Below are 114,430 nucleotides of genomic sequence, written 5' to 3'. Positions count from 1 at the left end.
GCCAACGATGGCGGGCAGACCGTAGCCGCAGGGGCCAAAGAGACCGGGTGCGAGGTATTTGCGGCCCTGATCAAAGTCCGGGTAGGCGTTGCCGATGGCGCAGTTGTTGCCGATGTCGGAGCTGATGATCGCTTCGCGAGGCAGCGCGGATTGGATCGCGCGCCATGCCATGCGCGGACTCATCCAGTCCGGTTTGTCTGCGCGGGCGCGTTCGTTCCATGTGGTGCCCGGATCGTCATCTTCGTGATCCATGGAGGAAAGCTGTTGGGCCCATGCAGATTTGGTCTTGGAGATGTGGCTCTTGCGTGCGTCGCGACCGTCGTCACCTGCTGTGTCTGCCAATTGCTCCAGAATGCCGGTGGCGACTTTGGCAGCGTCCCCAACGATGCCCACGGAGACCTTCTTGGTGAGGCCGATGCGATTGGGGTTGATGTCCACTTGAATGATTTTGGCGTCGGCTGGCCAGTATTCCATGCCGTAGCCGGGCAGGGTGGAGAAGGGGTTCAGACGTGTGCCAAGCGCCAGAACAACGTCGGCGTCTTTGATCAACTCCATGGCCGCTTTGGAGCCGTTGTAGCCCAGCGGGCCTGCAAAAAGCGGGTGGGAGCCGGGGAAAGCGTCGTTGTGCTGGTAGCCAACGCAAACTGGGGCGTCGAGTTTTTCAGCGAGCTTCATGGAGGCCGGGATGCCGCCGTCAGACAGCACCACACCCGCGCCGTTCAGGATCACAGGGTTCTTTGCCGATGAAAGCAATGCAGCGGCGTCTGCCACAGAGGACGTTCCGCCAGAAGAAGCTTCGAATTCGATCGGACCAGGGATGTCGATGTCGATCACCTGAGTCCAGAAGTCGCGTGGGATGTTGAGCTGCGCGGGGCCACAGAGGCGCTTGGCTTGGCTGATCACACGGGTAAGCACCTCGGCTACACGGGAGGGATCACGCACTTCTTCCTGATAGGCAACCATGTCTTTGAAGAGAGCCATCTGCTCCACTTCCTGGAAGCCACCCTGACCGATGGTTTTGTTTGCGGCTTGCGGGGTCACCAACAGTAGTGGGGTGTGGTTCCAGTAGGCGGTTTTCACGGCGGTCACAAAGTTGGTGATGCCTGGGCCGTTCTGCGCAATCATCATGGACATTTTGCCGGTAGCGCGGGTGTAGCCATCGCTCATCATACCCGCGGAGCCTTCATGCGCGCAGTCCCAGAACATGATCCCTGCCTTAGGGAACAGATCAGAGATCGGCATCATCGCGGAGCCGATGATCCCGAAGGCGTGTTCGATGCCGTGTTTTTGAAGCACTTTTACAAAGGCTTCTTCGGTTGTCATTTTCATGAAGCAAACTCCTATTGCGCCCGGAACGGAGGTTTTGGGCGATCGTTTTGGAAAGAAACTACGGTTTGGTGCGTGTCGGCGTTAGGGCCAGACATGTGCCCGGGATAGCGCCAGATTAGAGGGCGTTCAGAGCCTTGGCAATGCGGGCCACGCCTTCAGGGATGCGCTCGGACGGAATGGAAGAGTATCCTAGGCGATAAAAATTCCGCGGGATGTCCGCGCCTGAGAAAAAGGAGGCGCCGGGTTCGATCAAAACGCCGTCATTTTGCATCTTTTGGGCGAAAATTTCTGTATCGATGTGGCCTTTCGTCTGCATCCAAAAACTTGAGCCTCCGAATGCGCCTTGACCCGCAACATCCAAGCCAGATTGCGTGATCGCCTTCTGCATCACTGCGCGACGGGCCTTTAAAGCCTCGCGAATGCGGCGGATCAAAGCATCGTAATGGCCGAGAGAAAGAAAGTAAGCTGCCGTGCGCTGAATGTGGCCCGGAGGATGCCGCAGAACAGAGGCGCGTAGGGCGCGTGCCTCTCGAATGAAGGCTTCGCTGCCCACAAGATAGCCAAGACGCAAACCGGGGAAGAGTGATTTTGAGAAGCTGCCAACGTAGATCACCCGTCCTTCTGTATCGAGCGATTTCAGGGCAGGAGAAGGGGCATCCAAGAACGACATTTCGAACTCATAGTCGTCTTCCACCACCAGCGCGTCGATTTCGCGAGCGCGCTCCAAGAGCGCGTGGCGGCGGGGCATAGGCATCGTGGCGGTGGTCGGGCATTGGTGGCTCGGCGTGGTGAAAATCACGTCCGCCTCGACCGGAATCAGGCTTGGATCCAGCCCGTCTTTGTCGACATTGATCGGGGCCACATGGCAGCGGGACTGATTTAGAATGTCGCGCAGAGCGTGGTAGCAGGGGTTTTCAATTGCGGCCATACGGCGCTGGGTCAGCAGGATTTGCGCGGCGATCCACAGGGCGTTTTGAGCGCCAAGAGTGATGAGAATCTCTTCAGGGCGCGCGATAATACCACGACGGGGGAGTGTATTGCGGGCGATGAATTCGACCAGTTCCGGATCGTCTTGATCGTAGTAGTCAGACGTGAGCGCGGTGAAGTCCTTTTGGCCCAAAGCCTGGAGTGCGCATAGGCGCCAGTTGGCGTGGTCAAAGAGACTTGGATCGGTTTGACCATAAACAAACGGGTAGCGGTAATTGGCCCAGTCTTTCGGTTTGTCCGGGGTGTCACCGCCAGTGTAGCGGCGCCCCAGAGCGCGGGTCCAGTCAATGCGGTCCTCGCTTCGTTTTGGGGGCGAGAAACTTGGCGGAACAGGCGCATTTTCAGAGACATAGTATCCCGAACGCCCACGTGAGGACAGGTAGTCGTTGGCAAGAAGTTCGGTGTAAGCAAGCGTTACCGTGATCCGGCTCACACCCAGATGGCTCGCGAGTTTGCGGGAAGAGGGAAGCTTTTCTCCACGACGGAAGCGGCCCGATAGGATGCCTTCGGCGATCAGCTGCTGGATCTGTGCCTGAAGCGTGCCCTGAAAGCCGGGGGAGAGAAAAAAGGTTTCAACCGATATTGCCATGCAGGAACGCTATACTGGACTTATATGGGTTGCAAACTGGACTTTCTCCATTCCTGGTAGATGCTGATCAAATCAGCGGTTTTGGCTTAGCTTATGTTCCAGATTTGCGCGGACTGCAGGCCATTCGTGTTGGCAAATCGAATAGACCGCCGTGTCGCGCAGGGTACCGTTCGCCATGAGTGAATGATTCCGCAGTACACCGTCGAGTTTTGCGCCTAGCCGCTCGATCGCGTTACGCGATTGGTGGTTCATGAAGTGGGTACGGAACTCCACAGCGATACAAAATAGATCTTCAAACGCATGGCGCAACATCAAGAGTTTGCACTCGGTGTTGATTGGCGAGCGCTGGGCTGATTTGCGGTACCATGTGGATCCGATTTCGACGCGGCGGTTGGCGGGATCGGTGTTCATATAGGTGGTCATGCCGATGGCGCGTTCTGCGGTATCAAGAATCGCGAAGGGCGTCATATTGGGTTGTGCCAAGCGACGGGTGATTTCGGCCGGAACGCCCTCGGGGGCAGGAACGGTCGTGTACCAAAGGTTGTGTAGATCGCCATCGGCAGATGCATCGGCCAAATCGGCCGCATGATCAGGCGAGAGAGGCACAAGGTTGGCGTGGATGCCTTTGAGTGTGACGGGAGCGGGCCACATGGGACGTTCCTTTTTGGTGTTGTGGTGGGTTGCGGTCATCGACATCATGCGCTGAAGCCACAAACGCCGCCCTCCCCTTTTGGGGTTGGGCGGCGCAGTAAGGCGAGGGGAGTGCCTCGCCTTTGGGACAAGTGTTGGCGTTTAGCCGAAGATCTTTTTCAGTGCATTGTCGACCGCATTGGTGATCGCGTCGATATCGGCAGCTGTAGCGATGAGCGCTGGGGAGAAGGCGATCACATTGTTGCGGCCCGGTACGGAACGGTTAGCTGCGCCGATGATCACCCCTTGGGCGCCACAGTCAGCAACCACTGCTGCGATGTCGGCTTCGTCCACCGGTTCCTTGCTTTCGCGGTCCTTCACCAGCTCGCAGCCGAGGAACAAGCCTTTGCCGCGCACATCTCCGATGATCTCGTGCTTCTCCATCAACGCTTTGAGGTTGCCCATCATGCGTTCACCCATGGCTGTGCAGTTTTCCAGCAGGCCTTCTTCTTCAATAATGGCCATATTCTCCAATGCCGCCGCTGGGCCAGCGGTACAGCCTCCGAAGGTCGAGATATCGCGGAAGTGGTCGAGTTTGTCCGATGGGTCGGATTTGAAGTGCTCGAAAACTTCTTCGGTGGTTACAAGGCAGGAGATGGCGGCGTAGCCAGAGGCGACACCCTTGGCCATGGTCACGAAGTCAGGTTTCACGCCGTAATGCTGATAGCCGAACCAATGGGTGCCCGTGCGACCGATTCCGCAGACCACTTCGTCGATGTGCAGAAGAATGTCATACTTTTTGCAGATCTCCTGCACGCGTTCCCAGTAGCCTTCCGGTGGGGTAATCACGCCACCACCTGCAGTCACAGGTTCCAGACAGAGTGCACCAACAGTGTCTGGGCCTTCGCGCAGGATCACCTCTTCGATTTGGTTTGCCGCAGCGATGCCGAATTCGCGACCGGAAAGATGGCCAAGGCCCAGCTCATCTTTGCGATATTCCATGCAGTGTGGCACACGGACGAATCCCGGGGCGAAGGGACCATACTGTGCGTTGCGCTCGTCTTGTCCACCGGCCGACATCGCGGCGAGCGTGGAGCCGTGGTAATCGCGATCGCGGTAGAGAATCTTATGCTTTTTGCCGCCATATTTCTTGTGCGCGATCTGGCGGATCATTTTGAAGGCTTTCTCATTCGCCTCAGAGCCAGAGTTGCAGTAGTAGACGCGGCTCATGCCAGGCATCTTCTCAATCAGCTTTTCCGCATAAAGCGCACCTGGCACGTTGCCCGCGGCATTGGCGAAGTAACACATTTTCATAAGGTTTTCATGGACAGCGTTGGCGATGCGCTCACGGCCATAGCCAACATTGACCGTCCAGACAGCGCCGGACACAGCGTCAATGTACTCTTTGCCGTTTTGGTCCCAGACGCGCATGCCTTTGCCTTCGATAATGATGCGCGGGTCATTGGTTTCAAACGGTTTGTGCTGAACCAGATGATGCCAGACATGGGCCTTGTCGGCTTTGACGACGTGGCTGATATCGTTTTCTTTCAGAGTGCCGTCCATGGCTTAAGCCTCCTTGAAGTGGTGCAATCAGGGGTGTTGTGTGCGCCCTATTTGGGCGGTTCATGTAAGTTTGCACGACATCCTCGCGACTTTTTCAAGCATGTTTATAGGGCCAAAAGATTTGTCTGTATAAGGCCAGATTATCGAATTTTGCCGTTCTGAAATCCCATGTTTGGGCGTCAAATACCTATTTTATATGGTTTTCTACCAATTGGTCAAATAATTTTGAGGGGTGAAAGCCGTGTACCAGAGGCAGGCAATTCCCCAAAAAAACATTGATCGGTGGCCTAAATTCCGGTCGGATCAAGGAGGACGCAGATTGCCGATGATCAAAAAAGAGGCCAAACGCCCGAAGATCTCGAGTACAAACGCGCCATAACGACAACGGGAGAAAATACGATGAGCTTGAAAAAGACGCTGATGGGTGCCACCGCTGCTACCGCTATGATGATGGGCGCGCAGGCTGCGACTGCAGAGATCACAGTGGCCTACTTCCTCGAATGGCCGATGCCTTTCCAATACGCCAAGCAAATGGGCACCTATGAAGAAGCGCTGGGCACCGAGATCAACTGGGTCAGCTTCGATACAGGCACCGCAATGAGCGCTGCGATGGCGTCCGGCGACGTGCAAATCTCCGTCAGCCAAGGTGTGCCACCATTTGTTGTGGCGGCGTCTGCCGGCCAGGACATCCAGATTGTGGACGTGGCTGTGTCTTATTCTGACAACGACAACTGCGTTGTGGCGTCTGGTCTTGAGATCGATAAAGACAGTGCCGCTGAGCTGGCTGGCAAGAAAGTGGCTGTGCCGCTGGGCACTGCAGCGCACTACGGCTTCCTGAGCCAGATGAACCACTTCGGCGTAGACGTGGGCGGCATGGAAGTTGTCGACATGGCACCGGCAGAAGGCGCGGCTGCACTGGCGCAGGGTTCGCTGGATATGGCCTGTGGTTGGGGCGGCGCGTTGCGCCGCATGAAAGAGCACGGCAACGTTTTGCTGACTGGTGCAGAGAAAGAAGAGCTGGGTATTCTGGTGTTTGACGCCACCACCGCACCAGCTTCCTTCATCGCGGAAGAAAGTGAGATGCTGGCGAAGTTCCTGAAAGTGACCGCCGACGCAAACGCAATGTGGGCCGATGAAGCCAACCAAGCCAAAATGTTGCCGGTGATTGCCAAGGACGCGGGCATGGATGAAGAAGCCACTGCCGCGACACTCGCGACGTTTAAATTCCCAACGGTTGAAGAGCAGCTGGGTGATGCTTGGTTCGGCGGAACAGCACAAAACTTCATGAAAGGCGTTGCAGGCGTCTTTGTTGGCGCAGGCTCTATCCCGAGCGCGCTTGACAGCTATGAGGGCACCGTGAATACCGGTCCTCTGGAAGCGGCCAAAGGCCTGTAATTTCAAATCTTGAAGGCCCGCCTCGTTCTTGGCGGGCCTTTGTTTCACAGCCAGAAGATAGGGCGGGACAACCGCCAGTGCCCAGAAAAATGGGCGAACAAGCAGTTGGGAACCATGACCGGATTATCGATCGAAAACCTGTCCATGCGCTTTGATTTGCCCGATGGCGGGCATGTGCAAGCGCTCAAGGACGTGAGCCTTGATCTCAAGCAGGGCGAATTGCTGAGCGTGCTGGGGCCTTCGGGCTGCGGTAAAACCACGTTGCTGAATATTGTGGCCGGGTTCTTGGCACCTACCGAGGGACAGATCGTGATGAATGGGCATCAGGTCACAGGCCCGGATGCAGAACGCGGGATGGTGTTCCAACAAGGTGCGCTTTTTGAATGGATGAGCGTGCGGGACAATGTGAGCTTTGGCCCTGATATGAAAGGCATGCCAAAGTCGGAAAGCGCAGAGATCGTGGACCACCTTTTGGATGTGGTTGGTCTGCAGGATTTCAAAGAGAAGATGGTGTATGAGCTGTCAGGCGGCATGCAACAGCGTGTGGCGTTGGCCCGCTGTCTTGCGAATGACCCGGATGTGATCCTGATGGACGAGCCCTTGGGGGCCTTGGACGCCCTCACACGGGAGAAGATGCAGAGTCTTGTGCTCAAATTGTGGAAAGAGACGGGGAAGACGATCATTTTGATCACCCACTCAGTGGAAGAAGCACTCTTGCTGGGCGAGCGATTGTTGGTAATGGCGCCACGCCCCGGGCGCATTCACAAAGAATACCGGCTGCCCTTTGCAGATCTCGGCGTGGGAGCGGATTTGCGTGAGGTGAAGAAGCACCCTGATTACGCGCCGACGCGCGAAGAGATCCTCAACATGATCTGGAACATGGAAGAAGAGATCATGGGCCGTGCAGAGGGAGGCGCATAAGATGGGGCAGATATTTGCTGATCTTGGGGGCGAATTGGCGACCCTGTTTTTGTCGGTCCTTGGCGCGCTGCCGTATCTGGCACTCTATATTGGGTTGATCCTGTTTGCTCTGTTTGTCTACACGCAGATCAAGCAGCGCCTGTCTTCGCTTCAGGATTATACCTCACTGAAAACTGTGACTTTTGGCGACGAAAGTGCGGTGATTTCCAACAAAGCAGCCTCCGTGATTTCGGTGGTCTTAATCTTTGTGATTTGGGGATCGTTTACCGGCTCAAACTGGCTGCCGGGTTTCCTGCATGCGCCAGGTCCCTTTGTTGGCGAGGCAAGCTTCACCTACACACTTGAGGCCGAGGATGGCAAGACGGATGATGCGACTGTCAGCGTCATTGTGCATGAGGCCGGTCAGGTGCCTGCAGCACCAGAAGTCGCGCCAGGTGATGGCTTGGCCAAAGATGATGCGCTGGTGGTGCAGGCGTATCGCAGCAAACTGTTGCGATGGGATGCCAATGATGAGGTGACCCGCAAAGATGGCGCCAAGATTGTTGCCGTAGATGGTGCGCCGATCAGCCGTGACGCGGATGTCGATGTTGGCTTTGGCCGTGTGGCACTGACCGACAAGGGCACGCTGAACTTTGAACCGGCCAAAGGCATGCAGATGGAATCGATCTGGTTGCCTGCTCCAGAAAGCGTCTGGCAGCGCCTGATTTCTGTGAGCCGCGACGGTTATCAGAATGTCACGTTGGCAGAGCACCTGAGCTATTCACTGTTCCGAGTGATCGTTGGCTTCGCGCTGGGCGCGGCGGTTGGCATTCCGCTGGGTTACGCCATGGGCCTTTCGAACTGGTTCCGTGGTTGGTTTGACCCGATTGTGGAATTTATGCGCCCTGTGCCGCCGTTGGCTTTGATCCCGCTGGTGATCATCTGGGCTGGGATTGGCGAGCAGGGTAAGATCATCCTGCTCTTCCTCGCGGCACTTTGGATTATGGCGATCGGGGCGCGTTCCGGTGTGTCTGGCGTGAAGATTTCAAAGGTGCATGCGGCCTACTCTCTGGGTGCAAACAAACGCCAAATCCTGCGCCACGTGATCATTCCTAACTCTTTGCCCGAGATATTCACTGCCGCGCGTGTGGCGATGGGGGTTTGCTGGGGCACCGTTGTGGCCGCTGAACTGGTGGCCGCTGAGAAGGGCGTCGGTAAGATGATCGTGGCGGCGTCGAAGTTCCAGGACACGGATATCGTGCTGATGGGTATCATCCTGATTGGCATCATCGGATTTGGGATCGATATGCTGATGCGCTGGGGTGAGAAATATCTGGTGCCCTGGAAAGGCAAAGGGTGAATTCGTGGCTTTTCCCCTGCCACATCACAGATGTGGCAACCCCATGATTTTTGCAGAATGAGTAACATGAGGGCCGGTGCGGCGTGCGCCGGCCCTTTGTGATTTATGTGCCAAGGTTGACAAATGACGCCGAACCTATATGTGAAGCGCGTCGTTGCGCAGCCGCGTGAGCAGGCCGCGCCGCGCCCCACAGAGGGCCGACAGGCGCATCAGCGACAGTTTCGTTCCCATCACGCAGGGTTCTGACGGATAGGCCGGGTTGGCACGGAATGGGTCTGTGCAATGGCGGTGCTGTCAAACCTCTGGGCGGTCTCTGTGAAAGAGGCCGCTATTTGCCGTGCGCCAAAACGGGGTGCGGTGGAAAGGATATATCGTGGCGCAATTTGAAGAACTGGGCCTGTCTTCCACTCTTTTGAAAGGGTTGAAGAAGCACGGCTTTGATGCCCCAACCCCGATTCAGGCCAAGGCGATTCCGCTAGCGCTTGAAGGACATGACATTCTCGGCCTTGCGCAGACAGGCACCGGGAAATCGCTGGCCTTTGGCCTGCCGATGATGGATCGCCTGTTGGAACAGCCGGGCAAGCCCTTGCCCCGGTCGGTGAAAGCGCTGGTGCTGGCACCCACACGGGAGCTGGTCAATCAGATTGCGGACAACCTGCGCCCGCTGGTGCAGGGCACACCGATGAAGGTGATGACCGTGGTGGGCGGACAGTCGATCAACCGCCAGATTGCGATGCTGTCGCGTGGCACCGACATTCTGGTGGCGACGCCGGGGCGGCTGATTGATCTGCTGGACCGCAAGGAGATCAACCTGTCCACTGTTACCAACTTGGTGCTGGATGAAGCGGATCAGATGCTGGACATGGGCTTTATCCATGCCCTGCGCAAAATCGCACCGCATCTGGGCACGCCGCGCCAGACCATGCTGTTTTCGGCCACCATGCCCAAGCAGATGGAAGAGCTGAGCCAGAGCTATCTGACCAAGCCCAAGCGGGTGGAGATCGCGCCTCCGGGCAAGACCGCGGATAAGATCACGCAGAGCGTGGAGTATCTGGAGAAGGGCGAAAAACGTGTGCGCCTGCGGGAGATCCTGTCGGAGAACATGGGCGAGAGCACGCTGATTTTCTCGCGCACCAAACATGGTGCGGAGCGGATGATGAAGCAGCTTGTCGCTGACGGGTTCAACGCGGCTTCGATCCACGGCAACAAGAGCCAGGGGCAGCGGGACCGCGCGATCAAGGCGTTTCGCGATGGTGAGATCACCGTGCTGGTGGCGACAGATGTGGCGGCGCGCGGGATTGATATTCCGGTGATCTCGCTTGTGATCAACTTTGATCTGCCCAATGTGGCCGAAAGCTATGTGCACCGGATTGGCCGCACCGCGCGGGCGGGCCGTGATGGGCGCGCGATTTCCTTCTGTGCGCTGGATGAGCGCGACTATCTGAAGGACATCGAAAAGCTGATCGGGCGCAAGTTTGACCGCCCGACCGATGAGCTTCGGGAGATGAAGAAAGAATATGGCACCGGGCCACGTTCCGGTGGCGGCGGGCGCAAGCGCGGTGGCGGCAAACCCGGCGGTGGAAGGCCCGGCGGTGGCGCCAAACCTGCTGGCGGTCAGCCCAAAAGCGCGGCCAATGGCAATGACAAGCCCGGTGGCGGCCGCCCGCGTCGACGGCGCAACCGCTCGCGCAAGCCAGCCGCATAAATACAGCCTCAATAAAAAAGGCCGCAGCGGTGTGCTGCGGCCTTTTGTTTTGTTTAAGCCTTCCGGTCAGCCCATTGGCACGCCGGAGATCGCTTTGGTTTCGCAGAATTCCTCCAGACCCCAGCCGCCGCCTTCGCGGCCATTGCCGGATTGGCCGTAGCCGCCGAAGGGAGAGCCGTTGACGCGGCCCACGCCGTTGGTTTCCACCATACCGGAGCGCACCTGACGGGCCACGCGCAGGCGCTTTTCGTCATCCTGTGTCTGGATGTAGTTGGTGAGGCCATAGACCGTGTCATTGGCCATCTGAACCGCCTGCGCTTCGCTGTCAAAAGACGAGATCGCCAGCACCGGGCCGAAGATTTCTTCGCGGTAGATGGTCATCTCGGGGGTGACATCGGCAAAGACGGTGGGGCGCACATAGTAGCCCTTATTCACACCTTCCGGGCGGCCCAGACCACCGGCGACAAGGGTGGCACCCTCTTTGATGCCGGTTTCGATCAGGCTCTGGATTTTGTTGAACTGCAGCTCTGAGACCACCGGGCCGATGTGGCGGCCTGCCTCGGTGGTGGGCCCCACCTGCACAGCCTCAGCGGCGGCTTTGGCCTGATCCACGGCGGCGGCGTAGAAGCTGCTTTCCACCATCATGCGGGTGGGGGCGTTGCAGGATTGGCCGGAGTTTTGCATGCAGTGGATGACGCCGCGTTTCACGGCCTTTTCATCCGCATCCGCAAAGACGATGTTGGCGCCTTTACCGCCCAGTTCGAGGCTGACACGTTTGAGGGTGTCGGCGGCGGCTTTGGAAATGGCGATGCCGGCGCGGGTGGAGCCGGTGAAGCTGATCATATCCACATCGGGGTGGGATGATAGCTGGCTGCCGACGCCGATGCCATCGCCGTTGACCATGTTGAACACACCCGCAGGGAAGCCCGCTTCGTCCATCATCTCGGCAAAGACAATCGAGGAGAGTGGCGCGATTTCGGAGGGTTTGAGCACCATGGTGCAGCCCACCAGAAGCGCGGGGATGGCCTTCAGGAAGACCTGATTCATCGGCCAGTTCCATGGGGTGATCATGCCGCAGACGCCGATGGGCTCTTTTCGCATGCGGTCTGCGCCCATGGCGTACTCAAATTCAAACGTTTCTAGCGCCTCCAGGAAGCCGTCTAGATGCCAGGTGCCGCTACCCCATTGGCTGGTGGTTGCAAGATCAATTGGCGCACCCATTTCCGCACGCATCGCTTCCGCCATATCTGCACGGCGGGCGACGTAGATTTCGCGCAGTTTTTTGACCAGCGTGACACGGTCCTCAAGCGGAGTGTCTGCCCAAGCTGGAAAGGCCGCGCGTGCCGCAGCTACGGCGGCGTCAGTGTCCGCTTGATCGCCAAGCGAAATAACGGCGCAAGGTTCTTCGGTGGCCGGGTCAATGACATGGAGATCGTTGGCTTCTACGGGATCAACCCATTGGCCATTGATATAGAATTTGCGTTTGTCGATCATGGTGCACTCCCTCGCAATCTTGGACGCACTCTGCCTGCGGTACATATCCGGTGCAAGTCCGCGGGTATCGAATGCGACGCCGGGTCATCTATATTTGCTCTGCGAAATAAACACCCGTCTACAGGGGTGACGTTCCAAGGAGGTGGATGTACTCTGCGCGCGATCTGAATATTTGATTTAGATGAATTTCGATGCCGCCACACCCAGCGGGGCTTATTTGGGCAGGATGGCGAGATGCGATTAGAGCCCCATGACCAGGGAGAGACTAATGGGCCTGAGAATTAATGATGTTGTGCCAAACTTTACCGCCGAAACGGATCAGGGCACGATCACTTTCCATGATTGGATTGGGGACAGCTGGGCGATCCTGTTCTCCCACCCTAAAGACTTTACACCTGTCTGCACCACCGAGTTTGGTGCGGTTGCCCAGCTTGCCGATGAATGGGCAAAGCGTGGCACGAAGGTGATGGGCGTTTCTGTTGACGGTGTGGAAGATCACAAAGGCTGGAAGAAGGACATCGAGTCCTACGCTGGTGCAGATGCGGGTTTCCCGATCATCGCAGATGATGGACTGGCGGTGTCCAAAGCTTTTGATATGCTGCCAGCAGAGGCCTATTTGCCGGACGGGCGCACCCCTGCGGACAGCGCCACTGTGCGGTCCGTGTTTATCATCGGCCCGGACAAGCAGCTGAAGCTGTCGATGACCTATCCGATGAATGTGGGGCGCAATTTTGCAGAGATTCTGCGGGCACTTGAGGCTCTGCAGACCGCTGCGAAGGAGAATGTTGCGACGCCGGCGAACTGGACACCGGGTGGTGATGTCGTGATTCCGGTTGCCGTGAGTGATGAGGACGCAACGGCAAAATATGGTGCGTTCACAACGCACTTCCCGTATCTGCGCACAACCAAGCTGCCGGGTTAACTACGGCTGCCTTAAGATGTAAGCCTTTGTGAATAGGACTTTATTCTGACAAGAACAGCGCCAATCTATTAAGAAGCACCGTCAAATCTTGGCGGTGCTTTTTGCTTGGGTAATGCAAATACCCCTTGTCGCTTTATCCTAAAGGTTGTGCGATACGCTAAATTCTTAAGCGTTTGCGCGCTGCCCGCTGTGTGGCAGTTAATGTGCTGGAAAGACCTTTCCGCACAGATGTACGCATGACTAAGCCTCTCCAATTCCTCCCAGCGATTCTCGCTTCGGTATTCTGTCTGACAGTGACTCCTGTCCTGGCAGTGGTCGGTGCGCCTTTGACGGAGGGTGGACCGGTGGTGGTTGTGGCAGGTCCGGGAGCGGATCTGGAGGGCATTGTAAAAGCCTCCGGTGGCTGGCTGGTGGGCGTTTCCCGCGCCCCCATGGCTGTTATGGGAATGTCAGATAGCGCGAACTTTGAAGACAGACTGAAAGAAAATGGAGCATGGGCCATTTTGGACGGCAAGGCGCTGTCCTGGCTGTGTGGAGAACAAGCATGATCGAAAATCCAAAACTAATTCACTCGCAGCAAACCGGCGTGAAAGTCATGGCGATCCTGACTGCGTTTCTGGGTGCCCTCGTTGTGGGGGTCGCCGTTCTGCGTGGTGGCAATGTCATCGCGATGGGCGGATCGTCTGCGGTTTTGGTGGGGCTGGCGCTTTATGCGATGCGGCTGAACGGCAATATGGCTGCACGCCTGAGCGTTGCGGTTGCGGGTTCTGGCCAGATCATGGTGCTGCTTGCGGCCATGGCCGGGCATGCTTGGCAGCTTGATATCCACATGATGTTCTTTGCGATGCTGGCGATCACCACGGTGCTGGTGTGCCCGGTGTCGATACTGGTGGCCGCCGGGGTGATTGCGGTGCACCACCTTGCGCTGACGTTTCTCTTTCCGGCGCTGGTTTATCCCTCGGTGGAGCTGATCGGGAACATTGAGCGCACCGTGATTCATGCGGTGATCGTTGTGGCGGAAACCGCCATTCTGGTGGTTTCTGTGAACAATTACCGCAGGCAGCTTCAGGAGCTGGCCAAAGAGCAGCAGGCACAGCAGGATCTGATGGATACGCTGAATTCGGAAAAGGCGAGCATTGAGGCCAAGGACAAGGTGCAGTCTGATGTGGTGAACACCCTGCACGGCAAGCTGACTATGATCTCGGATGGCAATCTCGATGCCTATGTGCGTGAGCCATTTGAAAACAGCTATGAAGATCTGCGCAAGAGCTTCAATGCGTCTGTGGAATCCCTGAGCGGGATTGTGCGTTCTGTGACCACGATTTCCAACCAGATTGAGGTCGACAGCCGGGAGCTGCGTGAGGTGTCCTCGAATGTGGCGCATAGCACGGAGAAACAGGCAGGTGAGTTGCAGCATGTGACCGGTGCCGTGGAGCAGATTGCCGACGCTATGAAAGGCGCTGTTGAGAAGGCAATGGACACGCAGGCGCGGTTTGACAACACCACCAAGCTGACCCGTGAGGGCACCGAGGTTGTGCGCAAGGCGGTCACCACGATGGATGAGATCGAGGCGAGCTCGGCGCAGATTGACACGGTTGTCGCGCTGATCGAAGACATCGCCTTCCAGACCAATCTGCTGGCGCTGAACGCGGGCGTGGAAGCGGCGCGTGCCGGGGAAGCGGGCGCAGGGTTTGCGATTGTGGCCTCTGAAGTGCGCGAACTGGCGCATCGCTCGGCAGAAGCAGCGCAGAACATCAACGGGCTGATCAGCCAAAGCAACGGCCATGTGGCCAGCGGTGTGGCGCTGGTGCGTGAAGTGGGCGGCGCGCTGGAGACCATCCTGAACGATGTGAGCGAAGTGCGCACCAATATCGCCGAGATTTCGGAGATTTCCGACAAGCAGGCGCAATCTGTGTCGCAGATCCGCGACAGTATGCAGACCATCGGTTCCGAGACACAGGCCAATGCGGCGCGTTCTGAAGAGGCTTTTGCGGCGACCTCCAGCCTCGATATGTCGGTGGACCGTCTGGTGGATGGGCTGTCCGGCTTCCAGGTGGCTGAGGCAGACGCCGGTGCTGAGGCTGACGACGCTCAGGCCGTGGCTGCCGGGGATGTGGAGTTGTTTGGTGACGATGACGAGACGGTGGCAGCCGCCTGATACGCCACACATCGTTTGAAAGAAACAAGCCGCCTCGGGACTTCCGGGGCGGTTTTTCTGTGTCAGGGCGGGGCTGTGTGGCCCAACAAAAAAGCCCCGGCGTGTCCACCGGGGCTTTCTGATGTCAGAGAAGGAAGCGCTTAGTCTTCTTTCTTCTCCTTTTTCTCAAGAACGATCTCTTCGCCGGTTTCCTGATCCACAACTTTCATGGACAGGCGCACCTTGCCGCGGTCGTCAAAGCCAAGCAGTTTGACTTTCACTTCCTGACCTTCTTTCAGAACGTCAGACGGGTGGTTCAGGCGGCGGTTCTCGATCTGAGACACGTGCACCAAACCGTCGCGCTTGCCGAAGAAGTTCACGAAGGCACCGAAGTCGACGATTTTCACAACTTTACCGGTGTAAACCGCGCCTTCTTCCGGCTCTGCCACGATCGCGTGGATCATGTCATAGGCCTTCTGAATGGAATCGCCATTCGGGGAGGCGATCTTGATCACGCCTTCGTCGTTGATGTCGACTTTGGCGCCGGACACTTCGACGATCTCGCGGATCACTTTACCACCGGAGCCGATCACTTCGCGGATCTTGTCGGTTGGGATGTTCATGGTCTCGATGCGTGGCGCGTGGACGGAGAACTCGGATGCGCCGGAGAGAGATTTGTTCATCTCGCCCAGGATGTGCATACGGCCTTCTTTCGCCTGTGCCAGCGCTTTTTCCATGATCTCAGGTGTGATGCCTGCGACTTTGATGTCCATCTGCAGCGAGGTGATGCCGTTTTCGGTACCCGCCACTTTGAAGTCCATGTCGCCGAGGTGGTCTTCGTCACCCAGGATGTCGGTCAGGATCGCGTAGTCACCGCTGTCTTCCAGGATGAGGCCCATGGCCACACCGGCAACAGCAGATTTCAGAGGCACACCTGCGTCCATCATGGACAGGGAGCCACCGCAAACGGACGCCATGGAGGAAGACCCGTTGGATTCGGTGATTTCGGATACCACGCGCACAGTGTATGGGAAGTCGGTTGCCGCTGGCAGAACCGCCTGAAGCGCGCGCCATGCCAGCTTGCCGTGACCGATTTCACGACGGCCGGGGGAGCCCACGCGGCCAACTTCACCTACGGAGTAGGGAGGGAAGTTGTAGTGCAGCAGGAAGTTGGAGCGGAAGTTGCCGTGCAGCGCGTCGATGATCTGCTCGTCGTCGCCGGTGCCCAGAGTGGTCACAACGAGGCCCTGAGTTTCACCGCGGGTGAACAGAGCGGAGCCGTGGGTCCGTGGCAGCATGCCGGTTTCACAAACGATGTCGCGGACTTCGTCGGTTTTACGGCCGTCAATACGGACGCCGGTTTTCACTACGTCGCCACGCAGGATGCCTGCTTCGAGCTTCTTCAGCGCGGAACCGAGGTTTGCGTCTTCGAGTTGCTCTTCAGTCAGAGCCTCTTTGATCGCGTCACGGGCAGCGGCAACAGCGGAAGTGCGCTCTTGCTTGTCACGCAGAGCGAAAGCTGCACGCATTTGCTCTTCGCCAGCCGCTTTCACCGCGTCAAACAGCTCGGTGTACTCTGGTGGTTGGAAGTCAAACGGTTCTTTGGCGGCGTCTTCTGCCAGATCAATGATCAGGTCGATCACCGGCTGGATCTGCTCATGTGCAAAGGTTACAGCGCCAAGCATTTCTGCTTCGGTCAGCTCATAGGCCTCAGATTCAACCATCATCACGGCGTCTTTGGTGCCGGCCACAACCAGATCCAGACGCTGGTCCGGGTTGGAGCGCAGATCCTGCATGTCGTCAACGGTTGGGTTCAGAACGTATTCGCCGTCTTCAAAGCCCACACGTGCGCCCGCGATTGGGCCCATGAATGGTGCGCCGGAGATGGTCAGCGCGGCAGAAGCTGCGATCATCGCCACGATGTCCGGGTCGTTGACCAGATCGTGGGACAGCACGGTGCACATCACCAGAACTTCGTTTTTGAAGCCATCAACAAACAGCGGGCGGATCGGACGGTCGATCAGACGCGCGGTCAGGGTTTCTTTCTCAGTCGGGCGCGCTTCGCGCTTGAAGAAGCCACCCGGTACTTTACCGGCGGCGTAGTATTTCTCTTGGTAGTGTACGGTCAGCGGGAAAAAGTCCTGACCGGGCTTTGGTGCCTTTGCAAAGGTCACGTTGGCCATGACGGAGGTTTCGCCCAGAGTGGCGATCACGGTGCCGTCGGCCTGACGGGCCACTTTGCCCGTTTCCAGTGTGAGCGTCTCTTCGCCCCACTGCATGGATTTCTTTGTTACTTCGAACATCATCGTATCCTAGCTGGGAGCACTCCCGAGCGTATCCCGGGTCTCCCGTTTGAAATAGCGGCCCCATTGCCGCCGATCCCCCTTATCTTGCTTCGAGCGCCGGGATCAGAGCGCAAGCTTTCAGATGACCGGCCCATATCGGAAAATAAGGCTTTTGGAAACCAGATTTTGCGTAGGGTAAGCTTTGAAGGAGGCGCTTTTGGCGCGTTTTGCCCCTTGAGGGTTGCGACTATAGCGGGAGTCGCAACACATTGTTCACGAAGCAATCGTGGCAATTAACCATAAATTGGGCGAGATTGAGTTGGACTGATGCGGCTTGGGGGCTCGCCGTGTTCGATTCGAATTTGCGTGGATTAGGCGTGCGTATGAGAGACTATTTGATAAGAGCCCCATATACCCTTTTGTTGGCCATTGGCTTTGCCGTTGTGTTTCTTGTTGCGGGATGCGCGTCAACGCCTCCGCTTGAGGATATACCCAGTGTATCCTCCGAAGAGTCTTCGGAAACAGCTGTGCTCTCAAGCACAGCGGATGTTGTGGCCAAAAACGCTGTGGTGCCTCAAGAGAAGGAGGCACGTATCCTGGCGATGGGCGACAGCATGATGGCATGGCACAGCTTGACGCAGAAGTCTGTGTCACATGCCTTGGAAAATGCTCTCGGCGAACCCGTGGCAAGCAACGCAGTCAGCGGGGCACGTGTGCTTTATAAATTGCCGATTTCGGGAGCCATGGGCATGAAAATCGCCAGCCAGTATCGCAACGGCGCGTGGGATTGGGTGGTGCTTAATGGTGGTGGCAACGATCTTTGGCTTGGCTGTGGGTGCGGGAAGTGTACCCGTAAGTTGAACAAGCTTATCAGCGAAGATGGCAAACGTGGCGCAATACCGATGCTGGTTCAAGAACTACGTCAGAAAGGCGCGCAGGTGGCATGGGTTGGTTACTTGCGCAGTCCAGGGGTCTGGTCTCCGATTGAAAGCTGTCGCGACAATGGTGAGGCGCTTGAAGCGCGTATCGCCAAGCTTGCTGCACTGGACCGAGGGGTCCATTTTGTCTCTCTCGCGGATCTTGTCCCGCATGGAGATCGCAGTTTTCATAGCGGAGATATGATTCACCCGTCGCTGAAAGGCAGCCGCGAGATCGGCAAGCGTGTGGCGGCCGTGATCTCCACACACGACAAAGTCCAGTAGTCTACTAACGATCTGATTTGAATGGTAAGTCGCCGCGCCCCCCGGGTGCGGCGTCTTGCCTTTTGGGAGAATGATGACATGGCTTGCAATTGTTGACTAAATTTGTCAGATAGCGACTACCTAGCCAAGATACCCTTTCGATAGCTCTGGTTTCCAATTCTACGTGCGCGGTTTGTCGTCGTTTCAAATGACCAATCGCGCACGGTTCATTGTTGAGCTGAAAGGAAACACAATGGTTCATGCATTTCTGGGATTGTTGGCTGCAGATCAAACTGCGCAGGGCTTCGGGAGCGGATTGAAACCAGAATTGCGTGAGGCAATGGAAGCCAGCTTACGGTTTCCTGCAGCCGCAGCGTCTCCGATGCCAATCGCACCGATTGACCCAGCGGGTTTGCCTCAAAATGTAGTGTCGATTGTTTCTGCTAAAAACGATGGCAGGAAACGGGCATGAGTAAGATGGATCGAAACGTGCACTCCGTAAAAGCGCTGCGCACCATTGGGTGTGACGAGTTTGAGTATGGCCTGCTGCCCGTATTGCGTCACATCATGATAGGGCTGTCTGAAAGCGATCCGCGCGGTTGGGCGCGGGGGCAGGATATTGCGGTGGAGCGTTGGGGAGAGGCGATTGGTTTGCCCGTCGCGCATTTGCTCAATCGTGTGGCTCTGGCTCTTTTTGATAGCCGAGATGGTGGGCCTGAGATGATCGATCCGCTTTGCATCGAAACCCGCGAACATATGACAGATGATGAGATGCAAATCATGTCGATGCTGCATCACATGCGGCGTGACAAAGCCTCGGGCGCGCGCAGTGCGGTCGCTTTTGTTACGCGCGGGCGTATGGATCCAGATTTGATCCGCGCTGGTCTTGGTTTTGCCCACCGTTTTCCCGCAGGCGTCAAGCTTGCAAGCCGCAAGCTGGGCAAACCAAAACTCTCCGTTGTGGCGTAAGCCCGCCAAGCGCAGGCGCTAGGAGGCTTTCTTTGCGCCTGGCCGTTGGGTGATGCCAAAGGCTTTGCGTGCAGTCACAAGGCGCAGATCCTCTGGGTCCATTCCCATCGATAGTATGGTTTTGCGGTCATAGCGCGCACGGGCTTCGGCTTTGTCATGTGCCGTGCCGAAAAGTCGATCGATCCAGTCCAGACCAAAGCTGACCTGAAAAGTCGCGTGATGGTCCTGAAAGTGATGAGCGAGGTGCTTGCGGGTCACGTATTGGCCAAAGCGTCCCTTCTTTACGTTGAGGTGGGCCAGCGTGTGGCAGTATTCATAGGTAGCGAAGGCGATCACCGATCCCACAAAAAGCGCGATATAGGCGACGGTGAACGCGAGGCTTAAGCCCAGAATTGGCCAAAGCAGAAGGGTATGCAGCGCGATCGACAGGATCCCGAAACGCACTGGATACCAGTTATCTCCTCCGGTGAAGAATTCCGCATCTGAAGGGTACTCATGGTGGCCAATATGGCTGCGGTAGAGGTCGTTGAAGACGCTCTGATCTGTGGGAGGTTCGCGGTGCAACAGGAAACGGTGCATCAGGTATTCAACAAACAGCTGCGCGATGTAACCATAGACCAGCGCTAAAGGAACCCACCACGATAGGTTCTGCGTGATCAGCCAAAGACCAAACAGCCAGAATGGCAGCAAACGGTGCAGGCTGCCCATCCGGATCAAAACTGACAATGCGTCTTTCATGATGTCCTCTCCCTTTGACAGAAGAGTGTGTTGGCTGTTGCGGGGGCTGTCAAATTTGACTTTGCGTAAAGCTGACTGGTCCCCACAACGCAAAACGCCTGCTCAAGAGAGCAGGCGTTTCCGGTAATCTCGCAATGAGCGACGTCTTAGCGACGGATGCCCAGACGCTTGATCAGGTCCTGATAGCGTGCTTCGTCTTTGGCTTTGGTGTAGTCCAGAAGCTTACGACGCTGAGCAACCATTTTCAGAAGACCACGGCGGCCGTGGTTGTCTTTTTTGTGGGTTTTGAAGTGCTCAGTCAGGGTGTTGATGCGGGATGTCAGGATCGCAACCTGGACTTCCGGAGAACCGGTGTCGCCCTCTTTGGTCGCGAATTCTTTCATCAGGCGTGCTTTTTCTTCAACAGTGATCGACATCGGGGTCTCCTATATCAAAAGGTTTCGGGCACAAGCCGGGATGTCGTCCAGCAAGGTCCATAGAGAAATCCGCCGGAGAATCTCCGGTGGATGGGCGTATTTAGTCCTCAGAGGCCAAAAAGAAAAGGGTTTTGTGCGCTAGATCTCTCACAGATCCCAGGGTTCGGGCTGTTGGGCGTAGGAGATATAGAGCGGATGGCGGGGGTGGCCTGCTTTGGTGAGGCCCAGCGTGTGCATGGGTTTGTTCAGACCGGCGAGCACGTCGCGCATTTCAAAGCCGCGATTGAGATGGTCGCCATGGGCACCCCATGCGGCAAGGATGACATCGGCCCAGTCACAGCTTTCGGCCACGATGGCGTCATTGTCCGGGCCGGTCGGGGCCGGGTGGGCGCGCATTTTCTTGGGGTCGGTTTCGCGCAGGGCAAAGATATTGACCGCGCGAAAGCCGCCAAACCCCAGCGCGCGGGCGCGGCGTTCACAGCGCTCGATGGTGGGGTCGTTCTGCTGCTCGGTGGCCTTGGAAGGGTTGAGCATGATGAAAAGCACGCGCGGCTGCGCATCGTTCCAGACACGGGTCAGCGCATAGCGGTAGGTTTCGCAATCTGAATAGATCGCAGAGGAGGTGGCATCCTCTTTCTGAAAATGGCGCGTGATCATGGAGCAGCGACCAGGGTTATCCGGCTTTCACGAACACCCGGTTGGGGTGCAGCTCGCCCGCTTTGAAGATGCCCACGGCCACGGCCTCGCCCTCATAGCTGGCCCAGCATTCCTCGCCGTATTCCACATCATGAGCGATCACCATGCCGGGGTTGCCATTGCGCAGACGGGCGGCGCCGTCGGGGGTGGCTTTGACCTCGGTGAGCTCCTCAAGGCCCTGTTCAAGCGGGCGCAGGTGGGTGTCGAGCTCGGGCTGTTTGGCCATTTCGTCGATCTGCTCGATGGTGAGGCCATCGGCGGCGTCAAACGGGCCGGACCAGATGCGGCGCAGCTCGCGCACGTGGCCGTGACAGCCAAGTGCCGCGCCCAGATCACGGGCAATGGAGCGCACATAGCCGCCTTTGCCGCAGGTCATTTCAAGGGTGACGTGGTCTTCGTCCTCGCGGTCCACCATCACCAGCTCTTCGACCCAGAGCGGGCGGGCGGCAAGTTCCACATCCTCGCCGTCGCGGGCCAGTTTATAGGCGCGCTGGCCGTCGATTTTCACCGCGGAAAACTTGGGTGGCACCTGCATGATGTCGCCCACAAACTGACCCAACGCAGCTTTGATATCCTCGTCAGAGGGGCGCAGATCGGATTGGGCAATCACTTCGCCTTCGGCATCGTCGGTGTTGGTGGCCTGACCCAGACGCACGGTGAAAGTATAGGCCTTCAGCGCATCGGTGATGAAAGGCACAGTTTTGGTGGCCTCGCCAAGGGCCACGGCAAGCACACCGGTGGCATCGGGATCAAGGGTGCCTGCGTGGCCTGCTTTCTTCGCGTCAAAGGCCCAGCGGACCTTATTGACCACAGAGGTGGAGGTCATGCCTGCGGGCTTGTCGACCACGAGCCAGCCAGAAATATCACGTCCCTTGCGCTTACGCCCCATGACCTAACCTTTGTCTTTTTGGAAGTGTGGTGGAAGCGGCGGCGTAGCGGATTGGAAGCTGGGTGTCAATTTGACCCTGTGAGCTGAGTGAGAGAATCAGAGCGCACCTTAAAAAGATTGCAGCCTGTATATAAAGTTTCAGAGTCAATGCATGGTTTCAACTCGCAGACATCAACACTCTCTAGGGTTTAGTTGTTTGTTGAGGGGAAATTGACGAAGCAACTTTGAATTGAGAGTCGGGTCGTTTTCTCTGTTCAGCCGAAAAATCCATAAGTCTCTGAAACAAAACCATAGTTTTCTAGATGTGTGATTATTAGTCCAAACCAGCTCAAATTAGATTGAAAATGAACACCCTTAGGTATCCGTGCCAAAAGCCGATTAACGGAAACTTATGACGGTGATTCAGAGACTGTGAAGATCAGCGAACCGGAGATCTTTACATGTTTTTCAGAAACACGATGCTCGCGGCAGCCACAATTGCCGCTTTGCCTTTGTTTGCCCATGCAGAGCAAGGCATAACCGATACCAGCGTGACCTTTGCACAGGTCGCTGCGTTGGACGGACCAGCTGCTGCACTTGGCACAGGTATGCGCCTTGGCATCATGGCAGCTTTTGAGGAGGCGAATGCTGCGGGCGGCGTGCATGGTCGCATGCTGAAACTGGAAAGCATGGATGATGGCTATGAGCCGGATCGTTCTGCTACTTTGGTCAAATCTGTCGTGGAAGGGAACAATCATATTGGCTTGATTGGCCCCGTTGGCACGCCAACATCCTCAGCGACACAACCGATCGCCACGGAAGCCAACATGCCCTTTATTGGCCCATTCACAGGCGCCGGTTTTTTGCGCGACGCGAGCCATGGCAATATATTCAATGTGCGCGCAACCTATGCCGCCGAAACAGAAGCGTGGATCGAATACCTTGTTGACCAGCAAGGGCTGAAAAACATCGCGATCCTCTATCAAGACGATGGCTTTGGTCGTGTGGGCTTGGCCGGCGTGAATGCTGCGCTTGAAAAACGCAGTATGAGCCTTGCGGCAGAGGGCACCTATACCCGTAACACAGTTGCCGTAAAAAAGGCGCTTCTGTCGATCCGCAAGGCCAAGCCAGATGCCGTCGTGATGGTTGGAGCTTTCAAGCCGGTCGCTGAATTTATCAAGTTGGCGCGGAAGATGAAGATCGATGCGGAGTTCGTTAATATTTCATTCGTGGGCTCATCCGCATTGGCCAATGAATTGGGTGCAGATGGTGAGGGCGTGATTATCAGTCAGGTGGTGCCATTTCCGTGGGACGCCTCTATCCCTGTCGTGGCGCAGTACACCGAAGCACTGGCGGCAGTGGATGCAGAAGAGAAGCCGGGTTTTGTGACGCTGGAAGGCTACATGGTCGGACGCCTGGCGATCGAAGGGCTGAATGCAGCTGGCAAATCTCTGACACGCGAAAGTTTTCTGGCGGCTATGGCAAGACTTGAAGCTGTCGATCTAGGTGGTGTGACCATGACTTTCGGCGCGGGCGACAATCAGGGCATGGACGATGTCTTCCTGACCCGTATCGCTGCTGATGGCAGCTTTACACCTATTGTCGCTGCAGGCGGTTCTTAAAACGCAAGTTCGTGAAAATGCCAAATTGCCCCGCTTGTTTTCGCGGGGCACTTCGCCAAAAGATTATCTAGAGGTATGACCATGCTCCGCTCACGAGCGTCTCAGATTTTACGCCGACTGAATGTCCTGTCGAGCATACGCGGTAAAATCACCTTCCTATTGCTTACGCTCATGGCTGTCGCTTTTGGTGCTGGCTATGTGAATTATCAGTCCTTTGATCGTGTTGATCAAAGTGTGCGCCAGATGACGGAGAGCGATCTCCCAAAGCTGGCGCAAAGCAACGCTCTGATTATGTCGGCCAACAACACCAAAGATGCGATGATCGCTGTGTTGGTGGCCAATAATGCTGAAGAGCTGGAAGCCGCTTCGCAAAAAGTGCGCGCTTCGAGCGCGGAGCTTACGTATGCCGTGGATAGCTTGCCTGAAGAAGTGAAAGCCGAATTTGAGGCCGATCTAACACAAGTGCGTAATACGTTGCGCACTTCGATCTCAGCCCGCACAACAGCTTTTGAAAGCACAGCCCAATCCAATGCAATGATTGCGGACCTGCAAGCTGCAGGAGCGGCCTTGACCGGTGCATTGCTGGAAATTGCTGACGACGCCTATTTTGACATTGTGGTGCAGGGCGAGGATACGATGACCTCAATTGATGCCACATTGCTTGATTTGGTCGACACACGCTTTGCAACGCTACAGGCACTATTGGACACGCGCGCTGAGATCAATTTTTTGACGGGGGTGTCTTTGGCGATGTCGACGTCCAAAGATCGCTCGATGCGCTCGATACTGTCGGATCTCGGAATTTCGTCGCACAACCGCTTGAAAGAAGCGCTTACCACTCTGGAGGGTTTTGAAGCTGGTGCGCCGGTAGCGGACTCTTTGCAGGAAGTCTCTGCCGGATTGCTCAAAGCGATTTCAGCAGGCCTGATTGGCCGAGGTGTGCCACGCGATGAGGTTTTGGCCATTCGCCAGCGCGCGGACGCCATTCTTGTGAGCGCCGTAGACGACATGCTATTTGAGCTAACAATCGCGGCTGACGATGCCGCGACTGGGAACCGAGAAGCTATCCAAGGGCTTCTTGATAACGAAGTGGCATTTATGAATGCGCTTCTGGAGATCAACTCCGCGCTTGGTGTCTTCCAGAGTGATGCTTTGAAAGTTGTGACCGCCCATACAGTTGATGCTGCGATGCGCGAAGAAAAGGCTATGTCTGCGGCCGCTCAGAAATTGGTGTCATATCGGGATTTTGGAGATGGGCGCATCGCTGAGATGATCGACCAAATCACCGCAATTGCAGAGCCTGGGCTGGGGCTTGCCTCGTTCCGTATCGCGTCTATCGAAGCGGATGGTTCAGCGACCGAAGCGGCCAACGAAACGGTGGATGCTGTGCTCAAGATTGCTGGTCAGGCCTCCATGCGTGGTTTGGAAAGCCAAGGCACCATAACCACTCAGGCCAAAGCGCTCGCTGCCGATGCATCGCAGGTGAAAGAACACCTCATGCTCATGGGCTGGGCAGCGCTTGGGTTGGTCGGTGTTGCGCTTCTGCTCAGCTACGTGTTGATCAGCCGTCCGTTGAATGCGATCAGCAAAACCACCGAGCGCCTGTCTCAGGGGGATATGAGCCCTGTCGAAGGGTTCGAACGGGCGAGTGATGAGATCGCGCGAATAGCGAATGCGCTAAAGGTTTTCCGTGACGGTCTTGTCGAGAAAGAAGAAAATACGCGGGTTGCCGAAGCGGAGCGCGAAAAGAACCGAGCCGAGCAGATGGCGGCTGTGGATGCGATTGGCACCGGATTGGCGAAATTGGCCGATGGTGATCTGAGTTATCGTATCGAAGCAGAGTTGACCGCGGGCTATGCCAAGCTGAAAGATGATTTCAACACAACTGCCGAAACGCTGAATGAAACCGTTCAGGAAGTGGTCAGCGTGGCAGAGTCGATCCGTAACGGTTCCGCTGAGATCAGTCAGGCCTCCAACGATTTGGCGTATCGCACCGAAAGTCAGGCGGCAACGCTTGAGGAAACGGCATCTTCTATCGAAGCGTTGACCAACAGCGTGCAATCCGCTGCGAGTGGCTCACAGGATGCGGCCATCACGACTGAGAACGCGCGCGATGAAACTGCGCAAAGCCGTAAGGTGGTCGAAGATGCCGTCTTGGCGATGCAGGATATCGAAACCAGTTCTGCACAGATTGCGCAGATCATTGGCGTGATCGACGACATCGCATTCCAAACCAACCTGTTGGCATTGAATGCAGGGGTTGAGGCTGCACGCGCCGGAGATGCCGGACGTGGCTTTGCCGTTGTTGCATCTGAAGTGCGCAGCCTGTCGCATCGTACAACGGATTCAGCGAGCGAAATCAAAGACCTGATTTCCAAGAGCACGCAACAGGTCGAGCACGGTGTGGATTTGGTCGCCAAAACAGGCGAAGCCCTGCGCAGTATTTCTGACCGCGTGAGCCATATCTCAGGGCTCGTGGGTCATATTGCGGAATCCTCGGCGTCTCAGGCAAACGGATTGTCAGAGGCTAACAAATCAGTGTCACAGCTGGATCAAGTGACGCAGCAAAATGCTGTGATGGTCGAAGAAACAAGCGCTGCGGGCCAACTTTTGAGCCAGAACGCAGAAAGGCTCTCCGGCCTCATGTCGCACTTTGCTGTTTCCAATTCTTCGGAACTGTCCGCAGACGAAGAGGATTGGGAAGAAAATCAAGAGCCTCAGTGGGCAGCTGAGTAAAGCCTGCTGTGCTCTTGACACATAAAGGGCGCTGAGATGATCAGCGCCCTTTCGCGTTTTCTATGGGCCCGATTACTCGGTTGGACCTAGGGCTGAGAGGCCTTTGAGGATATCGAGCGCATAGGCGAGCTGATAATCCTCTTCGCGCAGCTTGGCCGCGGCTTCAGCTTTCTCGCGATCTTCTTCGATCTGGCGCCGTTCGTCCTCAGTCAGGCTGTCGTTGTTGAGGCTGCCACGCAGATCCGCTTCACTGCGGATGTTGCGGTTGGTTTCCTCTTCATCCTCTGTCTCCGGTGCACGGCGCGGCTGTTCCACAACGATGTCCGGGCTGACGCCGAGGGCTTGGATGGAGCGGCCAGACGGCGTGTAATAGCGCGCGGTCGTGAGACGCATCGCGCCATCACCTCGCAGCGGCATCACAGTCTGCACAGAACCTTTGCCAAAGCTCTTGGTGCCAACAATAATTGCGCGGCGATGGTCCTGCAGGGCGCCAGCCACAATTTCTGATGCAGATGCAGAGCCGCCGTTGATCAGCACGACAATCGGTTTGCCTTCAGCCAGATCGCCGGGTGTCGCGTTGTAGCGCTCGCCATCTTGTGGATTCCGGCCGCGGGTCGAGACGATCTCACCCTTTTCAAGGAAGCTGTCAGACACGCTGATCGCCTGGGTCAGCAAGCCGCCTGGGTTGTTACGCAGATCCAGAACGATGCCGTTGATGTTTTCCATGCCACCAAGTTCCTCAACTTGTTTGGCAAAGCCACTTTCAAGGTTCGGAGTGGTTTGGTCATTAAACGTGGTCACACGTAGAACAACGCTGTCACCCTCGGTGCGGGAGCGTACGGCAGTGAGCTTGATGGTGTCACGGATGATGGTGACGTCAAACGGTTCGGGTTCACCTTCGCGCACCACTGTGATCACGATCTCGCTGCCCACCGGGCCGCGCATACGTTCAACTGCTTCATCAAGGTTTAGGCCCAGAACGCTTTCGCCATCTACGTGGGTGATAAAATCACCTGCTTCGATGCCGGCGGAGGCGGCCGGCGTGTCGTCGATTGGAGAGACGACTTTTACAAAGCCCTCTTCCTGCGTGACTTCGATGCCCAGCCCGCCAAATTCGCCGCGTGTTTGCACGCGCATGTCGCTTGCGTCATCCGGAGAGAGGTAGCTGGAGTGAGGGTCGAGCGACGTCAGCATGCCGTTGATTGCTGCTTCGATCAGGTCACCCTCGTCCACTTCTTCAACATATTGAATGCGAATGCGTTCAAAGATGTCGCCAAACAGGTCCAGCTGTTCATAGACGTTGGTCTTGCGCTCGCTTTCTTGCGCCAGGAGTGGCCCGGCCACCTGAGTGGTGACCAAAAGCCCCGCCACGATGCCTCCTGCTGCGGCGGCGACGAATTTCTTCATTGCTTATCCATCCTCATTCGTTTGGAACCAGGTTTCCGGGTCCACGGGCGATTTGCCCTCTCTGACCTCTATATAGAGCGTTTCTGGTCGAGCATTGCCAGAGCCATCACCAGACTGTGAGAGAATTGCACCGGTTTCCAGCCCGTTTCCTCCCATCAGCCCGACTGGAGCGCCTTCCGATAGGACTTGCCCAACATCTCCAAAGACCTGTTCAAGGCCTGCGAATATAAAGAGTACGCCTGGCTGCGGCTCAAGGATCATCACGTTTCCGAAATCCAAAAGCGGCCCGCGATAGCGGATCGTCGCTGGTGTTGGTGTGACGACCAGAGCGCTTGGCCGGGTTGCCAGCACAAGCCCGGGGCGACGGATGCCAGCGGCGTCTGCTTCCCCTGCGCGGCGTAGCACGGTTGACGCCACGGGGAGTGCGAGCTGGCCTTTGCGGTCGTTCACATCCGGCAGTGTGATGTCTGCCAGGCCTTCTATCTGAAGGTCAACGAGCGCGCTGGCAAAGCCTTCTAGGGTTTCTGTAGAGGCTATCAGCAAAGCGGTTTGAACCGGATCCTCAACGAAGCGCAGAGGCGGGTCCTTGCGATCCGCAATCGCCTTGCTGAGAGCCGTCCGGGCGTCTTGGGCGCCGGTCAATCCGTTCTGAAGCGTTTCAGCTGCTCCCTCTTGCAAGCTGCGCAGAATGGTGACTTCTTCCAGATCACGACGCACTTGCGCCGCTTTGGCCTCAAGAGCAGGTGTTACCTCTGCGATGATCATGCCTGATCGGGCGGTGCCCATCGGACCACCTGGATGGACAAGCACCACTGGCGCCGGGCCTGAACTCATGGATTGCAAGACACCCAGCAAGCTGGCGATCTCTGTCTCTTGCGCTTTGAGCTGTTTGGAGAGCTGTGCCTCGCGGATAGACGCCCGCCGCAGCCCTGCACGCAGAGCTGTTAGGCCAGTCTCATATGCGTGCACGACCTTGGTCAGAGATTTTACGCGATCCCGGCTGGATTTGGCTTGCGCGAGCGCGACCGAGGCTTCTTCCAGCTGCGTCGCTGCTTCTCGTGCAGCTTCAGAGGGATTGGTTTCTGCCAGCGCTATTGTTGTGGTGAACCACAAGCCAAGTGCAGCCGCAAGGATGCTGGGGTGTCTCAAGAGATCAGGCTCTCCCCGGTCATCTCGACAGGTTGTTCCAGCGCCATGAGTTGTAACAGAGTTGGCGCTAGGTCAGCCAAGCGGCCATCGCGCAGCACGGTGCCTTCCGGGCCGTTCACGAGCACCACAGGCACCAAGTTGGTGGTGTGGGCTGTGTGCGGGCCGCCTGTTTCGGGATCGACCATGACTTCGCAGTTCCCGTGATCGGCAGTGACGATCATTGTACCGCCCGCCGCTTCCAGCGCGGTGCGCACCTTGCCAAGCCCTTGATCGACGGCTTCGCAGGCCGCGATAGCCGCCTCTAGGCTTCCAGTATGGCCAACCATGTCTGGGTTTGCGAAATTGGTGACGATCAGATCGTAGCCATGCTCGATCGCAGCAACGAACTTCTCTGTGACCTCCTCCGCACTCATTTCAGGCTGCAGGTCGTAGGTGGCGACTTTGGGCGATTTAGGCATGAAACGGTCTTCGCCCTCAGAGGGTGTTTCTTCTCCGCCATTTAGGAAGAATGTCACATGAGGGTATTTTTCAGTTTCTGCCAGACGGAATTGGGTTTTACCGTGTTTGGCGACCCATTCGCCAAGCGTGTTGACGATTTCCTGCTTTGGATAAGCGGTGGTCATGTAGGCATTGTGGGCTTCGGAATAGTCGACCATTCCCAGCACCGCGGACCAAGTGGGGCGAGCGGTCACGTCAAAATCGGAGAAGTCCGGTTGCGCCAGTGCGGCAAGAATTTCGCGGACGCGGTCGGCGCGGAAGTTCAGGCAGAAAAAGCCATCACCGTCTTTTGCCCCTGCGTAGTCGCCAATCACTGTAGCTGCGATGAATTCATCGCTTTCGTCACGCGCATATGCGTCGTCGATGGCGGCTTTGGCGTCAGCTGCATTGTGCACGGCGATGCCCGAAGTCCACGCTTTATAGGCTTGCGAGACGCGCTCCCAGCGGTTGTCCCGATCCATCGCGTAGTAGCGGCCAGTAACGGTGCCAATCTGTGCGCCTTCGGGCATTTCGGACGACAGTGTGTCGAAATATCCCAGAGCAGATTTGGGTGCCACGTCGCGCCCGTCTGTTACGGCATGCAGAACCACAGGCACACCTGCGGCGGTGATGGCCTTCATTGCGGCCAATACATGCATGATGTGGCCGTGAACCCCTCCGTCGGAGACAACGCCCATCAGATGTGCCGTGCCGCCGGTTTCCTTGAGCGTGGCGATAAACGCTTGCAGCGCACCATTCTGAAAGAAAGAGCCATCCTCGATGGCGAGGTCGATCTGGCCGAGATCCATCGCCACAACGCGGCCGGCGCCGATGTTGGTGTGGCCCACCTCGGAATTGCCCATCTGCCCGCTTGGCAGACCTACATCTGGTCCATGCGTGATCAGCTTGGCATGCGGACCATCGGCCAGCATTGCGTCAAAATTTGGGGTATTGGCCAAATAGGGTGCGTTGGCTTCAGTTTGCTCAGACAGCCCCCAGCCGTCCAAAATGCACAAAACAACGGGCTTGTGTGCCATGCTCTTCTTGCTCCACAGGGTTTGTTGGCCTCAATCATCGCGTTTTACCGTGGTGCAGAGGGTGAAGGAACCTGTTTTTGCCTTTCAATTGTTCTTACGCGATTGGTGGCGCAATTCGCATGCAATCGCGGTAAATAGATCCTTAACCGCCGTAGTGGATAAAGAAGAGGTCCCATGGTGAGAGACCCGAAAAGTGTCGAACGTAAAATCTTCTGAGCTACGCCCATTTGGGGAGCTGTCGCAGCAAGGTCTGCGCGTGACGCAGGGTATTGATACACGAGGAAAACACCTGCAGGTGCGGTTTGAAGCACCAAGCCAACTCAACAATGCCCCAATGTTCTACTATCAGAACCTCGAAATAGGGATGTATTCCTATCTGCGCACCGGGATCGTTCGTTATGTGGACCGGATAGGGCGTTATTGTAGTGTTGGACCTGGCGTGACGATTGGCGAAGGGGAGCATCCGACCAACTGGTTGTCGACATCACCGAGTCAATATACCTTTGAGCAGTTCAAATTTTATCCCCCGGAAAAAGAAGCGACCAAACGGCGTCGTGTGGCGCGTACCGAAGGGAACAACAATGGCGCCAAAGGATGTGTGAGCATTGGCCATGATGTTTGGATTGGCGCCGGGGCCACCATTCGGCGGGGTGTGAAAATCGGGCATGGCGCGATCGTTTCGGGCAATGCTTTTGTCACCAAAGACGTACCGCCATACGCGATCGTCGCGGGGCTGCCGGCGGCGCACCTGCGGTTCAGGTTCGATCGTGACGTGGTTGAGCGGCTGCTACATCTACGTTGGTGGCGATTTGACATCAACGATCTGGCGGGTGTGGAATTTGACAATATTGAAAGCGCTATGGATGAGATCGATACGCGGGAGGCCGCTGGAGTTATCACCGAAACGCCGCAGTCTTTCAAAAGCGTACAGGTCTACACCAAGGGGCAGCATTCCTTGGGCGTTGAGGTGAGCGCGCCCCGCGCCTTTCCTGAGCCTGAAGACGATCCTCTAAGCCTTCCTTTGTTGCTGCGCTATGACACGGAGCAAGAAGTACGTAAGCGCGAGGCTGGTCTGCTGTCTGTTCTGCGCCGCAAACTTCGTAAGGCTGGCCGCAAACGCGCCTAGCTACGCCCCTCTCGCAGCCAACCGGTCAGTATGAAGCCTGAGGCCAGAAGCAGGACCAGCCATGCTGGCAGGAGCGGTGCTCGGGCCACATCCAGTGTTTCATATGCCTCGCGCGGCGTCAGGCCAATCCAGTTGCGCCCGGCAGCTGGCCTACCTTCGCGCACATTGCGCACGCTCGGCACGCCATCTTCCAGACGCAGCACTCCGCCTCGGGTGGCTTCCAAAAGTGGGGCCAAAACTTCCGCGCTGGCGATTGTCTGCTCAAACTCGCGCGGAGCGGCAGGTCCGAGGCCGACAACAGTTTCGTTGTCATCTTGGCTCAGTCGGTAGAGGCCAATTTCCGCACCCTCAAAGTGCGTTTCAAATTGACCCGGGCTAACTTCGCTCATCGAAAGAGTTTCGATGTCACCAGAAGGCGTCGTAACTGTGACCTCACCGACTTCTTCAGATAGGCTTCGGCGGATGATGCGCAGGTTTTGACCCGTGGGTTCTGCCCACAGCGTCTCTTCTTCAAGCTCAGGTTCGCCCATCATCCAATGGGCCAAACGGCGCAAAAGCTCGAGCTGCGGCCCACCGCCTTCAAATCCGCGCGCCCAGAGCCACGCATGATCTGAAGCTAGGAGCGCGACGCGCCCCTCGCCCACGCGATTCAGAACCAGAAGGGGGCGGTTGTCGGATCCGGTCATCAAGACATCGCCTTCGTCGGGCGTGACCTCCACTTGCCGAAGCCATCGGCCCCAGTCGCCTTCCATTGGCAAGCCGGTTGTTACGGGGTGGCGTTGCCCCAATTCGCTGATTTCAGCTCTAAAAGCCTCTTCAACCACGCGGGCCGTTGGGCTGGCGGGCAACACTTCGGACAAAGGGGATCGGTAGATGCTGTCGGCGCTGGCATAGTCTGGGCCTGCGGCGACAAGGACAGCGCCGCCGTTGCGCACATATTGCGCGACGTTTTCAAGATAAAGCGAAGGCAGAATGCCCCGACGTTGGTAGCGATCAAAGATGATGAGATCGAAGTCTTCGACCTTCTCGAGGAACAGCTCGCGTGTGGGGAAAGCGATCAGGGAAAGCTCGCTGACAGGCACACCGTCCTGTTTTTCCGGAGGCCGCAGAATTGTAAAATGCACAAGGTCTACGGAGGCATCTGATTTCAGAAGATTCCGCCAGGTGCGCCCCCCTGGGTGCGGCTCGCCAGAAACCAGCAACACTCGCAGCCGATCCCGAACGCCGTTGATTTGCACGAGCGCAGCATTGTTGCGGTCTGTCAGCTCCCCATCCGTGACAGGGACGGTGAACTGGATAACATTGCGCCCACCATGAGGCAGCGTGACAGGCAGCTCGATGTCACGATCAATGGGCACCATGAAGCGTTCAGATTCCCCACCATCCACCGAGATGTCCAAAGGTACGCGGTCAATATTTTGAGGCGCTGATCCGCTATCTTCGATACGGAGCGTGAGGGTGAAGGGTTCCCCCAGGATCGCAAAGGCTGGCGCGTTGCGCACGATCAGTCTTCGATCCCAGTCCTCTGACTGCCCAGATAATAAAAGATGGAAGGGCGCTGGCAGTTCCGGCGCTAGGGGCATGTCATGTACTTGGCCGTCACTGAGAGCAACGATCCCGGCGATCCGTCCCTGCGGCTCTTGCGCGAGGGCTTCAGAGAGCGCGGCCATCATCTCGGTGCCACCGTCTCCGTTGGTATCTCGAATGGGAATGCGGCGCACTTCGGTGTTTGATCGTGTCTCAAGGCGGGATTGCAGCGCCTGCGCCGCGGCGTCGGTTTGTGCTGCGCGATCTGAGAGGCGCTGGCTGGCGGATTGATCAACCAACATCAGAACAATGTCACTCAAGGGAGCGAGGTTTTCTGTCTGCCAGACGGGGCCAGCCAAAGCACCGAGCACGACAAGACCGGCAAGACCGCGCCAGCCCCACCCATTCAGTCCCCGCCAAAGCGCAAACGAAACGGCAAGGCCACAAAGCAAAGCCAACGCGGCCAGAAGCCAAATTGGGACGATGGGGTCAAACACCATTGTTCCGGTCATACGGCGCCTCGCGTCATTGTCCCAACCGATCCAGCAATGCGGGCACATGGACCTGATCGCTCTTATAATTGCCGGTGAGCACGTGCATGATCAGATTGATCCCGAAGCGATATGATAGCTCTCGTTGGCGTTCTCCGGCTCGGCCTCTTCCAACGGGGAAGAGTGTGTTGCCACGGGTATCAACCGCCCAAGCAGCAGCCCAATCGTTGCCGCCGATAACGACCGGCGTCACCCCGTCGTTCAGGTTACGAAAGGGCATGCCTTCAATTTTCTCCGCATCCGGCGGTGCCGCTTCTACCCAAACATCGCGGTTCATGTAGCGGCCAGGGAAATCTTGCAACAGATAGAATGTCCGGGTCAAAACATGGTCTTCGGGCAATGGGTCGAGCGGAGGGATGTCAAGCCCAGCTGCGAGGCGTTGCAACATGCGGCCTTCCGGGCTGGAAGTGCCAAAACGCGCGACATCTGCATCACGCGTATCAAACAGGATCATACCACCAGACCGCAGATATGCATTGAGTTTTGCATAGGCTTCACGCGAGGGGATTGGCTGATCTGATGTGATGGGCCAATAGAGAAAAGGGTAAAACGCCAGCTCGTCGGTTTCCAGATCAACCATGGTTGGTTCCGCCGGTTCGATGGAGGTGCGGAAATACAGCACATTCCCAAGACCACGCAGTCCTGCCAGCGCAATATCATCCACATCTACATTTCCCGTACGGACATGGCCCAGAACAACCTCATAGCTGTCAATGGCCTGGGCGGGTGGTGGGAGCTCGTCTTGAGCATAGACCTCTTGCGAGACGCACAGCAGGGCCACGAGGCTCGCTGCAGCACGCGGGCCCCAAAGACGGCCGGAAACCAACAGCGAAGCCAGGACATCGATCGCGAGAATGATCAGTGCCACTGACAGGAAGACCCCTGCAAGGTCGCGAGTCACCGCCCCGCGTAGTCCTTCTACCGGGACGGAAACGGGCCAAATCGCAGGCGCTAAGCTTGCGTCGATGGGCAATACGGGCAGTGCAAGAATTTTATCTCCATCTCGATAGAGACCGGGGCGCAGGTCAGGCCCAATTTGTCTCTCAGACAACGCTTCCCCGCTGACGCCGGGGAGCGTCTGGGCGTCTTCCAAACGGCCAAAGCCGTCCAGCACTTTCAGGGGTTGCCATGTCGTGCCTGCAAGCCGGGTCTCCGCATCCGTGCCCACAGCACTGAGCACGGCGAGGCGATCTAACATCTGAACAAACAAACCGGAAAGCGGGAGCCCTGACCATTCTGCATTGGCAGTGACATGCATTAAGACAACTTGTCCCTCTCCGACAGCTTTGCGCGTGACCAGAGGTGTGCCGTCGCTCAAGCTTGCAATAACACGGTCTGCAAGCGTCGGATCGGGTTGCGCCATGACTTGGGCGGTAACTGTGACTTCATCTGGTACGTCAAGTCCAAAGAACGGGCTGTCCTGTTCAAAAGGCGCGAGCGATTTTGGCTCGCCCCAGCTCATCGCGCCTCCGACGCTGCGGCCGCCTGCACGCAAGCGGACAGGCAGGAGTGGGTCCTCTTCTGTTCGGCTGATTTCACTAGCCGCAAGGCGCGGTCCGGCAAAGCGCAGCAAAAGGCCTCCGTCGTTGACCCAGTTCAACACGGCCTCACTTTCCCCGTCAGACAGAAGCGCCACATCTGCCATGACAATAACGTCAGGGTTAGCTGGGAGGATATCTGACAGTGCACCTTCGATAACATCCGCTGTCGGAACCAAAGCTTGGCGCAGGTAGTGTAAAGGCGAAAGCAGTTGCAGACCTTCGCGATCTTCGCGCCCTGCAATCAGCGCGATTTCACGGCGACGCAAACTGTCATCGCTTAGAGTAACGGCCCCTGCAGAGCGGATGCCGGACAGTTCAAACCGGGTCACGCGCGCGCGCAGTTCTGACGGCAATACGATGGCGTTTTCAGCTTTTGTGGAGCCGAGCTCAAAAGTGAGGGGCAGAGCGGCCAGAACGCGTTCGGTGCCACTAGGATCTGTCCCAATAACTTGGGCGGTCACTTCGCGCGCAGGGCCTGTTTGACTGCGGATAGCATTGAGGACCAAGCGCCCGTCATCATAGGCTGCAGGCAGGAGACCGGTTACCGCAAGGCCAGTCTGAATGATGCGGACAGACCCACGTTGTTGCAGTGTATCCAATAGCTCGTTGCGGCCTTCGCGATCAATTCCATCCGAGAGCCAGACCGTGTCGAAACCTTGATCGCCGAGCGTCGTTGTCAGGTTGGCAGAAAACTCCTCCATGCGGTATTGATCAGGGGCCCATGCCATTGGCATGACACCTGCGAGGCGACTTTGCAGCGCATCTGCCTGTAGGAAACGGACCTGCTCCGGCATTGTTAGCCGCTGAACACTTGCGACGCGACCATTGCGCGCGGCTTCATCCAAAAGGGCAGCCACCATTTCGCGGCGCGCCTCCCAATCTGGGGATGAGGCCCAGCTCGCATCCATCAAAATCAGAAGAGGGCCCTTGCCTTGCTCTCGGGGCTGAGGGTTAAGCGCGGGGCCAGCGAGACCAATGATAAGAGCGGCCACGGCAAGTGTACGTAAAAGAAGCAGCCACCATGGTGTTCGGTCTGTGACGGTGTCTTCATCAGCGAGGCCCAAAAGCAGGACCACGCCCGGAAAGCGACGCTTGATTGGGGCAGGGGGAATAGCGCGCAGGATCAGCCAGAGCACTGGTAAAGCGATCAATGATGCCAAAAGCCAAGGCGTTGCAAATCCGATGGAGAGCCCGCCGATCATGCGCGTTTCTCCAAGGCACGATGTGCCCAAAGCAGGGCAGACTGCGCGGAGTGCTGCGTTGTGTGATAGCCATAGAGCCAGCCGGTGACACGGCAGAGATCCTTTAGCGCTGCCTGACGTTCGGCGAGGCGTTCCAAATAGCGATCTTTCAGATCATCCGCTTTCTTGGTGTCGTGTGTGAGCCCGCCGCCCATGCTCTCAAAAATCGCACGGCCGCGGTACGGAAAGCTCTCTTCCGCCGGATCGAGAATTTGCAAGCACACGCCGCGCACGCCACGATCCGAAGCCTTGGCCAGCGCCGCCGCCACGGCGTCAAAGTCTCCCATGAAGTCGGAAACAAATACGGCCCGAGCGTGGGGAAGCATGGCGCGGGCCTCCGGTGTTCCATAGTCGGGTAGTTCTCCGTCAAGATCGTCGCGCAGGAACATTTCGGCCAATCGCAGAATTTGTGCTTCGCCGCGGCGGGGCGGGAGATCGGTGCCGGTAAGGCCCACCCGTTCCCCGCTGCGGATCAGCAAGATCGCCAATGCAAGCGCCAAAAGACGTGCGCGATCTACTTTGTTCGGGAGAGTAGGATCGCTGGCGAATTGCATCGATGGGGCGGTGTCGATCCACATCATGATGGATTGCGCCACCTGCCATTCGCGCTGGCGCACAAATTGCGCGTCGGATTTGGCGGAGCGCCGCCAGTCGATCATGCGTAGGCTATCGCCGGGCTGTACGGGACGGTACTGCCAGAAATCGTCTCCCATACCAGAGCGGCGTCGGCCGTGTTCCCCCAACAGCACGGTGCCTGCCAAATGATCCGCCTGTGCAAGGAGGGGAGGGAGGCGGGCGGCTTCCGCTTCGGCGCGGCTGCGCAGATGGGGGGCTGCATTCACGCGGCTGCTCCCACGCTATCAAATCGTGTGACGGTTTGAGCGATCAGATCGGCAAGGGACTCGCCGCGGGCACGCGCCGCGAAGGTCAATGCCATGCGGTGGCTGAGCACCGGTGCGGCCATGTCGATCACGTCTTGGGCATTTGGAGCAAGGCGACCCTGCAACAACGCTTGCGCGCGAACGGTCATCATTAATGCCTGCGCGGCGCGCGGACCCGGTCCCCAGGCAACGTTTTCGCGCACGGCTTCTGCAGCGGTTTCATCATCAGGGCGGCAGGCTCGAACGAGATCGAGGATCAGCTCCATCACGCTTTCTCCGACGGGCATGCGCCGCAGCAGAGTCTGCGCATCAATCAGCTCCTGAGCCGTAAAGACTTCATGTGCTTCGTCCTCTTCCACACCCGTGGTGGCCAGAAGGATGTCACGCTCTGTGTCGCGATCAGGATACGGCACATCGATTTGTACCAGAAAACGGTCGAGCTGCGCTTCGGGAAGCGGGTAGGTACCTTCCTGCTCAATGGGGTTTTGGGTGGCGAGCACGTGAAACGGAGCATCGAGGGGGCGATCTTCGCCAGCAACTGTGACCTGCTTCTCCTGCATCGCCTGCAAAAGGGCAGATTGTGTTCGTGGGCTTGCGCGGTTGATTTCATCGGCCATCAGCAGCTGGCAGAAAATTGGCCCGGGTACGAATCGGAAGGTGCGCGCCCCGCCCTTGGCTTTCTCCAAAACCTCCGATCCCAGAATGTCTGCTGGCATCAAATCCGGCGTAAATTGCACCCGATTGCCATTGAGCCCCATCACTGTTGAAAGCGTGTCCACCAGCCGCGTTTTTCCCAAGCCCGGCAAACCGATCAAAAGCGCGTGCCCCCCGCAAAGTAAGGCAGAAAGTGTGAGGTCGACCACACGTTCTTGTCCGATAAAGCGTCGCGTGATCGCCTCTCTTGCCGCAGCCAGCTTGGTGCCCAGAGTTTCGATTTCTGCGACAAGATCGCTCTCAACTGCCATGCTGACTCTCCCGTATCTGTATACTGCTTACGTTGACAGTAGCGCGCTCAGATGAAATGGCAAAACCAATGAGGGGACAATTTCCTGTGAAAGTAACTGCAGACACCATCGCCAGCTCAGCCAATGCCGCCGCCAAAGGACGTGGCCCAGCGCCTGTGCATCTGTGGAACCCACCTCATTGTGGTGATCTTGATATGCGTATCGCGCGCGACGGCACTTGGTACTATCAGGGCAGCCCAATCAATAGACCAGCCATGGTCCGGCTTTTTTTAAACATCTTGCGCAAGGATGGTGACAACTATGTGCTGGTCACGCCTGTCGAAAAAGTCGGCATCACGGTAGAAGACGTGCCTTTTGTGGCCGAAGATTTTGAAGTCAGTAGCAGGGGTGCCGATCAGACGCTCACATTTGAAACCCACGTCGGCGATAACGTGATTGCTGGTCCGGACAATCCGATCCGGGTTGAGATCGACCCGGAGAGCGCAGAACCAAGCCCGTATGTGACCGTGCGGGCTAACTTGGAGGCGCGGATAACGCGCAAGGCGTTTTATCGCCTTGTGGAGTTAGCAGAGCATCAGGAAGTGGATGGAGAAAGCCAGTTTGGGGTCATGTCGTCTGGCGTGTTTTTTCCCTTCTTGCCTTCAAGCGCATTGCGTTGAGGCAATATCCTGCCGATACCGCTAAAAAGCACTTAAATTCAGACTGTTTGATTGGTCTGAAAGCTGGAATACTCCGCGTGAGCAGGAGGAAAACATGCCGAAATTTGCCGCCAATCTGACGATGCTGTTCACCGAGTTTCCGGAGCTTGAGCGCTATGAAGCCGCTGCTGAGGCTGGGTTTGACCGTGTAGAGGTGCTGTTTCCTTATGATGTCCCTGCACCGGAAACGCGTCGCGAGTTGGTGCGTAACGGGCTCTCACTGGCGCTGATCAACTGCCCTCCGCCCAACTATACCGGTGGAGAACGAGGGTTTGCTGCTGTCCCGGGGCTGTCTGAGCGGTTCCAACGCGATTTTCGTCGAACTCTGCGATATGCGGAGGTGCTTCAGGCAGATGTGGTGCATATTATGGCAGGGGCGGCGAGCGGAGCTCTGGCGCGCGAGACTTTTGTCGAGAATCTGAAGTGGGCCTGCGCCTTCGCTCCCAGGCAACAGCTGACGATCGAGCCGATCAACGACGTCGATATGCCGGGCTACTTCTTAAATGATTTTGACTTAGCGGCAGATATCTTGGACGAAGTGAATGCCCCCAATTTGGCGCTTCAATTCGACACCTACCACGCCCATCGTATCCACGGCGACGCTCTGGCCTGCTGGGAGAAGCACAAGGCGCGCGTGAAGCACATTCAGATAGGTGGATTGCCGGATCGTCACGAGCCGCTCAAAAACAAGCACTTTGATTATCCGGCATTTTTCGAGATGCTGGACGCAAGCGGGTTTCAGGGCACTGTGAGTGCTGAATATAATCCCCTCAAACGAACCGAGCAGGGCTTGGATTGGCTCGCCTGAAGGACACCGGTTTAGAAGGATAGCAGAGCAGAGGCGCTTAATGCGCCTCAGCCCAATTGGTTCCTCGCCCCGCATCTACGATGAGCGGCACATCCAGCTTGATTGCGGGTTCGGTCGCGTTTTGCATGACCTCTCGTGCCACAGCAATGGTTTCGTCAACCGCGCTATCGTCCACTTCAAAGATCAGTTCGTCATGCACCTGCAGCAGCATTTTGGCTGGCAGGCCTTGGATCGCGGCGGGCATACGAATCATCGCGCGACGTATGATATCAGCGGCAGTACCTTGGATCGGCGCATTGATCGCAGCGCGATAGGCAAAGCTCGCACGCGGACCTTTTGCGTTGATTTCAGGCGTGTGGATTTTGCGGCCAAATAGCGTCTGCACATAGCCATGAGTTTTGGCAAACTCTTTGGTCTCATCCATATAAGTGCGAATACCAGGGAAGCGTTCAAAGTAGCGGTTTATGAAATCCTGTGCCTCGCCACGCGGGATGCGCAGATTACGAGCCAGGCCGAAGCCTGAGATGCCATAAATGACGCCAAAGTTGATGGCCTTGGCGCGGCTACGCACCTCGCTGGTCATCTCTTCCATCGGCACGCCAAAGACCTCCGAGGCCGTCATTGCGTGAATGTCGAGCCCCTCCCGGAAGGCGGTTTTGAGCGCATCGATGTCCGCGATATGCGCGAGGAGGCGCAGCTCCACCTGAGAGTAGTCGAGCGAGATCAGGGTTTTGCCCTCTTCGGCCACAAAGGCTTCGCGGATGCGGCGGCCTTCCTCAGTGCGGATGGGAATATTCTGCAAGTTAGGATCGGAGGAGGCGAGACGCCCGGTGTTGGCTCCAGTCTGTACATAAGAGGTGTGCACACGACCTGTGTCTGCGTTGATATGTTCCTGAAGTGCGTCGGTGTAGGTCGACTTCAACTTGCTGAGCTGGCGCCAATCGAGCACAAGGCCCGGCATGGCGTGTTCCGTCGCAAGATCTTCCAGCACGTCAGCCCCGGTTGCATAAGCACCGGTTTTACCCTTCTTGCCGCCGGGCAATTCCATTTCATCAAACAGGATCTCACCGAGCTGTTTTGGGCTACCAACGTTGAAGCTACGTCCTGCGAGCTCATGGATTTCGGCCTCAAGCCCAGCCATCTTCTGAGCAAAGGCATTGGACATGCGGCTTAGCGTGTCGCGATCCACCTTGACGCCATGCCGTTCCATTTGTGCAAGCACAGGTACCAAAGGACGTTCTAGCGTCTCGTATACACTTGTGACTTGTCGCTGGTGCAGTTTGGGTTTGAAGAGTTTCCACAGGCGCAATGTGATGTCGGCGTCTTCTGCAGCGTATTTAACGGCATCTTCAATCGCAACTTTGTCAAAGGTGATCGCGCTTTTGCCAGTGCCAAGCAGGGATTTGATCGGGATCGGCTGATGGCTGAGATAACGCTCGCTCAGCGCATCCATGCCGTGGTTGTGCTCGCCTGCATGCAGCGCGTAGCTGAGCAGCATGGTGTCATCAATCGGGGCGACTGCGATGTTGTAGTTGGCGAAAACCTTGCAGTCGTATTTGGCGTTCTGGAAGATTTTCAGAACAGAGGCGTCTTCCAGCACCGGTTTCAGTGCGTTGAGCACCTCATTGATAGGCATTTGCCCTTCTTGCGGCTCATCGCCACCAAAGAGATCATCGGTAGCCCCCTTTTTGTGACCCACAGGGATGTAGCAGGCCTCGCCCGGCTCAACGGAAAGACAGATGCCCGCGAGCTCCGCGACCATCTCATTGAGCGAGTTGGTCTCCGTGTCCACAGCGACATAGCCGCGTTTCATGATCGCTGCGATCCAGCGATTCAGCGCTTCGCGATCCCGGACCCATTCGTATTTTTCTGCGGCAAACGGCAGATCCTCAGGGCTGTCCTGCACCGTTGCGGCGGCAGAGGTGGCGGGTTCCGGCACGGTGGGAGCGGCAACACCCAGTTTGTCTGCGGCGCGTTTCAGAAGGGTGCGCAGCTCCATATCAGCAAGGAAGCCCAGCAGCGTGTCAGGCTCGGCATCCTGCACTTCAAGATCATCAAGCGTGAAATCAAGCGTCATGTCGCAATCCAGTTGCACGAGCTTTTTGGACAGTTCGATCTGGTCGCGTTTCTCGATCAGGGTCTGGCGGCGCTTGGGCTGTTTGATCTCTTCGGCGCGGTCCAGCAGCGCTTCGAGCGAGCCATATTCATTGATCAGCAGAGCGGCGGTTTTGATGCCGATGCCGGGCGCACCGGGCACGTTGTCGACACTGTCCCCGGCCAGCGCCTGCACGTCCACAACCCGTTCGGGGCCAACGCCGAATTTCTCATGCACGCCGTCGCGGTCGATGCGTTTGTTTTTCATCGCGTCGAGCATTTCAACGCCATCCCCCACCAGCTGCATCAGATCTTTGTCAGAGCTGATGATGGTGCAACGCCCGCCGGCTTCGCGGGCTTGGCAGGCCAGTGTGGCGATGATGTCATCCGCTTCAAAGCCCTCGATCTCTTTGCAGGCAATATTGAACGCGCGCGTGGCATCACGGGTCAGTGGGAACTGGGGCACCAGATCTTCGGGCGCGGGGGGGCGGTTGGCTTTGTACTGATCATAGAGATCATTGCGGAAGCTCTTGCCGGAATAGTCAAAGATCACCGCCACATGGGTGGGGGCGTCGGGGCCGGAATTGTCTTCGATATAGCGCTGCAGCATGTTGCAGAAACCGGAGACCGCGCCAATTGGCAGCCCGTCGGATTTGCGGGTGAGCGGTGGCAGGGCGTGATAGGCCCGGAAAATGAAAGCCGATCCGTCGATCAGATGCAGGTGACATCCTTTGCCAAAACCCATCTCGCGTTCCTCTTTTTTGCTTGGCCCTGTTGTGCCATGCAGCCCTCCGCACCGCCACCCGGAAATTGCGGGATCTGCCCCGCCTCTTGTCATTGGCGCAGTGGGCTGATCTATGGAAGCGCGACTATCAGGGGAGCCGAGATGACACATCTTTGGGTACGGGCCGAACAACGGCCGAATGAGGAACGGGTCGGGCTGACGCCGGACGGGGCAAAAGCTCTGATCGACAAAGGCATCCGTGTGACTGTCGAGGAAAGCTCAGTTCGTGCAATCGGGATTGAGGGTTACGAAGCCGCAGGCTGTGAGATTGCCGCGGAGAACAGCTGGCCTGAGGCCCCCAAGGACGCCATTATCTTCGGCCTTAAAGAGTTGCCAGAAGACGGCACGCCTTTGCCGCATCGCCACATCATGTTTGGCCATGCTTTCAAAGGACAGCACTCTGGTGTTGCGCTGCTCAAGCGTTTTAAGGCTGGTGGCGGCACATTGTATGACCTTGAATATCTGGTGGATGAGGCCGGGCGTCGTGTGGCCGCTTTTGGCTATTGGGCCGGTTATGCCGGGGCGGCGGTGACGCTCAAGAGCTGGGCGGCGCAGCAGCGTGGCGAAATTTGCGGCCCGGTTGGGGTTTATGGTGGCAAAGAGGCGTTGCTGGCAGATCTTGGCGCGGAGCTGGATGCGCTGGGCGCGACGCGCCCCTCTGCGATTGTGATCGGGGCGCTGGGCCGTGTGGGCACCGGGGCGGCAGATCTGCTGACGGCGATGGGCTGTGATGTGACCAAATGGGATATGGCAGAGACCGCCTCTGGCGGGTCGTTCCCGGAAATTCTGGCGCATGATCTGTTTCTGAACTGTATTTTTGCGCGGCCCGGCACTCCTGTTTTTGTGCCGCAGGAGGCGCTGGGCGCGGCACGGCAGCTGACGGCGATTGGCGATGTGGCCTGTGATCCGGACAGTGATTACAACCCTGTGCCTGTTTATGATCGGGCCACCACATGGGACGCGCCTGCGCTGCGGGTGGCGCCGGATCCGGTGCTGGATGTGATGGCGATTGACAATCTGCCCTCCATGTTGCCGGTGGAAAGCTCGGAAGATTATGCGGCGCAGCTGCTTGAGACCTTGATGACATTGGATGATCTGGGCGGTGGCGTGTGGACCCGCGCGGAAGCAGATTTCATCACGCATTCCAAAGATTTGTGAAGAAAAGACCTTTGAGGGGAGAAAAGAGATGACCATTCATTGGTGTGGCACCGGCCTGTCGGCCATTCCCGGCCTGCGCCGCCTGATTGACGCAGGGCGTGAGGTGACTGTGTGGAACCGGACGGTGGAAAAAGCGCAGGAGGCGGTGGGCGATCTGACCCAGGATATCCGTGCGTTTGACATTGACACGCTTGGCGCTGTGCTGGCCAAAGGCGATGTGGTGGTGTCCATGTTGCCCGGCGACTGGCATGTGCCACTGGCGGAACTGTGCATTTCCAAAGACGCGCATTTTGTGAGCTCGTCTTATATTGCGCCGGAGATGAAAGCGCTGGACGCCAAGGCCAAGGCGGCTGGTGTGGCCTGTGTGAATGAGGTGGGGCTCGATCCCGGGATTGACCACCTGATGGCGCATGCGCTGGTGGCGGATTACCGCGGTTCTGAGGCGTTTGATGCCGACAACACTCTGAGCTTTATCAGCTACTGTGGTGGTGTGCCCAAACATGCCAACCCGTTTCGCTATAAATTCAGCTGGTCGCCGCTGGGTGTGCTGAAGGCGCTGCGTTCACCGTCCCGCTCGATCCGCGATGGGCAGCCGTTTGATGTGAACCGCCCGTGGGATGCGATTTCGAGCTATGAGGCGCCGCTGGCTACGCCGGAGAGCTTTGAGGTGTATCCGAACCGTGACAGCATTCCGTTTATGGAAGACTATAAGTTTGATCCGGATTGGAAGGTGAAAGAGTTCGTGCGCGGTACGCTGCGGCTGAACGGTTGGGCTGAGGCCTGGGGTGATGTGTTCCGCGAGATTGAGACCCTGAGCGGGCCGGAAGGCGATGCGCGTCTGAAAGAGATGTCCGATCAGTTCTGGGCCGAGAATGCCTATGACGAAGGGGAGCCTGACCGGGTGATCCTCTGTGTGGGGCTCAAGGCGGAGAAAGACGGCGCGGAGGTCTATCACAAGACCTATGCGATGGATGCCTGGGGCGATGAGCGTGGCACGGCGATGGCGCGGCTTGTGTCTATTCCGGTGTCGCTGGCGATTGAGTCTGTACTGGAGGGGGCACTTGCACCGGGTGTGCATGCCGCGCCGTCAGAGCCTGCGCTGTTTGAGAGCTGGCTGGGCCACATCAGCACCCTGGCGCAGCATATGGAAATCGTCGATCACAAAGCGTGATGGTTTCTAAATGACATTGCGGCGGGCCTGAGGGGAGCACTCTCAGGCCCGTTTTTTTGTGCGGTCAGGCCGCCTCTGCGCCGATTTTGGCGGCGCGTTTGATCCATTTGTCTGCGACACCGGCCTTGGGGTGGCTGGCGCCGGTGAATTGCGTGACTTTGACCGGTTTGATGCCGACAAACTCCAGAATTTGCTGCTGGATCTGCACAATCAGAGCGTTGCGATAAAACAGGCGGAAGAACCAGCCTGGCGTGTCTGACAGCAGAAGCACGCGCCCGGTGCGCCCGGTGAGCAGCGGGGCAGGCAGACCGAGTTTTGTGGTGCTGCGCGTGTCAAAGGTGCGGCCCGGCAGGAAGGCGCGGTCAAACACCCCTTTGAGTTTGGCAGGCAGCCCGCCCCACCACATCGGCGTGGCCACCACCACATGTTCAGCCCATTCGATGTCTTGCAGCAGGGTTTCCAGATCCGCCTCCAGCGGCTTTTGGTTCACATAGCCGCCAAAGCCGTAATCCGGATCAAACTCCAGATCATGCAGATTGGTGAGGCGCACTTCGTGGCCGGCGGTTTTCGCTGCGGTTGCGTAGGATTGTGCCACAGCGCCCGTCAGCGAGGCTTCGGCCGGGTGGCCGTTCAATATGAAAATGCGTTTCCGGGTCATGGTGATTCTCCTCAATATTGACCGTGGTCACATTTATCGTGCAAAAAACTGACCGTGGTCAATTAAAATTTGACCCCAGTCAGTTTTCGTGCCAGAAAGCCGCATGAGCAGAGCTGTCCAATCCCGTACCCTGAAAACCCGCGCCAAGCTTTTGGCGGCGGCAACCGATATCATTTCTGAGGGGGGCTATGAGGCCATGCGGGTGGAGGAGGTGGTGTTGCGCGCAGGCGTGGCCAAGGGCACGTTTTTTGCGCATTTCAAAGACAAAGACGCCTTGATGGATCAGCTGATCGGCGCGGAGATTGACCGACATCTGGATCAGCTGGAAGCGCTTGCGCCGCCCAAGTCAATTGCCGAGATGGTGGATGCGCTTATGCCGCTGACCGCGTTCATGAGCTGTGAGCGCTATGTGTTTGATGTGATCCTGCGCCACTCTGGCGCGGCGGCCAACAGTGAGATCGGCGCGATTGCCAAGACATTTGGCCGCCATGCGGAGGTTGTGGCGCACTGGCTGAGGGACCGCCCGTTTCGCAAAGACATTTCTGTGGAGCTACAGGCAGAGGGGGTTCAGGCCTTTGCCATTCAGGCGGTGTCTCTGGTGTTTTGTGCGCTGCACAGTGCAACCGCACCCCGGGCGCGGTTGGAAACTTATCTGGAGGCCTGGTTGAAGCCGCAAGCGTTGGCGTGATCAGCCGCGCCGGATCAGATCATCTTCTTCTGCGCTGAGCGAGAGACCGAGCTCTTCCATGCCGTTTTCTAGGTGATCGGACACATGCGGCGAGCCGAGCAGATAATCTGCGGTTGGCACGGTCTTTTCGCTCTTGGCGGTCATGATGGCCTCTTCGAGATCTTCGGCGGAAAAACTGTCCCGGCCGATCCACATCACCGCCACAAGGCTGGCCTGTTCGTCTTCGTTCAAACGGTCGATAAAGGCGCGCAATTCTCCTTCGGCACGATCAAGTTCGCGCGACATCAGAACCACTTGCGCCACTTTCCAGGCTGAAATTTCAAGCATTTTGCGTCTCCTAATGTGTTGTCAGAAGAATGCGCATCCGAATGGGAGAGAGTCTTTGATATGGCGCAAAGTCGTCTTTTTGGCCTGCACTAAGAACTGGGTGGCAACAGGCTTAGGGATCGGCCTTGGTCAACGGTACCACCTTGCTTTCCTCAGTTTGAGCGAGCTCTTCGAAGTCGAAGTTATCCAGCCGACGTGCGCGACGCCCAGCTTTGTCAGCGCTAATCTTGATTTCGCTGATGTCCTTGGCAGCCTGTCCGAAGTGACGATCCAGATTTTCCACCCGCGTGCCCAGTCGATCAACATCGGCATAGAGCATGCCAAGCTCTTTGCGGATGGCACCGGCCTGTTCGCGCATACGGGCGTCTTTCAGAATCGCGCGCATGGTGTTGAGCGTGGCCATGCAGGTGGTTGGCGAGACGATCCAGACGCGCGCTGTGAAACCTTCATGCACTAGCTCCGGGAACTTGGCGTGCAACTCTGCGTAAATCGCTTCGCTTGGCAGAAACATCAGCGCGCCATCCGCGGTTTCCCCCTCAAGGATGTATTTTTCCGAAATATCCTTGATGTGTTTGCGCACCGACGTCTTGAACAGCTGGATACCGGCTTTGAGCTCTGCCTCAGTTTCTGAGCGCAGCATGGCCTCATAGGCTTCCAACGGGAATTTGCTGTCGATCACGATTGGGCCCGGCGGGTTGGGCAGATGGATCAAACAGTCGGCGCGCTTACCATTCGAGAGCGTATGTTGCAGCGCGTAGCTGTCGCTGGGCAGGGCTTTGGAAACGATGTCGTTCAGCTGGATTTCACCAAAGGCACCACGGGTCTGCTTGTTTGAGAGAATGTCTTGCAGGCTGAGCACGTCACCGGACAGGCGGGTGATGTTCTCCTGCGCCTTGTCGATGGTTTGCAGACGTTCCTGCAGCTGGGTCAGCGATGTGGCGGTCTGTTTGGCGTTGCCCATGAGGGAGGTGTTGAGCTTCTCCTGCATGTCGTTGAGCGCGGTGCCGGTGCGCATCTGCATGTTGGAGAGGTTTTCCTGCAACTGTAGCTGTTGGGCGGCCAGCGTGTCTGACATTTTCTGCTGCATGGTGGCGAGGTTTTCGCCGGTGCTGCGCTGCACTTTGGCGAGGTTCTCGTGCATGTTGACCTGCACTTCGCCAAGGCGTTGTTCCATCAGTGTGGCGATCTGGCTTTGCGATTGGGCTTGCGCGCGCAGGCCGCCATCAAGCTGTGCCTGACCGGTGGCGAGCTGATCTACTCGTTGCGCCATCTGGCCCATGTGCTGGGCAATAAAGGCCTCTGTCTGGGCCGCGCGGTTCTGTGCCGTGTTGCGCAGGAGCACAAACAGCAGCGCCACGGCAAAGCTCATGCCGCCCAGAAGATAGAGCAGCGCGGTGTCAGAATTGGCAAGCAAAGTGGTCAGTTCGGTCATCATGTTCGTCCAAACAGCCGCTCGATGTCGGCCAGTTTCAATTCCACATAGGTGGGGCGCCCATGGTTGCATTGGCCGGAGTGCGGCGTGGCTTCCATTTCGCGCAAGAGTGCATTCATTTCTTCGGCGCGCATGCGGCGGCCTGAGCGGATTGAGCCGTGACAGGCCACGCGGCTGAGGATGGCTTCCAGCTTGGCCTGCACCAGCATGGTGTCGCCGTCTTCGTCCAGCTCGTCCAGAATGTCGAGCACCATGGCGCGAGCGTTGACTTCGCCCAGCAACGCCGGGGTTTCGCGCACCGCAACGGCGCCGCCGCCAAAGGCTTCGATGGTGAGGCCCAGATTGGACAGGGGCGCAGCGACCGCCAGAATGCGGGCGCAATCGCCCTCGGAAAGCTCGATGATTTCGGGGATCAGCAGCGCCTGTGCGGCGACGCCGTTTTCCGCCATCTGGCGCTTGAGTTTTTCGTAGACCAGACGCTCGTGTGCGGCGTGTTGATCGACAATCACCATGCCAGTTTCGGTCTGGGCCACGATGTAGTTCTCATGGACTTGCGCGCGGGCTGCACCTAAAGGCAGGCCCTCGGCGGGGGACACCTGTGGAGTGTCGAGCGCCTCAATGGGCTCCACACGTGCGCTATAGGATTCGCTGAGATCAGCAAAGCCCGGCTCCTGAACCACAGGAATTTGTGGAAAGGGCGCTTGAGCTTGGTAGGCGGCGGTGCGCGCACTCAGAGAGGGGCGATCCATTTGATAAACGCGCGCCGGGCCTGCAGGCGATGCTTGCGGTGAAGCGCCCAGTGCGCCCATCGGTTCGGGGCGGAAGGCGTCAAGCGTGGCCCCGGCAACGGTGCTCGAGGCGCGGTGTCCCGCTTCGGCTAAGGCATGGCGCAGGCTGGAGACAATCAGGCCGCGGGCCATGCCGGGGTCGCGAAAGCGGACCTCGGATTTGGCGGGGTGGACGTTCACATCCACCAGATGCGGGTCGCAGTCGATGAACAGCGCTGCTGCCGGATGGCGGTCGCGGCTGAGGTAGTCAAAATAGGCCCCACGTAGCGCACCAACCAGCAGCTTGTCCTTCACAGGGCGGCCATTCACAAAGAGATATTGCGCTACAGAGGAGCCGCGCGAATAGGTCGGCAAGGCGGCATAGCCAATGAGGCGCAGGCCTTCGCGCTCTGCATCAATCTTGAGCGCGTTTTCGGCAAATTCCTTGCCTAGAATCCGCGCCAGTCGGCCATGCAGCGCGTCAAAGAGGTCTCCGCTTTCAGCCTCTGCGCGGAAAGAGATGCGCCCTTCGCCGCCGCCGGTGACGTCGCGCAGGGTGAAGCCGATAAACGGCTCTGCCATGGCCAGACGTTTGACCACATCGGTGATCGCCTGCGCCTCCGCACGGTCGCTGCGCATGAATTTAAGGCGGGCAGGAGTGGCATAAAACAGGTCGCGCAATTCAACGATGGTACCGCTTGAGAGCGCGGCTGGCTTGACGGGCCCCATGGCTCCGCCTTCCACCGTAATACTGGCCGCAGGGGCGCGGCCCACGCGGCTGGTGATGGTCAAGCGTCCAACCGCCCCAAGCGAGGGCAGGGCCTCGCCGCGAAAGCCAAAGGTGTGAATATCCAAGAGGTCACTGCCGTCGATCTTGGAGGTGGCATGGCGTGACAGCGCCAGCGGCAGCTGCGCCTCGGTGATGCCGCAGCCGTCATCGGTGATGCGGATCAGGGTTTTGCCGCCGTCCGCATAGGCAATCTCAATGCGTGTGGCACCGGCATCAATGGCGTTTTCCACGAGTTCTTTGACTGCAGAAGCAGGACGTTCGACAACTTCACCAGCAGCGATCCGGTTGATCGCGGCATCGTCAAGTTGGCGGATTACGGGCTGCGTTGGCGCGTTTGAGGGGCTTATATTGGGGTTATCCACAGGCATGTTACGAAATGTAGCATGTTCTCGTTTGATTCTACCACCGAGATTGCGGGTTTCAGTTGGTCGTTTTTGCTCCACTAAAATCCGTTGAGATGTCGCTCTCTTACTGGACACTCACCGACCGTGGTTTCATAATTTGATCAAATTATTGAATCGACGCACAGGACACAGCTGTGCCATCAACGGGAGCACCAACATGAAAGACGACAACTTTCTGAAAGAGAACAACGCCCGCCATCTGTGGCATCCGATGGGCGCACCGGGGGACATGCAGAACCACGCCCCCAAAATCATCAAGAGCGCCGAGGGAGTGAACATCACCGATCTGGAAGGGCATTCCACGGTGGATGCTGTGGGTGGTCTGTGGTGTGTGAACCTCGGCTATTCCAACGATGTGGTGAAAGAGGCGATTGCCAAGCAGCTTTATGATTTGCCGTATTATTCGGCCTTTGCGGGCACCTCCAATCCGGCGGCAATTGAAGCCTCATATGCGGTGCGCGAATTCTTCGACGCGGATGGCATGACACGGGTGTTTTTCACATCCGGCGGCTCCGACAGTGTGGAGACCGCCCTGCGTCTGGCGCGGCAGTATCACCGTCTGCGGGGCGAGCCGACCCGGACCAAATTCCTGTCGCTGAAGAAAGGCTATCACGGCACGCATTTTGGTGGTGCGTCGGTGAATGGCAACAACCGGTTCCGCATCAACTATGAGCCACTGCTGCCCGGCTGTTTCCACCTGCCGAGCCCCTATACCTATCGCAATCCGTTCAATGAAACCGACCCGGCGCAGCTGGCACAGAACATCGCAGCGGCCTTTGAGGATGAGATCGCCTTTCAGGGAGCCAACACCATTGCCGCCTTTATCATGGAGCCGATCCAAGGCGCGGGCGGCGTGATTGTGCCGGATGCGAGCTTTATGGGCCTGATGCGCGAGATTTGTGACCGCCACGGCATCCTGTTGATTTCTGATGAGGTGATCACCGGCTTTGGCCGCACCGGCGACTGGTCTGGTGCGCGCCATTGGGGGGTGCAGCCGGATATGATGACCACAGCCAAGGGGATCACATCGGGCTATTTCCCTGTGGGGGCCTGTCTGGTGGGCGACAAGGTTGCGGATGTGTTTGAGAAGGACGAGAGCGGCGAGGCCGGGATTTTCCACGGCTATACCTATTCGGCGCATCCTGTTGGCTCTGCCGCAGTGGTGGCCTGTCTGGCAGAAACCACGCGGCTTGATCTGAAAACCAATGCCGCCGCGCGGGGCACACAGCTGTATGAAGGTGTCAAAAAGCTGGCGGGGAAACATGACATCATTGGTGACATTCGCGGCGGTCATGGGTTGATGACAGGGATTGAGCTTGTCTCTGACAAAGCGGCGAAAACACCGATGGATATGGCGACCATGAAAAAGATACATGAGGCGACTTATCAGGCCGGGGCGATGGTGCGGCTTGGGATGCACAATATCCTCATGTCACCACCGCTGACGATCTCGGAAACTGAGGTCGACACGATCCTGTCAGCGCTGGATGCGGGGTTCTCTGCAGCGTAGCGCCGGACCAAAATGAAAAGGCCGCCGAGCGTTTTGGCGGCCTTTTGTTTTTTGCGGCGGGGGATGCATCAATCGCCGTCTGCCACACCTTGAGCCCGCAAGCGAGCACGGCGGGCGCGGTAACTTGGCAGCAGCACCAGCAGGGCTGCGATGACCAAAAGGCCCAGTGTCATCGGGCGTTCCCAGATGAAGGCAATGCCATCATAGAGCTGCATGGAGCGGGCGAAGTTGTCCTCCAGCATGCCCCCAAGGATGAAGCCGATCAGCAACGGGGCAAGCGGGTAATCCGCAAAGCGCAGTGCGGTGGCACAGACGCCGAAACCCACAAGGATCAGCAGCTCGGTGGCGTTGTTCTGCCCGATATAGGCCCCCATCAAGGTGAAGAACAAAATGAAGGGGATCAGGTAGTTGCGCGGGACCGAGAGGACTTTGGCGATATAGGGGATCAGCGGCAGGTTCAGGACCAGCAGGACCAGATTGCCAATGAACATCGACATGATCACCGCCCAGAACACCTGTGGCTCGTCTATCATCAGGCGCGGGCCCGGGGTGACGTTGAGCGCGATTAGAGCTCCGAGCAGAATTGCTGTGGTGCCTGAGCCGGGAATACCCAGTGTGAGCAATGGCACGAAGGAGCCGGTGCAAGCCGCATTGTTGGCGGTTTCTGGCGCGGCGAGCCCTTTGATGGCGCCTTTGCCGAATTGCGCCTGTTCTTCTTTGGGAGCGATGTTGCGCTCCACCGCGTAGCCAAGGAAGCTCGCGATAGTGGCGCCCGCGCCGGGCAGAACACCGATAAAGAAGCCCTGAATTGACTGACGCCCAATCACTGGCGTGATGGCCTTGGCTTCGTCACGAGAGATGCGCAGATCTTTGATCTCACCTTCGCCGCCCTCTTTGGCAACGCGGGGTTTGAGCACCAGGAACAGAGCTTCTGGCAAGGCAAACATCGCCATGGCAAGTGTGATAAAGCCGAAACCCGATTGCAGGTCCATAATGCCCATGGTGAAGCGGGGCAGGTTGAACAGCGCACCTTCACCGACCGTGGCCATCATCAGGCCCAGCACCGTCATCATCAGCGCTTTGGCCACCTGACCAGTGCCGGCAAAGGCTGCGATCGCGGAGAGGCCGACGACCATCAGAGCGAAGTACTCCGCAGAGTGAAAGAGCAGCGCAACAGAGGAGAGCATGGGAGCAAAGATCATCAGCAGGAGCGCGCCAATAGTGCCGCCCGCAAAGCTCGCGATGGCGGCGATGGTCAGCGCTTTGCCTGCTTTGCCCTGTTTGGCCATGGGGTAGCCGTCAAAACTTGAGGCCACCGTGCCGGCGACCCCCGGCGCGTTGAGCAGAATGGAAGAGGTCGAGCCGCCAAAGATCGCGCCGTAATACACACCTGCAAGCAGGATCAGCGCGGCAGAAGGATCGCCCATAGAGATGGCGACGGGGATCATGATGGCGATGATCGACATGGGGCCAAGACCCGGCAGCATGCCGATGAAAGTGCCGATCAGACAGCCGCCAATGACCATCAAGAGGTTTTGCAGAGAGAAGGCCGTTTGGAGGCCGATCAGAAGTCCTTCAAGCATGTCAGCCTCCGATAAAGCCCGGCAGCGGGCGCATATAGATGCCAAGCACTTCTTGGACGAGATACCAGACGATTAGGGTGGCGATGGCAGCAACAGGCACCATGATGTGCCATTTGCGCTCGCCAAGTATGAAAGAGCCAAAAATCAGGAAGCCGCTTGTGGAGAGGATAAATCCTGCAGGGCGCAGCAACAGCGCATAGGCCACCATCAGCGCGAGCAGAATGATTGCTTGGCCGAGTTTGTACTCATGTAGGCGGCGGTAATCGATGTCCGCCTCTTTGGCCTCACTTTTTTCAAAGCCAAGGAGAATAATGGACGAGGCGATGATGCCAAAGATGGACAGCAGTTTTGGGAACGTGCTGGGCCAAATGGGGTTGCGTCTCATGAACGGCGCAAGACTGCCATCCATCGTGAACCATGCGGCGTAGCCATAGATCAGGCAAATGCCGAGCAGGATCAGTGCGATCCAACGATCAAGAGCCATTCAGCCCTCCTGCATCTTTTGATGAAAGGAAGGCAGAGCGGCTGACCGCTCTGCCCTATGTAACGTGAGAAGTTGACCTTAGAGGAAGCCGAGCTTCTTCATCAGATCGCCAATGACTTTTTCCTGCTCCTCAAGGAAGCTCTGGAAATCTGCGCCATTGTTGTGGATGTTGACCCAGCCGTTGCGGGCGCGAACGTCTTCCCACTCGTTGGTGTCATACATCTTGCCGATGGCGTCTTGGTACATCGCAAGTTTGTCTTCTGGCAGGCCCGGCGCCGCGAAGAATCCGCGCCAGTTCACAAAGGAGGTGTCGATGCCTTGTTCTTTCATGGTTTTGGCATCCGGGGCTGCCGAAACACGGTCATCAGAGGTCACGCCAATGATTTTGACTTCACCCGCATTTGACAGATCAACCGCTTCAGAGAAACCGGTGGAAAGTGCCGCGATTTCACCAGACAGCAGCGCCGCCATGGCTTTGCCACCTGCGTCATATGGGATGTATTTCACCCCCAGTGCGTCTTTTCCGGCCGATTCCATCACCATGGCTGCAACGAGGTGGTCCATGCCGCCCGGTACAGAGCCGCCGCCAATCGCGGTTGCGGATGGATCCGCGTCATAGGCCGCCAGCAGGTCGTCCATGGAGTTGATCGGGCTGTCTTTGCCCACAACGATGGCGGCATAGTCGCCAATGGTTCCCGCGACGAGGGTCAGGTCACGGAAGTTATGCGGGAACACGCCGGTCAGGGAGCGGATCACGATTGGGGTCGAGTTCACCATCAGGGTGCCGTGGTTGCTGTCGGCGTTTTCGATCAGGTAGCCGATGGCTTTGCCGCCACCGCCACCGGACATGTTTTCATAAGATGCGTTGCCCACGATACCCGCTTTGGTCAGGGCCTCGCCTGTGCCGCGCGCGGTGCCATCCCAGCCGCCACCGGCGCCCCCGGGGATCAGAAAGTGGATGCTGTCCACAACTTTGTGCCCGTCTGCAAGCGCAGGACCGGCAAAGGCCATTGCGGCGACAGCCGTCGCCATAAGGGCGCGACGGCCCATGTCAAATTTCAACATATTTTCCTCCCAATTTGACAACTGTCCGAAAGCTGGCTCAGTTGGGGCAACTCAAACATTGCAACCTGTCACAAACCTGTCATGGGCGAAGAAAGGCCGATCCCCGATGAAGTTCCTGTTGGTCGAAGACAACCACGATTTGGCCAATGCCGTTTGCGCGCGGCTGCAAATGGATGGTCATGTCGTTGATCATGCGGATAAAATTGCAGATGCCTCGGCTTTTGTGGACACCGGCGACTATGATCTCATTCTGCTGGATATCATGCTGCCGGATGGCGATGGCCGCGCCTTTCTCAAGCAGCACCGCGCGGGAAAAAATGACACGCCGGTCATCGTTCTAACAGCGCGCTCGCAAGTGAGTGATCGAATCAGCATGCTGGATTTGGGCGCGGATGACTACATGACCAAACCCTTTGACCACGAAGAACTGCAAGCACGATGCCGTGCGGTCTTGCGGCGCAATGCCGGTCATGCGCAGCCGTCGGTTCAGCTCGGTGATGTGATGCTTGATCCTGTCGCTGGACAGCTCAAGGTCGGAACAAAAGTGGTCACCCTGCGTAACAGAGAGCTGCGTTTGTTGGAGTTGCTGATCAACGCTCCCGGGCAGATCTTCTCAAAAGCAAAACTCGCTGACAGGCTGTTTTCCTATGACGAAGACGTCTCCGAAAATGCGATAGAGGTCTATATCGGGCGTCTGAGGCGACACCTTGAACCATCCAGCTTGCAAATTACAACCTTACGTGGCCTTGGATATCGGCTTGACCATGCGTGAGAAGGCCAATGTCTCTGGCTCCTTGCGGGCGAGGCTTGCGCTGACTCTGATTGGGGGCGCAGCGGGCTTGGCTGTCCTCCTCTTTCTGGTTGTGCGCAGCTATGCCGCGCAGATCGCCCAACAGGGGCAGGACCGCATCCTTGAAGCTTCCGTAACCTCGATTCTGGATGCAGCTGTTTTGCGCGATGGGTTGGTAGAGGTGGACTTCCCCTATGCTGCTTTTTCCATTCTCAGCACAGATCAGGACGACCGCGTTTTTTATGCCATCCATCAGGACGGCACATTACTTTCCGGCTATGACACTTTGCCTCAAGCTGAGCAGACCATTGGCGCAGATGTTGTCCACGTGTCAGGGGATATGCGCGGTTCAGATGTTCGGATCGCTTCAGCGTCGCGCACATTGGTGGGCGCAGATGCGCGCACGCTGGTGACAGTTGCCGTCGCACAAACCCAAGAAGCGTTGCAGGTGACGCTTAATCGGATTTCGTTGAACGTCGCTTATTTCGGGGCAGGGTTCTTTGTGTTGTCGGTCCTTGTTGCTTCTTGGGCTACTTCGACAACCATTCGCCCACTGGAACGCCTGACCAACTCCATCACCCGGCGTGGTCCCAAAGATCTGACACCAGTTGCGCAGCCTGTGCCTTTGGAAATGGGACCATTGGTGTCTTCGCTCAACAATTTTATGGCGCGTTTGAGTGTCTCTCTCTCGCAGTCGGAAGACTTTATCGCCGAAGCAGCCCATCGGGTGCGGACCCCTTTGGCCACGGTACGCAGCCATGCGGAAACGACCTTACAAAGGGTGGAGCGAGAGGAGAACCGGCAAGCGCTGCGATCGATGGTGCGCGCGATTGATGAAAGCTCCCGGGCGGCGGGGCAGTTGCTGGATCACGCGATGATCACCTTTCGGGCTGACCATCTTGAGCGTGAAAGCCTGGATCTTGTGGCCTTGGTTCAGGATTTGGTGATCCGGTTGACTCCAATCGCTGAAATGAAAGACATCGCTTTGACCGTCAAGAGCGATCCTGAGGTCAAGGTCGCTGCGGATTCAATCTTGCTTCAAAATGCGCTGCGCAATCTTGTGGACAATGCTTTGAAGTATTCGCCGGTCGAGAGTGAAATTATCATCGAAGTGAAATCCGCGCCTCAGCCTCATGTACAGGTCATGGATGAAGGTCCAGGCTTTCCGCCGGATCAAATCGATCGCCTTGCGACGCGATTTTTGCGCGGCGACAATGCGACGGGGACAATTGGCTCCGGTTTGGGCCTGACCATCGCTCAAGATGTTGCAGAAGCTCATGGCGGAGACCTGCAGCTCGAAAATCGGTCTGAGGGGGGGGCATGCGTCACATTTACTGTTTGATACTGTGCTTCTGCCCAATGTTGGTTGGTGCGCAGACCTGGGAGGATCGCAGTGTTTTTGGCGCTTCGAATCCCGCGCGCACGCTGCGCGTTCTGTCGAGCACGGATACTTCATTCTTTGCGCCGATCATTGAGTCCTTTCTGCAGAGACAACCGGGATTGGCGGTCGAGTATTTTGTGATTGGTACCGCGCAAATTGATGAGATTTTTCGGGCGGAACCCTCAGAGTATGACGTGGTTATATCCAGTGCGATGGACCTACAGCTGAAGCTCGTGAATGATGGCTACGGTCTTCCCATCGCCAATCTGGGTGTGCCGGATTGGGCCCAATGGCGCGACAGTCTGTATGCCTTCACCTCTGAGCCTGCGACGGTTGTCGTAAACCGTTCGGCTTTCCCGAATGGCGACGTTCCAAGGTCGCGGCAGGAGTTGATCCAGGCTTTGCGCGCGCGCCCGGAGTTGTTTGACGGGCGGGTGGGCACCTATGATGTGCGCCTGTCTGGGCTTGGGTATCTCTTTGCCACACAAGATGCGCGCGCGTCCGAGAGTTTTTGGCGACTCATGGAGGTCATGGGAGGGCTGAATGCAAAGCTCTATTGCTGCTCTGGTGAGATGATCGAGGACTTGGAAACAGGCAAGCTTTTGGTCGCCTATAATGTGCTGGGGAGCTACGTCGACGCGCGCGAAACCGTTTCAGATCAGCTCGAGGTCATACTGCCGTCAGACTTTCCAACAACCATGATGCGTACGGCTTTTGTGCATGTGGGTACCACGCTTCGTGGGGATGCTGAGGCATTTGTGCGGCATCTCGTTAACTTGCAGTCCGCTCTGCTGTCGCCGGAAACTTTTCCGCTTCCAAGGCTTACCTCGAACACGGATGCATCCGGACAATCGGCGATAACGCTTGAACCTGCCTTGATGACATATCTTGATCCGCTCAAGCGGCGCACGTTCATCAAAGAATGGAGCGACGCTATTATTCAGTAGCGGGTGGTGCTGGCGCCGTTACACCGACGATTGGCCCCATCCAGAAACCCGCATCAGAGCGATCAAGCTGGGGCGCGTGTAGGCGGCTGATTTTGCCGTCAAAATAAAGCGCATTGGGCGTTTTCAGCACGTCTCTGAAAAAGCGTCCGAACTCGTGAAATGTGACGGCGGTGTTTGAGATGGCAAAATATGCGGTTTTGCCATCGGGGCTCGTGCCGACGCCATTGCGTAGAAACTTTGAGGAGCTGTCTTTCAAAAAACGAGGGTGCAGCGCGCCATCAATCACCAGCATCGGCCCTGATTGTGTGGCATCACGGCAGTGTGGTTTTTGCGACGCAAACGTGAGCGTTTCATAGACCCTTGCGGAGTTCTCGGTGATGCAGAAAACGCCGTTTGGGAGAAGCCCGAAGTTGCCAACACTCGCCCCTGTTAACAGGCGCATCTCTTCATTCTGACTTTGAACGTAGTGGCCTACAGGGCTGCGATCTGCGTGATACATGCCTGCATTCATGGCAAACGCGAGGGTTTTTCCTTCGTCCAGCGCGCGCTCTACCGCGCGAAATTGGCCAAGGATCGCACCTTCATCGTCGCGCAGGAACAGCCGGAGATCATCCTGAGTGGCATCAACAGTGCAAACTGTGATGCCCTTGCCCTCAAAGCTGGTGTCTTCGCAGGTCACGGCACCGACCCATTGGGGCAGTGCGATGATTGCGAGACAGAGCCAGTGCCGGATCACGAGGTTGCGCCATCCTCTTCGCTGTCAGGCTTTGCCACGTCAGCCTGCACACGGTCTTCAGAGAGCATCCGCCGGGTTGCATCCATCTGATCAAATGTGGTGTCGATCCGGAACCGCAGATCCGGTGCGTGCTTGAGCTTGGCCTTGCGGCCGATGATGCGACGCAGCTCACCTTTGTGGCTGGCGAGAAGGCTGATCGCTTCTTCCTGTTTGCCACCGCCAAGAGGCAGGACAAAAGCTGTCGCAATGGAGAGGTCAGGTGTCACCCGAACTTCGCCGACCGTGATCGAGAGACGGCTGAGGTCGGGGTCGTGCAGCTCATCGCGCATCAAGACCTCCGACAATGTACGCCGGATCACTTCGCCAACACGCAGCTGGCGCTGGGAGGGGCCGCGGCCCTCAGAAAATGTGTTCTTTGCCATGGCTCCCCACTTAGGCGTTCTCTGCCCCTTTGCCAAGCTGGATTGCTTTATGTAAGCAGGGGCGGCGCCGATCCACCGGCCCACAAATGGAGAACGTTATGCAAGATCTGCCCGGAATCGTCATCACTGGAGCCTCTGGCCGTATGGGACAGATGCTGATCAAGACGGTTTGTGAGAGCGATAAGGCAAAGCTGGTAGGTGCAGTGGAGCGCAGCGGACATGATTGGGTGGGGCGCGATGTTGGAGAGGCCATGGGGGGCGCACCACTTGGCATTACAGTGACCGATCAGCCTCTGGAGGCCTTTGCTCAGGCGCAGGCCGTGATTGATTTCACAGCGCCAGCGGCGACGATTGAGTTCGCGAAATTGGCCGCGCAGGCACGTGCTGTGCATGTGATTGGTACCACCGGTATGACGGATGAGGATATTGCACAGCTTGAGCCTTGCGGCCGCCATGCGGTGATTGTGCGGGCCGGTAACATGAGCCTTGGTGTCAATCTGTTGACACGTCTGACGCAAAAGGTGGCGGCAGCGCTGGATGAGGATTTTGATATCGAAATCATTGAGGCGCACCACCATCACAAAGTGGATGCGCCAAGCGGCACCGCCCTGATGCTTGGCGAAGCAGCCGCCGAAGGGCGCGGCGTGGCGTTGGCAGATGTGGCCGACCGTGGCCGTGATGGCATCACAGGTGCCCGAAAACGCGGTGATATTGGCTTTACGGCCATTCGTGGTGGAGACATCGTGGGTGAGCATGACGTATTGTTCGCCGCCGCAGGTGAACGGATCGTGCTGCGCCATCTCGCGACGGATCGGGCGATCTTTGCCCGCGGTGCGCTCAAAGCGGCGATCTGGGGACAAGGTCAAAAGCCCGGTGAATACGATATGATGGACGTGTTGGGCCTCTGATAAAGTCGGGCGATTCTGAGACTTTGCCTCAATAGATCAGAGAGTCTTGCCCTGAGCGTCACTTAAATTGTCATAGCCTCGTTCCGGTGCTCAAAATATGTGTCTTGAAAATACACATATAATTCAGCGTGCTACCGCCGATTTTTTGAGCGTTGGTCACACCACACGGTGATGTAAACTGAACGGGCGTATTTTTTGTTGGCAGGTCGGTGTTGCTGTGTTTTTATGCCGACAGTCAAAAAATTAAATGACCATTTAAAAAACGACGACAGGGAGATGACGATGAAGACGACAATGAAGGCTGGATTGTCCGCGCTGGCCATAACTGCAGTGGCGATGTCCGCACAGGCAGCAGAGCTGGGCGCGACTGGCGAGCCGATTAAGCTTGCCATCAACGAATGGACCGGCCAGCACGTGACCACCCATGTCGCCGGTGAAATGCTCAAAGCCGCAGGTTACGACGTTGAATATGTCACTGCAGGTATGATGAACCAATTTCAGGCGATTGCCGATGGCGACATCCATGCGACCCTCGAAATCTGGTCCTCCAACGTGTCTGACCAATATGCTGTGCTGAAAGGCGAAGGCAAATTGGAAGAACTGTCTGATCTCGGCCTGAATGCGCGCGAAGGCATCGCCTATCCCGCACATGTCGCAGACCTTTGCCCTGGCCTGCCAGCATGGGAAGCGCTGAAGGATTGCGCGATCAACTTCGCAACCGCGGAAACGCTGCCAGCAGGCCGCCTCGTGGACTACCCTGCAGATTGGGGCACACCGGGTGCAGATCGCATGACCGGTCTCGACCTGCCATTTAAGGCAGTGCCAGCAGGCTCTGAGGGTGCGCTGATTGCCGAATTGCGTGCCTCCACCGAGAAGAAATCTCCACTGTTGATCACCTTCTGGCAGCCGCACTGGGCAATGTCTGCCTACGACGTGAAATTTGTGGATCTGCCAGCGGGCGAAGATGCGTGTTTCACCGATCCAGCATGGGGTCCAAACCCCAACGCCATCAACGACTGTGATTTCTCCGCGAGCCGTATCTTCAAGGCGGGTTGGCCGGGCCTGAAAGACAAGTGGCCTGCAGCGCACGAAATCCTCGTGAACTATCAGCTGGCTGTCGAAGATCAGCAGCCAATGATGGGGGCCGTAGATGTGGACGGCCAGTCTGTTGAAGAAGTTGTTGCCGCTTGGATGGGTGCAAACGAAGACAAGTGGAAGTCGGTTGTCGACGCCGCAATCAAGTAAGCCTTTATGACTGACCATAACAGCACCGCTCCGGCGATCGCCGTCAAAGACCTCTGGCAGGTCTTTGGCGAGAACGCCAAACCGGCCCTACGTGATGCACGCGGGGCCGGAGACGACAAAGCCATCGCTCAAACCCTAAAGGACAAAGGGCTGATCCCGGCGGTTCGCGCAGCGAACTTCGAGGTGAAATCCGGCGAACTCTTTGTGATTATGGGGCTTTCTGGCTCTGGTAAATCGACCTTGATCCGCTGTATTTCGCGTTTGATCGAGCCGACTTCCGGATCCGTAAGCATCGATGGCGAAGATATTCTTCAAGCCAATGACAAACGCCTGATCGACCTGCGCCGGCACAAGCTTGGTATGGTGTTTCAGCATTTTGGCCTATTTCCGCATATGACGGTTGCAGACAATGTTGGTTTCCCGCTGAAGATGCAGGGCATGGGCAAGGCTGAGCGCCGTCAACGTGCGCTGGAAGTGCTTGAGCTTGTTGGCCTAAAGGGGCGCGAAGATACCTATCCGCGCAACCTCTCGGGTGGTCAGCGCCAGCGAGTCGGGATCGCCCGCTCTCTCGCGGTGAACCCTGATATCTGGTTCTTGGATGAGCCCTTCTCTGCGCTTGACCCGTTGATCCGGCGGCAGTTGCAAGATGAGTTCCTGAACATTCAGGCCACGCTCAAAAAATCCATTGTTTTCATCACCCACGACATCCAGGAAGCGCTCAAGCTCGCGGATCGCATCGCCATCATGAAAGATGGTGAAGTCGTTCAGATTGGCACGCCGGAAGAGATCGTTCTGCACCCGGTCAACGACTATGTCGCGGAGTTCTCCAAAGATGTGCCCAAAGGCCGGCACGGTTGTGTAGAGAACGTCATGACCAAAGACGTGCCTGCGAATATGCCGGATGATCCCGGTCTGAAAGTTGGCATGACCATCGAAACAGCGCTGGCCAAATGCATGGCGCTTTATGAGCCGGTCCCGGTTCATGATGCCAATGGCGCTCTGGTTGGGGCGGTTGACCCAGCAGATCTTGCTGCGGCATTGCAGGCAGAAGAGACATGAGTATCGCCGAAAACGCTCCGCTCTCTGCGCGTCGTGGCCTGCCGCTCAGCAAAGGCAGTGTGGCCGCGATCTTAGTGGTGATGATCGGTGTGATTTGTCGCCTGTTTGGCGCTCAACTTGAGTGGCTTGTAAGCTGGCCTGAGGCTCTGACCGTGCCAATGACCGATTGGGTTGGCGCCGTGGTTGGTGGATTTCTAAATATCTTCAAGCCTGTAGCGCGTGTGTTCTCCTATCTGCTTGAGTTCCCAATGACCTGGGTCGGCGGATTGTTGTCTGGTGCCCCGTGGCCTTTGGTCCTTGGTGCGGTCACAGCGCTGGGCTGGCTCATAGGTGGTGCGCGCATGGCCGCGCTGGCCTTCTTTGGCTTTGGTTTTGTGGTGATCAGCGGATATTGGCTGGAGGGCATGAACACGCTGGCGCTGGTCGCTGTGTCGGTGCCTCTGGCGGCCCTTTTGGGAGCCGGGATTGGCATCCTCGCGTTTGAATACCCCAAGCTCAAAGGTGGCGTGAATGTGGTTCTGGATGTCATGCAGACCATGCCGACCTTTGCCTATCTGACACCTCTACTGGTGCTCTTTGGCTTTGGTCCAGTGGTGGGCCTTATTGCGTCTGCAATTTTTGCAGCACCACCCATGGCGCGCAATGTGCTGTTGGGGCTGGAACGCGTAGAGCCTGAAATCCGCGAAGCAGCTGTGATGTCTGGCGGAACCCGTCGGCAGCAGCTCTTTTTAGTCGAATTGCCCGCCGCGTCTCAACAGATCATGATTGGCTTCAACCAATGTCTGATGGCCGCATTGAGCATGGTGATCATCGCAGCCGTCATTGGCGGCTTTGAGGACATCGGCTGGGAAGTTCTGCTGACCATGCGCAAGGCAATGTTTGGCCCGGCGTTTCTCGCAGGCTCAGTGATTGTGGTTTTTGCCGTAGTGATTGACCGCATGTCCGCCGCATTGGCGGAACCGCGTCCTGCGCAAGATAAACGAGTTGCTCTGGCAATCTTCGCTGTCGGCGCAATCACCGCGATGTGGGCTGCGCTGGCAGGTTGGAACCCCGCGGGCATCGCAGCACTGGATGGTATTGCTGAGCAGGTCGATCAAGGCGTGGGGCAGTTCACCGCAAACCACGGAGCAACGCTCGACACTGTGAAGAACTCCGCGATGTTCTATGGTTTGTTGCCTCTGCGGATCGGGTTGTCTGATGCTGTCTTGCCCTTCACCTGGGGCTTTGCCTGGACCACGACGCACACGCTGGTGTTCTATGCGATCTTTGCTGCTCTCGCTGCTTTGATTGCCGTGCGAGGTCATCTCGCTGGTGCCGGCTTGGTTCTGATCGCGGCAATGGTGCTGGAGATTGGCGTGGCACAACTGCCTTGGCCCATCTTGCTGTTCGGTGTGGCGGCCCTGGGATGGGTCGCCAGCGGTCGGAAGCTCGCCATTCAAGTCACCGTTCTGTTGGGCCTGATCCTGATTTCGGGGCTTTGGGAGCGCGCCTTGCTATCGCTTTACCTCAGCGGTGCAGCTGTTGCAGCCTGCGCCCTGGTGGGCGGCATCTTGGGGTTCTGGTCGGCAATGAGCGACCGCGCCTGGATGGTTGTCCGACCGATCTGTGACACGCTGCAAACCATCCCGCTGTTTGTCTTCCTCATCCCGGTTCTGATGTTCTTCCAGATTGGCGAATTCTCCGCGTTTCTCGCCATTTGCATGTATGCGGTGGTCCCCATGATCCGCTACACGCGGCATGGTTTGATCACCACGCCGGACGAGATGATCGAGGCAGCAACCGCAAGCGGGGCTGGGCGTTGGCAAACCATGTTTGAGGTGCGCGCGCCTTATGCTGCACCGACCATTTTGCTCGGGCTCAACCAGACCATCCTCTATGCTTTTGCCATGCTCGTGATTGCGGCGCTGATCGGCACGACAGGCCTTGGTCAGTCGATCTATCTGGCACTTGGGCAGGCCGATGTCGGCCTCGGTGTTACCGCAGGCGCAGCCATGGCGATTTTGGCGTTGGTGGCGGATCGGTTGGTGCAGGGGTTTGCTGAAGAGCGGCGTCAGGCTCTGGGGCTGTAAGCGATTGGAGAAAGCGGGAAATTCTCGCTTTCTCTTGCCTTTTTAGGTGTCGGTATCGCATCTGTTTCGCGTCGTTATCGCATAAGTAAAGCCGGTGTGCGCTGTCGGTATTGTCACGCCTCGTGTGCTCAAAGCCATGACATTTGATTTATGTCATATACCTCAAATTCACCTTCTGCTAATCGGAGAATTATGAAGGGTTGCTCTCGCCTGTGTTGAGTGGCGGAAGAAGATTTATGCAACCTTTTTCGATTTAGATGCGTGCAGCGAGTTTAGGGTTGCTTTTCAGTCAGCCCCAAAGCGGCACGGGTTGGAGTGAGTAGAGCGCAATGAACGATTTGGAAGCAGATCGCGAAACGTCGGTTGAAATTGCGCCCGAGATTATCCGTGTTGCCGTGGCGCGTGTCTCTGCGAGTGAGGTGTTTGAGAAATCAGGACGTGCGCGCAGACTGCTCGAATTTCTCGCAGGGGAAGCTTTGGCTGGGCGCGCAGCGGAGACCTCATTTCAATCTGTGCAATCTGCCCTTTATGAGTCCTTTGAGCCTCATGAACGAGAAAAGGTCGCGCGCTCTGACAAACGCAGATTGGCGGAGCTGTTGCAGCGGTACTTTTCGGCGGAGGGGCGAGAGGATGCGCTGCATATTTTCGTGGTGCCTGAAGGGTTGAAGCTGGAGTTTGCCTTTGCGGAGCAGGAGCAGAGCGAGGCCGAGCATAAGGCACGCACGCTGTTTCGGCGAAATTGGGCGCTGCTTGTCGTCATTGCGATGTTGCTTGGCGCGATTTTGGTCAGCAAATTGATGCCAGATCTCTTTGGGGCAAAACAAAGCGAGCATGTCTTCTCGCCACCTTGGCACTCCGGAACAGAAGGGCAATTTTCTAACGCCGATTTTCTCCCGGGTACCGAAAACCTCTCTCTTCCGACACCGGAAAAGTTGGATCTTTTGGCCCGTAATCACATGTTTTCCTTTATGGACATGGAGCGCCAGAAGCGCGTGGTTGCACATTCCAAGGCGGTGATAGCGCGTTTCCCGGACCACGCAGGCTCCTATGCCACGGCAGCACATAGCCTGAGCAACATGGCGATTTTGACGCGAGGTTCTAGTGCCTCTCTCGCCTATCTGGAAGAAGCCTCCGCGATGGTGGAGAGGGCGCAGGTTTTGGCCGCTGATGACCCCTGGACACTGTCTGCCGGAGGGTGGTTGGCCGCTGGCCTACGAGATTGGGACAATGCGCGCGCGTTGAGTGCGCGTGCACATGCGGCAGGGGGTGAGAGCCGCGAAATTCTTGTCTTTCGAGCTCTAATTTTATTGTTTTCAGGTGATTTTCAGACGGCAGCGGATGTAACCGCACCCAAAGAAAATGAGCCCCAAAGCGGTGACATCGGAATCCACGGTTTTGCTAAGTTCTATCTGGAAGATTACGAGGGCGCCGTTGCGGCTTTTGAACAGTCTATGACGCGCGGCGGCGATCCCACGCCCGTTGGCTCCGCCTATGTGGCTGCGGCTTATCAGGCGGTTGGCAGATCAGAGACTGCCGCACGGGTGGTTGCCTCAATCAGAGAAAAGTGGCCAACCTTCCGCCCCGAGCTGGTTCATCAGGTGTTTGCACCGGAAATCAGCGAAATTCACGGTCTGACGTTTCTGAAACTGTTCTGCGACGCGGGCTGGGAGTTAGACGCCTAGTCTGGCTTCAGAAATCAATCGCGATTCCCTTCTTCTCCCAATCGCCGTAGCGCACAGGCTCCGGCCCGTCGCGGCCACCCAATTCGGTTGGGAGTTCCAAATCCTTGGCCTTCTTGCGGCGCTCTTCGGCTTCGGCAAGCGCGCGCTTGGCGGCTTCGGGCAGGTCATCGCGGGTTTCAGGCGTGTCGCTCATCGAAGGGTTCCTTTTGAGGCTTTCCCTTGATATACGCGCCCGTCTGACAACGACAAGCCCCCTGTCTGATCCTCAGCAGTCGCCGCCAAACCATTTTAGAAGGTCTTTCGCATGTCCAAATCCAGCTATCCGACCCGCCGCAGTGCGGTTTATCTCTTGGATCAGGTGCTGGGCGAAGGCCGGTTGCTGTCTGATGTGATTGCGGGAGGCGCCTTGCAGAAGCTGGAGCCCGCAGAGCGGGCTCGGGCACAGCGGTTGGCAACAGACACGTTGCGCAATCTGGAACGTGCAGATCGGGTGCTGCAGAAACATCTGAAAAAGACCCCCACGATGACGGTGCAGAATGTGCTGCGCATGGCGGCCATGGAGATCTGCCAAGGCGGTGCGGCACATGGTGTGGTCAACGATGCGGTTGAAATTGTCAGTAAATCCAAGCGCACCTCAGGCATGAAGGGGCTTGTGAATGCGGTGCTGCGCAAGGTGGACGACAAAGGGCGCGATGAATGGGCCAAGCTGCGTATCCCGCGTTTGCCAAAATGGCTGCGCAAGCCGCTGGCGCAAGCTTATGACAACGAAATCATGCTTGAAATCGAAGCCGCGCATTATGCCGGTGCGCCATTGGATTTGACCCCCAGAGGGGATGCAGAGGCCGTGGCCAAGGCGGTTGGTGGCGAGCTGCTGCCAACAGGTTCCGTGCGGTTGCGTGACGCGGGGCAGGTGACAGCGCTGGAGGGCTTTAAGCAGGGGCACTGGTGGGTGCAGGACGCGGCTGCGGCGCTGCCTGCGCGGGTGCTGAATGCACAGCCGGGCGAGCGCGTGCTGGATCTTTGTGCCGCGCCCGGCGGCAAGACCATGCAGATCGCGGCCGCTGGTGCGCAAGTCACCGCGGTGGACGACAACCCGGCGCGGATGGAGCGGCTACGGGAGAACCTCAAGCGCGTGCAATTGGATGCAGAGGTGGTTGTTGGCGATGTCATGGCGCAGGAGGGGCAGTATGATGCGATCCTTCTGGATGCGCCTTGCTCGGCCACGGGTACGATTCGCAGGCACCCGGATTTGCCGTTTGCCAAAGACGGCAGCGAGTTTGGCGATCTGATCGGGATGCAGGAGGTGTTTCTGGATCACGCCTTGGGGCTGCTGAAACCGGGTGGTCGTTTGGTATTCTGCACCTGCTCATTGCTGCCTGACGAAGGCGAAGTGCAGATTGAAGAAGCCGCGGAGCGCTGGGCCGATGTCACCGTGGACCGCGACGCCGTGCTGATTGACGGCGTTGATCCGGCATGGGTGACAGAAGAAGGCGGGCTGCGGCTGCGCCCGGATTATTGGGCCGACAAAGGCGGTATGGATGGCTTCTACGTGGCGATGCTGCGCAAAGGCGTCTGAGGAAAGACCCATTTGAATTGAGGCTGTTCCGCGTGGTGGTCACGCGGATGTGCATCGGCTGATTCAAACGGTGACTTGCGGCGATCCGCTCGCTACACTCACGCCAAACGCCATCAGAGCGTAGAGGCAGAGCAGATGTCCGAGACAGACAATTTTACAGCACGGTGGACGCGGCTGATGCACCGCGTGTCTGCGCGCAGGAGTGCGCGGGCGCATCCGGCTACGGGGTTCACCACCACACCTGAGCCTCGCACGATCGGGCTGTTTGCGCGCGGAAAGCAGCTGGTTGCGGGCAATTTCCTGTTTGCGGGTCATCTGGTCAGCGCACCCAAAACCGCGATCTGGGTCATTGATGTGCCGGATGATGTTTTTGCGCAGGAGTTGCAGGGGTTTGCCTGGCTCGACGATCTAGCTGCGGTTGGAGACATGGCTGCCAGAGACCGAGCGCAGGAATGGGTCTGGCATTGGATTGAGCTCTATGGCCGCGGCACCGGGCCAGGCTGGACCCCTGACCTCACGGGCCGCCGACTGATCCGCTGGATCAGCCACGCGATTTTTCTGCTCCGGGCACAAGGCTCTGATCAGTCAGATGCGTTTTTCCAGTCGCTGGGTCAGCAAACAATTTTCCTCAGCAAGCGCTGGCACAAAACCGCTCCCGGCTTGCCGCGCTTTGAGGCTTTGACCGGGCTTATATACGCGGGCTTGGCGCTCGAAGGCATGGAGCAGCATGTTGAACCGGCGTGTAAGGCGCTCGACAAAGAATGCGCGCAACAGGTGGATGTGCAGGGTGGGATCCCGACGCGCAATCCTGAGGAACTGCTTGAGGTCTTTACGCTTTTGACTTGGGCCGCAACGGCGCTGCGGGATGCGGATCGAACACCATCTGACATTCATTTGCGCGCGATTGAGAGGATTGCGCCAACGCTGCGCACATTGCGCCATGCAGATGGCAGTTTGGCGCGGTTTCATGGCGGCGGCCGCGGTATGGAAGGCCGTTTGGATCACGCGCTTGCGGAAAGCGGCAATAAAACCCGACAGGCGGACGGGCTTGCCATGGGCTATGCGCGGTTGAGTGCGGGCCGCACCAGCGTGGTGATTGATGCCAGCCCACCGCCAACCGGCGTAAGCGCGCTCAATGCCCATGCCTCGACGCTGGCTTTTGAGCTGACAAGTGGCCGACGCCCCGTGATCGTGAATTGCGGCTCTGGTGCCAGCTTCGGCGAGGATTGGCGCCGTTTTGGTCGGGCGACGCCCTCGCATTCGACGGTCACCATTGACGAGCTCTCCAGCGCGCGGCTCGGGCAGGAGGGCAAAGGCTGGCGCGAAGAGCAACTGGTGGATGCGCCGACAGATGTGCCCATTCAGATGAGCAATGCCAGCGACGGTCTGCGCTTTGAGGGCGGGCATGACGGCTACGTGCGCACCCACGGTCTGACCCATGCCCGCACCCTTGAGCTGACCTTTGATGGGCGCGGTATGGTTGGGGAAGATCTGTTGATCACCATGGATGACGCGGCCAAGCGTCGGTTTGACAGGGTGATGGACGAGAGCGCTCTGCAGGGGGTGCCTTATGAAATCGCCTTTCACCTGCATCCGGAGGCTGACGCCAGTCTGGATATGGGCGGGGCGGCGGTTTCGATTGCCTTAAAAAGTGGCGAGCTGTGGGTGTTTCGACACGATGACGTGGCGAAATTGAGGGTGGATGCCAGCGTTTTCCTCGAAAAAGGGCGATTAAAGCCACGTGCGACCAAACAAATCGTTCTATCCGGCGTGGCAATGGAGTATGCGACCCGCATCCGGTGGTCGTTGAGCAAAGCCCATGAGACCAATGTGGCGATCAGGGACTTGAACCGGGACGAGTTGGATTTGAACACCTGAGCCCAAGGATCATACCTCTATGAGCGACCTGCACCCCATCCGCCGCGCCCTGATTTCCGTGTCTGACAAGACCGGGCTGATCGAACTGGCCACCGCGCTGTCTGAACGGGGTGTCGAACTCCTCTCCACTGGTGGCTCTGCCAAAGCGATGCGCGATGCGGGGCTTGCGGTGAAAGATGTTTCTGAGGTGACAGGCTTTCCAGAGATGATGGATGGCCGCGTGAAAACGCTGCATCCAAAGGTTCATGGGGGCCTGCTGGCGCTGCGCGATAACAATGATCACGTCGCCGCAATGGATGAGCACGGCATCGGCGCCATCGACCTGCTGGTGGTCAACCTCTATCCGTTTGAGGCCACGGTTGCTGCAGGCGCTGACTATGACACCTGCATTGAAAACATCGACATTGGCGGCCCTGCGATGATCCGTGCGGCGGCCAAGAACCATGGGTTCGTGAACGTCGTTGTGGATGTGCAGGATTATGATGCGCTGCTGGCGGAGCTTGATGCTAACGTTGGGCAGACCTCTTATGCCTTCCGCCAGAAACTGGCGCAAACCGCCTATGCACGCACAGGGGCCTATGACGCTGCGGTTTCTAGCTGGATGGCCACCGCGCTTGAGCAGGAAGCACCGCGCCGCCGCGCCTTTGCCGGTGAGATCAAACAGACGCTACGCTATGGGGAAAACAGCCACCAGACAGCGGCGTTCTACACAGATGGCACTGGTCGCCCCGGTGTGGCGACGGCTGTGCAGCTGCAGGGCAAAGAGCTGTCTTACAACAACATCAACGACACCGACGCGGCCTTTGAGCTGGTGGCGGAGTTTGATTCGGCAGAGGGGCCTGCCGTGGCGATCATCAAGCATGCCAACCCTTGCGGCGTGGCCGTGGGCACGACACTGGTTGAGGCCTATCAGAAAGCCTTTGATTGTGACCGCACCTCAGCCTTTGGCGGCATTGTGGCGCTGAACCAGCCGCTGGATGCGGAGACAGCCAGCAAGATCGTGGAAATCTTCACCGAAGTGGTGATTGCGCCGGGCGCTTCTGATGAAGCCAAAGAGATCTTTGCCGCGAAGAAAAACTTGCGCTTGCTGCTGACTGAAGGTCTGCCTGATCCGCGTGCGCCAATCACGGCCTACAAACAGGTGGCCGGTGGCGTGCTGGTGCAAGACAAGGATGTGGGGTCCGTTTCTGCGGATGAGCTGAAAGTGGTGACAAAGGTAGCGCCAAGCGCGGAGCAGATGGCGGATCTGCAGTTCGCTTGGAAAGTCGCAAAACACGTTAAGTCCAATGCGATTGTCTATGTGAAAGACGGTGCGACTGTTGGTGTTGGCGCGGGTCAGATGAGCCGCCTGGACAGCGCGAATGTGGCCGCGGCCAAAGCGCAGCGTATGGCGGATGAGCTTGGCCTTGAGGAAAGCCCTGCGAAGGGCTCCGCAGTGGCCTCTGATGCTTTCTTCCCATTTGCGGACGGGCTGTTGGAAGCGGCGGCGGCAGGCGGTACCTGCGTGATCCAGCCGGGCGGCTCCATGCGGGATGAGGAAGTCATCAAGGCGGCCGATGAGGCGGGCCTTGCGATGGTCTTCACCGGTATGCGCCACTTCCGTCACTGATCAACACGCCCTGCGATCGGGTTGCATTCGATCGCAGGGCGTGAACCCTTCTGCGGCTGAAAATACGTCAGCACCCTTGTTACATTGGGCAAACCTGACATACACTGCCGCCCAATGGCAAAATTAGAGATTCTGCGAACAACGCAGAACGCCGGGGCAGATAGGCAGAAAGGGGGCGCAGGTGATGCGTCTTGTATTTTGGGCAGGCTTTTGGGCCTTCATTACCGATCAGGCGAGCAAGTTTCTTGTTCTCAACGCATTGAACCTGCGTGAGGTTTTGCAGATCGACGTTCTGCCTCCTCTGTTGCGGTTCCACATGGCGTGGAATGACGGCATCAATTTTGGCCTTTTCTCCGGCAGCCCCGAAGCGGCCAAGTGGGTGCTGATAGCGCTTGCGATGCTGATTTGCGGCTATGTGCTCTATTGGATGCGCAAAGATCCTCCGGGCAAATGGGGCATGATCAGCGCGGGGCTTCTGATTGGCGGCGCGCTGGGCAATGTTGTGGATCGCCTGCTGTTTGGCGCAGTTGTGGACTTTCTGAACATGTCCTGCTGCGGCATCGACAACCCCTATGCCTTCAATGTCGCAGACATCTGGATCTTCGCAGGGGCGATTGGTCTCATCCTTTTTACCAGCGGCAAAAAAAGAGAGGCGTGACCTCCGTACCGTGATCAGGTAAAGCTGTGCCAATAGCTCTTGGAGAAGTGAATAATGAGCGTGGCACGGCTGAAGGTTTTGGGTGTTTTCGCAGCGCTTTTGGTTGCCGGTTGTACCGGCGGCGGCACGTTGCATTCCAATGTATCAAGCGGCAATGGCCCTGATGAATTCGGCATTTTGCCGAGCAAAGAGCTGGTGGTGCCCTCTGATCTTTCGTCCTTGCCGCCTCCCAATCCAACGGGCGTGAACCGGACCGATCAGGATCCGCTTGGCGACGCAGTTGCCGCGCTGGGTGGCTCTGCTGCGGCACGCAGTTCCCTTAACACCGCCATCCCGAGTGCTGATACTGCGCTGGTGAACTACGCGTCGCGTCAGGGGCGCGATGCCAATATCCGTCAGGTTGTGGCGCAGGAAGACGAAGAATTCCGCGACCGCCGTGGCCGGTTCACAAGCATCCGCGTCTCCAAAAAAGGTCTGTATGAACAGGTTTACCGGCCCCAGACGCTGGACTTCCGCGAAGAATGGTGGCGGTGGAAGCGAGCCGGTGTGCGCACCCCGGCAGCCCCTGGAAACTAAGGGTTTTGCGATTGATGAGAGTGGCGGGTGTTGACCCAAGCTGCCTCACAATCGCGTATGATGCCTTGAAGCGCCCCGTTCGGGGCGTAACTCTTTTTACAAAAGATGAGCCGCACCTTGCGCTGTTTGCGTAAGGTTTATGAGTGGCGATTGGTTGGGAGACATTTTGATGTTGCGACGCATTGTCTTGGCATTGGCGATGACTGCGGGGATGACAGCCCCGCTTCAGGCCGCCGATGATCTGGTTAGCACCTATACGCTTGATAACGGCATGCAGGTTGTCGTGGTGGAGGATCACCGTGCCCCGGTTGTAATGCACATGGTCTGGTACAAAGCGGGGTCTGCGGATGAGCGCCCCGGCGTATCAGGCGTTGCGCATTTCCTGGAGCATTTGCTTTTTAAGGGCACAGAAACGCTTGAACCGGGTGAGTTTTCCGCGACGGTTGCCGCAAATGGCGGGCGCGACAATGCGTTCACAAGCTATGACGTGACAGCCTACCACCAGCGCGTGGCCTCAGACCGTCTGGAGCTAATGATGCGTATGGAGAGCGACCGCATGGTCAATCTTCAACTCGACGAAGAGGACATCCTGACAGAGCGCGATGTCATCATTGAGGAACGCAACCAGCGGGTCGAGAACAGTCCAGGCGCCCTGTTTCGCGAACAGCTGAGCGCGGCGCAGTATCTCAACCACCGCTACGGTGTGCCTGTGATCGGCTGGCGCCATGAGATGGAGGCGCTCGATCTGGAGGATGCGCTGGAGTTCTACGAGGCTTATTATGCGCCCAACAACGCGATCTTGATTGTCGCGGGGGATGTAGAGCCCGAGGAAGTCAAAGCGCTGGCGGATCAATACTATGGTGTGATCCCTGCCAATCCTGAGCTGCCGCCGCGTGCGCGTCCGAGCGAGCCGCCGCAGTCCAGTGCCCGCCGTATGGTGTTTTACGATCCCCGTGTGGCGCAACCCTATGTCACCCGCAGCTACCTGGCCCCGGAGCGCAATAGTGGTGATCAGCGCCAAGCTGCGGCGCTGACGCTGTTGGCTGAATTGCTTGGTGGCGGGCAGACCTCTGTCCTGAGCCAGAAACTACAGTTTGAGACCAAGCAATCGGTCTATGCCGGAAGCTGGTATCGCGGGACGTCTCTGGATGCGACCACCTTCAACCTGATTATGGTGCCTGCCCCGGGGGTGGAGATGCAAGAAGCCGAAGAGGCCATGGATGGCGCGGTGGCAGAGTTTATGCAGGAAGGCGTGGATGCGGCGCATCTGGAACGTATCAAGATGCAGCTGCGCGCCAGTCAGATATATGAGCGCGACAACGTTGAGAGCGTGGCCAACCGATATGGGCGCGGACTGACCTCCGGGTTGACCGTCGCGGATATTCAGGAATGGCCCGAGATTTTGAACTCGATCACCAGCGAAGAGATTATGGCCGCGGCCGAGGAAATCTTTGATGACCGCAAGTCGGTTACAGGCTGGTTGATGACCCAAGAGCAGGAGGTGAGCCAATGATCCGTTTTGTCCTGGCCTTTGTCGCCGTTGTCGTGACCGTGCCTGCGGCATGGGCCGAAATCAACATCAAGGAAGTCACTTCTCCCGGCGGCATCAAAGCCTGGCTTGTCGAAGAACCCTCGATCCCATTCGTGGCACTTGAGTTGCGGTTCAAAGGGGGCACATCCTTGGATCAGCCGGGCAAACGCGGCGCGACCAACCTGATGGTGGGATTGCTTGAAGAAGGCACGGGTGATCTGGATGCGCAGGGTTTTGCCAAGGCGAGCGAGGCGCTGGCTGCGCAGTTTGGCTATGACAGCCATGCCGATGCCGTGTCGATTTCCGCACGTATGCTGACCGAGAACCGCGACGAGGCCATCGACCTCCTGCGCCGCTCTCTGGTCGAGCCAAGTTTCCCACAGGCCGCCTTGGATCGTGTGCGTGAGCAGGTGCTCTCTGGCATCCGCTCTGACCTGAAAGATCCCGAAAGCATTGCAGGGGCGCGGCTGGCCGCATTGATCTATGGCGGCCATCCTTACGGCTCTCCCGGTGAAGGCACGCTTGAGAGCGTCACGGCCTTGAGCCGAGATGACATTGTCGCCGCACATCAGGGCGCGCTGGCGAAGGACCGCTTGTTCGTCGGTGTGGTCGGTGACATCACCGAAGCAGAGCTTGGTCCGATGCTGGATCGCCTGCTCGTAGATCTGCCTGAAACGGGTGCCCCGATGCCTGAAGATGCCAACGTTGCGATCAACGGCGGTGTGGACATCGTGGACTATGACACGCCGCAATCCGTGGCCCTTTGGGCGCAGGATGGTATCGATCGGGAAGACCCGGATTTCTTCGCCGCTTACGTGCTCAACACCATTCTCGGCGGAGGTGGGTTTGAGAGCCGCCTCATGACCGAGGTGCGTGAAAAGCGTGGTCTGACATATGGAGTCTATAGCTACCTTGTGCTGCGCGATCTCGCCAACGTCTACATGGGGAGTGTGTCTTCGGCCAACGACCGTGTGGCCCAGGCTGTGGGCGTGGTGAAAGACGAATGGGCACGTATGGCCGAAGAAGGCGCGACAGAAGACGAAGTGGAAAAGGCAAAGGCGCTTCTGACCGGGGCTTATCCGCTGCGCTTTGACGGAAATGGCGCAATCGCCCAGATCATGGTTTCGATGCAGATGGATGGCATGCCCATCGACTATATTGCGACCCGTAATGACAAGGTGAATGCCGTTACTGCTGAGGACGTCTCAAGAGTGGCCGGCGAACTTCTGGACCGTGATGGCCTGCAATTCGTAGTCGTTGGTCAGCCTGAAGGGCTGTAACGGGCAATACTCCCAGTCAGAAGGGCTGTGCGCGATATGATGCAGGCAGCCCTTTTTTTGTGGGAAAAGGGCGGTTTCCTAAAGATTTGCGGGCTAGCCAAACCGCTCCCTTGGGAAGCCTACGATTTCAAACTTCTCCCAGATCTTTTTGCGAAGTTGTCCGCTGTTAATCGGGATGCATTTCTTCAGGAAATACCAAGCCAGATAGCGCTCCAAATCAGCATCCGACGACAGAGCATTTTCCAGCGCGCTCGAAAACTGGCTCAGATCTGTAACGGTTTGCGCGACGTGGTGAAAGTCGGATTTGCCGCATAGAATGGCAGGCACGCCATGAAGATACCCCTCAAGCGCAACGGTGGAATTTATCGAAACCGTGCAGGCGCTTGCGTTGAGGATGTCGTGGACGTTTGCCTGTGTCAGCGTAATGCGCGGATCGTTCTTCGCGAGGGCTTTCACTTTGGCAATTGTGGCCTCGTCGCTGGAGATTGGGTGCGGCTTCACCAAAATAGGTCGATCGCCCGCCGCCTTGAGCGTTGCCCGCAGCACATCCATGTCCGAGTGCTGTGTCGCTCTGGCGTTGATGGGATATTGGCCCTGAAAGAAAACTGCGACCGCATTTCTTTTGAAGTCTTGGTGGGCTTCCGGCTGGTCATATTTGGATTTCCGTTTCTCCAAATAGCGCCGTTTTAGATTGCGGGAAAAAGTCTGAACACGCTGATCGGCAATCATCGAAGGGCTGTAGGTATCTTCTCCAATCGAGGAGAAGGCCTTTGTTCCATGAGGATCAAGATGCCAGAACTCCCAAAGGTAGGCGACGCCGGCGTTCAGAACGCCGGTAGCTCTGACAGAGCGATCATCAATGATGTGAAGGTTTCCATCGCTGAAACGGTCATCTGTTATGCTGCGCGTACCAACCCGAATGTCGCTGTCGCGTGCGCGAATCTCAACCGAAATGCCCTCAGCATGCCCAAGGTTTACGATCTCTCTGTAGAGACGAAGATGCCATCCATTCAGCTCCGGATTGGCGTCATGCGATTTCAGGTGCAGCACAATCTTGGGCATTTGAGTGAGGTGATCTATCAAGCTGGCAGCACGGATTACTCCGGTTTTCTTTCATGTCCGTAAATCGCAGTCAGCTCCGACAACGGCATTGGCTTGGCAAAAAGAAATCCCTGTAACTCCGAGCAGCCTGACGCCGTGAGAAAATCGCGCTGTTCTTCGGTTTCGACCCCCTCAACCACAACCGTCATACCCAATACCTGACCAAGGTTGATCATGGTCGACAAAAGGCCTTTTGCATCCTCTGTCAGGTCAGGGCCAGACAAGAAGCTCTTGTCGATCTTGAGCGTCTGAAAATCATAGAGATGCAGATAGCTCAGGCTGGAGTAGCCCGTGCCAAAATCATCCAGAGCAAAGCGCACACCCAGTTCGGTGAGGTCTTCCTGCACGGATTTTGTCTCTTCAATCCGGTCAAGAATTTCGGTTTCCGTGATCTCGATTGTCAGCTGTTCCGGCTGCAGTTGGTTTGTCTTAAGCAGAGTGCGGATCTCGTCTGGAAACCCTTTGTGAAGCAATTGAGAGGTGTTGACGTTGATTGTCACGCCAAAGTCCATGGGCCACTCTGCTGCGTCTCTGATGGCTGTCTGCGTGACCCAGCGGCTGATTTCCGGCATGAGGCCACTGGCTTCGGCGAGCGGCAGAAACCGATCCGGGGAAATGCGGCCACGGGTTGGGTGATTCCAGCGCAACAGCGCCTCTGCATGGGTTGGCTTGGCGTGTTCAGAGCAGATGATCGGTTGATAAAACAGCTCAAGTTCACCGTTGCGCACGGCTTTCTGCAAATCTTCACGCAGATCACGGTTTTCTTTCAGGCTCGCATCCATCGTGGGGTCAAAGACGGCGAGGCCGAAATGGCTGACCTCTTTGGAGCGGTTCAGCGCGACATCTGCGGCGCGCACAAGTTCTTCAATGCTGGTTCCATGATCGGGAAAGTAAGCCAGACCCGCGCTGGCGGAGGTCTCAATCAGCTGTCCCTCAAAGCGAAGGGGCTGCATGAGCGCCATGAGCACTTCCCTGATCTGCGTTTCCACGTCTGTACGTTGGCTAAAGCCGCGCAGAAGAAGCAGAAACTCATCGCCCCCCACGCGGCCGGCAATCAGGTTTGAGCCAAGACGTTCAGTAATACGCTGGGCAACCGCCCCTACCAGCGCGTCACCAGCCGCATGTCCCCAAGCGTCGTTCACTTTTTTCAGGTTGTCCAAATCCAGATAAACAAGCGCTGTGAGTTCCGCGCCCTCTGGCGTCAGGGCCTCTCTGGCACGCGCAAAGAAATGGTCGCGCAGAGAAAATCCGGTCAGATTGTCGTGGTTCGCGTCGTAGCGGGACTGCAGCGCGATTTCTTCCAGTTTTTTGTGGGCTGCAGCGTTGCTGCGCACCACGCGCCAGGTGAACCAGGTGATGGTGCCAATCAGCAGCAAGAGCAGCGGCGTGGCTGCCACGATAATCCGCGTGCCTTGTCCCATTGGTTGCCACGTGATGTAGCCAAGTGGCACCTCGTCGGGTCCTGTGATCAGGAAAGCGTTTCGGTCCGCGCTTAGGGCGCTGGCGTCGTCAAATCCGGCCAGAAACAGGTGCGGTGAAATTTGGGCCAGTCTGGTGTCATTTAGAATCTGTAAGGTGGTGAGTATGTAGGGCGGCGCGTCGATGAGCGGGACCATACCGGGATCGGGGATAATGGCATAGCTCGCAGCTAGCGCAATGTGATCCCCCCAGCGCAGAGCATGAATATCAGAAAGCGCGTCAAGCATGCCTGAGAAATTGCTGTCCTCAGGTATGCGGTTGGAGGCCTCCTCAAGGTAGGTCTGGCGAATTTGTGCTGCGGCGTCCCAGACGCTGGGCAATGTGTCTGCCGTGATTTGCGCGAGGGGCGGATCGCTTTCCGCGTGTAGAAAGGCCACGCTGTCATCCGGCGCGATCAAAAACGCTGCCTTATAAGTTGTCTCAGCAATCATATCGTCGACAAAACGCGATTCGACCCAAGGTGCGGAGAAGTTGACAGAGATGTTACGGTAAGCGGCATCTGACGCGGCATAGGGCTTTAGCGCTGAGAGCATGCTGGCCTTCTCGCGCTCATACATCAATGAGACAAAGCGGCTTTCCCGTTCTGCAGCAGTTTGCTCTGACGACCAAATCCTGAAAAAAACCAATGCAAACGCGATGATAACAATTGCAAACGAGAGGAGTACGACGGAACCTACGGGAGGCGAGAAAGGCATTTTCCCCAATCGCTTCTGCAAAGTGCTGACCCTTCTGGTTCAACGGCTGAAGGTAAGAATTCCCTCCGCCTAACTATCTCAATACCTTCGCTCCAGCGGCGCGCAATGGGTGGGTTTTGGCTTGGTCCGTTGCCAGAAAATGTGCGGGAAAACCTGAGGGAGATCAACGAAGAACTGTGTAGTTTTTCTGCCTATTTCTGTTTGTTCTTGGCGTGATGGCCAAAAGTGCAACTGCACCCGCGATCCCGGATTTCCGCTAGATTTACCTAGTCTAACGCCATCGCATGCTACCCGATTTGGTCGGAGTAAAGCGGTCTTTCTTAGGAGATTTGGTGGAGCCTAGGAGGATCGAACTCCTGACCTCTACAATGCCATTGTAGCGCTCTCCCAGCTGAGCTAAGGCCCCAAATCTGTCAGGCCTCTCAGCCTGTGCGCGCCTAATTAGGCGTATCCCGGGGCAGGTTCAAGCGAAAAATTCCGCCCCGGAGAAGTTTTTTTGCCGTTCGGCTGACGATCAGTTGTCGTCGTCTTCAGAGGCAACGTCCGCGATCTCATCGAGCGAAACGTTGTCGTCCTCGTCGTCATCCAGAACATCATCTTCGAGGTCCAGATCAACGGCGTCGTCATCATCCAGCACGTCATCTGCATCATCCAGATTGGCGGCTTTGGCTTTCAGTGTTGCGGCATCCTCGGCGTCTGCTGCAATCATGCGGCTCTTGCCCGCATCTACTTCTACGATGTCGCCAGTGTATGGGCTGACAACAGGATCTTTGTTCAGGTCATAAAAACGCTTGCCGGTGGTCGGGCACACGCGTTTGACGCCCCATTCTTCTTTGGGCATGGGTAATCCCCTTCAATCGGTTGAGTCGCTCTCGACGGTTTGCGCCACGTGCCATATCAAGGGCCGCGTGTCAAAGGGTATCACTGCAAACGCGGCCAAGGAGCGTAAATGACGCAACATATCATCCCCGGAACACCACCTGTGACGGTGGCTTTGCGTCAGTCTTCCCGTGCGCGGCGCATCAGTCTGCGTGTGTCGCGACTGGATGGCAAGGTGACACTCACTGTGCCACGCGGGGTGAGCACACGTGAGGCACTCGGCTTTGCTGAGGAAAAGCAAGACTGGCTGCGCAGACAGCTGTCGCAACAGCCAGAGCAGGTTGTGGTCGCGCCGGGTGCCGTGCTGCCGGTGGCTGGTCGGGATCGGTTGGTTGTGGCCGGGCAGGGTCGGTCGGTTGTTTTGGGACAAGATGAAATTGCCGTACCGGGACGCCCTGATCTGGTGGGGCGCAAGGTGCAGGGCTTTTTGAAAGAGCTTGCACGGCACCGATTGTCGGAGGCTGTCGATCACTATGCGGCGCATTTGAGACTGCCCTACAGCCGGATGACGCTGCGGGACGCGCGCTCGCGCTGGGGGTCCTGTTCTTCGGCGGGGGCATTGATGTTTTCCTGGCGGTTGGTGATGGCAGCCCCGGATGTGCTGGACTATGTCGCCGCGCATGAAGTGGCCCATCTTAAGGAAATGAATCACTCTCAAGCATTTTGGAATGTGGTGACACAACTCTATGGCCCCTATGAGGTCCCGCGCCGCTGGCTGCGCAGTGATGGGCAGGTTTTGCATCGTTACCGCTTTGACGGGGTTTAGCTGTCACTTGCAGCGAAGCCATTGACGTCGCGATGCTTTGTGATCACAACGGCTGAATGATCCCACAACCTCGCCCCTCCCAAGACCAATCCACCTCGGCGCATGATCGTGTTTACCGCGCCTTGCGCACCAAGATCATGTATGGCGAGTTGGCACCGGCCGAAGCGCTGACCCTGCGCGGCATTGGAAAAGACTATGAGGTCTCCATGACGCCGGCGCGCGAAGCGGTGCGGCGTCTGGTGGCGGAAGGCGCTTTGACGCTGTCCAGTTCAGGCCGCGTGGCCACCCCCGAGCTTTCGAGTGAGCGTCTGGAAGAGTTGGCCGCGTTGCGTGCGTTGATCGAGGTGGAGCTGGCCAGCCGCGCGCTGCCACGGGCTCATATGGCGCTGATCGACCGGCTGGTGACGATCAACGGCACTGTGGCTGAGGCTGTCAGCAAAGGTGACGCGGTCGGCTACATCCGCGCCAATCTGGACTTTCACCGCACGCTTTATTTGCGCGCTCAGGCACCGGCCATGCTGGCAATGGCAGAGACCGTCTGGTTGCAGCTTGGACCAACCATGCGCGCGCTTTATGGGCGCCTGCGGCGCACGGAACCTCCCCACTACCATCGCCTGATTATTGCGGCGCTCAAGGCTGGAGACGAGCCGGGCCTTCGGCTCGCTGTGCGCTCAGATGTGACGCAGGGATTGCGGCTGCTCGCGCGGTAATCAGCCCCGCGACGGCCAAGCGTGATGATAGTCGTCAATGACAATGGCATGCGCATGTTTGCGTGCACCATGCTCTTTGAGGTGGGGGTGATCCGGAGGCAAATCCGGATGCTCATGCGGCATGTCGGCAGTTGATGGCCGCCAAAGGCGCAGGCCGATCCAAACGCTCACAAGGCCGATCAGGCTGAGCGCTCCCAATGAAAGCGCCTGAGAGCCAGCCGTGGCTGTCCAGCCCGCCAAAGGATAGGCGATCAGCCAGCAGGCATGGCTGAGGGCAAAATGCGCGGTGAAAACCGCAGTCCGGTCTTCTGAGTGTGCTGACCGTTTCAGGAGCCGTCCGGAGGGTGTCATGACGGCGGAATAAAGCAGGCCCGCGCAGAGCCAGATGGCCAGAAACCCGATCCATGACAGCGGGCCATTGGCCCAGACCCACGCCGCATGGCTCAATTGGATGGCTGCGAGCACTGCAGCTGCTGTGCTCATGAGCGCGCGATCAGAGATGTGATGAAGTAAACGGGGCAGCATCAGGGCTGTGATCATACTGCCCGCGCCGAAGGCGCCCATAGCAATCGCCAGCCCATTTTCAGCCATACCGTAGGTGTCGCGCACCACGACGACAGTGTTCACCAGCACATAGGCTGTTGTGGCGGCTGCGGCCATGTTGAACGCGAGAAGGCCGCGCAGGCGGGGCGTCGCCAGATAGATCCAGCTACCACGGGTCAGGCGGGACACAAACGGACGGTCGGCACTGGCTTTGCGGGGCGGCAGTTTGGTGCTGAGAATCAGCAATGCTGAGAGGAAGAACCCTGCGGCTGTGCCCGCAAACAAACCATGGAAGCTCATAAAGAGCAGCAAGAGACCGGCGAAGGCGGGTGATAAGATGTTTTCCAGATCAGACGCGAGGCGAGAGAGCGATAGCGCTTGTGTATATTCGTCTTCATCAGGAAGGATCTCAGGGATCGTGGCCTGAAATGTCGGGGTAAAAATGCCCGAAGCCACCTGCAGCAGGAAAATCAGCCCATAAACCTGAGCCACGCTGTCCACAAATGGCAGGCTCAGCGCAACAGCAATGCGGATGGCGTCCGCCCCAACCAGGACTGCCCGTCGCGGAAGCTTGGCCACAAGTGCGCCCATCACAGGGGATAGGCCAACATAGGCCACCATTTTGATGGTGTAAGCGATGCCCAACACAGCCCCGGCATTGGCCCCTGCCAGATCATAGGCAAGCAAGCCAAGCGCGATTGTGAGAAGCCCGCTACCAGCCAGCGCGACGAGTTGCGCGGCAAACAGGCGTGAAAACGTGGGGTGTTTGAGCAAGTTCAACATGACGCCAGAGTACCGCGTTGGCGCGTCTCAGCAAAGCCATGTTCGTCTCGACAAACAGCTCGGAGGCTGCGGCTTGCGGTCTCAGGCGCAAGCCGTCTTCTCAATCGATTTTTGAAGGGGGACAGAGCAGGTTAGGCCGCCAGCCCTTTGGCCCCGATGTTCAGGAACTTCTTGCGGCGGTTGGAGACCAATTCATCCGCAGGCATTTCCGCCAGTTCGCCAAGCATGTCTTCGATGGCTTTGCGGACGTTCTCCATGGTCGCCGCGCGGTCACGATGAGCGCCGCCTTTCGGCTCCGCGATAATCCGGTCTGCCACGCCAAGCTGGTGCAAGTCTTGCGCGGTCACGCGCAGAGCTTCTGCCGCTTCACGCATCTTGGTGCTGTCTTTCCAGAGGATAGACGCGCAGCCTTCAGGGCTGATCACCGAATATACCGAATGCTCCAGCATGGCGACGCGGTTTGCCGTGGCAAATGCCACAGCACCACCGGAGCCGCCTTCGCCAATGATCACAGAGACCAGAGGTACGCCGATTTGCAAGCACATTTCAGTGGAGCGCGCGATGGCTTCAGACTGACCGCGCTCTTCTGCGCCTTTGCCAGGATACGCACCTGCCGTGTCCACCAGCGTCACAACCGGCAGGCCGAATTTTGCCGCCATTTCCATCAGGCGCACAGCTTTGCGGTAGCCCTCTGGACGCGCCATGCCGAAATTATGCGCGATGCGGGATTTGGTGTCGTTGCCCTTTTCCTGGCCGATCACCATCACGGGCTTTCCGTTAAAACGTGCAAGGCCACCCATGACCGCGAGATCGTCCGCAAAGTTCCGGTCGCCCGCAAGGGGGGTGTAATCGGTGAACAGCGTGTCGATGTAGTCGCGGCAATGCGGGCGTTCCGGGTGACGTGCCACTTGGCATTTCCGCCATGGTGTCAGGTCTTTGTACAGTTCTTCCAGCAGATCGGCCGCTTTGCGATCCAGCGCTGCGGCTTCGTCAGCCACGTCCATCTCTTCGTTCTGACGCGCCAGCGCGCGCAGCTCTTCGGCTTTGCCCTCGATCTCTGCAAGTGGCTTTTCGAAGTCGAGATAGTTGGTCATTGGGCACTCCCGGCGCATTCCTTACGTTTCCGCTATATGACGCTGACGGAGCGTAATTGCAACGGTGTGCGCCATGTGGCCAATATTGAGGCGGGGTGCAGCGCAAGTTAGCAAGATTTGTGATCTAGCTTCATGTCATCAGGACAGGGTCGGGATAGCTCTGAATCCTGCTTTGTTTTCATACTCCAAGCCATTGGGAGACTCGCATTATGTCCGCCAGCTACGAAGACCGCATCTTGCGGGTATTGGCCTACATCCATGACAATACGGATGGAGACCTGTCTTTGGACGCGCTGGCAGATGTGGCGGCGATGTCGCGTTTTCACTGGCATCGCGTCTTTCATGCGCTCACCGGGGAAACCTGCGCGCAGGCCGTGCGGCGCATTCGTCTACATCGTGCGGCGGTTTGGCTGGCGCAAGGAGAGATGTCTCTGCCGGAGATTGCGGCGCGCACGGGGTATGGCAAACAGGGCAGTTTCTCACGTGCGTTCTCTGACGCTTATGGCATCAGCCCGTCGGCGTATCGCGCCGCAGGGCAGGTGGCATTGCTCAATCCAGATTTAAAAACAGGATGTTACCCTATGCATGACGTAGATATTCGCAATGAACCCAGCCGCCGTCTGGTCGGAGTGCCCCACAAAGGCGCTTACCATGAGATTGGCAAAAGTTTTGAGGCCTTCGGGGCCATGTGTGAAAGCCGCGCCCTCTGGCCCAATGTGCGCGCGGTGATCGCGGTCTATCAGGACAGCCCCGAAGTTGTGCCGGAAGCGGAACTGCGCAGTCTCGCTGGTGCCGAATTTGTCGGCGAGGGCACGCCGGAAGGGATGGAGGGCTTTGTTCTCCCGGGTGGTAGAACCGCCGTGCTGACCTACAAGGGACCCTATTCCGGCATCTCGGCGGCCTATCATTCTCTCTATGGCAACTGGCTGCCCGCCTCTGGCGAAGAGCCCGCAGATCAGCCTTGTTACGAGATCTATCTCAACGATCCGCGCGACACAGCACCTGAGGATCTTCTGACGGAAATCTGCATGCCATTGGCTGCAAAATAACGCGCGGGTCTCAGCCGGAGAACACCACCGGATAAAGCGAGGCCACTAGCAGCGCCGCCATTGTCCAGTTGAACGCCGTGAGGCGGGCAGGAGAGGTCAATAGGCGGCGCATCTGCTGACCAAGCACGGTCCAGCTCGACACACAAGGCAGGTTCACCGCGCCAAAAGCGCCCGCCACAAGCAGGATCGTGAGCACTGTGCGATCTGGCGCATAGAGCGTGATCGCCGTCAGGGCCATGGTCCAGGCTTTTGGGTTCACCCACTGAAAGATCGCCGCCTGCATGAAGGTCATGGGCCTGCCACTTGTGCCGCCCTCCTGCGGAGCACCGGCGCGCGCAATCTTGAACGCGAGCCACAAAAGATAGGCGACCGAAGCCAAGGAAAGCGCCGTATGTGCGATCGTAAACCGGTCAAAAACCTGCATAAGACCAAGTCCCACCAGCGCGACCATCACCACAAATCCGATGCCGACACCCAGCATATGCGGGATCGTGCGCGCAAAGCCGAAGTTTGCACCAGACGCCATGAGCATTAGGTTGTTCGGCCCCGGTGTGATGGAGGAGACAAAGGCAAAGATCAGAAGGGCGGTGAGGATATCGTAAGTCATGGCACCAATTTGGTGCAAAACACACGCTGTTTGGTTGCGTTTTTGTGTGATCACAGTTTATTTTCACAATTTATGGCGAAGTTGGATCATATTGACGAACATATATTGCGTGAGCTGTCGCGTGATGGACGCATGAGTAACCTTGCTTTGGCGGAAAAGGTCGGCTTGTCGCCTTCCGCCTGCCTGCGCCGGGTAGCGGTTTTGGAAAAGGCCGGAATCATCTCCGGCTATCGCGCTGTTCTCAACCGCGCGGCCCTCGGCTCGGGTTTTGTGGCTTATGTGACGGTTGGCCTGAACAAACATACCAAAGATGCTCAAGAAGCCTTTGAGCGGGCGATGGCCATGGCCCCTGAGGTGCGCGAGTGCCACAACATCACCGGTCAGGTGGAATATCTGCTGCGCGTGGAGGCGGCGGATTTGACCGCATACAAAGCGTTTCACACCGACGTTCTCGGCACTGTGCCGCAGGTGAATGCAATCACCAGCTATGTGGTGATGGGCTCGCCCAAAGACGAGCGGGCCTAACGGCCATAAAAAAGCCCCGCCGGAACGGCGAGGCTTCTTGATCAGATCATGTCTGTGCTTAGCTGGCGGCGATCAGTTCGGCCTGTGCCACGATAACCTCGGCTTGCTTGATGGAGGCAATGTCCACGAGGCGACCTTTGTAGACAGTGGCGCCTTCGCCGTTTGCCTTGGCCTGCTCCATGGCTGCGAGAATTTCGCGTGCCTCGGTGACCGCTTCCTCAGATGGGGTGAACACCTCATTGGCCAGTGCGATCTGCTTGGGGTGGATCGCCCATTTGCCAACCATACCCAACGTCGCGGAGCGTTTCGCCTGTGCGATATAGCCTTCATCGTCTGAGAAGTCGCCAAACGGGCCGTCCACCGGCAGCACGCCATGGGTGCGGCAGGCCGCGACGATGGCGGCTTGCGCCCAGTGCCATGGATCAGACCAGTGTTTCTGGCCTTCATGCAGCATGTAGTAGTTTTCCTGCGTGCCACCGATGCCAGTGGTCTGCATACCCATCGAGGCGGCAAAGTCTGCAGCGCCGAGGCTCATGGCCACCATGCGCGGGGAGGCTGCGGCGATCTCTTCCACATGGGCGATGCCCGCCGCCGATTCGATGATGACTTCAAAATCAATGCGCTTGCTGCGCCCTTTGGCGGCTTCGATTGCTGTGACCAGCGCATCCACGGCGTAGATGTCGCCTGCGCAGCCCACTTTGGGGATCATGATCTGGTCCAGACGGTCGCCGGTTTGCTCCAGCAGATCCACAACGTCGCGATACCAGAACGGCGTGTCCAGACCATTGATGCGCACGGAAATGGTCTTGTTGCCCCAGTCGATGGTGTTGATCGCTTCAATCGCGTTGGCGCGCGCCATGTCTTTGTCTGTGGGGGCCACAGAGTCTTCGAGGTCGATGTTGATCACATCTGCTGCCGAAGCCGCCATCTTGGCAAAAAGCTTGGTGTTGGAGGCCGGGCCAAACAGCTGGCAGCGGTTGGGGCGGGCAGGGGCGGCAGGCTGGATGCGGAAACTCATATCTATCGGCCTCTCGGTAAGGAAATTACGTTTTTGTTGCTTGCTGTGGTATGAAGTTGCGCACCGATGCGCAAGGATATTTTGCATCTGCGGCAAGGCGACGCCGCGTTGCGGCGCAGACTGGGGTTGGCGCGGTTTGTTTGCAGCTTTCCGCTTTGGGAAAGGAAAAAATATCCTCAAATCCGGAAAAGGTGAAAGAATCTTCGAACCTTTTGCTGTTTCGGGCAGGTTTCACAAGGAAATTTCATCATTGCTCGCAGAATATAGGTCAGGAAGACTTACGCGACGATGACAGGGAAGGACGCGCTATGATCGAGACACCGTATCTTTTGTTTCTGGGTGATGCGCCGGACCAGCTGGCGGCCAAAGTGGCTCAGGGCATCAAAGACTGGCGCCCGGAAAATGCCGTAGGCCAGTTCCGTATGGAAGGCTGCAAAGCGGATATGGGCCTGACCGATATGAGCCTTGTTGAGGCACGCGAAGCCGGCGCCAAAACGCTGGTGATTGGTGTGGCCAACCGGGGCGGCGTGATTTCTCAGGAATGGAAAAAAGTGCTGGTGATGGCGCTGGAGGAAGGCTTTGACCTCGCGTCCGGCCTGCACAACCTGCTGCGCGACGAGCCCGATCTTGTGGCTGTTGCCGAAGCAACCGGCCGCACCTTGCATGACGTGCGTGTGCCTGAGGTGGAATACCCGATTGCCAACGGCAAAAAGCGCACAGGCAAACGTTGCCTTGCCGTGGGCACCGACTGCTCCGTGGGCAAGATGTACACTGCGCTCTGCATGGATGCGGAGATGCGCAAGCGGGGGATGAAATCCACCTTCCGTGCCACCGGTCAGACCGGCATTCTGGTCACCGGCGACGGCGTGCCGTTGGACGCGGTGATCGCGGACTTCATGGCGGGTTCTGTGGAATGGCTGACACCGGACAATGACGAAGATCACTGGGATCATATCGAAGGGCAAGGCAGCCTGTTCCACGTGTCTTATTCCGGTGTGACCATGGCGCTGATCCATGGTGGGCAACCAGATGCGCTGATCTTGGCACATGAGCCGACCCGTGAGCATATGCGTGGTCTGCCGGAGTATCAGCAGCCGAGCCTTGAAGCGCTGCGCGACATGGCGCTGCCGCTGGCACAGGTCGCCAACCCGGCCTGTCAGGTTGTGGGCGTGTCGGTGAACACCCAGCACATGGCTGAGGACGAAGCAAAGGCCTATCTGGCGCAAATCGAGGCGGATATGGGGTTGCCGGCCACCGATCCGTTCCGCTTTGGTGCGGGCAAGCTGGTGGACGCGCTGGCGGCATTGTAAACTGGCACGGGCTGGACCGGGGGCGCTGCCCCCGGACCCCCGGGATATTTTTGGCAAGAGGAAGAGGCGCGCGCTTTTCTGTGTGTCGCGCCCTTCAGCCACAGGACTTAGAGGACCGCATGAAAATCACCGTCACCCCCGATGTGTTCAAACTGGCACAGGTGTTCACCATTTCGCGCGGCTCCCGCACTGAGGCCAAAGTGCTGACCGTGCGTGTGGAAGACAATGGCGTCGTGGGGTGGGGCGAATGTGTGCCCTATGCGCGCTATGATGAGACATTGGAAAGCGTGACGGCTGAGATCGAAGGGCTGCCAGCGCAGATTGACCGCGAGGCGCTCTATGATCTGCTGCCTGCGGGTGCCGCGCGAAATGCGGTGGACTGCGCGCTTTGGGATCTGGAAAGCAAACAGGCGGGTAAACGTGCTTGGGAGTTGGCGGGGATGCCAAAGCCTGGTCCGGAAATCACCGCCTACACGCTGTCGCTTGCGGAACCTGCCGAGATGCAGGCGCAGGCCGCCAAAAACGCACATCGCCCGCTGCTGAAGATCAAACTTGGCACGCCGGATGACATGCCACGGCTTGAGGCCGTGCGGGCGGGGGCGCCGAAATCCACGATCATTGTGGATGCCAATGAGGGCTGGAGCGCGGAGGTCTATGCGGATCTGGCACCACATCTGGTAGGCCTTGGTGTGGCACTGGTGGAGCAGCCGCTTCCAGCGGGCGAAGATGACGCCTTGATCGGCATGGAGCGTCCGGTACCGGTGTGCGCCGATGAAAGCTGTCATGACCGCACCAGCCTGCCCAAGCTCAAAGGCAAATATGATGTGGTCAACATCAAGCTCGACAAGACCGGCGGGCTGACCGAGGCACTCCGTCTGCGCGAAGCGGCACTGTCAGAAGGCTACAAAGTGATGGTGGGCTGTATGGTCGGCTCAAGCCTTGCAATGGCGCCAGCCACTCTGATTGCGCAGGGCGTGATGGTCACCGATCTCGACGGGCCATTGTTGCTTGGCGAAGACCGCGACACACCGCTGTTGTTTGATGAAAACGGCGTGCACCCGCCAAGTGCTGCGCTTTGGGGTTGATTGCCCCACCGTCGCCTAAATTTTTGTTCCATTGCAGAGGGGCGTGGCGTACACGCATCGCGGTGGAGTTGAAACAACCCTTAAGGAGCATCCAAACATGACCCGCACCGTCTATGTGAACGGCGAATACCTGCCGGAAACCGAAGCCACAGTCTCGATCTTTGACCGGGGGTTCCTGATGGCGGACGCGGTTTATGAGGTGACCAGTGTTTTGGGCGGCAAGCTGATTGATTTTGAAGGTCACGCGGTGCGTCTCAGGCGCTCTCTGGATGAGCTCGATATGGCGGAGCCCTGCACCAAGGAAGAGCTGCTGGAAATCCACCGCAAGCTGGTTGAGCTGAATGAGATCGACGAGGGGCTGGTCTATCTGCAGGTCACCCGCGGCTCTGATGGCGACCGTGACTTCGTCTTCCCCAGCGAAGACACCAAGCCAACCATCGTGCTCTTCACCCAGAATAAGCCCGGTCTGGCAGACAGCCCTGCCGCCAAGAAAGGTGCCAAGATCATCTCCATCGAAGACATTCGCTGGGGCCGTCGTGACATCAAGACCGTGCAGCTGCTTTACCCCTCCATGGGTAAGATGATGGCCAAGAAAGCGGGCTGTGATGATGCCTGGATGATTGAAGGCGGCTATGTGACCGAGGGCACCTCCAACAACGCCTATTTTGTCAAAGACGGCGTGATCGTCACCCGCCCTCTGTCCAATGACATCCTGCACGGCATCACCCGTAAGGCCGTGCTGCGGATGGCTGCAGAAGCACAGCTGAAGATCGAAGAGCGTCTGTTCACCATCGACGAAGCCAAAGAGGCGGATGAAGCCTTCACCACCTCTGCGTCCGCCTTTGTGATGCCGGTAGTAGAGATCGACGGCGTGGCGCTGGGCGACGGCACACCGGGTCCCGTCGCGACCCGTCTGCGTGAAATCTATCTGGAAGAAAGCCGCAAGGCTGCGATCTAAGCTCTGGCTCAATAAGTGGATATTCGGCGCGCCTGATTGGGCGCGCCTTTTTTTGTTTGCCTAAGTGCTTTTGGTCAGGTGACGCTGCCAGAGCCAGGCAACCAGGCGGCGCAGGCCGATGCCCGTTCGAATTTCAAATTCCTCATAGAGGAAATTCTTTTGGCCGACGCCTTGCTTTGGCAGATCTTTGGCAAGACTGCGCCGCATCTCGATGGGGCCACAAAACAGCACTTTGCGTGTGGCAAGGTCCGGGATCTCAGCAGCGAGGATCGTGGCGGAAAGACGTCCGCGTGTTTGGCTTTGCCAAAGAACAAGATCGAGATTTGATTTGCTTGCCGCCAGGCTTTCCAGTTCTGCCAGATGCGCGGCGCTGTCCCGATCACGAATGCAATAGATGAATGTGACAGGCGGCGCCTCAGTTGGCAGCGCCTGTGCAAGGGCGACAAACGGCGTTACCCCAACCCCGGCCCCGATCCAGACCTGAGGGCCCTTTGCGCGGCCGAAATGGCCATAGGGGCCGTCCACTTGCACCGCCTGTCCGGCTTTCAAGCTGCGGGCGACATGGCTGGTAAGGTCGCCAAGTGGTGCAACGGTCAAGCGCAGATCGCCTGTTTCATTGGGCGCTGCGGAAATGGTGAAGGGGTGCGGTTCATAAAATCCCGCTCCGGAAAAGCGGAAAAAAGCAAACTGGCCTGCGCGGTGGCGCAGTGGGCGGCCTTTGGCTGCGAGATCCACAGCAACCGCATCCCCTTGCTGGGTGACGTGGGTGATTTCATAGCTGCGGCTGGGGCGCAGTCCGCGCGGCGCGGACGTCCAAGCGTAGGCCACTGTGCCAACAGCGCAGACCAACAGCATATAGAGCCCAAGCGGATCGCCGTTTTTAAAGGGTTTGAGGATGAACAGGTAATGAAACGCTCCAAAGACGAAGAAGATGCCGATGAAGCGGTGGGTCCATTTCCACAGGTGGTAGGGGATGAAGGTGGCGATGGTGATGACCACAAGGATCAGCAGCCCGTAGAGGCTGATTTCCCCCAAGGTCTCGGCAAGCTCCACAAGGGCGGTTTCGCGACCAAGGCCCCGCATTTCCGCGTCAATCGTGTCATGCAGCAGGATCGCGACCATGGCACCGATGCCGAGCCACTTGTGCAGACGATAGCTTTGATCAAGCGGACCAAAGAGCATTTCGATGCCTGGCCAGCGGGTGGCGATCAAATGTGAGAAAGCCATTGCGATCAAAGCACCCAGGCCCAGATATTGGCTAAAGAGCGCCACACCGTCGCGACCCTGCGCGATTGACGGCCACCACACAAATGGCACCGCCAGTGCTACGGCCACCACAAGCAATCCGATTTTTCTCAAGATGTCTTCCCCACTTTGGCTTGGCACATAAATGTGCTTGGCTTTTGTCGCCCTTTTTGCCGGATGGCAGAGGGTTTGAGGAGAGAAGAAATGCAGCGATTTGAGGGTTTATAACCTGGGTTTAGGCCACTTTCATGACGATTTTGCCGATGTGGCCACTGCTCTCCATACGTTGGTGCGCCGCGACTGCATCACTCAAAGCAAATTCGCTGTCCATCACCGGAGCGATGCGTCCGGATGACAGCAAGGGCCATACCTGGCGTAGCAGGGCTTCGGCGATTTTGCCTTTGGCGAGGTCGCTTTGCGGGCGCAACGTTGAACCGGTGATTGTGAGGCGGCGCATCATCACATGGGCGAAGTTCAATTCGATCTGCGGCCCTTGCAGAAAGGCGATTTGCACAAGGCGGCCATCATCCGCCAGGGATTTGACATTGCGGGGCAGATAGTCGCCCCCCACCATATCCAAAATCAGATTGGCCCCACCTTCGGCGCGCAGAACACTGACAAAATCCTCTTCGCGATAGTTGATCGCGCGCTCGGAGCCGAGATCGAGGCAGGCTTTGCACTTTTCGTCAGACCCGGCGGTGGTGAAGACCCGCGCACCAAAGGCGTTGGCAAGTTGGATGGCCGTTGTGCCAATGCCAGAAGAGCCGCCATGCACTAGGAAACGCTCGCCTGCTTGCAGCCCGCCACGCTGGAAGACGTTGGAATAGACCGTGAAAAAGGTTTCAGGCAGACAGGCGGCTTCTTTCAGGCCCAATCCTTCTGGAATGGGCAGGCAATGTGCTGCCGGAGTCAGCGCATATTCGGCATAGCCACCGCCTGGCAGCAGCGCACACACGGCGTCCCCTTCAGACCATTGGGTCACACCGGCGCCCACGGCCGCGATGGTGCCTGAGGCCTCAAGGCCCGGGAGATCCGAAGCATTTGCAGGTGGGTTGTAGAGCCCGGCACGTTGCAGAACGTCCGGACGATTGACGCCAGAATAGGCAATCTTGATCAGAACTTCGCCAGCGGCTGGTGTCGGGATCGGGCGATCGGTCAGTTTCAGCACATCGGCCGCGCCGGGTTTGGTGATTTCAACGGCGCGCATCGTCTCTGTCATGATCTATCCCTCTGGGTTCCTGTGTTCGGGAACTGTGTAGCAGAGCGGTTGGTATTGCGCACAGAGGCTTTTGCTGTCCTGACGTGAGGGCGTTGTGGTGCTAGGGCAGGCAAAAGGGGCGCTGCCCCTGCCATCGCAAGCGATGGCCACCCCGGGATATTTGCCGAATTAGAAGTCCTTTGGGGAAGACGCTTTAGCGCGATGGGGGTGTCCAGCTGCCAGGCATATTGTCAGGCAGATCGGGGGCGCGGAACTTTGACGCCGCTTCTAGTGGGGCGGCCATCAGGCGACCAAGCGGGCTTTTGTTGAACCGGGCTTTGGTCTTTTCAAATTGCATGACGTTTTCGATGCGACGATCCAGAAACGCCCATGTGGCGGTGTTGCTTTCGCTGTCATCCCCCAGCCAGTAGAGCACGGTGGAGGAATAGACCGCCGAAAGTGTGGCGCGCTTGGTATACCAGTTCAGGTCGCGGGAGGTGTCACCGATGGCATTCCAGATGGTATCTGCCGTGCCCCAGATCAGCTGCGCACCGGTGGCTGCGTGTTGCGGAAGCGCAAAGAGCGTGGAGCCGCGGCGCACCAGCTCGCGATCCGGGCAGAGCTCAAGGCGCAAACGCACCGCATGGGTGATCTTTTCGCGAATTTTCATTTCCGCGACTGCGGCCTCTCCCATGGCTGCGACCATTTGAGAATCACCGCGCTTGTGAAAAGCCACCGCAAGGTCGACCGCGCCACGCGGACAAATTGCGCGTGCCACGGTGGCATCCACACCACTGTCCGCGATGGCGGCGGTAAAAGTGGCCTCAGACCAGCCATCAAAGGGCACATGCATCTCTGCAGCGTCCAAAAGGCGGGATTTCAGGTCGGTGTTGGGGGTCTCCGTCACGGGCTCTCTCCCTGTCGCGAGGTGGCGTTGCACCCATACTAGACAAAGACGGGACGACTTGCTATACGCCGGGCTCCTGCAATTTCATTGCAACTCAAACTTAGAAAGGTGGTGAAAACCACATGCAGGTTAGTGTTCGTGACAACAATGTCGATCAGGCGCTTCGTGCCCTGAAGAAAAAGCTGCAGCGTGAAGGCGTCTTCCGCGAAATGAAGCTCAAGCAACATTTCGAAAAGCCGTCCGAGAAAAAAGCGCGCGAGAAGGCTGAAGCGATCCGCCGTGCCCGTAAACTGGCACGTAAGAAAGCACAGCGTGAAGGTTTGCTCTAAGCACACCTCTCCAGCTTGGACACAAGAATTGACGACCCCCATGGCCCGGCCATGGGGGTTTGTCTTTTGTTGCATCAGGGCATTTTGTGCTTAGATGCCAGACAAAACCGGGGCTCCCATGGCGTTCCCGAAGCTAAGATTGAGGGCAGCCATGCTATCTCGCAACCTAGGATCTTTTCTTTTTGTGCTGACAGTTGGTGCCATTGTTGGCGCGATCTACAGCTATGTTCTGGCCGATATGATGGGCTGGGGGTTGGGCCTTCTGGCACTGTGGCGCGGAGCCGTGCGCGGTGTGATCGTGGCCACCATTGCCGTTGGCCTTGAGGTCTGGATCAGCAACAGCCCGATTGGGCGTTGGCAACGCAGCCTGAAGTTCCGCCGAGGCTTGGCGCTGCGGATGCTGATTACCTGTTGCATCCTGCTCTTTTCTCTTGCGGCTACGCATCTGGTGCTGATCAGGGACAAAGACACCTACGTGATGTGGTTTCAGCAGGGGCTGTTTCCCGATTTCCTGTTTGCCTTCTGCACCGGCATTTTTATTCAGTTCATGCTGCAGGCGCGGCGGTTGATCGGCGGGCGGACGCTGACCTATTTCCTGCTCGGGCGGTATGCGCGGCCCACTGAGGAATGCCGGATCTTTGTCCTGGCCGATCTAAAAGGGTCCACGTCGATCACGGAAAAGCTCGGTGATCAGAGGGCGCTTGAGATGATCACGGGCTTCTTTCTCGACATCGATCCGGTGATCAAGAAACATCAGGGCGTGATTCACAACTATGTGGGTGACGAGATCATCATGAGCTGGCGGGATCGCGGGCCGGACGGAAACATGCGGCTCCTCAAGTGCATCGATGAGATTTTTCAGATCGTGGCGGCGCGCCATGACCACTACATGGCCAAGTACGGTGTCGCGCCTGCATTGCGCATGGGCGTGGCCGGAGGGCCGGTGGCTGTCGGGGAATGTGGCTGGGAAAAGCGCCAGGTGGTTTATATCGGCGATACCATCAACCGCGCCAAGCGCCTGCAGGAGGCCTGCAAGGCGCATGGGCTTTCGGTGATTTTGGATGCTGAAACAGCCAATGACATCACATTGCCAATGGGGCTTGGATTGGCCGCAGTGGAGGAGACCACCCTGCGCGGGCGGGCCAGTGCAACGCAAATGCTCACACTGACCGCGCCGGACGGCAGCGCCTTGGAAGCGCTGACGCCTGAGGCTGTTCCGGCTTAACCGCGCGGTTTGCCTTTGGGGGCTGAGGCTGCCGCTGCACGACGCGCCTTGTTCTTCTTGCTGTTGGCTTTGCCTTTTGGGGGCGGTGGGCCTTTGGGCTTGTCGCTGCCTTTGCGGTGAGGCTTGGCATCGCTCAATGCGCCATCAGCCATCGCGCGCCGACGCGGCGCCGCGTTCCCACCAGGGGCTGCGCCATAGGCTGGCTTTGAGGCCGACTTCGGCTTGCCGTCTTTTGAAGCGGATTTTGCGGCACCGGGTTTTGGCTTCTTCTGCCGTGGGGCTGGATCGTCGTTCCAGTCCACCGGAGATGTTGATTTATTTGGTTTTTCTGCAAATTTATCGCGTTGCGGCTTGTGGAAATCCGACTTTTCACCGCGCTCAGGGCGCTGTTCATCCCGGTCATGCCGTGGCTTTTCGAACTTTCCTTTGCCGCGATGCGGTTTTCCACCGTCTTTGCGCGGGCCTTTCCCAAACGGTTTTTTGCCACCCTCGCGCGCATCACGCGGGCTGCGTTCCAGCACCGGCGCATTCTCCATCTGCGTCAGCTTCGCGCCTTCTTCCAGCGTCATGTTCGGGCCAATGGCGGTAAGGAAGGCTGCCACACTGGTCTCAAGAACCTGCACATAGCTTTCTTCCGGATTGATGCGGATCGCGCCAATGTCATCTTTGGTCAGATTGCCCAGTTTGCACAGCATTGGCAGCAGGCGGCGCGGCTCCGCACCTGCCTTGCGTCCACCGGAGATCGAGAACCAGACAGAGGGGCCGAAATCCTTGCGCGGGGCTGGCTTGGCATCGCTTTCTGCAATCTCTTCAGGCGCCGAATGTTTGGAATTGTAAAGTCGCAGATAGGCCGCGGCCACTTGCTCTGGCGAAAATGTTCCAAGCAAAGATTCAATAAGAGGCAATTCTGACTCAGTCGGCTCCACAATCCAATCCGGATCGGCAAACATCCGGGCCTGATCCTGTGCACTGACTTCCTCGGCAGAAGGTGCACCAGACCACTCGGCCTCAAGCTTGGCCCACCGCAGCAGGCGCTCGGCCTTTTTGCGAGACTTGCGGGTGACGATCAGTGCGGAGACCCCTTTGCGACCCGCACGGCCGGTCCGGCCAGAACGGTGCAGCAGTGTTTCGTGGTTGTTGGGCAGTTCGGCATGCACCACCAGATCGAGGTTCGGCAGGTCGATGCCACGTGCCGCCACATCGGTGGCGACACAGACACGCGCACGGCCGTCGCGCATCGCTTGCAGGGCGTGGGTACGCTCTGTCTGAGACAGTTCGCCAGACAGCGAAACCACCTGAAAGCCCCGGTTGGAGAGGCGGGTTGTCAGGCGAGCTACCATGGCGCGGGTGTTGGCAAAGACAATCGCATTTGGCGCTTCATAAAAGCGCAGCGTGTTGATCACGGCGTTTTCCGCATCGCGATCCAGTACGGTCATGGCGCGATAGGTGATGTCGGCGTGCTGCTTCTGCTCGGATTTGGTTTCCACCCGGATGGCATCACGCTGATAGTTCTTGGCCAGTTCGGCGATCATCTTGGGAACAGTGGCGGAGAACAGCAGCGTCTGGCGCTCTTCCGGCACCTGCTCCAGAATGAACTCCAGCTCTTCGCGGAAGCCGAGATCCAGCATTTCGTCCGCTTCATCCAGCACCACGGCGCGGATGTCCAAGAGGTCGATGGATCCACGATCAATGTGGTCACGCAGACGGCCGGGAGTGGCCACGACAATATGCGCGCCACGTGCCAGGGCACGGCGTTCGTCGCGCATATCCATGCCGCCCACACAGGAAGCCACACGCGCACCTGCTTCGGCATAAAGCCAGGTCAGTTCGCGTTTCACCTGCAGCGCCAATTCGCGTGTCGGTGCGATGACCAGCGCCAATGGTGCGGCGGCCTCATCAAAGGCCTCTGCCTCGCCCAGCACGGTAGAGGAGATTGCAAGGCCAAAGCCCAGCGTTTTGCCTGAGCCTGTTTGTGCGGAAACAAGAAGGTCTTTGCCCGCCAGTTCCGGGGCCATTACGGCTTCCTGAACCTGAGTGAGCTTGTCATAGCCTTTTGCGTCAAGCGCGGCCTGAAGTGCGGTTTTCACGGTGATGTTCACTTTTCATCTGAGGAGTGCCAGCTGGACGGCGTCGGCGGGCTCCCTCATCATCTGAACCGCTCTCATCATCATTTGTGGCAAGAAGCGCAGCACATAGACCAAAACTCTGGGCGTGTATAGGTGTCTCGTCCCACCGCCAAATACCCGTCAGGCCGGTATGACAAACAATTTACTTCTAGCGCTTTGAAACCCGGGCAAAGTTCTTATGTTAACGAGAATTCGATTTCACACAGGGCGCGATAGCATGACCGATACCTACACCCCCCCGAAAGTCTGGACTTGGGATTCTGAAAGCGGTGGCAAATTTGCCAGCATCAACCGCCCGATTGCAGGCCCGACACATGACAAAGAGCTTCCCCGCGGTGAGCATCCGTTCCAGCTCTATTCACTGGCCACGCCCAACGGCGTGAAAGTCACCGTGATGCTGGAAGAGCTTCTGGCGGCAGGTCACAAAGGCGCGGAGTATGACGCCTATCTCATCAACATTGGTGAAGGCGATCAGTTCGGCTCCGGTTTTGTGGGCGTAAACCCAAACTCCAAAATCCCCGCGCTGATGGATCTGAGCGGCGACAAAGAGGTGCGCGTGTTTGAAAGCGGCGCGATCCTTCTGCACCTTGCAGAGAAATTTGACGCCTTCCTTGGCCCAAAGGAAAACCGCGCTGAGATGATCAGCTGGCTCTTCTGGCAAATGGGCAGCGCGCCTTATCTGGGTGGTGGCTTTGGCCATTTCTACGCCTATGCGCCGGAGAAATGGGAATATCCGATCAACCGCTTTGCCATGGAAACCAAGCGCCAGCTTGATGTGTTGAACCGCCAGCTGGCAGAGAACAAGTACCTCGCCGGTGACGAATACACGATTGCTGACATCGCGATCTGGTCCTGGTACGGCGCGCTGGCACTGGGGCGTCTTTATGAGGCGGCTGAATTCCTCGATGTGGAAAGCTATGAGCACGTGCAGCGCTGGGCCAAGGAAATCAACGATCGCCCCGCCGTGAAACGCGGCGTTATGGTCAACCGCAGCTGGGGTGATCTGGACAAGCAACTTCACGAACGCCACGCGGCTGAGGATTTTGAAACCCGCACAGCGGATAAACTTGAGCCTGCGGCAGAATAAGCTGGTCTGCTTTTGCAATAGAGACGGGCGGTGCGTTGGTGCCGCCCGTTTTGTTTCAGCCTGTTGACAGCATCATTTCGGCGGCTTTCTCCCCGATCATAATGGTGGGCGAGTTGGTGTTGCCACTGGTGATGGTGGGCATGATCGAAGCATCCACCACCCGCAACCCGCCGATCCCGCGCAGGCGCAGCTCCCCATCCAGCGGCGCAGCCTCATCCGGCCCCATGCGCACCGTGCCAACCGGGTGAAAAATGGTTGTGCCAATGTCGCCCGCCGCCGCGGCCAGCTCGGCATCGTCCTGCGCGGTGATCCCGGGTTTTATTTCCTCAGGCGCATATCGGGCCATCGGGCTTTGCGACATGATCTGGCGCGCCTGTTTGATGGCCGCCACCGCCACCGCGCGGTCGCCTTCGGTGGAGAGGTAATTGGGCGCGATTTCTGGAGCATCTTCGGGATTGGGCGAGGTGATGTGCACATGGCCCCGGCTTTCCGGGCGCAGGTTGCACACACTGGCCGTGATGGCCGGGAAATCATGCAGCGGCTTGCCAAAGGCTTCTAGCGAGAGCGGCTGCACGTGATATTCCAGATCCGGAGTGGCGAGGTCGGGGCGGGATTTTGTGAACGCGCCCAGCTGGCTTGGCGCCATCGACATGGGGCCGGATCGTTTCAGCATATACTCCAGCCCGATCTGCGCCTTGCCGCGCAATGAATTGGCCATGGTGTTCAGCGTTTTGGCGTCTTTGAGCTTCCACGCGCAGCGCAGTTGCAGGTGGTCTTGCAGATTGGCGCCCACGCCCGGCATGTCGCGCTGTACGGTGATCCCGTGTTTTTGCAACAAAGCGCCGGGGCCGAGCCCGGACAGCTGCAAAATTTGCGGAGAGTTCACAGCCCCGGCTGACAGCACAACCTCGCCACCACAACGCGCCTGTTTCAGCACACCATTCTGACGGTATTCCACGCCCGTCACCTTGCCGGCGTCAATCAGCAAACGGGTGGTATGGGCATGGGTTTCGATCTTGAGCGCGCGTTGCTTTTGAGGGCGCAGAAATGCCTTGGCGGTGTTCCAGCGCCAGCCGCGGTGCTGATTGACCTTGAAATAGCCAACCCCTTCGTTGTTGCCGCGGTTAAAATCCTCCGTGCGGGGCACGCCTGCAGCTTCGGCGGCGGCCATCCAGTCATCCAGCACATCCCAGTGCAGACGTTGATTGTTCACATGCCACGGCCCACCTGCGCCGTGCATCTCAGAGGGGCCATCCATGTAATCCTCTGATTTCTTGAACAGGGGCAGCACGTCGTCCCATGCCCAGCCCGCGAGGCCCATTTGCCGCCAGCCGTCATAATCAGCAGCCTGACCCCGCAGGTAGAGCATGCCGTTGATCGAAGAACAGCCGCCCAGAACCTTGCCGCGCGGATAGATCAGGGCGCGCCCGTTTAACCCGGCATCAGGTGCGGTTTTATACATCCAGTCGGTGCGCGGATTGCCGATGCAATAGAGGTATCCCATCGGAATGTGGATCCAGTGATAGTTGTCGCGCCCGCCTGCTTCCAAAAGCAGAACCCGTCGCCCTGCCTCTGCCAGACGTGCGGCCACCACACAGCCGGCACTGCCCGCGCCCACGACGATATGATCCCAGTTCATGGCTGATCCTCCCTCGCGCGCAGAAAACGAGGGTGTCAGGAAAATGTCAATTGTTAAATGTCAGACAATTGAAAGCTAGACCGGCAGCGCCGTTGTTTTGAAGACCGTCCGCAGCGCGAAAGAGCTCTGCATCTGGGCCACCCCCGGCAGGCGTGCGAGGTGTTGGCGGTGGATGCGCGCAAAATCCTCGGTGTTTTCCGCGACGACCTTCAGAATGTAATCCGCCGTTCCCGCCATCAGGTGGCACTCCAGTACATCAGGAATGCGCGCCACTGCCTTCTCAAAGGCATCTAGAACCTCATCGGCTTGACCTGACAGCGTGATTTCCACAAAAACAGTTGTCGGCACATCCAGTTTGCGCGGGTCGAGCAGGGCCACGTAATCCTTGATGTATCCCTCGCTTTCGAGCCGGTGTACCCGGCGGTGACAGGCGGAGGCAGAGAGGTTCACGCGCTCTGAAAGCTCGGCGTTGGAAATCCGGCCTTGCTTTTGAAGGACGGTCAGTATGCGACGATCTGTCGGATCAAGAGACATATTGCGAAAGCTCCTTGCGTGTTTACTCTCTCTATTCGAAGTATCTTGCAAAGGCGAGTTTTCATTCTGCCTAAAAATGAAGCATATTCTTGCGGTCTCACTCTAACCTTCCTTTAGGTAAAGTCAGGAGTGAGACCATGAAAATCGGATGCCCCACCGAAATCAAACCTCAGGAGTTTCGTGTCGGTATGACGCCGGACGCCGCACGGGAGGCGGTGGCCCACGGCCATGAGGTGATCATTCAGGTGGGTGCCGGGATCGGCGCAGGGTTCACCGATGAGGACTATCGCGCTGCCGGCGCGACGATGATCGAGACGGCAGAAGACATTTTTGCCACCGCCGACATGATTGTGAAGGTGAAAGAGCCCCAAGCGGTTGAACGCAAAATGCTGCGAGAAGGCCAGTTGCTCTTCACCTATCTGCACCTCGCGCCGGATCCGGAACAAACCAAAGACCTCTTGGAGAGTGGCTGCACGGCCATCGCCTATGAAACGGTGACCGATGACCGTGGCGGCCTGCCGCTCCTGGCCCCGATGTCTGAGGTGGCTGGCCGCCTCGCGCCACAGGTTGGTGCATGGACCTTGCAGAAGGCAAACGGCGGTCGTGGTGTGTTGATGGGCGGTGTCCCGGGCGTGGCCCCTGCCAAGGTTGTTGTGATCGGTGGCGGGGTCGTGGGCACCCATGCCGCCAAGATCGCAGCGGGCATGGGCGCAGATGTCACCGTGCTGGACCGCTCTTTGCCCCGGTTGAAGTATCTGGATGATGTCTTCGGCGGAACGTTCAAAAACCAATATTCCACGGCGGGCGCCACGGCTGAGCTGGTCCGTGAAGCGGATATGGTGATCGGCGCGGTGCTGATCCCCGGCGCCGAGGCGCCCAAACTTGTGTCGCGTGCCCAGCTTTCGGAGATGAAACCGGGAGCGGCGCTGGTGGATGTGGCGATCGATCAGGGCGGGTGCTTTGAAACCTCCCGAGCCACCACCCATGCTGATCCGATCTACGAGGTGGACGGCATCATGCACTACTGCGTGGCCAATATGCCGGGGGCTGTGGCGCGCACCTCGACACAGGCGCTGGGCAATGCCACGCTGCCGTTCCTGCTCAACTTAGCGGACAAAGGCTGGAAGCAGGCCTGCGAGGATGATCCACATCTGCTCAACGGCCTCAATGTGCACGCAGGCCAGCTGACCTATTACGCGGTGGGCAAAGCGCTGGGTATTGATGTGATTTCGCCCTCTCTGGCGCTCAAGTCCTGAGGGCAGTCTCCTTCAAACAGCGGGCGCAGCGCCTTCAGGCGCTGCGTGACAAAACCGGTGAAAGCGCGCACCCGCGGCACCTGTCTGAGATCGGCATGGGTGAGCACCCAGAGCGGGATTTGCGGAAACAGCGGCAGGCCGGGCACACGCGCAAGTGCCGGATCGCTGTCTCCCAGAAAGCAGGCCATGCGCGTTGCACCGATCCCAGCACGGACAGCCCCCACAGCAGCAGCCATATCGTCCACGGTCAGTCGCGTGCGCAGATTTGGCCGGGCGGCTTTGATCGCTTCCGGTGGCCCGGGCCAATGGGCAAAACGGATCCAATCCAGCGGCGCCTCACCGCCTTCGTCCTGCGCCAAAAGCGCGTGGCTCGCATAGACCGCGCCTTTCTGCTCAAAAAGCTGAGTGCCAACCAGCGTGTCCGGCGGTGATTTGGCGAAACGTATGGCCACATCCGCATCCCGCTGCGCAAGATTGACGGTCTCATTGGTGGCCACCAAAGACAGCGCGATCTCCGGATGCGCGTCTATAAAATCCGCGAAAATGGGCGACATGATGCGCTCAACCAACAGTTCAGGTGCCGTCACCTTGAGCGGCCCGCGAATGGCCGTGTCCCGCGCTGCGATTGTCCGATCCAGCCCTCGCTCCAGATCAGACATAGCTTCAGCTGCGCGGACGGCCTGCCAACCTGCCTCCGTGGGGACATAGCCGCTTGGCAGGCGCTCAAACAGGCGCGTACCCAGAGAGGCTTCTGCCGCCGCGATCCGTCGCGCCACCGTGGCGTGATTGACGCCAAGCGCGCGCGCCGCACCGCTGGTGCCGCCATGACGGGCGGTTTCCATGACAAATTTCAGATCATCCCAGTTGTGCATAGGGGTGATCATATTTGCACAGAGTGGTTGCATCAATGATCGTTTTTTCACATCCGACCGGCACCTAAGTATGCGGCAAGACATTAGCATCGGAGATCAAAATGACCGCTTACGCCTTTGTAAATCTGACCATCACCAACCCTGAGAGCTTTGAGGCCTACCGCGAGAAAGCGGGCATGGCGCTGAAAAAGCACGGCGCTGCGCCGCTGCACGTCTCCAAAGAAGCCGAAGTGATCGAAGGGGAGGGCGCTGCACCAACCGTGACGGTCATCCTCACCTTCCCGGATCGGGACGCCGCCAGGGCCTGGATCGAGGATCCCGAATTTGCCGAGGTGCACGCGCTGCGTCGGGGGGCAGGCGTGTCCAACATCATCCTGATGTAAGACCATGCATTGGCCGTGGCCGCTTTGCCAACTTGCTCAGCAGTCGCAAAAAAGGCGCCCTTTGGGGCGCCTCCTGCAAACACATGGTGAACTGGCGCCGCCCTTAGGCCTCGCGCTTGATTTCCACCGTGTGTGGGTAAGGGATCGAGATGCCACCTTTGTCGAAGGCTTCCTTCACCGCCTGCGTGAGTGCGAACTTCAGCTCCCAATAGTCTTCTGCCTTGCACCAGACGCGCATGGTGATGTCGACAGAGCTGTCGCCCAGATTGGTGACACGTGCCCAGCCCTCGGGGTCTTTCAAGACACGCGCGTCGGCGTTTGCAGTATCCAGGATGATCTGCTTGGCTGTCTCTGCATCATCGCCGTAGTCGATGCCAAAGACCACATCCACGCGGCGCGTGTCATGAGCGGAAAAGTTGGTGATGATCGAGCCCCAGGCCTGACCGTTGGGGATGATGATCTGTACATTGTCCGGTGTGACCATCTCGGTCACAAACAGGTTCAGATCCACGACCGTGCCTGCCGTGCCGCCAACGTCCACGTATTGCCCAATTTTGTAGGGGCGGAAGAGGATCAGCATGAAGCCCGCAGCAAGATCACTTAGTGTGCCCTGCAGCGCGAGGCCAATCGCCAATGTCGCGGCGCCTAACATCGCGACCAAAGAGGTCGCCTCAATGCCAAAGATGCCAAGGATGGCAACCAGTACCATAAGAAGGATTACCCAGCGCACGATGCTGGCGGCAAAATTGCCCAATGTCTGGTCGATTTCCGGTGTTTTGTTCACGCGATTGCGGACCATGCGGCTCACGGCCCCGGCAACCATCCAGCCGATAACCAGAACAACAAGTGCCTTTACGGCCGATACGATCAGTGGGGCAAACCCCAGTGCACTCTCAAAAAGCGTTTCCATGTGGCGTCTCCCTGTCCATCAATTTACGCGAAGTTTAACGGCACGGATCAGTCATCACGCAAGCCCAAACCCCATTTATAAAGATTGCGCCGGTTTCGCATAGGCCGCGCGTTGGTTTCATGGGAAAATCAACTTATGTATCCCCTCAACGCCTCAGCAGGAGAGATTCAATGACAACTGTCACCACTCACCCGATCAACAGCCGCTGGGCTGCGCAAGATTCCAGCCTATTGCAGCTCTATTCCTTCCCGACGCCCAACGGGGTGAAAGTGTCGATCATGCTGGAAGAGACTGGCCTGCCTTATGAGCCGCATCTGGTCACCCTGAGCGACGCCGATGTGAAAAGCCCGGAGTTTTTGGCGCTGAATCCCAACAATAAGATCCCTGCGATCATTGACCCGAACGGACCGGATGGGGAGGCCGTTACCCTGTTTGAGAGCGGTGCCATCCTGATCTATCTGGCGGAGAAAACCGGCAAACTCATCGGCAATACGCCTGCAGAGAAATATCAGGCGATCCAGTGGGTGATGTTCCAGATGGGCGGCGTTGGCCCGATGTTGGGCCAGTTGGGCTACTTCACCAAATTTGCCGGGGCAGCGATCGAAGACCCGCGCCCACGTGAGCGCTTCCGCGTAGAGGCAAAACGCCTTTTGTCTGTGCTGGAAAAGCAGCTTGAAGGGCGTGAGTGGATCACGGGAAGCTATTCCATTGCCGATATCGCTATCGCGCCATGGCTCAACGCGCTGGAATATTACCAGACCAAAGAGCTTGTCGGTTGGGCAGAGTACCCGAATGTGAACGCCTATCTGGAGCGGTTCTTGGCCCGCCCAGCGGTGCAGGCAGGCATGAATATTCCGCCACGCCCGGAAGCATAAGAAAGAGGGGGCCCTATGGCCCCCTTTGTTTTGCTTAGGGCAATGTGCTTGTCAGCACATAGCGCAGGATCTCGACCACCTGCTTTGGCTCCTCCGCCACTGCCAGCGCCGCGGCATGCACCTCTTTCAGTGCGTGCTGCTGATCCGGCATCGACAGCACAATGATGGATTTGCCAAGTGCTGCGGCATAGCCCGCATCAAAAGCGGCGTTCCACTGGCGGTATTTCTCGCCAAAGCGCACCACCACGACATCAGCGTCTTCGATGCCTTTGCGGGTGCGGATCGCGTTCACCATCGCGCCCTTGTGGTCGTGCCAGTATTTGTTCTCTTCCGCGCCCAGAATGGCCACGCCGCAATCATCGCTTGCCGCGTGATCCGTCACCGGGCTGTTGAACCGCACATCCAGATCTGCGGCCCCCTCGGTGATTTGTTCGCGCCAATCGGTGTGAATTTCGCCGGACAGATAGACGTTCAATGCCATTGGAAAGCTCCCTCAGTGTTTGGCTGTTCATAGCCCGAGAAACCCTTCTCTCCAATCCCGCATTCCGGCGAAGCAGTTTCAAATCAGTTTGATCAGAGTTTGCGCGCCACCAGATACCGGCTTGGCGGATCCGCCGGAAAATTGCCGCTTTCTATGATGTCAAATCCGGCGCTGGTGATCATGGTTTCCAGCTCCGAGATGGAGAAGAACCGCACAAAGGGGGCTTTGCCAAAGAACTGCATCATCGGAATGGCGCGTTTCAGGACACGAAACTTCAGTGATTTCATGTTCTCGTTGAGACACGGGGTTTTCGAAATGAACAACCCGCCGGGTTTGAGCCGTTTGGCGACAGCGGAGATCGACGGCTCAGCGTCGTCCAAAAGGTGCAGCAGGTTATGCGCCAGAACCACATCAAATGGTCCTTCAGGCGCGGTGTCTGGAGTGGCCTGCACAAGTCTGATATTGCGCGCTCCTGCTTCCGCCACACGTTCACGTGCAACCTCCAGCATCCCGCCTGACACATCACTTGCCACCATCTCGGCAACAGCATCTGCCAATTTGATTGCGGTAGAGCCGGTACCGCAGCCCAATTCCAGCGCCACATCCGTGTCTTTCAAGTAAGACCGTGTGCGCCCCAGCGTGTACTCATAAGCCTCCATGTCCCCAATCGGTGACTTTGCATATTTCTGTGCGATTCCGTCCCAAAACTTTGCGGTTGCTTGCATGGTCATACTCCTTTCGAGCACAAGGTAGTCATGCGGATATGTAAGATAAATTGCCGAAAATCGCAGTTATGATATACGAAAATGCATGAATGATCCGCTCGCCGCTTTTGATTGGAACCACATCCGCGCGTTTCTCAAGACTGCGGAGACAGGATCACTGTCCGCTGCGGCGAGAGACTTGGGATTGACCCAGCCAACTTTGGGGCGACAGGTGACCGCGCTTGAGGAAGATCTGGGCGTGATGTTGTTTGAGCGCGTGGGTCGGGGGCTTTCGCTGACTTCAGCCGGAGCGGAACTGCTCGACCACGTGCGTGCGATGGGAGAGGCGGCAGAGCGTGTGGCGCTCGCGGCCTCTGGTCAAAGCCAAACGATTGAGGGGCGCGTGGCCATCACCGCGTCAGATGTCTACTCTGCCCATCTTCTACCGCCAATCCTGAAAGATTTGCAGGCCATGGCGCCCAAGCTGGTGATAGATGTCGTGGCTTCAGATGAGTTGCAGGATTTGATGCGGCGCGAGGCGGATATCGCCATTCGTCATGTGCGTCCCGATCAGCCGGACCTGATCGCGCGTTTGGTGCGCGAGGCCGAAGGGTTTTTCTACGCCTCAGCGGACTATCTGGACCGGCGCGGTCGTCCAGAAGCCTTGGAGGACCTCAAGATGCATGATTTTATAGGCTCAGGCGATGTAGGCCGGATGCTTGAATATCTACATCCTCTCGGTTTTCCGATTGCTCACAGCAACTTCCGGATCGGGTCTGAGAGTGGGCTGGTGGCATGGGAGCTGTGCAAACAAGGATTTGGCATCGCGCCTATGGCCGCGGAGGTGGCGGAGGTCACTGAGGGGATCGAAAAGGTCCTGCCCAACATCGCGCCCATTGTCTTCCCGATCTGGCTCACGACACATCGCGAGTTGCACACCAGCCGCAGGATAAGATTGGTGTTTGACACACTGGCTGAGCATCTGGCGCGCGGCTAGGGTAATTTGCGCAGCATCCTGATGCGTACGTTGTCACGCGCACTGATCTGCCAACCGTAGCGCTCATAAAGCGTGACGTTTTCCGGCATCTCCGCATGCGTGGCTAAGGCGATTTCTCCACAGCCTGCCTCTGTCGCTTGGACGATGGCAAAGCGAATGAGCTGCCCGCCGATGCCTCGCCCACGTGCTTTGGGCGCGACAGCGACATTCATCAGATGGGCTTGCGGTGGAGTGAGCGTGAGCATCAAAACCCCAAGCAGATCCTCGTCTTCAAGAACCCAAACTTGGTTTGCGGCGATCGCATCTGCCACGCCGCCGGACACATACGGCAGCGCGATCCCTGCGTCGCGATAAGGTTGGTAAGCCGCATCAATCAGCCGCGCAATGGCATGGGCCTCATCGGCCCGTGCCTGTCGCGGCTGAGGTGCATTAGCCACGCAGCGTGCCGCCGGTGGCTTTGCTGACTTTCTCGACGATCTTCGTGGCCACGGCCTCGATATCGGCTTCTTTCAGCGTCTTGTCTGTGGGCTGCAGGCGCACGGTGATCGCGAGGGATTTTTTGCTTTCCCCCAAAGCGCCGCCGATGAATTCGTCAAAGACACGCACGTTTTCAATCAGCGCTTTGTCCGCGCCAGCCGCAGCATTCACCAGCGTCAGCGCTTCGACGTCCGCATCCACCACAAAGGCAAAATCGCGTTCCACCGCCTGAAGATCAGACATGGTGACAGCGCCTTTGGAGGCGGATTTCTTGCGTGGCAGCGGGATTTCCGCGATGTGGATCGCAAAGGCCACAACCGGCCCCTTAATGTTCAGCGCATCAAGTACCTTGGGGTGAATCTCACCAAAGGCACCAAGGATCTTCTTGGGGCCAAGGCCTACTTTGGCGCTGCGGCCCGGATGCCACCAGCCATTCACACCGCGATTGTAGGTCAGCTTTGCCGGCGCGCCGAGCGCTTCCATCACCGCTTCCATGTCTGCCTTGGCATCATAGATATCCACGCCACGGCTCTCGCCATGAATGTCTTTGCCAACAGTGCGGCCCACCAGAATACCGGTCAGCAGGTTTTCCTGCTCACCCGGCTCACCACCGTGGAACACGGCCCCACATTCAAACAGCGCCATATCCATGAAACCACGTGCCTGATTGCGGGCCGCGGCCTGCAGCAGGCCCGGCAGGAGGGACGGGCGCATATGGCTCATCTCGCTGGAGATCGGGTTTTCCAGCATGGTCGCATCAGAGCCACCGCCAAACAGCTCTGCCGCCGCTTTGTCGATGAAGCTGTAGGTCACACATTCGTTGTAGCCCAGTGCGGCGGTCGTGCGGCGTGCGATCTGCTCGCGCTTCTGCATCGGCGACAGGATCTGCTCTGGCAGACCTGCGGTGGCGCGCGGCATAGGCTTGCCTTCGAGCTTGGTCAGCGAGGCAATACGCGCCACTTCTTCGACCAGATCGGCAGAGCCACGCACATCCGGACGCCAGCTCGGCACATGGGCCATATCGCCCTCGAAGGTGAAGCCAAGTGCTTCCAGAGTGGCACGCTGGGTTTCCGCCGGGATTTCCATGCCAACCAGAGACTGCACACGATCTGTGTCGAGTTTATAGGCGCGGGACACATCTGGAATGGTGCCAGCGGTCACGATCTCTGATGGCTCACCGCCGCACAGCTCGATGATCATCTGGGTCGCGTCATCCAGCGCCTGCATATTGTAAGCCGGATCAATGCCGCGCTCGTTGCGATAGCGCGCGTCGGTGTTGATCTTCAGTCCACGGCCTGTGTAGGCGATCTGAACGTGATCCCAGACTGCGGCTTCGAGGAAGACATTGGTGGTTTCTTCGGTGCAGCCGGTTGTGAGGCCACCCATGATCCCGCCGATGGATTCAACGGCGTTGTCATCAGAGATCACCACCATGCCGGGGCCGAAGGTGTATTCTTTCTCATCGAGCCCCATCAGGGTCTCACCACCTTGAGTGCGGTGAACGCGCAGGTCGCCTTTGACCTTGTCAGCGTCAAACACGTGCAGCGGGCGGTTGCGGTCGAAGGTGAAGAAGTTGGTGATGTCCACCAGCGCGGAAATCGGGCGCAGGCCAATGGCTTTCAGACGGTCCTGCAACCACTGCGGGGAAGGGCCGTTTTTCACGCCTTTGATCAGACGCCCACCAAAGACTTCGCAGCCGTCGGTGGCGGTGTCTTCATCGATGGTGACATTGATCGGGCTTGCGTAGGTGCCGGTGATCTCTGCGGTTTTGGCAGGTTTCATCTTGCCGAGCCCGCGCGCTGCGAGATCCAGCGCAATGCCGCGCACACCCAGCGCATCGGGGCGGTTTGGCGTGATCGCAATTTCGATCACCGTGTCGACCTTGGATGGATCGTTTTCGGCCAGCCAGTCGATGAATTTGTCACCCACCTCACCGGAAGGCAGCTCAATGATGCCATCATGTTCGTCGGACAGCTCCAGCTCGCGCTCGGAGGCCATCATGCCGTAGCTTTCCACGCCGCGGATCTTGCCCACGCTGATGGTGATGTCGAGGCCGGGAATATACATGCCCGGTTTGCACACCACCACGGTGATGCCTTCGCGTGCGTTGGGCGCGCCACAGATGATTTGCAGCTCGCCTTCATCGGTTTCCACCTTACAAACCCGCAGCTTGTCCGCATCGGGGTGCTTCTCTGCGTGCACCACTTTGCCCAGCGTGAAATCCGCCAACCGCTCAGCAGGGTTGAACACATCTTCTACCTCAAGGCCAAGGTCGGTGAGCGCTTCGACAATCTCGTCGACGCTCGCGTCAGTCTCAAGGTGGTCTTTCAGCCAAGAAAGCGTGAATTTCATCTGTCCGGTGTCCTATGGCAAGCCATGTTTGTTGCAGCAGGCAATGACAAAGATTGCCCTCATGTGCAAGCCTTGCTGCAAATGCAGGTCTATGGATAGCTCGGAGCGAGGCCCAAAAGCTCGTCCAGCTGCCGCCCAATCCACCCATGGGGGATAAAATGTCCCCCCGGATGCAGATCCAGCGTCACCGGCCCGTCGGCGCAGTCCCAGGCTGTACGCGAGAGCGTCAGAAAGCTGCGTGCTTGCCAGTCGCCCTGATCCTCGCCGGTGGCGGTGCATCCCAACTCGCGCCGCCAGAGCGCAACCGGATAGGTCACATCGCCACTCGGCCCCATCGGGAAATCCATCACCGTATCTGCCAACCCATGCACATGGCGCACCTCGGCCGGAGCCTCCGGGCAGGTCTCATCTTGGTCTACGCTGCCCGCGATCGCCAAAAGCGCGGTGACATCATTGCCGCTCTGACAGGCATAGCGCCACGCCATTGCGGAGCCGAATGAATAGCCCGACACATAAATTTTCTCGCGATCTATGGGATAGCGCTGCGCCACATCTTCCAGCACGGCATCGGCAAATGGCACGTCCTCGGAGCCCGCGCGCCAAAAGCTCCAGGTCTTGTTGCGCCCGTTGGGAGTGACCAGCAGAACCCCACGCCGCTTGGCGGAGGCCCCAACCCGGTCTGAGCGTTGCGGGTGAACGCCGTTTCGTGACCAGCCATGAAAATGCAGCAGCACCGGCAGCGGGCTCTCCCCATCCCACCCCTCAGGTTCCATCACGTGGTAGGACCGCTCGCCCAGCGGGCAGGCCACATCACCGCCACAGGGTTCCACCTCACCTTTCCACGGCCCCATGGCAAAAACAGCAGGGGCAAGAAGTGTCGCGGCAAGGGTGAGGGCAAATCGTTTCATGCCGCTGACACTACGCAAGGGAGAGGCGCTGTCACGTCACATATTTGTGGGAGTAGGCTATTGACCAAAGCCAATGGTCTGAGCCTAGGCGCGTGCGCCAATATAGGTGAGCCAGTTGGACAGCTCGCGCATCCGCATCTGCGGGGCAAGGTCTTCAGGCCGCGCCCCCAAACGCCGTGCTGCCTCCGCATCGACATCGGCTGAAAGCAGGTCCGGCACAATGGCGGCGTGGTCCTCTTTCAGATGTATGGCATTGGCAATCCGGCCCACATCCAGCGCCGTCATTTCCGGGTGATATTGCACGCCCCAGAAATCCACGCCGTTTTTCTGATAGGCCATGGCCTGGACCTCGGAATGCCGGTTGGAAGCCAGCACCACCGCGCCTTCGGGCAAGCGGATCACCTCATGGGAATGCACACAGGGGCTGGCAAGGCCACAGGTGCGACCGGCAAACATCGGGTGCGTCTTGCCCGCGTCGGTGAAGGTCACGCCGGAGGCGAGGCCAAATTCCAGCCCATTGGGGGAGTCATCTACATGCCCGCCCAGCACTGAAGCGGCCAGTTGCATCCCGTTACACGATCCCCAGACCGGCAGGCCGGTGGCAAAAGCCTGCTCCATCGCGGCCCGCAAAGGCGCGGCGCGCGTGTCGCTGGTGGTCCAGTCCACACCGGAGCCGGTGAAAACAATCCCGTCCACCCCTTCAAAGACATCGGCGGTTAAAGGCGCCGCATAGGGGCTCACCACCCGCAGATGCGCATGCGGTGCCAGCGCGAGGAATGCCTTGAGAAAATACGCCGCCGCGGACCGGCTCTGCGCCAGCAGCTCAGGTGTGTTGCTTTCAACGATCAGGATACGGGTCATTTGACGCGCGTAGTTTTCGATAGCTTACTAAAGCTGAAAGCTATCAAATTAAGAGGACAGGCGATCAACATAGAACAAAAAACTCGCATCAAGCAGCAGTAAGATGAAGTAAGCTATGATGATGAACCTGCATGTAAACCAAGAGAACCTAAAAACGGATTCTTTGGTTAATAGGTCATCCATTAGACCTTGTTGCATTGCGACAGCTGACAATGGGCCACTCTTATCGGTTCCACATCGACTATCGAGTGTATCAAGATGACTTATTCCTTTGAAAGCAAACCACAATGGCAATATTAGACCAAGAGCCGCGCAACAAGTTAACAAGCCGTAATTGTCATAGCCCATGTTCGGAACCTCAGGTTGAATGCTCGGAACCTTAGGTTGAGATGGGGTGCTAAAAACAGCATTGAGTAGTGCGCCCATGGCAAAAATAATCACTGTTGTGAGAACCGCACTTTTTGTTTCTATTTTTTTCAAAGTACCCAATAGGACTTCGTGTTCGACTTCTGTGAGCAACCTGTCGTCTGTCGTTCGAGCGATTTGGGGCATTTTGAGTTCAGCGTAGGCCTTTAGGCGCTCTTTTAGCGCGTCCTGATTTCGCCATAGGCTTTTGCCAGGTGACAAAGAGCAAATGAACATACACTCACCTGCCAATATTACGAAAGGAGCCAGCGTGAAGACCCAGTCAGGTATAGCCGCGATCAACGGGTCAAACCGCCGTGCAGCGTTGGCTGGTCGAGGCTGGCAAAGCCATAGTGCCGTAGCCAACGCAGATCGCTATCAAAGAAGGCGCGCAGATCGGGAATGCCGTATTTCAGCATCGCCAGACGGTCGATGCCGATGCCAAAGGCAAAGCCCTGATATTCGTTTGGATCAATGCCGCCCGCTTCGAGCACTTTGGGGTGCACCATGCCGGACCCCAGCACTTCGAGCCAATCGTCGCCTTCGCCAACCTTCACGGTGCCACCTTCCCAGCTGCACTGAATGTCCACCTCGGCAGAAGGTTCCGTGAACGGGAAGTGCGACGCGCGGAAGCGGGTTTTCACCTCGGTGCCAAAGAAGGCAGAGAAGAATTCTTCCAGCACCCATTTCAGGTTCGCCATGGAAATGTCCTTGCCAATCGCAAGGCCCTCAACCTGGTGGAACATCGGTGTGTGGGTCTGGTCATAGTCCGCGCGGTATACGCGACCGGGGCAGATGATGCGGATCGGCGCGCCGGTTTTCTCCATCGAGCGGATCTGCACCGGGCTGGTATGGGTGCGCAGCACATGTGGCGGGCGCTCGTCCCCTTCGGCACGATGCGTGTAGAACGTGTCCATCTCGGCGCGAGCAGGGTGGTGGCCGGGGATGTTCAACGCATCAAAGTTGTACCAATCGGTTTCGATCTGCGGGCCTTCGGCCACGGCAAAACCCATGTCGGCAAAGATCGCGGTGACTTCTTCGGTCACTTGGCTGATTGGGTGGATGGTGCCCACTCGGCGGTTGCGCGCAGGCAGGGTCACGTCCAACCACTCAGTCGCCAGACGTGCATCCAGCGCGGCATCAGCGAGGGCGATCTTCTTGGCCGCGAGGGCAGAGTTGATCTCGTTCTTCAGCGCGTTCAGCGCGGGGCCAGCCACCTGACGCTCTTCCGGGGTCATCTTGCCCAGCTCGCGCATTTTCAGGCTGACTTCGCCCTTCTTGCCCACGGCCTGCAGGCGCAGCTCTTCCAGCGCGGCTTCATCCGCAGCTGCGGCAATGGCGTCGATATATTTGATGCGCAGATCGTCCATGGCAGGGCCGTCCCAAGTGAAGAAAATACCGCAGACCTCCTACCACAAGGCCTGTTGATTGCAAGCACGGAGGCGCGGGTGCCCCGATAGGCACCCGCCAGAAGGTGTCACTTCCAGATGTCGGCGTCTACACCACGCGCGATTTTGGCGTGTTCAGAGATGCTGAAGTTTGGCGTTTTACCGGCTTTGCGCTGTGCCTGATAGTCCCGGGCCACGCGCACCACGATGGGAGACAGCAGCGCCAGAGCGAACAGGTTCAGCAAGGCCATGATCCCAATCGCCATGTCCGCTGCGTTGAACACCACGGCGACCGACTGGCCTGCGCCCCAGAACACCACAAGCATCACACCCAACCGCAAGAGGTTCAGGCGCGATTTGCTTGTCTGCTTGAGGAACGCCATGCCGCTCTCCGCGTAGCCGTAGCAGGCGATGATGGTGGTGAAAGCGAACAGCAGAACCGCAAAAGCGATGAAGTAGACGCCAAATGGTCCAAGGAAGGCGGCGGCGGCTTGTTGGGTCATGGCAATGCCTTCCAGCGTGTTGCCCTCGGCATCCACCATCTTGTGCGCGCCTGAGACGATGATCATCACTGCGGTCGCGGTACAGACAAGAATGGTGTCGATGAACACGCCAAACGCCTGCACAAAGCCCTGCGAGGCCGGGTGATTTGGCACTGGGGTGGCCGCGGCCGCGATGTTGGGCGCAGAGCCCATGCCCGCTTCATTGGAGAAAAGACCACGTTTCACGCCGTTCAAAAGCGCTGCGGTCATGCCGCCTGCTGCGCCGCCTGCAGCTTCTTCCAGACCAAAGGCGCCGCGCACAATCTGCAGCAATACGCCGGGGATCTCGGCAAAGTTGGTTGCCAGGATGTAGAGTGCTACAATGATATAGGCCCCGGCCATAAACGGCACCAAGACTTCCGCCACGCGGGTGATGGAGCGGATGCCGCCAAAGATGACCACACCTGTTGCGATCGCGAGCAGGATGCCGGTGGTGGTTTTGGGGAGATCGAAGGCTTCGTTCATCGCCTGCGCGATGGAGTTGGACTGCACGCCGTTGACCACAAGGCCAAAGGCAAAGACCAGAAAGATCGAGAAGATCAGACCAAGCCAGCGCATGTTGAGTCCGCGCGCGATATAGAACGCGGGGCCACCGCGATACTGGCCGTCCGGACCGCGTGTTTTGTAGAGCTGCGCCAGCGTTGCCTCAGAGAATGAGGTCGCCATGCCCACCAGCGCCACAATCCACATCCAGAAGATCGCACCGGGTCCGCCAAGAGAGATCGCCACAGCCACACCGGCGAGGTTGCCGGTGCCGATGCGGGAGGCGAGGCTGACGGCGAGCGCCTGAAACGGCGAAATGCCCGCGCCGTCTTGGCCGCGGGAGGCCACGGTTAGGCGGAATTGTTCGCGAAAGTTGGTGAACTGGATAAAGCCGAGGCGTAGGGTGAAAAACAGCCCGCTGCCGATGAGCAGATACATCAGCAGGTACCCCC

The 114,430-nt window shown here is 57.9% G+C and carries 100 protein-coding genes and 1 tRNA gene (2 of these 101 only partly in view); 48 read left to right on the top strand and 53 right to left on the bottom strand.

Going from position 1 to position 114,430, the window contains the following annotated elements; genetic code table 11:
• The 4 genes from xsc to ACO07T_RS09715 all read right to left on the bottom strand — a co-directional run.
• Positions 1-1,329: the 5' portion of a sulfoacetaldehyde acetyltransferase gene (xsc, locus tag ACO07T_RS09730; RefSeq protein ID WP_422049226.1), read on the bottom strand. It extends 453 nt beyond the left edge of the window; only the first 1,329 of its 1,782 coding nucleotides appear in the window; the start codon lies at positions 1,327-1,329; its stop codon lies beyond the left edge, outside the window.
• A gap of 115 nt (positions 1,330-1,444) precedes the next feature.
• Positions 1,445-2,905 (bottom strand): PLP-dependent aminotransferase family protein, encoded by a 1,461-nt coding sequence (locus tag ACO07T_RS09725; protein WP_422049225.1) that lies wholly within the window; start codon positions 2,903-2,905, stop codon positions 1,445-1,447.
• 72 nt (positions 2,906-2,977) lie between these two features.
• The gene (locus ACO07T_RS09720) at positions 2,978-3,556 is read right to left on the bottom strand and encodes a GNAT family N-acetyltransferase (RefSeq protein ID WP_422049346.1); all 579 of its coding nucleotides are present in this window, start codon (positions 3,554-3,556) and stop codon (positions 2,978-2,980) included.
• 141 nt (positions 3,557-3,697) lie between these two features.
• Positions 3,698-5,098 (bottom strand): aspartate aminotransferase family protein, encoded by a 1,401-nt coding sequence (locus tag ACO07T_RS09715; RefSeq protein ID WP_422049224.1) that lies wholly within the window; start codon positions 5,096-5,098, stop codon positions 3,698-3,700.
• Between the two features lie 399 nt (positions 5,099-5,497).
• Here ACO07T_RS09715 and ACO07T_RS09710 point away from each other — a divergent pair, with 399 nt between their 5' ends.
• From ACO07T_RS09710 to ACO07T_RS09695, 4 genes are all read left to right on the top strand, one after another.
• Entirely contained in the window at positions 5,498-6,493 is a 996-nt protein-coding gene (locus ACO07T_RS09710) for an ABC transporter substrate-binding protein (protein ID WP_422049223.1), read from the top strand.
• Positions 6,494-6,607: 114 nt separating this feature from the next.
• The gene (locus ACO07T_RS09705; RefSeq protein ID WP_209076734.1) at positions 6,608-7,414 is read left to right on the top strand and encodes an ABC transporter ATP-binding protein; all 807 of its coding nucleotides are present in this window, start codon (positions 6,608-6,610) and stop codon (positions 7,412-7,414) included.
• 1 nt (position 7,415) lies between these two features.
• Positions 7,416-8,753, top strand: a complete 1,338-nt coding sequence (locus tag ACO07T_RS09700) for an ABC transporter permease (RefSeq protein WP_422049222.1) — start codon at positions 7,416-7,418, stop codon at positions 8,751-8,753.
• A gap of 373 nt (positions 8,754-9,126) precedes the next feature.
• On the top strand, positions 9,127-10,458 hold the full coding sequence (locus ACO07T_RS09695; protein WP_422049221.1) for a DEAD/DEAH box helicase: 1,332 nt from the start codon (positions 9,127-9,129) through the stop codon (positions 10,456-10,458).
• Between the two features lie 66 nt (positions 10,459-10,524).
• Here ACO07T_RS09695 and ACO07T_RS09690 read toward each other — a convergent pair whose 3' ends face one another.
• The gene (locus tag ACO07T_RS09690) at positions 10,525-11,952 is read right to left on the bottom strand and encodes an aldehyde dehydrogenase family protein (RefSeq protein ID WP_422049220.1); all 1,428 of its coding nucleotides are present in this window, start codon (positions 11,950-11,952) and stop codon (positions 10,525-10,527) included.
• Between the two features lie 268 nt (positions 11,953-12,220).
• On the opposite strand from ACO07T_RS09690, the gene ACO07T_RS09685 reads away from it, so the two are divergent.
• From ACO07T_RS09685 to ACO07T_RS09675, 3 genes are all read left to right on the top strand, one after another.
• On the top strand, positions 12,221-12,874 hold the full coding sequence (locus tag ACO07T_RS09685) for a peroxiredoxin (protein WP_209076747.1): 654 nt from the start codon (positions 12,221-12,223) through the stop codon (positions 12,872-12,874).
• 236 nt (positions 12,875-13,110) lie between these two features.
• Positions 13,111-13,422 (top strand): hypothetical protein, encoded by a 312-nt coding sequence (locus ACO07T_RS09680; protein ID WP_209076750.1) that lies wholly within the window; start codon positions 13,111-13,113, stop codon positions 13,420-13,422.
• Entirely contained in the window at positions 13,419-15,032 is a 1,614-nt protein-coding gene (locus ACO07T_RS09675; protein ID WP_422049219.1) for a methyl-accepting chemotaxis protein, read from the top strand. Before ACO07T_RS09680 ends, ACO07T_RS09675 begins: the two co-directional genes overlap by 4 nt.
• A gap of 140 nt (positions 15,033-15,172) precedes the next feature.
• Here ACO07T_RS09675 and pnp read toward each other — a convergent pair whose 3' ends face one another.
• Positions 15,173-17,314 (bottom strand): polyribonucleotide nucleotidyltransferase, encoded by a 2,142-nt coding sequence (gene pnp, locus ACO07T_RS09670; RefSeq protein WP_422049218.1) that lies wholly within the window; start codon positions 17,312-17,314, stop codon positions 15,173-15,175.
• 251 nt (positions 17,315-17,565) lie between these two features.
• Here pnp and ACO07T_RS09665 point away from each other — a divergent pair, with 251 nt between their 5' ends.
• The 3 genes from ACO07T_RS09665 to ACO07T_RS09655 all read left to right on the top strand — a co-directional run bounded on the left by ACO07T_RS09665 (position 17,566) and on the right by ACO07T_RS09655 (position 19,446).
• On the top strand, positions 17,566-18,498 hold the full coding sequence (locus tag ACO07T_RS09665; RefSeq protein ID WP_422049217.1) for an SGNH/GDSL hydrolase family protein: 933 nt from the start codon (positions 17,566-17,568) through the stop codon (positions 18,496-18,498).
• A 232-nt stretch (positions 18,499-18,730) separates the two neighbouring features.
• Entirely contained in the window at positions 18,731-18,949 is a 219-nt protein-coding gene (locus ACO07T_RS09660) for a hypothetical protein (protein WP_422049216.1), read from the top strand.
• Positions 18,946-19,446, top strand: a complete 501-nt coding sequence (locus ACO07T_RS09655) for a hypothetical protein (protein WP_422049215.1) — start codon at positions 18,946-18,948, stop codon at positions 19,444-19,446. Before ACO07T_RS09660 ends, ACO07T_RS09655 begins: the two co-directional genes overlap by 4 nt.
• An 18-nt stretch (positions 19,447-19,464) precedes the next feature.
• Here ACO07T_RS09655 and ACO07T_RS09650 read toward each other — a convergent pair whose 3' ends face one another.
• The 4 genes from ACO07T_RS09650 to truB all read right to left on the bottom strand — a co-directional run bounded on the left by ACO07T_RS09650 (position 19,465) and on the right by truB (position 22,185).
• A complete protein-coding gene (locus tag ACO07T_RS09650; RefSeq protein WP_422049214.1) occupies positions 19,465-20,184 on the bottom strand; it encodes a sterol desaturase family protein in 720 nt (239 codons plus the stop codon).
• Between the two features lie 146 nt (positions 20,185-20,330).
• On the bottom strand, positions 20,331-20,600 hold the full coding sequence (gene rpsO / locus ACO07T_RS09645; protein ID WP_209058765.1) for a 30S ribosomal protein S15: 270 nt from the start codon (positions 20,598-20,600) through the stop codon (positions 20,331-20,333).
• 147 nt (positions 20,601-20,747) lie between these two features.
• On the bottom strand, positions 20,748-21,257 hold the full coding sequence (locus ACO07T_RS09640; protein WP_422049213.1) for a DUF1643 domain-containing protein: 510 nt from the start codon (positions 21,255-21,257) through the stop codon (positions 20,748-20,750).
• A gap of 16 nt (positions 21,258-21,273) precedes the next feature.
• The gene (truB, locus tag ACO07T_RS09635) at positions 21,274-22,185 is read right to left on the bottom strand and encodes a tRNA pseudouridine(55) synthase TruB (RefSeq protein ID WP_422049212.1); all 912 of its coding nucleotides are present in this window, start codon (positions 22,183-22,185) and stop codon (positions 21,274-21,276) included.
• Positions 22,186-22,625: 440 nt separating this feature from the next.
• Here truB and ACO07T_RS09630 point away from each other — a divergent pair, with 440 nt between their 5' ends.
• Complete coding sequence (locus ACO07T_RS09630; protein WP_422049211.1) at positions 22,626-23,786, top strand: ABC transporter substrate-binding protein; 1,161 nt, start codon at positions 22,626-22,628, stop codon at positions 23,784-23,786.
• An 81-nt stretch (positions 23,787-23,867) separates the two neighbouring features.
• On the top strand, positions 23,868-26,522 hold the full coding sequence (locus ACO07T_RS09625) for a methyl-accepting chemotaxis protein (RefSeq protein WP_422049210.1): 2,655 nt from the start codon (positions 23,868-23,870) through the stop codon (positions 26,520-26,522).
• Positions 26,523-26,594: 72 nt separating this feature from the next.
• Here ACO07T_RS09625 and ACO07T_RS09620 read toward each other — a convergent pair whose 3' ends face one another.
• From ACO07T_RS09620 to gpmI, 3 genes are read right to left on the bottom strand one after another with little or no spacing between them, the layout of a single operon-like run.
• Positions 26,595-27,929, bottom strand: a complete 1,335-nt coding sequence (locus tag ACO07T_RS09620) for a S41 family peptidase (protein WP_422049209.1) — start codon at positions 27,927-27,929, stop codon at positions 26,595-26,597.
• 3 nt (positions 27,930-27,932) lie between these two features.
• The gene (locus ACO07T_RS09615; RefSeq protein ID WP_422049208.1) at positions 27,933-29,078 is read right to left on the bottom strand and encodes a murein hydrolase activator EnvC family protein; all 1,146 of its coding nucleotides are present in this window, start codon (positions 29,076-29,078) and stop codon (positions 27,933-27,935) included.
• Positions 29,075-30,592: a 2,3-bisphosphoglycerate-independent phosphoglycerate mutase gene (gene gpmI / locus ACO07T_RS09610; protein WP_422049207.1), complete on the bottom strand. Its 1,518-nt coding sequence runs from the start codon at positions 30,590-30,592 to the stop codon at positions 29,075-29,077. The genes ACO07T_RS09615 and gpmI overlap by 4 nt, the downstream gene beginning before the upstream one ends.
• A gap of 193 nt (positions 30,593-30,785) precedes the next feature.
• Between gpmI and ACO07T_RS09605 the strand changes: the two genes are divergently transcribed.
• Complete coding sequence (locus ACO07T_RS09605) at positions 30,786-31,718, top strand: CatB-related O-acetyltransferase (RefSeq protein WP_422049206.1); 933 nt, start codon at positions 30,786-30,788, stop codon at positions 31,716-31,718.
• On the opposite strand, the gene ACO07T_RS09600 is transcribed toward ACO07T_RS09605, so the two are convergent.
• Genes ACO07T_RS09600 through ACO07T_RS09585 form a run of 4 tightly spaced genes read right to left on the bottom strand, consistent with a single transcriptional unit; the run spans position 31,715 to position 38,424 of the window.
• Complete coding sequence (locus ACO07T_RS09600; RefSeq protein ID WP_422049205.1) at positions 31,715-33,757, bottom strand: DUF7408 domain-containing protein; 2,043 nt, start codon at positions 33,755-33,757, stop codon at positions 31,715-31,717. The genes ACO07T_RS09605 and ACO07T_RS09600 overlap by 4 nt on opposite strands.
• A gap of 13 nt (positions 33,758-33,770) precedes the next feature.
• Positions 33,771-36,539 (bottom strand): DUF4159 domain-containing protein, encoded by a 2,769-nt coding sequence (locus tag ACO07T_RS09595; RefSeq protein ID WP_422049204.1) that lies wholly within the window; start codon positions 36,537-36,539, stop codon positions 33,771-33,773.
• Positions 36,536-37,420 carry a DUF58 domain-containing protein gene (locus ACO07T_RS09590; protein WP_422049203.1) on the bottom strand — a complete coding sequence of 295 codons (885 nt, stop codon included), beginning with the start codon at positions 37,418-37,420 and terminating at the stop codon, positions 36,536-36,538. Before ACO07T_RS09590 ends, ACO07T_RS09595 begins: the two co-directional genes overlap by 4 nt.
• Positions 37,417-38,424, bottom strand: coding sequence for an AAA family ATPase (locus ACO07T_RS09585; protein ID WP_422049202.1), 1,008 nt, complete (start codon positions 38,422-38,424; stop codon positions 37,417-37,419). Before ACO07T_RS09585 ends, ACO07T_RS09590 begins: the two co-directional genes overlap by 4 nt.
• Positions 38,425-38,480: 56 nt before the next feature.
• Here ACO07T_RS09585 and ACO07T_RS09580 point away from each other — a divergent pair, with 56 nt between their 5' ends.
• Positions 38,481-39,083: a DUF1285 domain-containing protein gene (locus tag ACO07T_RS09580; protein ID WP_422049201.1), complete on the top strand. Its 603-nt coding sequence runs from the start codon at positions 38,481-38,483 to the stop codon at positions 39,081-39,083.
• A gap of 94 nt (positions 39,084-39,177) precedes the next feature.
• The gene (locus ACO07T_RS09575; RefSeq protein WP_422049200.1) at positions 39,178-39,930 is read left to right on the top strand and encodes a hydroxypyruvate isomerase family protein; all 753 of its coding nucleotides are present in this window, start codon (positions 39,178-39,180) and stop codon (positions 39,928-39,930) included.
• A 37-nt stretch (positions 39,931-39,967) separates the two neighbouring features.
• Here the strand turns inward: ACO07T_RS09575 and polA are convergent, their stop codons facing one another.
• The gene (gene polA / locus ACO07T_RS09570) at positions 39,968-42,769 is read right to left on the bottom strand and encodes a DNA polymerase I (protein ID WP_422049199.1); all 2,802 of its coding nucleotides are present in this window, start codon (positions 42,767-42,769) and stop codon (positions 39,968-39,970) included.
• Between the two features lie 141 nt (positions 42,770-42,910).
• On the opposite strand from polA, the gene ACO07T_RS09565 reads away from it, so the two are divergent.
• Positions 42,911-43,966 carry a saccharopine dehydrogenase gene (locus ACO07T_RS09565; RefSeq protein WP_422049198.1) on the top strand — a complete coding sequence of 352 codons (1,056 nt, stop codon included), beginning with the start codon at positions 42,911-42,913 and terminating at the stop codon, positions 43,964-43,966.
• A 28-nt stretch (positions 43,967-43,994) separates the two neighbouring features.
• Positions 43,995-45,137, top strand: coding sequence for a saccharopine dehydrogenase family protein (locus tag ACO07T_RS09560; protein ID WP_422049197.1), 1,143 nt, complete (start codon positions 43,995-43,997; stop codon positions 45,135-45,137).
• A 64-nt stretch (positions 45,138-45,201) separates the two neighbouring features.
• On the opposite strand, the gene ACO07T_RS09555 is transcribed toward ACO07T_RS09560, so the two are convergent.
• Complete coding sequence (locus ACO07T_RS09555) at positions 45,202-45,795, bottom strand: NAD(P)H-dependent oxidoreductase (RefSeq protein ID WP_422049196.1); 594 nt, start codon at positions 45,793-45,795, stop codon at positions 45,202-45,204.
• A gap of 103 nt (positions 45,796-45,898) precedes the next feature.
• Between ACO07T_RS09555 and ACO07T_RS09550 the strand changes: the two genes are divergently transcribed.
• Positions 45,899-46,483, top strand: coding sequence for a TetR/AcrR family transcriptional regulator (locus ACO07T_RS09550; protein WP_422049195.1), 585 nt, complete (start codon positions 45,899-45,901; stop codon positions 46,481-46,483).
• Here ACO07T_RS09550 and ACO07T_RS09545 read toward each other — a convergent pair whose 3' ends face one another.
• The 3 genes from ACO07T_RS09545 to mutL all read right to left on the bottom strand — a co-directional run bounded on the left by ACO07T_RS09545 (position 46,484) and on the right by mutL (position 50,167).
• Positions 46,484-46,810 (bottom strand): DUF3775 domain-containing protein, encoded by a 327-nt coding sequence (locus ACO07T_RS09545; RefSeq protein WP_209076823.1) that lies wholly within the window; start codon positions 46,808-46,810, stop codon positions 46,484-46,486.
• Positions 46,811-46,922: 112 nt separating this feature from the next.
• Entirely contained in the window at positions 46,923-48,242 is a 1,320-nt protein-coding gene (locus tag ACO07T_RS09540; RefSeq protein WP_422049194.1) for a DNA recombination protein RmuC, read from the bottom strand.
• Complete coding sequence (gene mutL, locus ACO07T_RS09535; protein WP_422049193.1) at positions 48,242-50,167, bottom strand: DNA mismatch repair endonuclease MutL; 1,926 nt, start codon at positions 50,165-50,167, stop codon at positions 48,242-48,244. Before mutL ends, ACO07T_RS09540 begins: the two co-directional genes overlap by 1 nt.
• Positions 50,168-50,360: 193 nt before the next feature.
• Here mutL and ACO07T_RS09530 point away from each other — a divergent pair, with 193 nt between their 5' ends.
• The gene (locus ACO07T_RS09530; RefSeq protein ID WP_422049192.1) at positions 50,361-51,713 is read left to right on the top strand and encodes an aminotransferase class III-fold pyridoxal phosphate-dependent enzyme; all 1,353 of its coding nucleotides are present in this window, start codon (positions 50,361-50,363) and stop codon (positions 51,711-51,713) included.
• Positions 51,714-51,781: 68 nt separating this feature from the next.
• Here ACO07T_RS09530 and ACO07T_RS09525 read toward each other — a convergent pair whose 3' ends face one another.
• The 3 genes from ACO07T_RS09525 to ACO07T_RS09515 all read right to left on the bottom strand — a co-directional run bounded on the left by ACO07T_RS09525 (position 51,782) and on the right by ACO07T_RS09515 (position 54,845).
• Complete coding sequence (locus tag ACO07T_RS09525) at positions 51,782-53,296, bottom strand: tripartite tricarboxylate transporter permease (protein ID WP_422049191.1); 1,515 nt, start codon at positions 53,294-53,296, stop codon at positions 51,782-51,784.
• A gap of 1 nt (position 53,297) precedes the next feature.
• Positions 53,298-53,780: a tripartite tricarboxylate transporter TctB family protein gene (locus ACO07T_RS09520; RefSeq protein WP_422049190.1), complete on the bottom strand. Its 483-nt coding sequence runs from the start codon at positions 53,778-53,780 to the stop codon at positions 53,298-53,300.
• A 78-nt stretch (positions 53,781-53,858) separates the two neighbouring features.
• Positions 53,859-54,845 carry a tripartite tricarboxylate transporter substrate binding protein gene (locus ACO07T_RS09515; protein WP_422049189.1) on the bottom strand — a complete coding sequence of 329 codons (987 nt, stop codon included), beginning with the start codon at positions 54,843-54,845 and terminating at the stop codon, positions 53,859-53,861.
• A 106-nt stretch (positions 54,846-54,951) separates the two neighbouring features.
• On the opposite strand from ACO07T_RS09515, the gene ACO07T_RS09510 reads away from it, so the two are divergent.
• Genes ACO07T_RS09510 through ACO07T_RS09500 form a run of 3 tightly spaced genes read left to right on the top strand, consistent with a single transcriptional unit; the run spans position 54,952 to position 57,963 of the window.
• Complete coding sequence (locus ACO07T_RS09510) at positions 54,952-55,617, top strand: response regulator transcription factor (protein ID WP_209058876.1); 666 nt, start codon at positions 54,952-54,954, stop codon at positions 55,615-55,617.
• Positions 55,610-56,977, top strand: coding sequence for a sensor histidine kinase N-terminal domain-containing protein (locus ACO07T_RS09505; protein ID WP_422049345.1), 1,368 nt, complete (start codon positions 55,610-55,612; stop codon positions 56,975-56,977). The genes ACO07T_RS09510 and ACO07T_RS09505 overlap by 8 nt, the downstream gene beginning before the upstream one ends.
• Entirely contained in the window at positions 56,956-57,963 is a 1,008-nt protein-coding gene (locus tag ACO07T_RS09500; RefSeq protein WP_422049188.1) for an ABC transporter substrate-binding protein, read from the top strand. The genes ACO07T_RS09505 and ACO07T_RS09500 overlap by 22 nt, the downstream gene beginning before the upstream one ends.
• Here ACO07T_RS09500 and ACO07T_RS09495 read toward each other — a convergent pair.
• Positions 57,953-58,696: a phosphodiester glycosidase family protein gene (locus tag ACO07T_RS09495; protein WP_422049344.1), complete on the bottom strand. Its 744-nt coding sequence runs from the start codon at positions 58,694-58,696 to the stop codon at positions 57,953-57,955. The two genes, ACO07T_RS09500 and ACO07T_RS09495, sit on opposite strands and share 11 nt — an antisense overlap.
• Complete coding sequence (gene rbfA / locus ACO07T_RS09490) at positions 58,696-59,121, bottom strand: 30S ribosome-binding factor RbfA (RefSeq protein WP_209076845.1); 426 nt, start codon at positions 59,119-59,121, stop codon at positions 58,696-58,698. The genes ACO07T_RS09495 and rbfA overlap by 1 nt, the downstream gene beginning before the upstream one ends.
• Before the next feature lie 98 nt (positions 59,122-59,219).
• Between rbfA and dapB the strand changes: the two genes are divergently transcribed.
• The 5 genes from dapB to ACO07T_RS09465 all read left to right on the top strand — a co-directional run bounded on the left by dapB (position 59,220) and on the right by ACO07T_RS09465 (position 66,084).
• Complete coding sequence (gene dapB, locus ACO07T_RS09485) at positions 59,220-60,029, top strand: 4-hydroxy-tetrahydrodipicolinate reductase (protein WP_422049187.1); 810 nt, start codon at positions 59,220-59,222, stop codon at positions 60,027-60,029.
• A gap of 282 nt (positions 60,030-60,311) precedes the next feature.
• Positions 60,312-61,274, top strand: a complete 963-nt coding sequence (locus tag ACO07T_RS09480; RefSeq protein ID WP_422049186.1) for an ABC transporter substrate-binding protein — start codon at positions 60,312-60,314, stop codon at positions 61,272-61,274.
• 6 nt (positions 61,275-61,280) lie between these two features.
• Complete coding sequence (locus ACO07T_RS09475) at positions 61,281-62,333, top strand: quaternary amine ABC transporter ATP-binding protein (protein WP_422049185.1); 1,053 nt, start codon at positions 61,281-61,283, stop codon at positions 62,331-62,333.
• A complete protein-coding gene (locus tag ACO07T_RS09470; RefSeq protein WP_422049184.1) occupies positions 62,330-64,402 on the top strand; it encodes an ABC transporter permease in 2,073 nt (690 codons plus the stop codon). Before ACO07T_RS09475 ends, ACO07T_RS09470 begins: the two co-directional genes overlap by 4 nt.
• 329 nt (positions 64,403-64,731) lie before the next feature.
• Positions 64,732-66,084, top strand: coding sequence for a hypothetical protein (locus ACO07T_RS09465; RefSeq protein WP_422049183.1), 1,353 nt, complete (start codon positions 64,732-64,734; stop codon positions 66,082-66,084).
• A 7-nt stretch (positions 66,085-66,091) separates the two neighbouring features.
• Here the strand turns inward: ACO07T_RS09465 and ACO07T_RS09460 are convergent, their stop codons facing one another.
• Positions 66,092-66,277: a DUF1674 domain-containing protein gene (locus tag ACO07T_RS09460; RefSeq protein WP_209076855.1), complete on the bottom strand. Its 186-nt coding sequence runs from the start codon at positions 66,275-66,277 to the stop codon at positions 66,092-66,094.
• Positions 66,278-66,388: 111 nt separating this feature from the next.
• On the opposite strand from ACO07T_RS09460, the gene ACO07T_RS09455 reads away from it, so the two are divergent.
• The 7 genes from ACO07T_RS09455 to ACO07T_RS09425 all read left to right on the top strand — a co-directional run bounded on the left by ACO07T_RS09455 (position 66,389) and on the right by ACO07T_RS09425 (position 75,192).
• The gene (locus ACO07T_RS09455; protein ID WP_422049182.1) at positions 66,389-67,660 is read left to right on the top strand and encodes an RsmB/NOP family class I SAM-dependent RNA methyltransferase; all 1,272 of its coding nucleotides are present in this window, start codon (positions 66,389-66,391) and stop codon (positions 67,658-67,660) included.
• 135 nt (positions 67,661-67,795) lie between these two features.
• Positions 67,796-69,538, top strand: a complete 1,743-nt coding sequence (locus ACO07T_RS09450; RefSeq protein ID WP_422049181.1) for a heparinase II/III family protein — start codon at positions 67,796-67,798, stop codon at positions 69,536-69,538.
• A gap of 19 nt (positions 69,539-69,557) precedes the next feature.
• Complete coding sequence (gene purH, locus ACO07T_RS09445; protein ID WP_422049180.1) at positions 69,558-71,147, top strand: bifunctional phosphoribosylaminoimidazolecarboxamide formyltransferase/IMP cyclohydrolase; 1,590 nt, start codon at positions 69,558-69,560, stop codon at positions 71,145-71,147.
• Between the two features lie 184 nt (positions 71,148-71,331).
• A complete protein-coding gene (gene lspA / locus ACO07T_RS09440; RefSeq protein ID WP_209076867.1) occupies positions 71,332-71,805 on the top strand; it encodes a signal peptidase II in 474 nt (157 codons plus the stop codon).
• Positions 71,806-71,859: 54 nt separating this feature from the next.
• Complete coding sequence (locus tag ACO07T_RS09435; protein WP_422049179.1) at positions 71,860-72,381, top strand: DUF3035 domain-containing protein; 522 nt, start codon at positions 71,860-71,862, stop codon at positions 72,379-72,381.
• 169 nt (positions 72,382-72,550) lie between these two features.
• Positions 72,551-73,894: a M16 family metallopeptidase gene (locus ACO07T_RS09430; RefSeq protein WP_422049178.1), complete on the top strand. Its 1,344-nt coding sequence runs from the start codon at positions 72,551-72,553 to the stop codon at positions 73,892-73,894.
• Positions 73,891-75,192 carry a M16 family metallopeptidase gene (locus tag ACO07T_RS09425; RefSeq protein WP_422049177.1) on the top strand — a complete coding sequence of 434 codons (1,302 nt, stop codon included), beginning with the start codon at positions 73,891-73,893 and terminating at the stop codon, positions 75,190-75,192. The genes ACO07T_RS09430 and ACO07T_RS09425 overlap by 4 nt, the downstream gene beginning before the upstream one ends.
• A 93-nt stretch (positions 75,193-75,285) precedes the next feature.
• On the opposite strand, the gene ACO07T_RS09420 is transcribed toward ACO07T_RS09425, so the two are convergent.
• From ACO07T_RS09420 to ACO07T_RS09405, 4 genes are all read right to left on the bottom strand, one after another.
• Positions 75,286-76,254: a hypothetical protein gene (locus ACO07T_RS09420; protein ID WP_422049176.1), complete on the bottom strand. Its 969-nt coding sequence runs from the start codon at positions 76,252-76,254 to the stop codon at positions 75,286-75,288.
• A 35-nt stretch (positions 76,255-76,289) separates the two neighbouring features.
• Positions 76,290-78,329: a putative bifunctional diguanylate cyclase/phosphodiesterase gene (locus ACO07T_RS09415; RefSeq protein ID WP_422049175.1), complete on the bottom strand. Its 2,040-nt coding sequence runs from the start codon at positions 78,327-78,329 to the stop codon at positions 76,290-76,292.
• 468 nt (positions 78,330-78,797) lie between these two features.
• Positions 78,798-78,873: transfer RNA gene (locus tag ACO07T_RS09410), tRNA-Ala, on the bottom strand.
• A 108-nt stretch (positions 78,874-78,981) separates the two neighbouring features.
• The gene (locus tag ACO07T_RS09405) at positions 78,982-79,308 is read right to left on the bottom strand and encodes a TIGR02300 family protein (protein WP_209076898.1); all 327 of its coding nucleotides are present in this window, start codon (positions 79,306-79,308) and stop codon (positions 78,982-78,984) included.
• 108 nt (positions 79,309-79,416) lie between these two features.
• On the opposite strand from ACO07T_RS09405, the gene ACO07T_RS09400 reads away from it, so the two are divergent.
• Both ACO07T_RS09400 and ACO07T_RS09395 read left to right on the top strand, forming a co-directional pair.
• A complete protein-coding gene (locus ACO07T_RS09400; protein WP_422049174.1) occupies positions 79,417-80,112 on the top strand; it encodes a M48 family metallopeptidase in 696 nt (231 codons plus the stop codon).
• 56 nt (positions 80,113-80,168) lie between these two features.
• Positions 80,169-80,822, top strand: a complete 654-nt coding sequence (locus ACO07T_RS09395) for a GntR family transcriptional regulator (RefSeq protein WP_209076904.1) — start codon at positions 80,169-80,171, stop codon at positions 80,820-80,822.
• Here the strand turns inward: ACO07T_RS09395 and ACO07T_RS09390 are convergent, their stop codons facing one another.
• Positions 80,823-82,148, bottom strand: coding sequence for an MFS transporter (locus ACO07T_RS09390; RefSeq protein WP_422049173.1), 1,326 nt, complete (start codon positions 82,146-82,148; stop codon positions 80,823-80,825).
• A gap of 131 nt (positions 82,149-82,279) precedes the next feature.
• Positions 82,280-83,242: an acetyl-CoA carboxylase carboxyltransferase subunit alpha gene (locus ACO07T_RS09385; protein WP_209058989.1), complete on the bottom strand. Its 963-nt coding sequence runs from the start codon at positions 83,240-83,242 to the stop codon at positions 82,280-82,282.
• 209 nt (positions 83,243-83,451) lie between these two features.
• Here ACO07T_RS09385 and ACO07T_RS09380 point away from each other — a divergent pair, with 209 nt between their 5' ends.
• The gene (locus tag ACO07T_RS09380; RefSeq protein ID WP_422049172.1) at positions 83,452-84,291 is read left to right on the top strand and encodes an AraC family transcriptional regulator; all 840 of its coding nucleotides are present in this window, start codon (positions 83,452-83,454) and stop codon (positions 84,289-84,291) included.
• A 10-nt stretch (positions 84,292-84,301) separates the two neighbouring features.
• On the opposite strand, the gene ACO07T_RS09375 is transcribed toward ACO07T_RS09380, so the two are convergent.
• Complete coding sequence (locus ACO07T_RS09375; protein WP_422049171.1) at positions 84,302-84,898, bottom strand: LysE family translocator; 597 nt, start codon at positions 84,896-84,898, stop codon at positions 84,302-84,304.
• A 72-nt stretch (positions 84,899-84,970) separates the two neighbouring features.
• Here ACO07T_RS09375 and ACO07T_RS09370 point away from each other — a divergent pair, with 72 nt between their 5' ends.
• Complete coding sequence (locus ACO07T_RS09370) at positions 84,971-85,423, top strand: Lrp/AsnC family transcriptional regulator (protein ID WP_209058999.1); 453 nt, start codon at positions 84,971-84,973, stop codon at positions 85,421-85,423.
• A gap of 58 nt (positions 85,424-85,481) precedes the next feature.
• On the opposite strand, the gene ACO07T_RS09365 is transcribed toward ACO07T_RS09370, so the two are convergent.
• Positions 85,482-86,441: an HpcH/HpaI aldolase/citrate lyase family protein gene (locus tag ACO07T_RS09365; RefSeq protein ID WP_209059006.1), complete on the bottom strand. Its 960-nt coding sequence runs from the start codon at positions 86,439-86,441 to the stop codon at positions 85,482-85,484.
• 308 nt (positions 86,442-86,749) lie between these two features.
• On the opposite strand from ACO07T_RS09365, the gene dgcN reads away from it, so the two are divergent.
• The 3 genes from dgcN (at position 86,750) to ACO07T_RS09350 (ending at position 89,794) form a co-directional block, all read left to right on the top strand.
• A complete protein-coding gene (gene dgcN, locus ACO07T_RS09360; protein WP_422049170.1) occupies positions 86,750-87,751 on the top strand; it encodes an N-acetyltransferase DgcN in 1,002 nt (333 codons plus the stop codon).
• A gap of 119 nt (positions 87,752-87,870) precedes the next feature.
• Positions 87,871-88,836 (top strand): N-acetyl-D-Glu racemase DgcA, encoded by a 966-nt coding sequence (gene dgcA, locus ACO07T_RS09355; protein ID WP_422049169.1) that lies wholly within the window; start codon positions 87,871-87,873, stop codon positions 88,834-88,836.
• 97 nt (positions 88,837-88,933) lie between these two features.
• Entirely contained in the window at positions 88,934-89,794 is an 861-nt protein-coding gene (locus ACO07T_RS09350) for a D-amino-acid transaminase (protein WP_422049168.1), read from the top strand.
• A 60-nt stretch (positions 89,795-89,854) separates the two neighbouring features.
• On the opposite strand, the gene ACO07T_RS09345 is transcribed toward ACO07T_RS09350, so the two are convergent.
• From ACO07T_RS09345 to ACO07T_RS09335, 3 genes are all read right to left on the bottom strand, one after another.
• Positions 89,855-91,153 (bottom strand): ferric reductase-like transmembrane domain-containing protein, encoded by a 1,299-nt coding sequence (locus ACO07T_RS09345; RefSeq protein WP_422049167.1) that lies wholly within the window; start codon positions 91,151-91,153, stop codon positions 89,855-89,857.
• A 121-nt stretch (positions 91,154-91,274) separates the two neighbouring features.
• Positions 91,275-92,258 (bottom strand): NAD(P)H-quinone oxidoreductase, encoded by a 984-nt coding sequence (locus ACO07T_RS09340; protein ID WP_422049166.1) that lies wholly within the window; start codon positions 92,256-92,258, stop codon positions 91,275-91,277.
• Between the two features lie 193 nt (positions 92,259-92,451).
• Positions 92,452-93,144, bottom strand: coding sequence for a COQ9 family protein (locus ACO07T_RS09335; RefSeq protein ID WP_422049165.1), 693 nt, complete (start codon positions 93,142-93,144; stop codon positions 92,452-92,454).
• A gap of 122 nt (positions 93,145-93,266) precedes the next feature.
• Here ACO07T_RS09335 and rpsU point away from each other — a divergent pair, with 122 nt between their 5' ends.
• Entirely contained in the window at positions 93,267-93,473 is a 207-nt protein-coding gene (rpsU, locus tag ACO07T_RS09330) for a 30S ribosomal protein S21 (RefSeq protein ID WP_005614280.1), read from the top strand.
• Positions 93,474-93,624: 151 nt separating this feature from the next.
• On the top strand, positions 93,625-94,698 hold the full coding sequence (locus tag ACO07T_RS09325; RefSeq protein ID WP_422049164.1) for an adenylate/guanylate cyclase domain-containing protein: 1,074 nt from the start codon (positions 93,625-93,627) through the stop codon (positions 94,696-94,698).
• Here the strand turns inward: ACO07T_RS09325 and ACO07T_RS09320 are convergent.
• The gene (locus ACO07T_RS09320) at positions 94,695-96,785 is read right to left on the bottom strand and encodes a DEAD/DEAH box helicase (RefSeq protein WP_422049163.1); all 2,091 of its coding nucleotides are present in this window, start codon (positions 96,783-96,785) and stop codon (positions 94,695-94,697) included. The two genes, ACO07T_RS09325 and ACO07T_RS09320, sit on opposite strands and share 4 nt — an antisense overlap.
• Before the next feature lie 256 nt (positions 96,786-97,041).
• On the opposite strand from ACO07T_RS09320, the gene yghU reads away from it, so the two are divergent.
• A complete protein-coding gene (yghU, locus tag ACO07T_RS09315) occupies positions 97,042-97,911 on the top strand; it encodes a glutathione-dependent disulfide-bond oxidoreductase (protein ID WP_422049162.1) in 870 nt (289 codons plus the stop codon).
• Between the two features lie 55 nt (positions 97,912-97,966).
• On the opposite strand, the gene ACO07T_RS09310 is transcribed toward yghU, so the two are convergent.
• Both ACO07T_RS09310 and ACO07T_RS09305 read right to left on the bottom strand, forming a co-directional pair.
• Positions 97,967-99,550 (bottom strand): GMC family oxidoreductase, encoded by a 1,584-nt coding sequence (locus ACO07T_RS09310; protein WP_422049161.1) that lies wholly within the window; start codon positions 99,548-99,550, stop codon positions 97,967-97,969.
• Positions 99,551-99,625: 75 nt separating this feature from the next.
• Positions 99,626-100,084, bottom strand: a complete 459-nt coding sequence (locus tag ACO07T_RS09305; protein WP_209059062.1) for an Lrp/AsnC family transcriptional regulator — start codon at positions 100,082-100,084, stop codon at positions 99,626-99,628.
• A gap of 137 nt (positions 100,085-100,221) precedes the next feature.
• On the opposite strand from ACO07T_RS09305, the gene ald reads away from it, so the two are divergent.
• Complete coding sequence (gene ald, locus ACO07T_RS09300) at positions 100,222-101,340, top strand: alanine dehydrogenase (RefSeq protein ID WP_422049160.1); 1,119 nt, start codon at positions 100,222-100,224, stop codon at positions 101,338-101,340.
• Here the strand turns inward: ald and ACO07T_RS09295 are convergent.
• Positions 101,277-102,212 (bottom strand): LysR family transcriptional regulator, encoded by a 936-nt coding sequence (locus tag ACO07T_RS09295; protein WP_422049159.1) that lies wholly within the window; start codon positions 102,210-102,212, stop codon positions 101,277-101,279. The two genes, ald and ACO07T_RS09295, sit on opposite strands and share 64 nt — an antisense overlap.
• A gap of 101 nt (positions 102,213-102,313) precedes the next feature.
• Here ACO07T_RS09295 and ACO07T_RS09290 point away from each other — a divergent pair, with 101 nt between their 5' ends.
• Positions 102,314-102,595 carry a DUF1330 domain-containing protein gene (locus ACO07T_RS09290; protein ID WP_422049158.1) on the top strand — a complete coding sequence of 94 codons (282 nt, stop codon included), beginning with the start codon at positions 102,314-102,316 and terminating at the stop codon, positions 102,593-102,595.
• A gap of 103 nt (positions 102,596-102,698) precedes the next feature.
• On the opposite strand, the gene ACO07T_RS09285 is transcribed toward ACO07T_RS09290, so the two are convergent.
• Complete coding sequence (locus ACO07T_RS09285; protein WP_422049157.1) at positions 102,699-103,505, bottom strand: mechanosensitive ion channel family protein; 807 nt, start codon at positions 103,503-103,505, stop codon at positions 102,699-102,701.
• A gap of 170 nt (positions 103,506-103,675) precedes the next feature.
• Between ACO07T_RS09285 and ACO07T_RS09280 the strand changes: the two genes are divergently transcribed.
• Positions 103,676-104,380, top strand: a complete 705-nt coding sequence (locus tag ACO07T_RS09280; RefSeq protein ID WP_422049156.1) for a glutathione S-transferase family protein — start codon at positions 103,676-103,678, stop codon at positions 104,378-104,380.
• Between the two features lie 34 nt (positions 104,381-104,414).
• On the opposite strand, the gene ACO07T_RS09275 is transcribed toward ACO07T_RS09280, so the two are convergent.
• Entirely contained in the window at positions 104,415-104,861 is a 447-nt protein-coding gene (locus ACO07T_RS09275; protein ID WP_209059091.1) for a YtoQ family protein, read from the bottom strand.
• A 92-nt stretch (positions 104,862-104,953) separates the two neighbouring features.
• Complete coding sequence (locus tag ACO07T_RS09270) at positions 104,954-105,586, bottom strand: class I SAM-dependent methyltransferase (protein WP_422049155.1); 633 nt, start codon at positions 105,584-105,586, stop codon at positions 104,954-104,956.
• An 85-nt stretch (positions 105,587-105,671) separates the two neighbouring features.
• Between ACO07T_RS09270 and ACO07T_RS09265 the strand changes: the two genes are divergently transcribed.
• Positions 105,672-106,562, top strand: coding sequence for a LysR family transcriptional regulator (locus ACO07T_RS09265; protein ID WP_422049154.1), 891 nt, complete (start codon positions 105,672-105,674; stop codon positions 106,560-106,562).
• On the opposite strand, the gene ACO07T_RS09260 is transcribed toward ACO07T_RS09265, so the two are convergent.
• From ACO07T_RS09260 to ACO07T_RS09230, 7 genes are all read right to left on the bottom strand, one after another.
• Complete coding sequence (locus tag ACO07T_RS09260) at positions 106,559-106,999, bottom strand: GNAT family N-acetyltransferase (RefSeq protein WP_422049153.1); 441 nt, start codon at positions 106,997-106,999, stop codon at positions 106,559-106,561. The genes ACO07T_RS09265 and ACO07T_RS09260 overlap by 4 nt on opposite strands.
• Complete coding sequence (pheT, locus tag ACO07T_RS09255; RefSeq protein WP_422049152.1) at positions 106,992-109,391, bottom strand: phenylalanine--tRNA ligase subunit beta; 2,400 nt, start codon at positions 109,389-109,391, stop codon at positions 106,992-106,994. The genes ACO07T_RS09260 and pheT overlap by 8 nt, the downstream gene beginning before the upstream one ends.
• Positions 109,392-109,480: 89 nt before the next feature.
• Complete coding sequence (locus ACO07T_RS09250; protein WP_422049151.1) at positions 109,481-110,299, bottom strand: alpha/beta hydrolase family esterase; 819 nt, start codon at positions 110,297-110,299, stop codon at positions 109,481-109,483.
• An 84-nt stretch (positions 110,300-110,383) separates the two neighbouring features.
• Positions 110,384-111,160, bottom strand: coding sequence for a type 1 glutamine amidotransferase (locus tag ACO07T_RS09245; RefSeq protein WP_422049150.1), 777 nt, complete (start codon positions 111,158-111,160; stop codon positions 110,384-110,386).
• A gap of 48 nt (positions 111,161-111,208) precedes the next feature.
• Positions 111,209-111,712 (bottom strand): hypothetical protein, encoded by a 504-nt coding sequence (locus tag ACO07T_RS09240; protein ID WP_422049149.1) that lies wholly within the window; start codon positions 111,710-111,712, stop codon positions 111,209-111,211.
• Between the two features lie 152 nt (positions 111,713-111,864).
• A complete protein-coding gene (pheS, locus tag ACO07T_RS09235; RefSeq protein WP_422049148.1) occupies positions 111,865-112,935 on the bottom strand; it encodes a phenylalanine--tRNA ligase subunit alpha in 1,071 nt (356 codons plus the stop codon).
• Between the two features lie 107 nt (positions 112,936-113,042).
• Positions 113,043-114,430: the 3' portion of an alanine/glycine:cation symporter family protein gene (locus ACO07T_RS09230; protein WP_422049147.1), read on the bottom strand. Its footprint extends 109 nt past the window's final position; 1,388 of the gene's 1,497 nt are visible here — the last part of the coding sequence; its start codon lies off the right edge, out of view; the stop codon is at positions 113,043-113,045.

Source organism: Shimia sp. (assembly GCF_965227725.1).
Lineage (GTDB): Bacteria > Pseudomonadota > Alphaproteobacteria > Rhodobacterales > Rhodobacteraceae > Shimia.
Note: the sequence above shows the minus strand (reverse complement) of the source record. Positions and strands in the feature narration are given on the sequence as shown.

Bases quoted from the DNA above. Each gene is read 5' to 3' on its own strand.
- ACO07T_RS09265 (WP_422049154.1), top strand. From the start codon at position 105,672: ATGAATGATCCGCTCGCCGCTTTTGATTGGAACCACATCCGCGCGTTT.
- ACO07T_RS09705 (WP_209076734.1), top strand. From the start codon at position 6,608: ATGACCGGATTATCGATCGAAAACCTGTCCATGCGCTTTGATTTGCCC.
- ACO07T_RS09500 (WP_422049188.1), top strand. From the start codon at position 56,956: ATGCGTCACATTTACTGTTTGATACTGTGCTTCTGCCCAATGTTGGTT.
- yghU (WP_422049162.1), top strand. From the start codon at position 97,042: ATGACCGATACCTACACCCCCCCGAAAGTCTGGACTTGGGATTCTGAA.
- ACO07T_RS09245 (WP_422049150.1), bottom strand. From the start codon at position 111,160: ATGACCCGTATCCTGATCGTTGAAAGCAACACACCTGAGCTGCTGGCG.
- ACO07T_RS09565 (WP_422049198.1), top strand. From the start codon at position 42,911: ATGACACATCTTTGGGTACGGGCCGAACAACGGCCGAATGAGGAACGG.
- rpsO (WP_209058765.1), bottom strand. From the start codon at position 20,600: ATGTCGATCACTGTTGAAGAAAAAGCACGCCTGATGAAAGAATTCGCG.
- ACO07T_RS09395 (WP_209076904.1), top strand. From the start codon at position 80,169: ATGATCCCACAACCTCGCCCCTCCCAAGACCAATCCACCTCGGCGCAT.
- ACO07T_RS09290 (WP_422049158.1), top strand. From the start codon at position 102,314: ATGACCGCTTACGCCTTTGTAAATCTGACCATCACCAACCCTGAGAGC.
- ACO07T_RS09575 (WP_422049200.1), top strand. From the start codon at position 39,178: ATGCCGAAATTTGCCGCCAATCTGACGATGCTGTTCACCGAGTTTCCG.
- dapB (WP_422049187.1), top strand. From the start codon at position 59,220: ATGCAAGATCTGCCCGGAATCGTCATCACTGGAGCCTCTGGCCGTATG.
- ACO07T_RS09515 (WP_422049189.1), bottom strand. From the start codon at position 54,845: ATGTTGAAATTTGACATGGGCCGTCGCGCCCTTATGGCGACGGCTGTC.
- dgcN (WP_422049170.1), top strand. From the start codon at position 86,750: ATGATCGAGACACCGTATCTTTTGTTTCTGGGTGATGCGCCGGACCAG.
- ACO07T_RS09540 (WP_422049194.1), bottom strand. From the start codon at position 48,242: ATGACCGAACTGACCACTTTGCTTGCCAATTCTGACACCGCGCTGCTC.
- ACO07T_RS09620 (WP_422049209.1), bottom strand. From the start codon at position 27,929: ATGAAGAAATTCGTCGCCGCCGCAGCAGGAGGCATCGTGGCGGGGCTT.
- ACO07T_RS09250 (WP_422049151.1), bottom strand. From the start codon at position 110,299: ATGAAACGATTTGCCCTCACCCTTGCCGCGACACTTCTTGCCCCTGCT.
- ACO07T_RS09370 (WP_209058999.1), top strand. From the start codon at position 84,971: ATGGCGAAGTTGGATCATATTGACGAACATATATTGCGTGAGCTGTCG.
- ACO07T_RS09555 (WP_422049196.1), bottom strand. From the start codon at position 45,795: ATGACCCGGAAACGCATTTTCATATTGAACGGCCACCCGGCCGAAGCC.
- ACO07T_RS09510 (WP_209058876.1), top strand. From the start codon at position 54,952: ATGAAGTTCCTGTTGGTCGAAGACAACCACGATTTGGCCAATGCCGTT.
- ACO07T_RS09715 (WP_422049224.1), bottom strand. From the start codon at position 5,098: ATGGACGGCACTCTGAAAGAAAACGATATCAGCCACGTCGTCAAAGCC.
- ACO07T_RS09390 (WP_422049173.1), bottom strand. From the start codon at position 82,148: ATGTTGAACTTGCTCAAACACCCCACGTTTTCACGCCTGTTTGCCGCG.
- gpmI (WP_422049207.1), bottom strand. From the start codon at position 30,592: ATGGCACACAAGCCCGTTGTTTTGTGCATTTTGGACGGCTGGGGGCTG.
- ACO07T_RS09475 (WP_422049185.1), top strand. From the start codon at position 61,281: ATGACTGACCATAACAGCACCGCTCCGGCGATCGCCGTCAAAGACCTC.
- ACO07T_RS09460 (WP_209076855.1), bottom strand. From the start codon at position 66,277: ATGAGCGACACGCCTGAAACCCGCGATGACCTGCCCGAAGCCGCCAAG.
- rpsU (WP_005614280.1), top strand. From the start codon at position 93,267: ATGCAGGTTAGTGTTCGTGACAACAATGTCGATCAGGCGCTTCGTGCC.
- ACO07T_RS09340 (WP_422049166.1), bottom strand. From the start codon at position 92,258: ATGACAGAGACGATGCGCGCCGTTGAAATCACCAAACCCGGCGCGGCC.
- ACO07T_RS09470 (WP_422049184.1), top strand. From the start codon at position 62,330: ATGAGTATCGCCGAAAACGCTCCGCTCTCTGCGCGTCGTGGCCTGCCG.
- ACO07T_RS09240 (WP_422049149.1), bottom strand. From the start codon at position 111,712: ATGCCCCAAATCGCTCGAACGACAGACGACAGGTTGCTCACAGAAGTC.
- ACO07T_RS09600 (WP_422049205.1), bottom strand. From the start codon at position 33,757: ATGACCGGAACAATGGTGTTTGACCCCATCGTCCCAATTTGGCTTCTG.
- ACO07T_RS09375 (WP_422049171.1), bottom strand. From the start codon at position 84,898: ATGACTTACGATATCCTCACCGCCCTTCTGATCTTTGCCTTTGTCTCC.
- ACO07T_RS09270 (WP_422049155.1), bottom strand. From the start codon at position 105,586: ATGCAAGCAACCGCAAAGTTTTGGGACGGAATCGCACAGAAATATGCA.
- ACO07T_RS09365 (WP_209059006.1), bottom strand. From the start codon at position 86,441: ATGAGTTTCCGCATCCAGCCTGCCGCCCCTGCCCGCCCCAACCGCTGC.
- pnp (WP_422049218.1), bottom strand. From the start codon at position 17,314: ATGTTCGAAGTAACAAAGAAATCCATGCAGTGGGGCGAAGAGACGCTC.
- ACO07T_RS09595 (WP_422049204.1), bottom strand. From the start codon at position 36,539: ATGATCGGCGGGCTCTCCATCGGATTTGCAACGCCTTGGCTTTTGGCA.
- ACO07T_RS09310 (WP_422049161.1), bottom strand. From the start codon at position 99,550: ATGAACTGGGATCATATCGTCGTGGGCGCGGGCAGTGCCGGCTGTGTG.
- ACO07T_RS09550 (WP_422049195.1), top strand. From the start codon at position 45,899: ATGAGCAGAGCTGTCCAATCCCGTACCCTGAAAACCCGCGCCAAGCTT.
- ACO07T_RS09295 (WP_422049159.1), bottom strand. From the start codon at position 102,212: ATGCACAACTGGGATGATCTGAAATTTGTCATGGAAACCGCCCGTCAT.
- ACO07T_RS09435 (WP_422049179.1), top strand. From the start codon at position 71,860: ATGAGCGTGGCACGGCTGAAGGTTTTGGGTGTTTTCGCAGCGCTTTTG.
- ACO07T_RS09385 (WP_209058989.1), bottom strand. From the start codon at position 83,242: ATGACCAACTATCTCGACTTCGAAAAGCCACTTGCAGAGATCGAGGGC.
- ACO07T_RS09530 (WP_422049192.1), top strand. From the start codon at position 50,361: ATGAAAGACGACAACTTTCTGAAAGAGAACAACGCCCGCCATCTGTGG.
- ACO07T_RS09630 (WP_422049211.1), top strand. From the start codon at position 22,626: ATGTTTTTCAGAAACACGATGCTCGCGGCAGCCACAATTGCCGCTTTG.
- lspA (WP_209076867.1), top strand. From the start codon at position 71,332: ATGCGTCTTGTATTTTGGGCAGGCTTTTGGGCCTTCATTACCGATCAG.
- ACO07T_RS09545 (WP_209076823.1), bottom strand. From the start codon at position 46,810: ATGCTTGAAATTTCAGCCTGGAAAGTGGCGCAAGTGGTTCTGATGTCG.
- pheT (WP_422049152.1), bottom strand. From the start codon at position 109,391: ATGAAATTCACGCTTTCTTGGCTGAAAGACCACCTTGAGACTGACGCG.
- ACO07T_RS09505 (WP_422049345.1), top strand. From the start codon at position 55,610: ATGCGTGAGAAGGCCAATGTCTCTGGCTCCTTGCGGGCGAGGCTTGCG.
- ACO07T_RS09400 (WP_422049174.1), top strand. From the start codon at position 79,417: ATGACGCAACATATCATCCCCGGAACACCACCTGTGACGGTGGCTTTG.
- ACO07T_RS09680 (WP_209076750.1), top strand. From the start codon at position 13,111: ATGACTAAGCCTCTCCAATTCCTCCCAGCGATTCTCGCTTCGGTATTC.
- truB (WP_422049212.1), bottom strand. From the start codon at position 22,185: ATGGGGCGTAAGCGCAAGGGACGTGATATTTCTGGCTGGCTCGTGGTC.
- ACO07T_RS09325 (WP_422049164.1), top strand. From the start codon at position 93,625: ATGCTATCTCGCAACCTAGGATCTTTTCTTTTTGTGCTGACAGTTGGT.
- ACO07T_RS09280 (WP_422049156.1), top strand. From the start codon at position 103,676: ATGACAACTGTCACCACTCACCCGATCAACAGCCGCTGGGCTGCGCAA.
- ACO07T_RS09675 (WP_422049219.1), top strand. From the start codon at position 13,419: ATGATCGAAAATCCAAAACTAATTCACTCGCAGCAAACCGGCGTGAAA.
- ACO07T_RS09350 (WP_422049168.1), top strand. From the start codon at position 88,934: ATGACCCGCACCGTCTATGTGAACGGCGAATACCTGCCGGAAACCGAA.
- purH (WP_422049180.1), top strand. From the start codon at position 69,558: ATGAGCGACCTGCACCCCATCCGCCGCGCCCTGATTTCCGTGTCTGAC.
- pheS (WP_422049148.1), bottom strand. From the start codon at position 112,935: ATGGACGATCTGCGCATCAAATATATCGACGCCATTGCCGCAGCTGCG.
- ald (WP_422049160.1), top strand. From the start codon at position 100,222: ATGAAAATCGGATGCCCCACCGAAATCAAACCTCAGGAGTTTCGTGTC.
- ACO07T_RS09305 (WP_209059062.1), bottom strand. From the start codon at position 100,084: ATGTCTCTTGATCCGACAGATCGTCGCATACTGACCGTCCTTCAAAAG.
- ACO07T_RS09455 (WP_422049182.1), top strand. From the start codon at position 66,389: ATGTCCAAATCCAGCTATCCGACCCGCCGCAGTGCGGTTTATCTCTTG.
- ACO07T_RS09560 (WP_422049197.1), top strand. From the start codon at position 43,995: ATGACCATTCATTGGTGTGGCACCGGCCTGTCGGCCATTCCCGGCCTG.
- ACO07T_RS09465 (WP_422049183.1), top strand. From the start codon at position 64,732: ATGAACGATTTGGAAGCAGATCGCGAAACGTCGGTTGAAATTGCGCCC.
- ACO07T_RS09625 (WP_422049210.1), top strand. From the start codon at position 23,868: ATGCTCCGCTCACGAGCGTCTCAGATTTTACGCCGACTGAATGTCCTG.
- ACO07T_RS09720 (WP_422049346.1), bottom strand. From the start codon at position 3,556: ATGTGGCCCGCTCCCGTCACACTCAAAGGCATCCACGCCAACCTTGTG.
- ACO07T_RS09660 (WP_422049216.1), top strand. From the start codon at position 18,731: ATGGTTCATGCATTTCTGGGATTGTTGGCTGCAGATCAAACTGCGCAG.
- ACO07T_RS09285 (WP_422049157.1), bottom strand. From the start codon at position 103,505: ATGGAAACGCTTTTTGAGAGTGCACTGGGGTTTGCCCCACTGATCGTA.
- ACO07T_RS09380 (WP_422049172.1), top strand. From the start codon at position 83,452: ATGTCCGCCAGCTACGAAGACCGCATCTTGCGGGTATTGGCCTACATC.
- ACO07T_RS09650 (WP_422049214.1), bottom strand. From the start codon at position 20,184: ATGAAAGACGCATTGTCAGTTTTGATCCGGATGGGCAGCCTGCACCGT.
- ACO07T_RS09275 (WP_209059091.1), bottom strand. From the start codon at position 104,861: ATGGCATTGAACGTCTATCTGTCCGGCGAAATTCACACCGATTGGCGC.
- ACO07T_RS09430 (WP_422049178.1), top strand. From the start codon at position 72,551: ATGTTGCGACGCATTGTCTTGGCATTGGCGATGACTGCGGGGATGACA.
- ACO07T_RS09525 (WP_422049191.1), bottom strand. From the start codon at position 53,296: ATGCTTGAAGGACTTCTGATCGGCCTCCAAACGGCCTTCTCTCTGCAA.
- ACO07T_RS09520 (WP_422049190.1), bottom strand. From the start codon at position 53,780: ATGGCTCTTGATCGTTGGATCGCACTGATCCTGCTCGGCATTTGCCTG.
- ACO07T_RS09420 (WP_422049176.1), bottom strand. From the start codon at position 76,254: ATGCCCAAGATTGTGCTGCACCTGAAATCGCATGACGCCAATCCGGAG.
- ACO07T_RS09580 (WP_422049201.1), top strand. From the start codon at position 38,481: ATGGCAAAACCAATGAGGGGACAATTTCCTGTGAAAGTAACTGCAGAC.
- ACO07T_RS09685 (WP_209076747.1), top strand. From the start codon at position 12,221: ATGGGCCTGAGAATTAATGATGTTGTGCCAAACTTTACCGCCGAAACG.
- rbfA (WP_209076845.1), bottom strand. From the start codon at position 59,121: ATGGCAAAGAACACATTTTCTGAGGGCCGCGGCCCCTCCCAGCGCCAG.
- mutL (WP_422049193.1), bottom strand. From the start codon at position 50,167: ATGCCTGTGGATAACCCCAATATAAGCCCCTCAAACGCGCCAACGCAG.
- ACO07T_RS09700 (WP_422049222.1), top strand. From the start codon at position 7,416: ATGGGGCAGATATTTGCTGATCTTGGGGGCGAATTGGCGACCCTGTTT.
- ACO07T_RS09690 (WP_422049220.1), bottom strand. From the start codon at position 11,952: ATGATCGACAAACGCAAATTCTATATCAATGGCCAATGGGTTGATCCC.
- ACO07T_RS09450 (WP_422049181.1), top strand. From the start codon at position 67,796: ATGTCCGAGACAGACAATTTTACAGCACGGTGGACGCGGCTGATGCAC.
- ACO07T_RS09585 (WP_422049202.1), bottom strand. From the start codon at position 38,424: ATGGCAGTTGAGAGCGATCTTGTCGCAGAAATCGAAACTCTGGGCACC.
- dgcA (WP_422049169.1), top strand. From the start codon at position 87,871: ATGAAAATCACCGTCACCCCCGATGTGTTCAAACTGGCACAGGTGTTC.
- ACO07T_RS09415 (WP_422049175.1), bottom strand. From the start codon at position 78,329: ATGTATGAGCGCGAGAAGGCCAGCATGCTCTCAGCGCTAAAGCCCTAT.
- ACO07T_RS09480 (WP_422049186.1), top strand. From the start codon at position 60,312: ATGAAGACGACAATGAAGGCTGGATTGTCCGCGCTGGCCATAACTGCA.
- ACO07T_RS09405 (WP_209076898.1), bottom strand. From the start codon at position 79,308: ATGCCCAAAGAAGAATGGGGCGTCAAACGCGTGTGCCCGACCACCGGC.
- ACO07T_RS09725 (WP_422049225.1), bottom strand. From the start codon at position 2,905: ATGGCAATATCGGTTGAAACCTTTTTTCTCTCCCCCGGCTTTCAGGGC.
- polA (WP_422049199.1), bottom strand. From the start codon at position 42,769: ATGGGTTTTGGCAAAGGATGTCACCTGCATCTGATCGACGGATCGGCT.
- ACO07T_RS09425 (WP_422049177.1), top strand. From the start codon at position 73,891: ATGATCCGTTTTGTCCTGGCCTTTGTCGCCGTTGTCGTGACCGTGCCT.
- ACO07T_RS09655 (WP_422049215.1), top strand. From the start codon at position 18,946: ATGAGTAAGATGGATCGAAACGTGCACTCCGTAAAAGCGCTGCGCACC.
- ACO07T_RS09710 (WP_422049223.1), top strand. From the start codon at position 5,498: ATGAGCTTGAAAAAGACGCTGATGGGTGCCACCGCTGCTACCGCTATG.
- ACO07T_RS09640 (WP_422049213.1), bottom strand. From the start codon at position 21,257: ATGATCACGCGCCATTTTCAGAAAGAGGATGCCACCTCCTCTGCGATC.